Genomic DNA, 115343 nt, shown 5'->3' with positions numbered 1-115343 from the left:
CCACGCAGATCGGCTCCGGGCTCGTGGGCGTGCTCTACGTGCTGGACGAGCCCTCCATCGGCCTGCACCAGCGCGACAACTTCCGGCTGCTGGAGACCCTGCGCCGACTGCGCGACATCGGCAACACCCTCATCGTCGTCGAGCACGACGAGGACACCATCCGCCAGGCCGACTGGGTCGTCGACATCGGCCCCGGCGCCGGCGAGCACGGGGGTGACGTCGTCGTCTCCGGCACCGTCGCCGACCTGCTCTCCAGCCGGTCCTCCATCACCGGCGACTACCTCACCGGCCGGCGCAGCATCGAGATACCGAAGACGCGCCGCCCGCTGGTCAAGGGACGCGAGCTGGTGGTCAAGGGCGCCCGAGAGAACAACCTGCACGACCTCGACGCGTCCTTCCCGCTGGGCGTGTTCACCGCGGTCACCGGCGTCTCGGGGTCGGGCAAGTCCACTCTGGTCAACGAGATCCTCTACAAGGCCCTGGCCAAGGAGCTGCACGGTGCGAAGGCGGTGCCCGGCCGCCACACCCGCGTCAACGGCCTCAACCAGGTCGACAAGATCGTCCACGTCGACCAGAGCCCCATCGGGCGCACCCCGCGCTCCAACCCCGCCACCTACTCCGGGGTCTTCGACCACATCCGCAAGCTGTTCGCGCAGACCACCGAGGCCAAGGTCCGCGGCTACCAGCCGGGCCGGTTCTCCTTCAACGTCAAGGGCGGCCGCTGTGAGGCGTGCGCGGGCGAGGGGACCATCCGCATCGAGATGCAGTTCCTACCCGACGTCTACGTGCCCTGCGAGGTCTGCCACGGCGCCCGCTACAACCGCGAGACCCTGGACGTGCACTACAAGGGCAAGTCCATCGCCGAGGTCCTCGACATGCCCGTCGAGGAGGCCCTGGACTTCTTCGAGCCCGTCACGGCCATCCGGCGGCACATGCAGACCCTCAACGACGTCGGACTGGGGTACGTGCGCCTGGGCCAACCCGCCACCACCCTCTCCGGAGGCGAGGCCCAGCGGGTGAAACTCGCCTCCGAGCTGCAGCGGCGCTCCACCGGGCGCACTGTCTACGTGCTCGACGAGCCCACCACCGGACTGCACTTCGAGGACATCCGCAAGCTGCTGAGCGTGCTCGACCGGCTCGCCGACAGCGGCAACACGGTGATCGTCATCGAACACAACCTCGACGTCATCAAGACCGCCGACCACGTGCTCGACATGGGTCCCGAAGGCGGCTCGCGCGGCGGCACGGTCGTCGCCGCCGGCACTCCCGAGGAGGTCGCGAAGAACGAGGATTCCTACACCGGGCGGTTCCTCGCCAAGCTCGTATAGTCCTCCCAGCGCCGACCGCCGGCGCGTCCGCCCAGGAGGAGCCCGTCCATGAGCGAGGACACCCCCGCCGAGCGCCCGGCCCGGCTCGTACGGCGCGTGGCCGCCAGGCTGATCGACGTCGTCGTGCTCGCCGGGATCGCGATGCTGTTCTCGGCGCTGGTGGTCACCACCGTGCCCGGGGCCGAGAACCCGACGCGCATGGAGGTGCTGCCGGGGCTCGTCCTCTCGGTGGGACTGTTCGCGCTCTATCTCGCCTACGAGGCCGCCTTCACGGCTGTCTACGGCGCCACCCCGGGCAAGCTCTACCTGCGGCTGCGTGTCGTCGGCGCCGACCCCGCCGTGGGCGCGCCGCGCGCGCCCGTGTCCGCGGTGCTCAAGCGCTCGGTCGTCCTCTACGCCTCCGTGCTGCTCAACTTCGTTCCGATCGTGAACTACCTCGCACTCATGGTGTCCGTGTACGCCGTGATCTCCGCGTTCTTCGACCGCCCGCGGCACCGCGGACTGCACGACAAGGCGGGCGGGACCGCGGTCGTCACCGGCCCGGCCGGAGGGACCGATCCCCGCGGGAGCGGGCCCTCCGGCCGGTAGGGTCGAACCGCCGCCGATGCCGGCGGCGCGCAAGGAGGTACCGGTTCCGATGAGCTTCCCGCCGCACTGGAACGACGGCACGACCGCGCCTGGGGACAGCGGTCGGCCGCCGCCCCACCGGCCGCATCCGCCGCCGTACGTGCCGCCCGCCGAGGCCGTCGGCCCGGTGGGAGAGCAGGAGCGCTACCGGCTGGCCTCCTGGGGCCGGCGCGCCGTCGCGCGGACCGTCGACGGGCTGGCCGTCGGCGTTCCCGTCGCCGTCCTCGCGGTGCTCGTGTCGCTGGTGTGGGCGGGAGCGCAGTCGCTCTCGGGCTACGGCGAGGCCGTCGAGCGCAACTCCGGGATCGTCTACGGGCTCGTCGGGTTCGTCATGTTCGTGGCCTACGAGACCGTGTGCGTCCACCGGTGGCGCCGGACCCTGGGCAAACACCTGATGGGGCTGCGGGTCGCACCGTTGGACGGCGCGGGCCGCCAGGGACCCATCCCCGTGGCGTCGATGGCGGCGCGGGCCGCGGTGTTCAATCTCGCGAACCTGGCCGCCGGGAGCGCGGGCTGGGCGTTCCTGTGCCTGATGCTGATGCTCGTGCCGTGCGTCCTGTGGCCGCTGTGGGACCGCCCCAACCGCCAGGCCCTCCACGACAAGGTCGCCGGCACGGTCGTCGTGCGCACGGACTGAGGCCGAGTGTCCTGCGGCGGGCCGCTCCGGGGCTCCGGGGCCCCTGGGGACGAGGCACGTCCGGACCGGTACTACAGTTCGTAGTAATGAGGAGAGTCGAGGAGGGGAGCGGTGTCATGTGCGCGGGGCTGGGGTGCGCCGGCGGGATCAGCAGGCGCAGGCTGATCGGTGCCGCGGGAGCCGCCGGTGCCGCCGCGCTCGGTGCGACCGCCTGCGGATCCGGCGAGGGCGGGCCCGAACCCTACGACGCGCTGCGGGGAACCGTGGTGGCCCAGACCGGAGACGTTCCGGTGGGCGGGGGAAGCGTTGTCGTCAAGGGCAAGCTGGTCGTCACCCAGCCCGAGGAGGGCGACTTCAAGGCGTTCAGCGCCGTGTGCACGCACGCGGGCTGCACGATCCAGGAGGTCGAGCGCAACATCCACTGCCTCTGCCACGGCAGCGAGTTCGACATCGCCACCGGCGAGGTGCGCCACGGTCCGGCCGACAGTCCGCTGGAGCGGCTCTCGATCACGGTCGAGGGCACCGACATCGTCCTCGACGAGAAGGAGCGGGGGGCCTAGCCCGCAGCGCTCGAACCCCGTTGATCTTGTAGCCGTCGTGAAGGAAAACGATTTCCAGTTGCGATGGCTGCAAGATCGACGGCGCTGTGCCGGGTACAGCTGCGGGGCCCCCGCCGCCGAGGGCTCAACCGTCGGCGTCGGAGGAGCCGTCGCCGTCACCGTCGCGGGTCTGCGAGCCGCCCTGGGGCCCGGCCGAGAGAGAGCCGTCGGGGCCGGGAGAGCCGGTCTGCTCGGCGCGGGGGCGCCGGACCGCGGAGTCGGGGAACACCGCGGCGTACGGCTCGGCCTCCTGGGCGGTGAGGAACTCGGTGCGGCGGCGGGGCAGCGCCCGGGGGATGTACTCGTTGATGTAGGTGATCAGGTGCTCACGCAGGTCGCAGCACAGGTCCCAGCGCGCGTCGGAGTCGGCGGTGGTGACCACCGCGCGCAGCTGCACGATCCCGTCGTCGAGGATGTCGGTGGCCTGCAGCGACCAGCGGCGGCCGTCCCAGAGGGGGTGGTGCTTGACGTAGGCGCCGACCTCATCGCGGATCTTGCCGATGGGGGCCTCCCAGTCGACCTGGAACAGCACCCAGCCGGTGATGGAGGCGCCCTGCTTGGTCCAGTTCTCGAAGGGGGTGGTCGCGAAGTAGGAGACCGGCACCACCAGCCGGCGCTCATCCCACATGCGGATGGTGACCATGGTGAGGCTGAGCTCCTCGACGCGGCCCCACTCGCCCTGGAAGACGACGACGTCGTTGATCCGCAGCGCGTTGCTGAACGCCAGCTGGAGGCCGGCGAAGATGTTGCCGAGGGTCGACTGCGCGGCTATGCCCGCCACGACCGACAGCAGTCCCGCCGAAGCCAGCAGCCCTGCGCCCAGCCCCTGGACTGCGGGGAAGGTGAACAGGATCGCCGCGAAGGCCAGTACGCCGATGATCGACGCGGCGATGCGCCGCAGCAGGCGTACCTGGGTCTGCAGTCGCCGCGAGTGGTGGTCGTCGTCGCCGTTGTTGTCGGCGAGCCTGTCCAGCACCGTGTCGGTCACGGCATAGGCGACGCCCAGCGCGAACCACGTCATCGTCCCGATCATCAGGATCGTCATGAAGTGGTCGATGATCGGGAAGAGCGCCCGGTCGGTCATCTCGTCGCGGGCGGGCAGGGAGATGTTGACGCCGACGACCATCGCGGCCGCATAGGCCGAGACCCGGCAGTGCCGGACCAGCGGCCTGGCCAGCGGCGACACCTTGGTGAGCTGGTGGGTGAGCAGCCAGTGCGCCACCGTCACCATGAGGACCGCGATCAGGACGGCGACGCCGATCCCGGTCCATTGCGCGAAGCTCACGGAAAGAGCCTCCCTCGCTCTCAGATGATGCGGTCGGTACCCGCCAAACTAGACCACGTGGATACCGAATCGTGACGTTTGGTCCGTGATCAAGCCCATGCTTGGTCCGGTCCGGGGGGCCGTCCACAGCTTAGACGCGGAGCCCGGCTGACCCCCGGAACCGGTTGCAGAACAGGCCTTTGGTCCCCAACGCGATCGTCCACAGGCCGCCCGCCGAGTGGCCGAACACCCCCGCGGCCGACGACAATGGAGCCATGGCAGCCCAATCCCACCTTCGTCCCCGCCCCGGTTCGATCCCCACCTCGCCGGGGGTCTACCGGTTCCGCGACGGCACCGGGCGGGTCATCTACGTGGGCAAGGCGAAGAACCTGCGCGCGCGGCTCTCGTCCTACTTCCAGGACTTCGCGGCGCTGCACCCCCGCACCCAGACGATGGTCTCGACCGCGGCCGACGTCGACTGGACCGTGGTGGGAACCGAGGTCGAGGCCCTCCAGCTGGAGTACTCCTGGATCAAGGAGTACGACCCCCGGTTCAACGTCAAGTACCGCGACGACAAGAGCTACCCCTACCTCGCGGTCACCATGAACGAGGACGTCCCCCGCGTCCAGGTGATGCGCGGCGCCAAGCGCAAGGGTGTGCGCTACTTCGGCCCCTACGGCCACGCCTGGGCCATCCGCGAGACCGTCGACCTGCTGCTGCGCGTCTTCCCCGTGCGCACGTGCTCGGCGGGGGTCTTCCGCAGTGCCCGCAACGCCGGGCGGCCCTGCCTGCTGGGCTACATCGACAAGTGCTCGGCGCCCTGCGTCGGCCGCGTCGACGCCGAGGAGCACCGCCGCCTCGCCGAGGACTTCTGCTCCTTCATGGCCGGCGACACCAGCCGCTTCATCCGCAGGCTGGAGGAGCGCATGCGCGAGTCCGCCGCGGACCAGGAGTACGAGAAGGCCGCGCGCATCCGCGACGACATCCAGGCGCTGCGCACGGCGCTGGAGAAGCAGGCGGTCGTGCTGGGCGACTCCACCGACTGCGACGTCATCGCCCTGGCCGAGGACCAGTTGGAGGCCGCCGCCCAGGTCTTCTACGTCCGCGGCGGGCGCATCCGCGGCCAGCGGGGCTGGGTCGTCGACAAGGTCGAGGACGTGGGCACCGGCGAGCTCGTCGAGCGCTTCCTCGCCCAGACCTACGGCAACGGCGGCGAGCCGGGCGGACGGGCCGACGGCGAGGACGGACCCGGCGGCGCGGCGATCCCGCGCGAGGTGCTGGTCTCGGCCGAGCCGGCCGACCGCGACGCCGTGGTCGAATGGCTCAGTGGGCGCCGCGGCTCCGCCGTCGACCTGCGCGTACCCCAGCGCGGCGACAAGAAGACCCTGTTGGAGACCGTCGCCAAGAACGCCCACCAGGCGCTGGCCCGGCACAAGACCCAGCGCGCCGGCGACCTCACCACGCGCAGCCGTGCGCTGAGCGAGATCCAGGAGGCACTGGGGCTCGACGAGGCTCCGCTGCGCATCGAGTGCTTCGACGTGTCCAACCTCATGGGCGAGCACGTGGTCGCCTCCATGGTGGTGTTCGAGGACGGTCTGGCCCGCAAATCGGAGTACCGCCGCTTCAGCATCCGCGGCTCCGGGCGCGCCCAGGGCGCCGAGCAGAACGACGTCGCCTCGATGTACGAGGTCCTCAGGCGCCGGTTCGCCCGCTATCTCGAGGAGAGCCGCCGCACCGGCGAGCTCGACAGGCTCGGCGCCGAGGTCGACGGAGACGAGGGCGAGGGCGCCGGTGCCGTCCCGGCCGACGGGGGCGCGGACGGGCCGGACCCGGCGGCCGCCCCCGGCGCTGCGGGCTCTCCCGAGGGCGAAACCGACCGGCAGGCGACGTCCAAGTTCGCCTATCCCCCTAACCTGGTAGTTGTCGACGGAGGCCGGCCGCAGGTCCAGGCCGCGCGGCGGGCCCTGGACGACCTCGGCATCGACGACATCGCGGTGTGCGGGCTGGCCAAGCGGCTCGAAGAGGTGTGGCTGCCCGACGACGACGATCCGGTGATCCTGCCGCGCACGGGCGAGGGGCTCTACATGCTCCAGCGCGTCCGCGACGAGGCCCACCGGTTCGCCATCACCTATCACCGCCAGAAGCGCGCCAAGGCTCTCACCGGCAGCGCGCTCGACGAGGTCCCCGGCCTGGGGCCCGCGCGGCGCAGCGCGCTGCTCAAGCACTTCGGGTCGGTCAAGAAGCTGGCTGCGGCCACTGAGGAGGAGATCGCCCAGGTGCCCGGCATCGGCAAGACCACCGCCGGAGTCATCCACGCGCGGCTCTCCGGCCAGGAGCGGGAAGGAAACCATGACAGGGGCGGGGTCCGCACGGGGGAAAGCGGCGCGGCAGACGGAAGTGGTCAGCACAATGGGGGATGAACAGCCGACAAGCAGTCTCAGCGGGGAGCTCCCGCCCGAGATCGTCGTCGTCACCGGAATGTCGGGCGCCGGTCGCAGCACCGCCGCGCGCGCACTCGAGGACCTGGACTGGTTCGTCGTCGACAATCTGCCGCCGGGGCTGCTGCCGACCATGATCGACCTGGCCGGGCGAACCCAGGGGGCGGTGCCGCGGGTGGCCGCGGTCGTCGACGTGCGCAGCATGGCCTTCACCGAGGACCTGCTCTCCACGGTCGAGGAACTGCGCGGGCGGGGGATCGCCGCCCGCGTCGTGTTCCTAGAGGCCGGCGACGACGCACTGGTGCGCCGTTTCGAGAGCGTGCGGCGCCCGCACCCGCTGCAGGGCGACGGGCGCCTCACCGACGGCATCGCCCGCGAGCGCGAGACGCTTCGCGCCGTCCGCGGCGCCGCCGACCTGGTCATCGACACCTCCCAGCTCAACGTCCACCAACTCAAGGCCAAGGTCATCGGCTTCTTCGGCGAGGCCGAGGAGGCGCGCCCGCGCGCCAACCTGGTGTCGTTCGGCTACAAGCACGGCCTGCCGGTGGACGCCGACCTCGTGCTGGACTGCCGCTTCCTGCCCAATCCGCACTGGGTTCCCGAGCTCCGGGCGATGAACGGACGCGACGCTCCGGTGCGCGAGTATGTGCTGGCCCAGACCGGCGCGAAGGAGATGATCGACTCCTACGCCGAGGTGCTGCGCCTGGTGATCGAGGGGTACCAGCGTGAGGGCAAGCACTACATGACCTTCGCCGTGGGCTGTACGGGCGGCAAGCACCGGAGCGTGGCCATGGCCGAGCAGTTCGGCGAGCGTCTGCGCGAGCAGGGGCTCGATGTCCACGTCGTCCACCGGGACCTCGGCCAGGAATGAGGCGGCCGGTCGCGGCGGACCGGGCGGCGTAGGCGAATCAGCACGGATGTCGGTAGGGCACGCTCTAGCATTGGCCCGATCGCGCCCGCCGAAGACCCGAGGACGAGGTACCCACAGGCACATGTCAGACAACTTCCCCGCCCACAGCGGCGGGAGCCCGGCAGACGCCGCGGCCGGCGGTGCCGCTGCCGACGATCCGGGCGTGAGCCCGCCGCGGGTCGTCGCGCTGGGCGGAGGGCACGGCTTGCACGCCTCGCTGTCCGCGTTGCGCCGGGTGACCACCGACGTGACCGCCGTCGTGACCGTGGCCGACGACGGCGGGTCCAGCGGCCGCCTGCGCGAGGAGCTCGGCGTGCTGCCGCCGGGCGACCTGCGCATGGCGCTTGCGGCGCTGTGCGGCGACGACGAGTGGGGCCACACCTGGAGCGAGGTCGTCCAGCACCGCTTCCGCTCCGAGGGCGAGCTGCACGGCCACGCGGTGGGCAACCTGCTCATCGTGGCGCTGTGGGAGCTGCTGGGCGACTCCGTGGCCGGTCTGGACTGGGTGGGCCAGCTGCTCGGGGCGCACGGCCGCGTGCTGCCGATGTCCTCGGTCCCGCTGGACATCGTCGCCGAGGTCGAGGGGTCCGACCCCGCGCGCCCCTTCGAGATCACCACGGTCCGCGGCCAGGTGGCCTGCGCCAGCACCCGCGGCCGGGTGCGGTCGATCTCGCTGGTGCCCGAGTCGCCCCCGGCCTGCCATCAGGCGGTCAAGGCGGTGCGCGAGGCCGACTGGGTGGTCTTCGGGCCCGGCTCCTGGTTCACCAGCGTGCTGCCGCACCTGCTGGTGCCCGGACTCGCCGAGGCCCTGGTCGAGACCCGGGCCCGCCGCATGGTCGCGCTGAACCTCTCGCCGCAGAAGGGCGAGACCGACGGCTTCCGGCCCGAGACCTACCTGGAGGTGCTCGCCGCGCACGCACCGCGCCTGGGTATCGACGCGGTCCTGGCCGACAGCGGGGTCGTCGGCGACACCACCAGGGTCGGCGAGGTCGCCAAGGAGATGGGCGGCCGGCTGGTCGTGCGCGACGTCGCGGCGGGCGACGGCTCGCCGCGCCACGACCCCGACCTGCTCGCCGCCGCCTTCGACGACGTCTTCCGGGACTGACCGCGGCCCCGCCCCCGCGTCCGCGCGGAAGCGGGGCCGCGGCCGGGCGCGCCCGTGCCCGCGGGGCCCCGATGCGGGAGGTTGGCGCGGTGCGCCAGCGGGCATGCAGCCGACGTGGGCGAACAGCAGGCCGGCGACGGCGGCGGAGTCGACATCCGCCTCATCCGCGTGCGCGACACCCTCGGCCAGGATCCGCCCGGCCGCGCGTTCCTGGTCGACCGGCTGTGGCCGCGCGGTGTGCGCAAGACCTCCCTGTACTACGACGCCTGGCTGCAGGACGTGGCCCCGAGCACCGGGCTGCGCCGGTGGTTCCACGCCGATCCCGGCCGATGGGACGAGTTCGCCGAGCGCTACCGCGGCGAGCTCGCCGAGAACCCCGAGGCTCTGCGCCCGATCCGCGACGCCCTCGCCGAGGGGACCGTCACCCTGCTCTACGGCGCGAGCGACACCGAGCACAACCACGCCCTCGTACTGCGCGACCACCTGTTGGCGACCCGGGGCGAGGCGGCCGGGCAGCAGTAGGGGCCGGCGCCGGGATGCGTCCCCGCGCCCCTCCGAAGCGGTGCGCGGCGCCTGGAGGCGACCGCCGGCCTTCCGCCGCACGGGCGGCCCATCCCACAGCGGACACCCGCAGACCGATCGGACGCCCCGCCCCTTTCGGCAGAGACCCGCACGGATCGGAAAACGCGACTCGCCGGATCGAGCAGGGATTCTGGACACGCGGCCAAGGGCGTGGCCACGGCCCTCACGTTCAGTACGCTCGGGAAGGAGGAGCGCAGGGTCGGCGGGCCGCGCTGGTATGTGGAGTTCGAGAAGCGAGGGGACGGCGTCCATGGCGATGACCGGCGTGGTGAAGGACGAGTTGAGCCGGCTGACCGTTCTCAAGCCGTGTTGCCGCAAGGCCGAAGTCTCCACGATCCTCCGCTTCACCGGTGGACTGCACCTCGTCAGCGGCCGCATCGTGATCGAGGCCGAGCTCGACACCGGCGCCGCGGCGCGCCGGCTGCGCAAGGACATCTCCGAGGTCTTCGGCCACGAGTCCGAGGTCGTCGTGCTCTCGCCCAGCGGCCTGCGCAAGGGCAACCGCTACGTCGTGCGGATCATCAAGGACGGCGAGAGCCTCGCCCGCCAGACCGGGCTCGTCGACAACAACGGCCGCCCGGTGCGCGGCCTGCCCCGGCACGTGGTCGCCGGCGGCGCATGCGACGCCGAGTCGGCCTGGCGCGGCGCCTTCATCGCGCACGGCTCGCTGACTGAGCCGGGCCGGTCGATGTCCCTGGAGGTCACCTGTCCCGGCCCCGAGGCCGCGCTCGCGCTGGTGGGCGCCGCTCGGCGGCTGAAGGTCCAGGGCAAGGCGCGCGAGGTCCGCGGCGTCGACCGGGTCGTGGTGCGCGACGGCGATTCCATCGGAGCGCTGCTGACCCTGCTCGGGGCGCACGAGAGCGTGCTGACCTGGGAGGAGCGCCGAATGCGCCGCGAGGTCCGCGCCACGGCCAACCGGCTCGCCAACTTCGACGACGCCAACCTCCGCCGCAGCGCCCGCGCGGCGGTCGCGGCGGGCGCCCGGGTCGAGCGGGCGCTGGAGATCCTCGGTGACGAGGCGCCCGACCACCTGGTGGCCGCGGGCCGGCTGCGCCTGGCGCACAAGCAGGCGTCGCTGGAGGAGCTTGGACAGCTGTCGTCGCCGCCGCTGACCAAGGACGCGATCGCCGGGCGGATCCGCCGGCTGCTGGCCATGGCCGACAAGCGCGCCGTCGACCTGGGCATCGACGGTACCGACGCGAACCTGACCGCGGACATGCTCGTGCCCTGACCAGGCTCGCCCTGCACGGCGCTGTTCCGCCCGCCGCGCGGCGCGGTTCCGACCGCCGGGCGGGCGGCGCGCGGCCTCACCGGTGCCGCGGAGCGCCGCCGGTGTTGGCTTTTGTGAGTGCGGAAGCGGACCGGAAAACTTCGGAAAATGGTCTAGACCTCTGACTCGCGCGGGTGCGAGCATGGTCGGGGCGCCGAGGCCTTCCGGGCATGGCTCCGCGACGGGGCCGGGACGGTCCACCCTGCGGTGGAGCGATAGGCTCGGAGGTGGAACCCCGGCGCTCAACTTCCGCGGTCGGACCCTCTGCCGGCCGGCCGCGACGGCAGTACCTTCCAACACGTGAGGAGCTTGGTTACCGTGACCATCCGTGTAGGCGTGAACGGATTCGGCCGGATCGGCCGCAACTTCTGGCGCGCGGCCCGCGCCGCCGGCAGCGAGGTCGAGGTCGTCGCGGTCAACGACCTCACCGACAAGGCCACGCTCGCCCATCTGCTCAAGTACGACACCGTGCTGGGCACACTGGACGGCGACGTCGAGGTCGGCGGCGACAGCATCAGGGTCGGAAACACCACGATCAAGACCCTCGCTGAGCGCGACCCCGCTCAGCTTCCCTGGGGCGACCTGGGGGTGGACGTCGTCGTCGAGTCCACCGGCATCTTCACCAAGGCCGAGGACGCCAAGAAGCACATCGACGCCGGCGCCAAGAAGGTCATCGTCTCGGCCCCGGCCAAGGGCGAGGACATGACCCTCGTGATGGGCGTCAACGACGACAAGTACGACCCCGCCCGGCACCACATCCTCTCCAACGCCTCCTGCACCACCAACTGCGTGGCTCCTATGGCCAAGACGCTGCTGGACAACTTCGGCATCGTCAAGGGCCTGATGACGACGACCCACGCGTACACCAACGACCAGGTCATCCTGGACTTCCCGCACAAGGATCTGCGCCGCGCCCGCGCCGCCGCGCAGAACATCATCCCCACGACCACGGGCGCGGCCAAGGCCACCGCCCTGGTGCTCCCCGAGCTGCAGGGCAAGCTCGACGGCATCGCGATGCGCGTGCCGGTGCCCGACGGCTCCGTCACCGACCTGGTCGTGGAGCTGGAGCGCGAGGCCACCGCCGAGGAGGTCAACGCCGCGTTCAAGGCCGCCTCCGAGGGCGAGCTGAAGCAGGTGCTGACCTACACCGAGGACCCGATCGTCTCCTCGGACATCGTCGGCAGCCCTGCTTCCTGCACCTTCGACTCCAGCCTGACCATGGCCTTCGGCAACACGGTCAAGATCATCGGCTGGTACGACAACGAGTGGGGCTACTCCAACCGCCTCGTGGACGCGGCCAAGCTGGTCGGCTCGCGCCTGTAGACCGGACGACCGACCCCGGACGCGCCGGCGCACGCGGCGCCCCGCCCATCGGGCCGGGGCGCCGCGCTCCGCTTCGGCGCGGCCGCATCCCCGCAGAAGGAGAGCTTCATGCGCACGATCGACGACCTCGACGTCTCCGGCAAGCGCGTGTTCGTCCGGGCGGATCTGAACGTGCCCCTCGACGGCGACCGCATCACCGACGACGGCCGTATCCGCGCCGGCGTGCCCACCATCAGCGCACTGCGCGAGCGCGGCGCCCGCGTCGTCGTGGCGGCGCACCTGGGCCGCCCCAAGGGCGCACCCGACCCCGCCTACTCCCTGCGCCCGGTGGCCGCGCGCCTGGGCGAGCTGCTGGGCACCGAGGTCGCCTTCGCCGACGACACCGCGGGGGAGTCGGCCCGCGCCGTCAGCGCCGCGCTGGCCGACGGCGAGGTCGCCCTCGTGGAGAACCTGCGCTTCGAGCCGGGCGAGACCAGTAAGGACGACGCCGAGCGCGGCGAGTTCGCCGACCGCCTGGCCCGGCTCGCCGACCTCTACGTCGGCGACGGTTTCGGCGCCGTGCACCGCAAGCACGCCAGCGTCTTCGACCTGCCGAACCGGCTGCCGCACGCGGTGGGCGGCCTGGTCCTGGCCGAGGTCGAGGTGCTGCGCACCCTCACCGGCGACCCCGCCCGCCCCTACGTGGTGGCGCTGGGCGGCTCCAAGGTCTCCGACAAGCTCGGCGTGATCGACAACCTGCTGGGAACCGCCGACCGCCTGCTCATCGGCGGCGGCATGGCCTACACCTTCCTCAAGGCGAAGGGCTACGAAGTCGGATCCAGCCTGCTGGAGGCCGACCAGGTCGACACGGTCCGCGACTACCTCGACCGCGCGGAGAAGCAGGGCGTGGAGATCGTCGTCCCGGTCGACGTCGTCGCCGCCGAGTCCTTTTCGGCCGACGCCCCGCACGCCCCCGCCGACGCCGACTCCATCCCCGCCGACCGCATGGGGCTGGACATCGGCCCCAAGACCCGCGAGCTGTTCGCCGCCAAGCTGGCCGACGCCCGCACGGTGTTCTGGAACGGTCCGATGGGCGTCTTCGAGATGGAGCCCTACGCCCAGGGCACCAGCGCGCTGGCCCGGGCGCTGCTCGACTCCGGCGCCTTCACCGTGGTCGGCGGCGGCGACTCCGCGGCCGCGGTGCGCGCGCTCGGCTTCGACGAGGCGGCGTTCGGCCACATCTCCACCGGCGGCGGAGCCAGCCTGGAGTACCTGGAGGGCAAGGCCCTGCCCGGTATCGAGGCCCTGGACGACTGACCCCGCGCCGGCGGCCCTGCTCCGGGCCGCCGGCGCCCCTTATCTGCAGCTGAGGAAGACACCAATGGCAGAGCGCAAGCCGCTGATCGCGGGCAACTGGAAGCTGAACAACAACCACCTCGAAGCCATCGCGCTGGTCCAGAAGCTCGCGTTCTCGCTGAAGGACACCGACTTCGACGCCGCCGAGATCGCCGTGCTGCCGCCGTTCACGAACCTGCGCAGCGTGCAGACCCTCGTCGACGGCGACAAGCTGCGGATCGTCTACGGCGCCCAGGACGTCTCCGCCCACGAGAAGGGCGCCTACACCGGCGAGGTCTCCGGGCCGATGCTCGCCAAGCTGGGGTGCACCTACGCGCTGGCGGGCCACTCCGAGCGCCGCGAGTACCACCGGGAGGACGACGCCCTCGTCAACCAGAAGGTGAAGGCGGCATTCGCCGCCGACCTCACCCCGATCCTGTGCCTGGGCGAGGGCCTGGACGTGCGCAAGGCCGGCAACCAGGTCTCCCACACGCTCGCTCAGCTGGAAGGCGCGCTCAAGGACGTGACCGCCGAGCAGGCCGCCCGGCTGGTCGTGGCCTACGAGCCGGTGTGGGCGATCGGCACCGGCGAGGTCGCCACACCCGACGACGCCCAAGAGGTCTGCGGCGCACTGCGCGGGCGGTTGGGCGAGCTGTACTCCGACCAGGCGGCCGGGAGCGCCCGCGTCATCTACGGCGGCTCGGTGAAGTCCGACAACATCGCGGGGATCATCGACCGGGAGGACATCGACGGCGCCCTGGTGGGCGGCGCGAGCCTCAAGCCCGACGAGTTCGCCAAGCTCGCCCGGCTCGGCCGGGAGTGACGGCGGGGCCGGTCGGTGCGTGCCGACCGGCCCTTCGGCTGCGGTCGCGCCGCAGCGCACACGGGTGCCCGGGCCCGCCGGGCGCCGGCCGAACCCCGCCGCACCGGCCAATACCCCGCCGGTACGGCAGCGGCGGGGCCGCGCACGGGTTAGAATTCGCGGGAGCCCGTCGCTTCGGCGGGTACGTGTCCAAAGGGCACACGGTAGAATCCAGGAAGTGTCCTCGGCCCCCGCCCGCGCATCGGCCGCAGACCCGGTCGCCGCGGCGAGCGAGCGGTTCCGGGGACCCAAGTCGTCAATTCCCCCACTCGGGGTCGAGTTACGGGTGAGCGTGTGATCCTCGGTCTGTCCATCGTCGTGATGCTCTGCAGCGTGCTGCTGATCCTTATGGTGCTCTTGCACAAGGGCAAGGGCGGCGGCCTCTCCGATCTGTTCGGGGGCGGCGTCACGTCCTCCCTGGGCGGGTCCTCCGTGGTCGAGCGCAACCTCGACCGACTGACCATCGCCACCGGCGTGATCTGGATCGTCGCCGTCGTGGTCCTCGGGCTGATGCTCAACCAGGGCGCCTAGCCCCGGCCCTTCCGGCCCCTTCCAAAGCCCCCGCTTTTTCCGCCCGCCCGGGTCGCGGGCCCAGCCGCGCGGCATGTCTCGCCGTGCGGTGTCTTTTCCGTTTCCCCTAGCCGGGGCGTGTTGTCCGTCGAAGGAGTTTTCCGTGGGTAGTGGCAGCGCAATCCGTGGCAGTCGCGTCGGCGCAGGCCCGATGGGCGAGGCCGAGCGCGGCGAGTCCGCGCCGCGCATCCGGGTTCCGTTCTACTGCGCCAACAATCACGAGGTTATTCCGAGCTTCGCGCACGAGGCCGCGGTTCCCGAGGAGTGGGACTGCCCCCGCTGCGGGTTCCCGGCGGGCAAGGACCCGCAGAACCCCCCGGCGCCCCCGCGCACCGAGCCCTACAAGACGCACCTGGCCTACGTGAAGGAGCGCCGCAGCGAGGAGGAGGGCCGGCTCATCCTGGACGAGGCCCTCGCCAAGCTGCGCGCCGAGCGCGCCGAGGTCGAGGCCTACATCAAGGCCAACGCGAACTAGCCGGGTAACAGCACCGTCGATCTTGTAGCTATCGTCACTGGAAATCGTTTTCCTTCACGATGGCTACAAGATCAACGGGGTTCGGGTCCGGTGCGCGGGCCCCGCCCGCCGAGTCTGCGGGTCAGCTCGGCCGCCGCGTCGCGCGCACCGGAGGCCAGCGCCTCCGCCGTGACCGGGCGCGCGCTGGGCACGGTCAGGCTGATTGCCGCCGCCGGTGCCGCGTTGTGGTCGAAGGCCGCCGCGGCCACCGACGAGAATCCGTCGGTGACCTGTTCCTCTTCGACTGCGTAGCCCGCGCGGCGCTCGCGGGCCAGCAGTTCGCGGAGTTCGCCCGGTGTTGCGGGGCCGCGTCCGGTGCGGTCCACGAACGCCTCCGCGGCGGGGTAGAGCGCGCGCACCTGGGCGCGCGGCAAGTGGGCCAGCAGCGCCCGTCCCGAGGCGGTCAGATGCGCCGGCAGCCGTACGCCCACTCCGGTGACGAGCGCCGGCGCGTGCGGCGGATGCTCTTTGAGCAGGTACAGCGTGTCGGCGCCGTGCAGCACGCCCAGGTGCGCGGTCGCAGCTGTCTCCTCGACCAGCCGCCGCAGCAGCGGCCGGGCGAGCCGTTCCAGCGGGCCGTGCCGCAGGTAGGCCGACCCGATCTCGAATGCCGCCACCCCCAGGCCCCACCGGCGCTCCTCGGGCAGGTGGGTGACGAAGCCTTCCTCGGCCATGGCCTCAAGCAGTTGGTAGACGCTCGAGCGCGGCAGTCCCAGCTCGGCGGCGGCGGCCGCCGCCGAGACCGGCCCCGGACGCGCGGCGAGGAAGCGCAGCAACCGCAGCGCCCGCGTGGCCGCCGGGACGTGGCTCATGGCGGAATTGTCCCACGTCCCGGCGCTCGTTCACCGTTGCGTGCCGGGCCCGCCGGGCAGGCTCAGCGAGCGGACCTGCAGTCTCCCGCAGGCGCAGCGGGTGTAGACGACCATTCCAGTGGAGGTCGGGTGCCGGGAGACGACCTGGTAGATCTCCGACTCCGGCCAACCGCAGTCGGGGCAGGCCTGTGCGCGGTTCGTGCAGGATTCCATGGATCCAGTCTGGGTGCGGGTCTCAGTTCATGTCCATCTGAACTTTTTTCAAGAAACCGTGTAGCATCACCTACATGCTCGACCTTCGGCGGCTGCGCGTCCTGCGGGCGGTCCACCACCACGGCACGGTCACCGGCGCGGCCGAGGCGCTGCACCTGACCCCCTCGGCGGTCTCCCAGCAGATCCGCCAGCTCGCCCGCGACCTCGGTGTCACCCTGCTGGAGCCGGAGGGCCGGCGGGTGCGGCTGACCTCGGCCGCCCACGTACTGCTCGACCACGCCGACGCGCTCAGTACCCGCTGGGAGCAGGCCGTCGCCGATCTCGCCTGCCATGCCGAGGGCGAGGCCGGTCCGCTGCGCCTGGCCGGCTACCCGACGGGCGTGGCCACGCTGCTGGCGCCGGCCGCGGGCCTGCTGCGCCGCGCGCACCCGGGGCTGACGGTGTCGGTGACCGAGGCCGAGGCGGGCGAGTGCTTCGACATGCTGCTGGCGGGCACCATGGACCTGGCGGTGTTCGTGCCGGATCCCACGGTCGCATCGGCCGAAGACTCCCGGTTCGACCAGCGCGTCCTGCTGGAGGAGCCGCACGACCTGCTGCTGCCCGCCGACCACCCGCTGGCCGGCCGCGCCAGTGTCTCCTTGGCCGAGACCGCGCGCGAGGACTGGATCACCCCCGGCGGCACCTGCAGCCACTACCGTGTGGTGCACGTCGCCTGCGCGGCAGCCGGGTTCACCCCGCGGATCGTGCACTGGGCCACCGACTGGAGCGGCGCGACCGCGCTGGTGGCGCACGGGATGGGCATCGCCCTGGTGCCGCGGCTGCTGCCCATCGCCACCGAGCACCCCGTCGTGCGGATGGCGCTGGACGGGCACTCGGTGCCCAAGCGGTCGATCCTGGCCTGCCTGCGCAGCGGCAGCGACGAGCATCCCGCAGTCGTCCGCGGGCTGGAGGCCCTGCGCGAGGTGGCCGCCAAGGCGCCCGTCGGTACCGGCCCCCTGATGCCGCAGCGGACCGGAGGAGCACCGCGCGAGGCCGCGCCTGCACCTCTGCTCGTCGAGAGCGGTTGAGTCCGAAGGCCCTGCGACGCCCGCGGCAGAGGTGCGGCCGGACGCCGGGGCGCAGCGGCCCGCACGCGGGCTCCGCCCCCGCCGTGTCTGAAACCTCGGACACATCCTGTGGTCCGGGGGTCGCGCCGCAGGTCGCACACAGCGTCCAATGGGGACCATGCCCACCTCGATCGACATCGGCCCCTCCGGACTCGCCGCCGGCGACGTGGTCGCCGCGGCACGCCGCGGCGCGACGGTCCGCCTCACCGGCGACGCGCGCGCCGCCGTCGCCGCCGGGCGCAAGCGCGTCGAGGCCCTGGCCGCCGACCCCGCGCCCGCCTACGGCGTCAGCACCGGGTTCGGGGCGCTGGCCACCCGGCACATCGCCGCCGACCTGCGCACCCGGCTGCAGGCCTCCCTGATCCGCTCGCACGCCGCCGGCGCCGGAGCCGAGGTCGAGCGTGAAGTGGTGCGCGCGCTGATGCTGCTGCGGCTGCGCACCCTGGCCGGGGGCGGCACGGGAGTCCGCGTCGAGACCGCCGATGCGCTGGCCGGACTGCTCAACGCCGGGATCACCCCCGTCGTGCACGAGTACGGCAGCCTGGGCTGCTCGGGCGACCTCGCGCCGCTGTCCCACCTCGCCCTGGCGCTGATGGGCGAGGGCGACGTGCGCGACGCCGACGGGCACCGGCTCCCGGCGGGCGAGGCGCTGCGCGGCGCGGGGCTGCGCCCGGTGGAGCCGGCCGCCAAAGAGGGCCTCGCGCTGATCAACGGCACCGACGGCATGCTCGGCATGCTTCTGCTGGCCTGCGCCGACCTGTCCGAGCTGCTGCGCGTCGCCGACATCACCGCCGCCATGAGCGTGGAGGCGCTGCTGGGCACCGACCGGGTCTTCGCCGCCGACCTGCAGGACCTGCGCCCGCACCCCGGCCAGGCTGCCGCCGCGGCCAACATGCGCGCCCTGCTGGCCGGGTCGCCCATCGTCGCCTCGCACCGCGGTCCCGACTGCACCCGTGTGCAGGACGCCTACTCGCTGCGCTGCGCGCCGCAGGTCGCCGGGGCCGTGCGCGACACCCTCGCCCACGCCGAGTCCGTCGCGGAGCGCGAGCTGGCCGCCGTGATCGACAACCCGGTGGTGCTGGACGACGGCCGAGTGGAGTCCAACGGCAACTTCCACGGCGCTCCGGTGGGCTATGTGCTGGACTTCCTCGCCATCGCGGTAGCCGATCTGGCCTCCATCGCCGAGCGCCGCACCGACCGGATGCTCGACGTCGCCCGCTCGCACGGGCTGCCCGCATTCCTCGCCGACGACCCCGGCGTCGACTCCGGCCACATGATCGCCCAGTACACCCAGGCCGCCATGGTCTCGGAGCTGAAGCGGCTTGCCGTCCCCGCCAGCGTCGACTCCATCCCCAGCTCGGCGATGCAGGAGGACCACGTCTCGATGGGCTGGTCCGCCGCGCGCAAGCTGCGCCGCGCCGTCGACGCGCTCACCAGCGTGCTGGCGATCGAACTGGTCACCGCCGCTCGCGCGCTCGACCTGCGGGCGCCGCTGGAGCCGGCACCGGCCACCGCCGCCGTGCGCGGCACACTGCGGACCGCGGTCCCCGGGCCCGGCCCCGACCGCCACATCGCCCCCGAGATCGCCGCCGCGGCGGCGCTGATCACCGACGGCACCGTCCGCGCCGCGGCCGAGGCCGTCGCCCCGCTCGCCTGACCGTCCGGGAGGACAGCGATGACCATGGGAACCGGCTCGGCACCGCGGACCGTGCGCGCACCGCGCGGCACCGCTCGCACCGCCAAGGGGTGGCCGCAGGAGGCCGCGCTGCGGATGCTGCACAACAACCTCGACCCGGAGGTCGCCGAGCACCCCGACCGGCTGGTCGTCTACGGCGGCAGCGGCCGGGCCGCGCGCGACTGGGCGAGCTTCGACCGCATCACCGCTGTGCTGCGCGAACTGGGTGACGACGAGACGCTGCTCGTCCAGTCCGGCCGCCCCGTGGGCGTGCTGCCCACCCACGAATGGGCGCCGCGCGTGCTCATCGCCAACGCCAACCTCGTCGGCGACTGGTCGAACTGGGAGGAGTTCCGCCGCCTGGAGGCGCTGGGTCTGACCATGTACGGGCAGATGACCGCCGGCTCCTGGATCTACATCGGAACCCAGGGGATCCTGCAGGGTACCTACGAGACCTTCGGCGCGGTGGCGGCCAAGCGCTTCGGCGCCGACCTGGCCGGCACCCTCACGCTCACCGCCGGCCTGGGCGGCATGGGCGGCGCGCAGCCGCTGGCGGTGACCCTGAACGGCGGTGCGGCACTCGTGGTCGAATGCGACGCCACCCGCATCGAGCGCCGCCTCGCGCAGGGCTACCTGGACGAGCGCGCCGACAGCCTCGACGAGGCGCTGGCGCTGGCCGAGAGGGCGCGCACCGAGCGGCGCGCCGTATCGATCGGCGTTGTGGGCAACGCCGCCGAGACCGTGCCCGAACTGCTGCGCCGCGGGGCCCCGGCCGACATCGTCACCGACCAGACCTCCGCACACGACCCGCTGGCCTACCTGCCCGCCGGGGTCGACTTCGACGACTGGGCCGACTACGCGGCCCGCGACCCCGAGGGGTTCACCCGCCGCGCTCGGGACTCCATGGCCGCCCACGTCGAAGCGATGGTCGGCTTCGCCGACGCGGGCGCCGAGGTCTTCGACTACGGCAACTCCATCCGCGGCGAGGCCCGAACCGCCGGCTACACGCGCGCCTTCGACTTCCCGGGCTTCGTGCCCGCCTACATCCGCCCGCTGTTCTGCCAGGGAAAGGGCCCCTTCCGATGGGCGGCGCTCTCGGGCGACCCCGGCGACATCGCCCGCACCGACCGGGCCGTGCTGGAGCTGTTCGGTGACGACGACCACCTGTCCCGCTGGATCCGCACGGCCGGCGAGCGGGTGTCCTTCCAAGGGCTCCCGGCGCGGATCTGCTGGCTGGGGCAGGGCGAGCGGGCGGCGGCCGGACTGCGCTTCAACGAACTGGTGGCCTCCGGCGAGATCAGCGCACCGCTGGCCATCGGCCGCGACCACCTCGACACCGGCTCGGTCGCCTCCCCCTACCGCGAGACCGAGGCCATGGCCGACGGCTCCGACGCCATCGCCGACTGGCCGCTGCTCAACGCGCTCGTCAACACCGCCTCGGGCGCCTCGTGGGTCTCGATCCACCACGGCGGCGGCGTCGGGATCGGCCGCTCCCTCCACGCCGGCCAGGTGGCGGTCGCCGACGGCAGCGCGCTGGCAGCGCGCAAGCTGGAGCGGGTGCTGTCCAACGACCCCGCGACCGGCGTGATCCGCCACGCCGATGCGGGGTATGGCCAGGCCGAAGACGTCGCCCGCGAGCACGGGATCCGGCTGCCCATGAGCGGGGACCGGGACTGATGGGCGCGGGCGGCGCACGGCCGCGAACGGCGTACGACGAGCGCATGCGGGGGACGGGACGCCGATGAGCGACGACTTCGAGGAGCTGTGGACCGAGCTGGCCCCGGTGGGGCGTAACCGCATCACCGGTGGTTACCGGAGGTTCTCCTGGGGATCCGCCGACGCCGAGGCGCGCGCCTGGTTCGTCTCGGCGGCGAGTGCGCGAGGACTCGACGTCGGGACCGACGGCAACGGCAACCTCTGGGCCTGGTGGGGCGAACCCGGCCCCGAGGCGGTGGTCACCGGGTCCCACCTGGACTCCGTGCCCGACGGGGGAGCCTACGACGGGCCGCTGGGCGTCGTCGGCGCCCTCGCCGCGATCGGGGAGCTGCGCCGGCGCGGCCTGCGGCCCCGCCGCCCCCTGGCCGTAGCGGTGTTCGCCGAGGAGGAGGGCGCCCGCTTCGGCGTACCCTGCCTGGGCAGCCGGCTGCTGACGGGGGCGATCACCCCCGAGCGCGCCGGCGGGCTCGCCGACGCAGACGGCGTCACCTGGGCGCACGCGATGGAGGCGGCCGGCCTCGACCCCGGCCGGCTGGGCGCCGACCGCGAGCTGCTGGGCCGCATCGGCGCGTTCGTCGAGCTGCACATCGAGCAGGGGCGGGCACTGGTCCACTCCGGCGCCCCTGTCGGCGTCGCCTCGGCCGTGTGGCCCCACGGCCGGTGGCGGCTGGACTTCTCCGGCCAGGCCGACCACGCGGGGACCACGCTCCTGGCCGACCGCAGCGACCCCATGCTGCCCTTCGCCGCCGCCGTTCTGGAGGCGCGCCGGGCGGCCGAGGCGAACGGAGCCCTGGCGACCGTGGGCAAGGTGCGCGTGTCCCCCAACGGCACCAACGCCGTACCGTCCCGCGTGCGCGCCTGGCTGGACGCGCGCGCGGCCGACGAGGGTGCGCTGCGCGCGGTGGTCGACCGGGTCGACGCGGCCGCGCGCGGCAGCGCGGCCGAGCACGGCGTCACGGTGAACGGGTTCCTGGAGTCCGCGTCGCCGCTGGTGGATTTCGACCACCGACTGCGCGACCGCATCGCCGCCCGTGTCGGAGGCGAGGCGGGCGGCCCGCCGCTGCTCACCACCGGCGCCGGCCATGACGCCGGCGTGCTGGCCACCGCCGTGCCCACCGCCATGCTGTTCGTGCGCAACCCCACCGGCACCTCCCACGCGCCCGAGGAGAGGGCCACCGGAGCCGACTGCCGTTCGGGCGTGGAAGCGCTGGCCGACGTCCTGGCCGACCTGACCGGGGCCGGCCCGCGGGACGAGGCGTAAGCGGTGCGGTCGGGGCGCGGGAGAGGGCCCGGCGCCGGGCGGGGCCCGTGTCGGCGAGAGGCTGACGATCGCCTGGTTCCGCTGCCACTACGAGGACGGGGACCTGGGGATGTTCGTCGAGGCCGGTGACGAGAGCGGCGGCGCAGGGGCGCCGCGGTCCGCGGAGCGCTACTGGTGCGAGTGGGCGCTGCTGGACTCGGGTGCGGGCGGCGCGGCCGCGCCCGGGGTGCTCGTCGAGGTCTCCGGCGGCCTGATCACCTCCCTCGCCCGCGACACGCGCCCGCCCGACGGCGCCGAGCGGCTGAGCGGGCTCACGGTCGCCGGATTCGCCAACGCGCACTCACATGCCTTCCACCGGGTGCTGCGCGGGCGCACGGGCGAGGACGGCGGCAGCTTCTGGACCTGGCGCCGGCGCATGTACGAGGTCGCCGAGCGGCTGGACCCCGACTCCTACCGCCGCCTCGCCGGCGCCGTCTACGCCGAGATGGCGCTTGCCGGAGTCACCTGCGTCGGCGAGTTCCACTACGTGCACCACGCGCCCGGCGGCGCCCGCTACAGCGACCCCAACGCCATGGGCCGGGCCCTCATCGCCGCCGCGGACGACGCCGGAGTCCGGATCACCCTGCTCGACGCCTGCTACCTCGCCGGAGGCCTGGACCCCCGCAGCGGGTACACGCCGCTGGAGGGGCCGCAGCTGCGCTTCGGCGACGCGGGAGCCGACGCCTGGGCCGAGAGGGTCGCCGCCCTGCGGCCGATCGGCGGCCGCGCCCGCGTCGGCGCCGCCGCCCACTCGGTGCGCGCGGTGCCGCCCGCCGACCTCGCCCGCATCGCCAGAGCGGCGCCCGACGCCGCGTGGGCCGCGACCCACATCCACCTCTCCGAGCAGCCCGCCGAGAACGCCGCCTGCCTGGCCGCCAACGGGCACACCCCGGCCGGGGTCCTTGACGAGACCGGCTTCCTCGCCTCCCTGCGCCCCGCACTCGTGCACGCCACCCACCTCACCGGCGCCGACGCCGACCTGGTCCGCGGCACCGGTGCCGGGGTGTGCCTGTGCCCCACCACCGAGCGGGACCTGGCCGACGGCCTGCCTGAGCTGGACCGCTTGGGCGGCGTCGCGCTTTCGCTGGGCAGCGACGGTCACAGCACCGTCGACATGTTCGCCGAGGCCCGTGGAGCCGAGGAGCACGAGCGCCTGCGCACCGGACGCCGCGGCAACCTGCCCGCCCACCGCCTGCTGGAGGCACTGCACACCGGCGGACACGCGGCTCTGGGGTGGGCGCCCGAGCCTGAAACCGGGGGAGACCGCGGGGCGGGGCGCATCGCCGCGGGCGCCCGCGCCGACCTGGTCAACGTGGCCGCCGACGGCGTCCGACTGGCCGGATTCGACCCCGCGCACGCAGCCGAGGCCCTGGTGTGGGCGGCCTCCGCCGCCGACGTCCGCCATGTCATGGCCGACGGCCGCTGGATCGTACGCGACGGCGTGCACACGCTCATGCCCGATGCGGCGGCGCGGTTGGACGCGGCCGTCAGGGAGTCGGTCCGTTGAGCCCTCCCGACGCGCATGCCGCGGGCGGCGGTCCCGCGCGGCCGCCGACCGCCGTTCCCGGCCCCGCTGCGCTCACGGACCCCGCCCCCGCCCCGACCCCGCGCACGCCCCGCCCCGCAACCGAAGGGAGGAACGCGGCGCCCGGCACGCCGCGACGCCGATGAGCACCACACCGCCCGCCACCCGACCCCGACCCGTGCCCGCCGTCTCCTCGGTTCTGATCGACGACATCGGGGTCCTCGCCACGAACGACACCGCGCTCGGCGCCGGCGAACTCGGCGAGGTGGCCGGTGCCGCCCTGGTCGTCGAATCCGGCCGGGTGGCCTGGTGCGGCCCGCGGTCCCGGGCCCCGGCCGCCGACGTGCGCGTGGACGCCGCCGGGCGGTGCGTCATCCCCGGGTTCGTCGACAGCCACTCCCACATCGTCTTCGCCGGCGACCGCAGCCGGGAGTTCGGCGCCCGGATGAGCGGGCGGCCCTACGAGGCCGGCGGAATCCGCACCACCGTCGCAGCCACCCGCGGCGCGTCCGACACCGAGCTGCTGGGCAACGCCACGCGCCTGCTGCGCGAGGCACGCGCCCAGGGGACCACCACGCTCGAGGTCAAGTCCGGCTACGGGCTCAGCGTCGCCGACGAGGAGCGCTGCCTGCGGGCCGCCGCGCGGCTGACCGGCGAGGTGACCTTCCTCGGTGCGCACGTCGTCCCGCCCGAGTACGAGGGCGACCCCGACGGCTACGTGGACCTGGTCACCGGCGCGATGCTGGAGGCCTGCGCTCCGCACGCCCGCTGGGTCGACGTGTTCTGCGAGCGCGGCGCCTTCGACGAGGACCAGGCGCGGCGCGTCCTGCGGGCCGGGCGCGAGCGCGGGCTGCTGCCGCGCGTGCACGGCAACCAGTTGGGCCACGGGCCCGGCGTCCGCTTGGCCGTGCAGGAGGGCGCGGCGTCGGTGGACCACTGCACCCACCTGGCGGACGGCGACGTGGCCGCGCTGGCCGACTCGGCGGCGGGTGCGGGGCCGGCGACGGTCGCCACGCTGCTGCCCGGGGTGGACTTCTCCACCCGCCAGCCCTATCCCGACGCGCGCGCCCTCCTCGACGCCGGGGCCCGCGTCGCGCTGGCCGGCGACTGCAACCCCGGCTCGTGCTTCACCTCCAGCATGGCGCTGTGCATCGCGCTGGCGGTCCGCGAGATGCGCATGACCCCCGAGGAGGCGGTGCGCGCGGCGACCGCGGGCGGTGCGCAGGCGCTGCGCCGGGACGATGTCGGCCGCCTGTCCGCCGGCGCCCGCGCGGACATCGTCCTGCTGGAGGCCCCCAACCCGGTGTACCTGGCCTACCGGCCCGGAGTTCCCCAGGTCGCGGCCGTGTGGAAGGACGGCGAACTCGTGGCGGGGCGGCCCTGACCGGGCGCCCGCGCGGCGGGCGTTTCAGGACAGACCGGGGCGGAGGTCCACATGCGGGGTTTCTGTGGAATTTACCGGATGTAGCACGCACGAAACGCGCACGCCCCACCCTGGAGGGGGATCGGCCCGCGACCGCACGGCGCCGCCGGGGCCGAGCCCACTCGTGAAGGGAGACGCATGAGCCTGTGGCGCATCCGCACCGTCGTCGAGGACCGTCCCGGCCGACTGGCAGCGGTGGTCGGTGCGATGGCCGCCCGGGGCGGCAACGTCGTCGGACTGTCGATACACGCCGACGCCTCCGGCGTGGTGGACGAGTTCGTCGTCGACATCCCGGGGGAGCACCGCACGCTGCTGCGCGACGTCGCCCGGCACAGCGTCACCGACTCGGTCGGCGCCGTGCCCGCACAGCCCCGCGAGGTCGGCGACGACGTCACCAAGGCGCTGCTGCTGACGTCCCGGTTGCGCAGCGCGCCCAACCGGTTGCCCGAGGCGCTCGGCGAGCTGCTGATGGCCGACGAGGCCCGCTGGACCAACCTGACCCGGCCGGTCCCGGAGTTCCCGGAGGAGCCGGAGACCACGCTGGTCGTCCCGGTGGGCCCGTTGCGCGGTGTCCGGCTGCGCCGACCCGACCGGCCTTTCACCTGGACCGAGTCGGCGCGCGCCGACGCACTGGTGCGGTCGGTACTGCCGCCCACCGGCCCGGCACCCACGGACGGCTCCATCGCGACCCGCGGCGGCGTCGGCCTCGCCGTCGGCCAGGCCCGGACGGCCGACGCCGACGCGATCCAGCGGCTGCACGCCCGCTGCTCGCCCGAGACCACCCGCGGGCGCTACTTCTCCGGCATGCGGCGGCTGACGCCGAGCATGCTGGGCCTGTTCTGCGACCCGGAGCGGGGGCTGACCCTGCTCGCGCGCCCGCGCGAGGGCGGCGAGCCGGTCGCGCTGGCGCACCTGATGTACACGCTCGACCCGGGCGTGGGCGAAATCGCCTTCCTGGTGGAGGACTCCTGGCAGCGGCAGGGCGTGGGCACCGCGTTGACCCGGGCGCTGACCGCGGTCGCCGCCGACTGGGGCCTGGCCGAGATCCGCGCCGAGACCGTGGCCGGCAACCGGGGGATGCAGCGCATCATGCACCGCATGGGTGCGTCGGTCGGCGCCCCGCACGACGGAGTGGTCCACGCGCGGCTGCCGGTGGCCGGCGCAGGTCCCGCCAGGCGCGGGGGCAGGCTGGCCGAGCTGATGACCGAGCCCGGCGCCGCCGGGGCCTGAATCGAGGAACCCTCCTGAGAAGCGGGCGGGGGAGGCCGGTGAAATGGGGCATCGGCCTCCCCCGCCGCATGTCCGCTGTCCGTGCCGCCGCCCGGGAGTCGGGCGGGTCAGGAATCGTCGGAGTCGTCGGACGCGGAGGCCGAGGAGGGGGAGTCGTCGCCGGAGGCGTCCGGGCCGGACTTGGCGTCGGCGGCGTCGGCCTTCTTCGCGCGGCGCTTCTTCACCGGCCGCGAGTAGTCGACCAGCGGCTCATAGAGGGTCTCGTGCTCCTTCTTGCACTCGTCGCAGGCGTCGACCTCGCGGACGGACCCCTCCCAGGCGAACTGGATGACGTCAGTCGCCTCGACCTTCTCCTCGCGGACGGCGTGCGGATCGCAGTACTTCAGCGTGAAGACCTCGGTGACCACGGCGGTGTGTCCCTTCGGTAGTGGGTCGGCATGTTCGTGCTCATCGCCGAATCATACACCTGTACGAAGGGGCTGTCCGCGCCGAAGTGCGAGTGCACCGTCCGAATCTACGCCATGCCGACGCCTGCGGCACTGCGTGCGGCCGCGCGGACAGGGCACGAGTGAGGCGGGTGACCGGGCGGTATGGCAGCGTACAAATCAATGATTCGCGACGTCCAACGCAGTCGCTGCTCACTCCACCGCCGCGACCAGGTCGACCAGGGTGTCCAGCAGGTCGGCGCGGACGTCGTCGTCGCTGACGGCCCGGACCCAGGCAGAGGGTACGGCGCCGGGCAGGGTGCGCAGGTGCGTGTCGAGGAACCGGTCCAGGGCCGCGACCGGGTTGGTGGCATAGTAGACCGGGTTCTCTCGCGCCCGCGTCACCAGCGTCCACGCGGTGCGGCGCAGCCAGTCCTGCTCCGGCTCGGGCAGGTGCTCGGTGCGCGGGCGCTCGGGCGGCTCCGCGACCGCGGGGGAGGGCGCGGGGTCGGCGACCGGGTGGTAGGGGGCGCTGCGCGCCCGGCCGCGTGCCCGCTCCAGCAGTTCGAAGTGCTCGGGCAGCCGGTCGGCGAGCCGGCGCAGCACCTCGGTCAGAACGCGCGCGAGGTCGTCCGGCCCCATGCCGCGCAGCGACTGCCCGAGGCCGACGCGGCGCACCTCGTCGGCCGTGCGGGCGCGCGCCGGGTCCACGCCGTCGGCCAGCTCCTGCAGCTTGCGCAGCAGGTACTCGGCCGTAGGCACCGACACCAGCGGGCGCTCCCGGCAGACCGCCATCGCGCGGCCCGCGCGGTCGGCCACCGGTACCGCCCCCGACTCGCGGGTGAACCCGTGGTCGCCGGGAAGGGGGGAGTCGATCGGTTCGTCCGGCTGCTCGTCGGGCAGGTCCACCGCCGGGTGGCCGAAGCCCGCGGCCAGCACCAGGGCGGCGAGGGCCTCCTGCTCGACGACGCCGGGCGCCACCCACGCGGCCACCGCCTGCTGGCGCGCCCAGCGGCGCGGCCGCTCGGAGAACGCGCAGCGCAGCGTGCGCCCCGACCACTGCGGGAAGACCAGCCGCAGCCGCGAGAACGCGCGGTCGGTCTCAGCGTCGCGCAGCGCGAAGACCAGGCGGCGGACCCGGGCCGGGGGCATCTCGCCCGCATCGAGCGCGGCGTGCACCTCGCCCATGCGTGCGGTGATCTTGGAGTCGGCGGATCCGCCGTGGCGGTCGCAGGGGCAGTGCTCGCTCAGCAGTGTCAGCGCCGAGTCGAACTGCGCGGCGTGGCGGTCGCAGCTCTGCAGCGTCTCGGGCGCGTTCCGCTGGCGCGCGGGCTCGCACCGGCCGCAGCCGAAGGCGCGGGTCATCGCGTGCAGGAACGCGGTCGAACCGAAAAGGTCCGTGAACAGGCAGCGCGTGCTCAAGATCCTTCTTCTCCCCGTTGGCACGGGGCTGAGGCTCTTCCCCAGCTCCTCCGGGAAAGTGCGTTGAAGAAGGACAGCTGAATCCGGCGACACACCCACGTCGGCTGGCGCTTGCCGACGCCGCCCTGGCGACGCGCGTGGTCCACTACGAAAGTAGGGTCCGCGCCCGCCCGGAGTCAAGGAACGGCAAAGCACTCAGCGCGCGCCCCCGCCGGGCGCCCGACGGCCGCGCCCCGCGTGCGCGCCGGCGCGGCCGTCAGCTCTGGGACCGCCGCCGGTAGTGATCCGCGAGCTGCGTGAGGTGGGCGGCCAGCTCCTCGGCGGTGACCTCGGGCACCGGTGGCTGGTCGCGGCGATGCGGGCCGGTGTCGGCCTCCGGCGCCTCATCGGAGTCGGGGGCCTCCTCCAGGTCGGGGTCGAGCGCTGCGAGGCGGTGGTGCACGTAGGCGTCCAGCCAGTCGTGGGGCCGCGGATGCGGGGCACCGCGGTTCTGCGGGTCGGTGTGGTCGTCTGCGGGACTCATGCGCGGGCGGCTCCGTCCTGATCACTTGAGCGCGTTGTGCCGTGGCCGGGCGGTGACGGTGTGCCGACACCTCTCGGACGGCCGAGCCGCCCCGTCGCACCGGCGAGGACGGCCTCCGGGCGCCACCGGGGCTGTCCGAGAGCTATGGGTGCTCGGGCCTGATGAGAAAGGCGCCACCACGGCCGAGGCAGCTCGGCGAACCAAGGGGGAGTGACGATGCCGCGACGCTGGACGCTGGTGCTGCGCGACCACGCCGACGCCGCCCGGCCCGTGCGCGCCGTCGACTGCCATGGGCTGCTGAACTCCTGGTGGCCCCAGTCCGACGCCGAGCACGGCTGCGCCAAGAAGTGGGCCATGAACGGCTGGCCCCAGCCCTTGGCCGACCGGCTCTGGGTGTGGTCGCTGACCTGGCTGGACGACCACCTGCCCGAGACCGGCCCCGCCGACCTGGTCGGCAGCGTGCACCGGGTGGGCGACCACCTGCTGGAACCGCTGTCGGTCACCGAGGTGCACGCCCGCGACTACACCGCGGTCCTCACCGAGCCGCGCCGGCTCTCCCACACGGCCTCGCTGCACACGCTCAGCCCTGTCGTGTCCCTGGCCCGCAACTACGACGGCGAGGACAGCTTCCAGGCGTGGCCGGGTCCGCGGCTGCTGTTCGGCGTCGTCCACCGCACGGCCGACGGCCGGGTCAGCGGCAGCGGAGCGATCGGCGCCGTCGCGCGCTTCGCGCCCCGCGAGCTCGCCGAGCCGTGGTTGCGGCGCATTGACGAGGTCACCGCGCGCCTGCGCCGCACACCCGACGACTCCGCGCCCATCCGGGCCACCGAGCACCCCGGTCCGGCCGGGCGCACGGTGCTCGGCTGGGAAGGCGGTCTGCGCCTGGCACTGCCCCGCGGGAGCGACGGCCTGCAGCTGGCCGACTTCGGTGCGCTGCTGGAACTGATCGAGCTGACCGGAGTGGGCAAGTACACGGCACAGGGCTTCGGCTCTCTGCGCGTGGACACGCTGACGACCGGCGACGACGTGGCAGCCGGCCGGCGGCGGCCCTCCGCCCGGGACCGCCGGCGCCCCCGGTCTCCGCGTCCGGTGCACGCGGACTATCAGGAACAGGGATTTGACGGGTTGCTGTTCGACTGACCCGGCGCCGCCTGCGGCGATCGCGCAGCATGCTGGGTCTGCTCGGTTCGCTCGGCCGGCTCGGGGCGTGAGAGGGAAGAATGCGTGTTCCGCTGGTCAACCTGACACCGCATGAGGTGACGATCTTCGACTCCGATGACCGCGTCGTCGTCCGGTGCCCGGCTGCGTCCAAGCCGGTTCGCGTGGCCGTCGACCGCTGCGAGATCGGCCGCATCGGCGGAATACCGGTGTTCTCCGAGGACTACGGGCGCGCCCGGCTCCCAGCACCGGCGCTGGGCGTCTGGTACATCGTCTCCTCCACCGTCGCACTGGCCCATCCCGAGCGCACCGACCTGCTCGTGCCCACGGACCTGGTGCGCTCCTCCGACGGCACCATCGTCGGCTGCAAGGCGCTGGGGCGCCGCAACGGGTGACGCGGCGGAGTCCGGGGGAGGGCAGGACGGCATAGGCGGTTCCGGTCCCGAGGGCACGCGCCCTCGGGACCGGAACCGCCCGTGCCCGTGCGGCGCCCGGGAGCGGGCCGGCGCCCGGGCCAGCCATTCCGTCTGCCGGGATGGGGCTGGCGGGGATCTACGCAGGCGAGCCAGGTGTTGGTGGTCAGGGCCGGGGTCAGGGGCCTGGCCCGGGGGTACCCGGACCGGGGCCGATGCCGGTCCCATTCCGTCTGCCGGGGAGGAGGCGGCCCTGGGGAGCGTCCGTCAACAACTGGCGTTGTTATCCCGTCAACCGGGGGGCGGACGACGAAGAAGCAGTCAGGGCCGTGCTCTGCGCGGTCGCTGTCCCGTCTGCCGGGAGGCAGGGGGCTTCCCTGATCGACGCGAGAGGCGTGCGGCGGTCGGTGCTATCCCGTCTGCCGGGTGGTGCACAGCCGGATCCCTGCGCCGCCGGTCCGCCGACCCGGACGCACCGGGGCAGGACGGGAAAAACCGGGTGCGGTAGGCGCGGGGTTTCCCGCCGATCGTCGTTCTCTCACCGCTCCTCCTTCCGGCCGTCGCGGCGCAGAGGCGCCTGCGGGGCCGTTCGCCCGCACCGGGGGGCCGATGCGGGCCTGGCGTTGGGGTTGCGAGGGTTCGGGGCTGCCGTGCTTCGAGGGTTCGAGGGGCTGGGTCATGGTCCGTATGGGCGATCACCTCCGACACAGCACCTCTCTCGGACACTGGGGTGAAACGTGTGGCGCCTGGGCGCCCGCGAAGGCCGGTATCCGGCCGGAGGCCCCCCCGCGCAAGAGCGCGCGACGGTGTGAAATGGAGCCATGGCACGGAGAGCGGATCTTCCCGGCGGTTCCGACGGCGCCGGCGTCGGCGGGGCGCCCGCGACGCTCGTCGTGCTGGCCGGCACCAGCCCGACACCGGCCCTGCTGGCCGCGCTGACGTTCGCTCCGCGTCGGCTGGTACTGGTGCACAGCAGCGACACCGCGCGGCGCGCAGCCCGGATCGCGGCCGCCGCCCGACGGCTGTGCCCGGCCGTCGAGGCGGCCCGGCTCTTCGACGCGGGCGGTGACGTCTTCGACTTCCGCGCCGTGGCGGAGCGCTTCGCCGCCCTCTCAGCCGACCTGCGCGGCGATTGGCGGCTGTGCTACACCGGCGGCAGCAAGGTGATGAGCGCCCATGCGGTGCTGCTGCACGCCGAGCGCTTCCCCGACCGCCACCGGTGGCGCAGCTATCTCGACGCCACATCCGAGACCCTGAGGTTCACCGACGGCTCGCGCCACGACACCGGCATCGCCAGCAGCGCCCTCACCGTCGAGGAACTGGCCCGGCTGCACGGTGTCGAACTGCGCCCGAGCGACCGGGCCCCCGCCCAGGAGGCCTGGCTGCGCAGCCGGTCCGGCGACGCGCGGCCCGGCGGAGACAAGCACTCGGGCAGCGTCGAGGCGCCACGCGTGCGCGGGACGGCGGAGGGCACCCGCCTCGGCAGCGGGGAAATGGCCGAGGCGAAGCTGCTCGCGCTGTTCCGACGGCGGCTGGCCCGGGTGCCCGGCGCCGAGGTGCTGGGCAGCCGCGTTATGCCCGACCCGCGCAGCGAGCGCGACGCCATCGGCGACTTCGACCTGATCGTGCGCTACCGCCACCGCGTGCTCTGCGTCGAGGTCAAACGCGACCCCTCGCACATCCCCGACGCGGCCGGGTGGACCCTGACCAAGGCCCAGCGCGCCTTCGGCGGCGCCGCCCGGGTGCTGTTCGTGCACGACGGGACCAAAGGCGACTGCTCCACCGAGCAGATCGCGGCCTACGACCCCGAACTCAGCGGTGCGCCGCTGCACGTGCGCAGCCTCGGCGAGCTCGCCTCCCGGGACTTCGGCACCGCCCGGCGGCTGATCGAGGCCTTCTTCCCGGCGGCGCCTCCGCCCCCGCGATCGTCGGCCGCCGATCGCGGGGCCCCCGCAGGGCGGAGCGCTCCCGCAACCGCGGGAGCACCCGACCCCTGTCCGGCGGACCAGGACGCCGAGGCGGCGGCCGCCCCGCTGCTGCTGGCGGGACTGGGCGGCAACCGGCTGCCGGTCCTGGGCACCGCACGCGCGTGCCTGCCCCGACGCGCGGTCATGCTGTTCACCCGGCAGAGCGAGAAGGAACTGCCCGCTCTGGACGCGAGCGTGCGCCGCACCCTGCTGGCCGCCGAGGAACCCGAAGAGTTCCGGAACCTCAACCGGCGCCGCCTCGCCCAGCGGCTGCGGCGCGGCGGCTACCCCGACCGGGTCAAGTTCGCCGAGGCCGCGGTCGACGGCGCCGACGTCGCCGACACCGCCGCGCGCGCCCGCGCCAAGATCGACCTGTACGGCGCGCCGGACGCACCCGTGGTCGCCGACATCACCACCGGCACCAAGGCGATGAGCACCGGCCTGGCGCTGGCGGCGCACGAAAGCGGCGGCTGCCTGGTCTACGTGTCACCGCTGACGCGGCGCGTCTCCTGCCGCACGCACGGGCCGGTCGGCCACCATCCCCCGGCCGCCGTCGAATGGCGCCACCTGCTGCGCGGCTACCGGTTCCTCCACGGCGCACTCACCGAGACCGTCGCCCCGGAGATCGCCGCCCGCCAGATCGACGCGCCCCTGATCGACGCCGCCGCCGAGCAGGTGCGCGAACTGGCCGCCCCGGCCGAGGTCGCGGCCTGGGTCGACGCGACCGCGGTCGCCGGCGCTCCGGCGCTGCCCCAGTACTCCGCGCCGCAGCGGCCCACCCTCATCCTCACCGCCGCCGACCGCGCCCTGGGACTGAGCGCGCCGCGCCGCACCCGGCTGCGCTACTTCACCTCCAAAGACCTGCACGTCGAGCAGGAGACCGGCGGAGGAGGCTGGGCGCACGACGTCTTCGCCGCCGCGGCGCTGCTCAATGTGCGCTGCGGCACAGCCGGACTGACCGCCGCCCTGCACCGTCCCGGGGACGGCGATCCCGGGCGGGCGCTGGAGCTCATCGACTGGTTCGCCTGGTGGCGTGCCGACGGGGGCGCGCCGGTCGCCGACGACTCCGCCCCGCCCGCCGAGATGATCACCGGCCACGAGGACACCCGGCGTCCGAGAGTGGTATCAGCCGAGCCGGGAACCCCCGGATTCCGCGCCGCGCTGCAGGCCCAGCTGACCGCACTCAGGCTCTGACACCCAGGAGGCGAACCCATGAGCGCCGCCGAACCCGCCGCCGCGCCGGGGGACGCGCAGGCACCGCCCGCCGCAGCGGCCGGGCCGCCGCACGGGGTGCTCGTCGGCGTCGACCTCGCCGGCATCCAGCGGTTCATCTACGAGGGACGGCGCCTGCTCGACGCGATCGGCCGCGCCACGCTCGTCGCCGACCTCACCGACACCGCCGGCCGGCACGTCGCCCCGCTGCTGGCCGAGGTGCCTCGGGAGCACCGCGCGGTGCTGCGCGACGCCGGCGGAGCGCTCTACGTCGACTTCACCCACCCCGACCGGGCGGCCGAACACGCCCGCGCCTTCACCGGGCGCTACACCCGGCGGCTGCGCGACATCTCCGACCGCCTCACCCCCGTCACCGCGCACGTGCCCTACGGCGGACCCGGCGCGCCCGCCGACCGGGCGGAGGCGCTGCGGCTCCTTCCTCCGGCGCTGCAGAGCGCCCGCGCACTCCCGGCGCCCGGCCACCTGCCCGCCCAAGGGCTCGGCGTCACCGCCTCCTGCGACATCACCGGCCGCCCCGCCGAGCTGCTCGACCACACCCGCGATCGCGGCCCCGTGCGTGAACGCACCGCGCGCGACATCGTCACCGCCCGCATGCGCGCACGCCAGTGGCACGAAGCCAACAGCCGCGACTGGCTGCGCGGCATCGCACCGCCCGTCGGCGCGCAGCGGCTGGAGCTGCCCACCGACGTCGACCATCTCGGCCGCGAGATCGGCGACGTCAGCCGCCTGGCCGTGGTGCACCTGGACTTCAACGGCCTCGGCGACCTGCTGAAGGGCCACCACGCCCGCCTCCAGCAGTCCGGCGCCGACGTCACGGCCGGGATGCGGTCGGTCTCCGCCGACATCGCGCGCCTGACCGAAGGGCTGGCCCGCGCCCTCATCCGCTCGGTCGCCGGCGCGATCGGCGCCGACGACCGTTCCGGTGAACCCGCCATCCACGGGCACGGCGCCGGCGGGCGGCTGCGCCCGCGCACCGTTCGCGGCACCGCCTACGTCCCGGTGCGCCCGGTCGTGGTCGCCGGCGACGACCTCACCGTCATCTGCGACGCCCGGCTGGCCTGGAGCGCCACCCGCTTCGCGCTGGAGTGGCTCGACGCCGATCCCGCCGCCCTCGACCCGCGCGACCCGCGCGCGGCCATGGCCCGACGTGCCGCCACTCCGCCTTGGACCCGCCGGCTGGGGGCCTCCGGACGCACCACCGGGGTGCCCTCGGCGGGCGTCGGCATCGCCGTGCAGCCCGTCGGGGCCCCGCTGTCAGTGGGCTACGACATCTGCGCCGCGCTGTGCGAGGAGGCCAAGGCCTACCGCAAGGGCGCCGCGCACCGGCTCGACGACCACGTCGTGGCCTGGTCGCACGACTTCGACGACCCCGCCCGCGTGGTCGCGCGGATGCGCGAGGACGGCGGCGCGCCCGCTCCCGGCGAGCCCGGCCGGACCGCCCTGCCCATGACGGGAACGGCCTTCCACGCCTTCCTGCGCGACTACCTCGACCCCCGCGCCCCGCGCAGCCTCCGCGGCGACGAGCTGAGCGAGCAGCGGTCGTGGCTGCTGTCGCGCCTGGCGCCGCTGCTGCAGGACGGCCGCGACGCCGCCCCCGAACTGGAGCGCCGCAGCGACCTCGGCATGCCGGTGGAGCTGCCCGAGCCCTTCGCCCGCGACCTGCTCCTCGACGCGCTCGCCCTGCTCGACCTGCACCTGGACGTCCCGTTGACCGACCGCCCGGCACCGGAGGAGGGGGCGGTGCGAACGTGATCCCGAACCGCAGCGGCGCAGCTTCGGCCGGCCGGCGCCCGTGCACGATCGCCGGAGGAGCGCGCCGATGACCGACCCCGCACCGCACCCGGTCGCCGCCGACCGCTCCGAGGCCGCCGCCGCGCCCGCGTTCCTGCTCGTCGACCTGGTGGCGCCCGCCATCTTCGCCGGGGCCAGCGCCGCGGGGACCGCCGCGGACTCCGACGTGGTCACCGACGGGCACGGACTGCCCTACCTGCCCCGCCAGCGCATCGCCGCCCGGCTGCGCGACGCCGCGGTCACCGCCGTCCGCGCCGAGCCCGCGCTGCTGCCCGCCGCCCACGCGCTCTTCGGCGCGTCCCGCAAGCACGGGCCCGGCCGCATCCTGCGCATCTCCCACGCCACCCCTTCCGAGCCGGTGCGCGCCGCGGTGGCATGGGCGCTGGAGCAGCGCGCGGCGGGCGCCGCCAACACGCTCGTGCGCGCGGTCACCGACGCGTTCACCTCGGTGGAGAGCGGTGTGGCCATCGACGGCTCCGGCGCGCCCGCCGACGCGCGGCTGCGAACCGCCCGCGTGGTCGACCCCGGTCTGCGGCTCACCGCTCCGCTGCGCTGGACCCGCACGCCCGCGCCCGCGGAGGTGCGCTGCCTGGCCCGGGCCGCCCTCGCCTTCACCCGGGCCGGGCTCAAGGCCGGGCGCGGCCGCGGCCGGCTCGACGCCCGCCTCGCCCAGGCGCCCGACACCGACCCCGACGCCGCGCACGCCTGCACCCTGGCCTGGGCCGACATACACGTGCGGACCGAAACCGAGGGGACTGTCCGAGAAAGACGAGTGTGACGATCGCCGAGCCACACCCCGACGGCCGCACCGGTGGCGCGGGCGAGTTCGCGCATGTCTACCTCGGGTTGCGCTACGTGCTCACCGAATCGCTCGTCGTGCGCTCCGACTACGACCCGCTGCGCATCACCACCGCCCACGCCGTCACGGGCCGCGCCCAGCGGGGCATGCTCGCCGCCGCCCTGCACCACGCCGACCGCGAGGACCTCGTCGAGCCGTGGATCGCACGCGGCCGCGCCATCCGCTTCGCGCCGGCCTTCCCGTTGCTGGAGGACGACACCGGCAGCGCGCAGACCGTGCCGGCGCCGCGCTGCTGGCACGTGCGCAACCCCGGCGGGACCCTCGCCGACCTGTTGGCCGCACCCGCCTCGGCCGCGGGCGCCTACCGCACCCTCACCGGCCACGTCACGCCCGACCTCACCCGGCGCGCCGCCCCGCTGACCCGCACCGAGCAGTACCTGGGGGTGGCGCGCCGCGACGCCGGCCGGCACGGCGCCCCCTACTTCACGACCAGCCTCGAACCCGGCCAGGTGTTCGAGACCCGGTGGCGGCTCAGCGCCGCCACCCGCGCGCAGGCCGAGTCCCTCGCCGAAGCGGTCTGGGAGGTCCTGGAAGCCGCCGGCGGGCTGCTGTCCCTGGGCTCGGGCGGGAGCCGGGCCCACGGCGGCGGCATCCGCGTCACCCCCACGGCAGCGGGCTCCGCCCTGCTCGACGACCGCGTCGACGCCGGGCGCCGCGCCTGGGACCGCGGCGAGCACCGTGACCTGCTGCTGCTCGCCCCCGCCTACATCGACGACGACCTGGGTCGGCCCAGCCCCGCCGCGCTGCCCCGCGCGGTGGAACGGGCGGCCGCCGAGGTCCTCGGCCGTGGGGCCGTCGAGGTCGCAGGCGCCCACGTGCACCAGGAGACCTCCGGCGCCTACCACCGCATGTACCGCGGGCCCATGGCCGAGCAGTGGGCCGCCGCCGCCGGATCGGTGGTGCGCCTGCGCGCGCTGCGCCCCGTCGGCCTGGAGGAGGTGCGCGCGCTGGAGGCCCGCTCACTGGGCCGCCGCGCGGCCGACGGCCACGGCGCACACGCGCTGCTCCCGGTCCCCGCACCCCGGTGCGCGCCGGACGACCGGCCGCCGCTGGCGCACACGCTCGCCGCGCGGCCCGATCCCGGCCGGCGCTTCACGCTGGCGCGCCCGGAACCCGGCACCGAGCGCGCGGGCGGCGGAATCCGGCCCGTCACTCTCGCCGACGGCACACCCGCCTGGGTCGAGCCCGAGTGGGTGAGCAGCGAGGCGGCCGCCGACCCCGATCGCTCTCCGGTGGCCCGCCTGCAGGACGTGCTGCTCAGCCGGGCCGCCACCGAACCCGTCCGCGCCCGCGGCCGCGCCCTCGCCCGCCGTTCGGCCCGGCTGCCCTCTGCGCCTCTGCTCGGACGGCTGCGCGAGGTCGCCGCGGCCCCCGCACCCGGTGCCGCGGCCGCCCTGGAGCGGCTGGCCGGAGTGGTCGCGGGTGACGCCCGTGCCGCCGCGCCGCATTCGCCCCTGCAGGAGACCGCCCGCGCCGAGTTGGCGGCCACCGCGGTGCCGCACGGCCCCGGCGACCTCTCTCTGCCCGAGTGGCTCGAAGGCGCGGCGCGCACGCCGCGCGCCTGGTGGGAGCACGCGTCCCCGGACCCGGACGAGCTCGCCCGGGTGCTGACGCCCGTCGACCTCGCCTGGCGGCGCGGCGAGTCGGCCACCGCAGCGGCCGCGTCCTGGGCCGAGCGCCCCGAGGTCGTCGCGCGCCTGTCGCTGCAGCTGATCGGCACCTGGCTCGCGGCGGCCGCGTGGACGTGCCGCGACACCGCGCAGAGAGAGGAGGCCCGATGACACCCCCACCGCTCCGGAACACGCGTGTGCGGCCGCGCCAGGCCCTCTCCCACGGTCGGCGACCGGGGTCGCGCGCGGACTCCCTGCGCCTGCGGGGCAGCGCCGCGCTCGTGCCCGGCGCCCGGTCCGCCGGGGGGATGCGGGCGGCGCGCCCCGCCGACTCGCTCACGCACGGCGGCGCGTCGCGCGCGGGCGGCGCCGGCGGGTCCCGGTGAACGCCTCCCACGACGACCGGGCCGCGGCCGCGCCGCACGCCCCCGGTGCGGACGCCGGATGGGAGGCGCTCCTCGACTTCGCCGCGGGAGGCGCGGGCGGGCCCGTGGCACTGTGGGAGCTGACCGGCCGGATCCGCCTGCACAGCGACACCCACATCGGATCGGCCGACGACGCGGCCCGCAGCGCCTCCGACATCGCGCCCCTCGACCGCGACCCGGCCACCGGCCGCCCGCGCCTGCGCGCCACCACGGCGGCCGGCCTGCTCCGCCACCACCTGGCCGAGCGCCTCGGCGACGACCGCGCCGCTCCGGTGGCCGAGCTCTTCGGCGAGGCCGCGCCGCGCAGCGCCGAGACCGGCACGGGCGCCTCCCTGCCCAGCGCACTGGACATCGACGACGCCTTCGCCGAGCTTCCGGCCGAGGCGGGTGTCGCCGTCCGCGCCGGCAACCGCGTCGACCCCGGCAGCGGGGCGGCCACCCCCGGAGCCACGTGGCGGATGGAGACCCTGCCCGCCGGTACCGCCTTCACGCTCACCATGCGGCTTCAGGTGGCCGAGGACGACTGCGAGGGCCGGCTGCTCGCGCTCGCCGCCCTGGCGGCCGACGGGCTCGCCGGCGCCGGGGCCGGCCCCGGCGTCTCCATCGGCGCGCGCACGGCTCGCGGCTACGGTGCCGCCGCCTGCGAGGGCTGGCACATCCGCCGGCACGACCTGGCCACGCCGCAGGGATGGGCCGACTGGTACGCCCTGACCTGGCGCCAGCGCCGCGACCGCGCCCACAGGGCCGTCGCCGAGCGCTGCTCCGCGCACTCCGGTGAGGGCGCGACCGCGCTGTCGGCCCTGGTCTCCGCGCATCTGGAGGACGCACCGCCCCTGGCGGCAGCTGTCGGCGAGGACTACGCCCGCACGCTGGACGAGCACGGCACGGACCATCGCCGCCGCGACGAGCTGGCCTTGACCCTGTGCCTGGCCGAACGCCCCACCGAGGCGGTCCTGGCTCCCGCCGCCTACGACGCCGGCCCGACCAGGCCCGGGCTGCTCCTCGTCGGCGAGGCGCCCGGACTGGACTCGCTGGGCGAGGTCGACCGCGCCCACCTGCGCCGCCCCGCCGTCGGCGGCGACGGCGCCGTGCAGTGGCGGCCGACCCTCGGCGACACCGCGCTGTTCGCCCTGTTCAAGCGGATGAGTCGGCGCCTAGTCCGCGACGTCGCCGGCGAGTCCGGCGCCGCGGTCGAGGAGTGGCCCCGCGACAGCGCCGCGCGCCGGATGCACGCGCGCTGGTGGGGCGGTGACGCCGACGCGCAGGGCACGCCGCAGGCCTCCGCCATCAGGTTGCGGCGCGCCGCCGAGCTGACCGGCGGCACGCCGCAGCGCACCACCCGCGTCACCATCGACGCACTCTTCGGCGACAGCGTGGACGCCAGCCTGCTCACCGACGACGTGCACGCGGGCGGCCGGGCCGAGGTCGTCCTCGATGTCCCCGAGCCCGACGACGCCGTTCGAGGCCTGCTCGCCCTGATCGTCCGGGAGTTGCACACCGTGCCGATGGACGCCGTCGGCGGCGGCACCGGCGCCGGCCACGGCCGCGTCACCGTCACGGGCGCCCGGCTGACCCGCCGCGGCCCCTGCGGCGCCGCCCGCACCGTGGACCTGCTCGCCGCCGTCGACGACCCCTGCGGCGCCGACCGCGCCGCCGCCGAGCCCTGGCTCGCGGCCCTGCACGAGCGGCTGGCCCCGGGCCCGGAGGGGCCCCGAACGGGAGCACCACCGTGACCGGCGCCGCCCTCCCGCCCGCCCGCGGGCCCGCGCGGCGGTGCACGATCGGCGTTGCTCGCGTGCAGGTCCGCGCGAAAGCACGGACGTCGGGGGAAGCGCCCGCCGCGGCCGTCCGGCGAGCGCCCCTGCGCGGCGCCGCAGGGTGGCGGCCGGCGCTGTCCCGCGTCGCGGGAGCCCTCCGTCGAACGCGCCCCGCTCCGCGCGTGCGGCGCGCGCCGCCCCCGCCTCCGCGAACGCCCGACCCGCTGCGACCCACGGGCGGCGCCGGGCTTCCGCACACGTCCGCGATGATGGTGAACCGGGTGCGACCGGCCGTCCCCGCGGCCCGGCACGCTCCGCCGCGACATCCGTTGAGGAAGGGCCGCCCATGACCACGCCGCCCGCCGCACCCCGCACCGCGGCCTGGGGCCCTCCCGAGCCGTGCGGGGTCGCCACCGCGCCCCTCGGCCCGCAGGCGGTGGCCGCCGTCCTCGACGACCTGTTCCGGCACGGTCGGCGAAGCGCGGTGCTGGAGGAGCACGCCCCCGGCGAACCGCAGTGGCTGCTGGCCGAACTCGGCGACGGCCGCATCACCGGCGCCTGTCCTCGCGGTGTCTGGCGGCTCTCCTGCGCCGGTCCGCAGACGCTGCGCCTTTCCGCGCCGCCCCTCGACCCCGACGGCTCCGACGCCTGGCGGCTGCTCGGCGCCGACCTGTTCTCCCCCTCCGCCCAGCTCCGCATCGGCGAGGGGGCCGAGGGGGCCTGGGTCTCCCGCGACGCCCACGACGCCGACCGGCTGCCGCCGTGGCTGCGCCCGCGCGACCGCTCGTTCCTGCTCACGGGCTGGCGCGCCGGCCCGCGCTCCAGCCGGGACCTGGACGGTGAGATCCCCTTCAGCATCGGCCGGGAGCTGTCGGGCACCACCGCCTGCCATCCGGTGCGCTGGCAGGACTTCGACGTCGCCGAGCCGGCGCCCGATGCCGGGGCGCCCGGTTCCGCCGCAGGCGGGGTGCCCGACGCGGTCGGCACATGGCTGAGTGTCCGAGAGTACTGGGCGGAGGATTCCGGAACAGGGGCCGTCGGGGTGGCCTTCCACCGGTTGACCGGATACCACGCGGGGCCCAAACCGACACCCCCGGTGGGACTCGACGCCGCCGATGCGCAGAGCTAGGAGGGCACCGTGAGCGACCAGCCCCACTCCGGCTTCCCGCGTCGGCCCACCCCGGCCGCCATGCCGCGCCGCCGCGCCTCCGTCGCCGTGCGCCGGCCCGCACCGCTGCCCCCCGGCGGTCGCGCCAGGCGCCGCGACGAGCGCGGCGGCGCTTCCCTCGCCGCGGCGCCGCCCGACCCGCTGCGCGACCACCAGGCCGTCGCGCCCTACGGGCTCGTGCCGCTGCCCGAACGCCCCATGCCCGCCGAGCGCCTCCAGGAGCCGGTGCTGCGCGAAGGCACGCCCCAGCACCGCCTGCTTGCGGCGCACGACCAGCGCATCCCCGGAACCCACACCGGCTGGATCGACGTCACCGTGCGCACTCTCACTCCCGCGTTCGTCGGGGCCACCCGCGACGGCGCCGCCGAGCGCTCGCTGACCATCGACGGCCGCCCGGCCCTGCCCGGCGCATCCCTGCGCGGCCTGATCAGGAACACGGTGCGGGTGCTCACCGGCGGCGAAACCGGGCCGGTCAACACCCCCCAGCTCTTCTTCCGCGCCCCCGCCGCCTCCCACAGCGACCGGCGCGCCCGCCACGTCATGCGCCGCCTGCACAGCCAGTACCGCGACCGCGGCGGCGCCCCCTCCAACCCGCCGGGCACCCCGGTGCAGGCGGGCTTTCTGTGCCGCGAACCCGCGCAGGGTACCTGGGAGATCCGCCCGCTGCCGGTCGAGCGCCCCCTGCAGGTCCGCCTGATGGACCTGCGCGAGGATCTGCGGAGCTTCGCCGGACTGCCCGAGTTCGAGCTGCCGCCGCACGAGTCCGGCGACATCCGGGGCGGCTACGTCCCCGCCGAGTTCCATCGCGACTTCCAGTACCTGCCCGTGCTGGCACTGTGCCCCCAGGTGAACGGGCGCACGGTAGGGGAGTCCCGGTTCTGGGCGACGGCGGTGCTGCCGCCCGGCGAGGAACCGGGCCCGGGCCACCGCGAGGCCGCCCGTGACCGGCTGCGCGAGCGCTGGAGCCGCAAGCGCGACGGGGCCGAGCAGTCCATGCGGCGCGCGTCGGGCGAGCGCTCCCGCTCCGCGGCGCGGGGCCGGCGCAGCGACTACGACCGCGCGCTGCAGCGCATCGACGACGTCTCGTTCCGCGCACACGAGTGCGTCCTGGTGCTGACCGGGGTCGCCGGCGAACGCAAGAACGCCTACCTCTTTCCCACGGCCACCGACCCCCGGCGGCGGCTGCCGGTGCCGGCCCACCTTGTCCACCTCGTGGAATCGGCCGACCAGATCACCCGGTTCCAGGCCCGCAACTTCCCCGGCGACCTCCCGGGCGCCGTACACAGAGGCACGACCGGCACCGCGCACCGGTACCGCGAGGGCGGCCTGGCCCGATCCGGCGGCGAACCGGTCTGGTACCAAGAGTCCGAGGGCCGCGTCGTCTCGTTCGGACGCTCCGGCGGCTACCGGGTGGCCGTGGGCGAGTTCGACCCCGTCAGCCGCGCCGTTCCCGAGGAGGTGAACACCCGCGCCCGCGTCCGGTCACAGGGAACCGGGCGGCCGCCGGACGTCCCGCGGGCCCTGTTCGGCGACGTCGACCTGCTTCCGGCCGGCGAGAGCGCCGGCTCGGCCGCCCGCGGCCGGGTGTCGGTCGGCTCGGCCTCGTGCAGCACGGACGAGGACCCCTGGCTCGAGCATCCGCTGCGCGTGGAGCTCCTCTCGCCCCAGCGCAGCTGCTTCGCCAACTACCTGCTCCAGCCGGTCTCGGAGGCCGCCTGGGGTCAGGCGCCCGACCTGGTGACCTGGTCGCACGAGGGCGATGTCCGGCTGGGCGGCTACAAGGTCTACCTGCACCGGCACGACCCTCTGCCCGCCTCGGCCCAGCGCTACGCCCACCTGCACCCCGACCGCGTCGCCGCGGGCCCCACGACCCGCGACGTCGTGCCCATGCGCCCCGGGCTGGCCTTCCACGGGCGCATCACCTTCGCCAACCTCACCGACGCCGAGGTCGGTGTGCTGCTGCGGGCGCTGCACCTGGGCAACCCCGCGGGCGGCGGCGACCCCGGAGACCCCCTCTACGCCCACAAGATCGGTCTGGGCAAGGCCCTGGGCTTCGGCAGCGTGCACATCGCGCCCGACCTCTACCTGGTCGACCCCGTCGAGCGGGCGGCCTCGCTCGACCCCGGTGCGGGCGTCTCCTGCGTCGGCGACGAAGGCATGCAGAAGCTGCTCGACGCGTTCGGCGAGGCGCTGCTGACCTGGGAGCGCGAGCAGAGCATGCAGGCCGGCGAGCCGGTGCCCGACGACTGGAGCGACGTCGGCCGGGTCGAGGCCCTGCTGCTGGCCGCCCAGTGGCGCCACCGCCTGCCCGAGAGCTGGACCCGCGTCATGGACCTCGACGAGTTCGCCGTCTACCCCGTACTGCCCGACCTGCAGACCCGCTTCGCCGCACACGCCCGCACCGCCGAGTCCGGTGCCGGGTAACCCGTTCCGGCGGGCGGCGCCCTGACCCGCGCCGCCGCGCCTTGGTGGTCGCCGCGGTGACCGCCCGCCGAGGGCATAGCACCGCGACCATCCGGCAGCGCCTGTGATCAGCAGAGCGGCGCCGGCGGCGACACCGCCCGTCGAGGGCATGGAGGTCGGACGGAGCCCCCATCCGCGTGCGGTCCGGCACCCGGCCCCCTGAGAGGGGGGCCGCCCAGGGTGCCGGATCCGCCCGCGGTCATTTGCCGGCGAGCAGCGCCGCGACGTCGACGGGCCGCCCGGTGCGGATCGACTCGTTCGCGGCCAGGCCGGTCATCAGCGCGTTGGTGCCGTCGGTGTGCGTGGGCCGCGGCTGCACGCCCGACGTGCCGAAGAGCGTGTCGAGCATCCGCACGTCGCCGCCGCCGTGGGAGCCCTCGCCCACCGCGACGTCGATCTCCTCGGGCGCCTGCCAGTGCCGCCGCAGGACCAGCCGCGAGACGGTGCTCTCTTTGGGCGCGGGCATACCGCGCACAGGGGCGTCGCCGGTGCTTCCCGGCTCGGTGTACGGGCTCTCGGTGACGTCGAGTTCCAGCCGCCCACCGCTGCCGGTGATCGCGACACGGTAGCCCTCCCAAGGGGAGTAGGCCGCGAGGTGGTAGCTGAGCTTGGCGCCCGAGGCGTAGCGGACCAGCACCGACATGTCGTCCTCGATGGTGATCCCGGAGCCGAAGACGTTGCGGTCGCGACGGTAGCCGTCCTCGTGCTCGGCGTCCAGGTACAGCCGGCGCATCGCCTCGCTGTCGGCCATGTGCAGGGCGAAGGGGTCGCCGGCGGCCCCGGCCGACCCGTGCGCGCGCTCGTAGTCGGCGCCCAGGCCGCGCCTGCGCGCGTTCTCGTCGCCGTAGAAGAACAGGTCTCCCCAGGCGAACACCTCGCTCGGCGCACTGTCGATCCACCAGTCGACCAGGTCGAAGTGGTGGCTGGCCTTGTGCACCAGCAGGCCGCCGGAGTTGTGCTTATCGCGGTGCCACCGGCGGAAGTAGTCGGCGCCGTGGCGCAGGTCCAGCAGCCACTCGAAGTGCACCGACCCGATCTCGCCGACGGCTCCCTCGGCCAGAAGCCCGCGAAGCTGAGCGTGCACGGGGTTGAACCGGTAGTTGAACGCGACGTTGACGCGCCCTCCGGTGCGGCGCTGGGTCTCGGCGATGCGCCGGCAGCCCTCGATGTCGGCGGTCATCGGCTTCTCGGTGACGACGTCGCAGCCGGCTTCCAGCGCCGCGCAGATGTAGTCGGCGTGGGTGCGGTCCACCGTGCAGACGACGACCTCCTGCACGCGCTCCTTGCCGAGCATGGCGTCGAACGCGACGGCGGGGTAGGCGGGCACCGGCTCGTGGCCGTGCTCCTCGACGAGGGCGTTGTGCGCGGCCATGCGGGTGTGGTTGGTGTCGCACAGCGCAACCAGCCGGGCGACGTCGGTGTGGGTGGAGACGAGGGCCGTGGTGTACATCCGCGCGCGCGATCCGGTGCCGACGACGGCGAACCGGCGCCGCTCGGCGCTCGGGGCGGACGGGGCTGTGTTGGTCGTGGGGTCGCTCACGATCCTACGGTAAACGCTTTCCCAAATCCGGTCCAGGGTGGCGCCTCGAATGCGCGCCGACGGCGGCCGCTCGCCGAGAACCCGCCGGTCGCGACGGTGGCGGTCGTTCCACGTGCGTCGCGGGTCGGCTCGAAACCGCCGCGATTGGCCGCCGGTGCGATTGCGCAACGATCGGGAAACGGTGCGGTACCGGTCCGGTGGTCGCCGTGAAGCGGGCCACATCGTTGCACGGGTGCCGGATACCGTGTGTTTTTCCAGGTGAGGGCGGGTTTCGGTGTGAATCGAGGCGTTTGATGGCGCCTCCGCGGCAGCGGCGCATCATTGACGGCGTACTGCAGGGGTGTTAAAAACCGTTCATCCGCACTCTGGATAGCGCTTACCAACACACCGAAGCCGGAACGACCGGCTGGAGTGCCGCCCCGGCACCCCAGCCGCCGGTCCCGCACACCTGCTTCCCGGGCTGATTGAGGACGGTGGAGCCCATGCACACTCGACGACCTGCCGGAACGCATGCCCGCGGACGGTGCCGCGTCGGCGTCCGCGGGGATGAGGGCGAATGACGGAGGCGACCCGCGAGCGCGCCGAACCTCGGGAGGAAACGCTCGCGGACCCCCCTGAAACGGCCGACCGCCGGCTCGGGCGCGGCCGTAGGCGCAGCAACGACAACCTGGCCGCCTACCTCTTCCTGGCCCCGTGGTTCGTCGGGCTGGCATTCATCACCGTCGGCCCGATCCTGGCCTCGCTGTACTTCTCGTTCACCGACTACAGCCTCATCGGCGGCGCCGACTGGGTGGGCCTGGAGAACTACACCCGGATGCTCACCGACGAGCGCCTGCATACCTCGCTCGGAGTGACCTTCGCCTACGTGTTCGTCTCCGTGCCGCTCCAGCTGGCCATGGCGCTGGCGCTGGCGATGCTCCTGGACCGGGGCGTGCGCGGGCTGCCGATCTACCGTTCGGTCTACTACCTGCCCTCGCTGCTGGGCAGCAGCGTGGCCATCGCGATCCTGTGGCGCCGGGTCTTCGGCGCCGACGGCCTGGTCAATCAGCTGCTCGCCTTCTTCGGCATTGAGGGTGTCGGCTGGGTCTCCCACCCCGACTACGCGCTGAGCACCCTCATCGTGCTGAACGTGTGGACGTTCGGCGCGCCCATGGTGATCTTCCTGGCCGGGCTGCGCCAGATCCCGCGCATGTACTACGAGGCGGCCGCCGTGGACGGGGCCAGCCGGCTGCGCCGGTTCTTCTCGGTGACCGTGCCCCTGCTCACGCCGATCATCTTCTTCAACCTGGTGCTGCAGATGATCAGCGCGTTCCAGACCTTCACCCAGGCCTTCGTCGTCAGCGGCGGGACCGGCGGCCCTTCCGACTCGACGCTGTTCTACACGCTCTACCTGTACGACACCGGCTTCGGCTCCTTCGACATGGGCTACGCATCGGCCATGGCCTGGCTGCTGCTGGTGATCATCGCCGGGTTCACCGCCGTGAACTTCTTCGCCTCCAAGTACTGGGTCTTCTATGGTGACTAAGACGTCCGCCGCGCGCGCGGCCGACAGGCGCGGCGAGCAGCGTCGGCGCTTCTTCGTCCATCTCGGGCTGGTCGGTTTCGGGCTGATCATGCTCTACCCGCTGCTGTGGATGGTCTCCAGCTCGTTCAAGCCGACCGCCGACATCTTCAGCGACCCCGGCCTGATCCCCGACACCTTCGTTCCGGGGAACTACACCGAGGGCTGGACGGCGCTGCAGTTCCCCTTCCACCACTACATCTGGAACTCGCTGATCGTGGTGGCGGGCTCGATCGCCGGCAACCTGCTGGCCTGCTCGATGGCGGCCTACGCCTTCGCGCGGCTGGAGTTCAAGGGCAAGCGGCTGTTCTTCTCCATCATGCTGATGACGATCATGCTGCCCATCCACGTGGTGATCGTGCCGCAGTACATCCTGTTCGCCAACCTGGACTGGATCAACACGTTCTATCCGCTGATCGTGCCGAAGCTGCTGGCCACCGATGCGTTCTTCATCTTCCTGATGGTGCAGTTCATCCGCGGACTGCCGCGCGACCTTGACGAGGCCGCCCGCATCGACGGATGCGGGCACGTGCGCATCTTCCTGCGCATCGTGCTGCCCCTGTCCACGCCCGCGCTGGCGACAACTGCGATCTTCACCTTCATCTGGACCTGGAACGACTTCTTCAGCCAGCTGATCTTCCTGACCGATCCCGAGATGTACACCGTCCCCATCGCGTTGCGTACGTTCGTGGACTCCCAGAGCCAGACTTCCTGGGGCCCCCTCTTCGCGATGTCGGCGATCGCGCTCGGCCCGATCTTCGGATTCTTCCTCGCCGGGCAGCGCTACCTGGTGCGCGGTATCGCCACCACCGGAATCAAGTGATTCGAAAGGAACCCCGACTATGCGACTAGGGCTCAAACCGGCGGCCGCCGTCGCCGCTCTGGCGTTGGCCGCGACCGCCTGCGGGGGAGGCGGCTCCGGCGACGAGAAGGTCGAACTGCGCTTCTCCTGGTGGGGCGCCGACGATCGGCACGAGACCACCCAAGAGGTGATCAAGCGCTTCGAGAAGGCCCACCCCGACATCGAGGTCACCGGCGAGTACACCGACTGGGACAGCTACTGGGACCGGCTGGCCACCAACACCGCGGCCAACGACGCCCCCGACATCATCACGATGGAAGAGCGCTACCTGCGCGAGTACGGCGACCGCGGCGCGCTCCTGGACCTCAACGAGGTCGGCGACCAGCTCGACACCTCCAAGCTGGACAAGCTGGTCATGGGCGGCGGCGAGCTGGACGGCAGCCTCTACGGCGTGCCCACGGGCGTCAACGCCTTCACGATCATGGCGGATCCGCAGGCCTTCGAGGAGGCCGGGGTCGAGATGCCCGACGACGAGACCTGGACCTGGGAGGACTGGGTCGCCATCTCCGCCGAGATCAGCGAGAAGTCCGGGGGCGACGTCGTCGGAACCCAGGACATCGGCTTCAACGAGAACAGCTTCCAGATCTACGCCCGCCAGCGCGAGCAGTCGCTCTACGACAAGAGCGGCGCGCTCAACTTCGACCAGGGCACCATGACCGAGTACTGGGAGCACATGGTGCGCGTCCACGAGGAGAACGGCGCTCCAAGCGCCGCCAAGAGCGTCGAACTGGAGGCGGGCGGCCCCGACCAGTCGGTGCTGGCGACCAACTCCGGCGCCATGGCCGCCTTCTGGACCAACCAGCTCGGGACCATGGAGGAGACGTCCGGACGCGACCTGGAACTGCTGCGCTTCCCCGGTGAAAGCGCCAGCGCCCAGGCCGGCACCTTCTTCAAGCCCGCGATGCACTACTCGGTCTCCGCCGCGAGCGAGCACCCCGAGGAGGCCGCGATGTTCGTGGACTTCCTGCTGAACGACAAGAGGGCCGGCGAGCTGATCCTGGCCGACCGCGGCCTGCCCGCCAACACCGAGCTGCGCGAGCAGCTGACGAGCGAGCTGCCTGAGGCCGACCAGGAGAGCGCGGACTTTTTGACCGAGATCGAGGGCGACGTGGCGGGCGCCGTCCCGCCGCCGCCCATCGGCGCGGGCGACGTCGTCGACATCACCATGCGCGTCAACGAGGACCTGATGTTCGGCGACATCAGCACCGATCAGGCGTCGGAGCGCTGGATGTCGGAGGTGAAGGACGCCACCGGAGGCGAGTGACCTCCGGTCGCCGCGTCGGCGCCCGCGCCCCCGGAAGCGGTGGGCCGGGCGCCGAGCCGTGCCGCGGCCCGTCCGGCGGCTACATCCGGCCCGGAGCGGCGAACTCCTCGGGTAGACGGGCCGCCGCGTCGCGGTCGAGCAGGAACAGGGTGCGGGAACGCCCGCGTGCGCCCGCCGCCGGAACCTGGGTGGGTCCCGAGCCGCTGAGGGCGAGGCGCACGGCGTCGGCCTTGCTCTCGCCCGAGGCCAGGAGCCACACCTCGCGGGCTGCGCGAAGAGCGGGGAAGGTCAGCGAGATCCGCGTCGGCGGGGGCTTGGGCGCTCCCCGCACCGCCACCACCGAGCGCTCGTCCTCGTACAGCGCCGGCTGCTCGGGGAAGAGCGAGGCGACGTGGGCGTCCGGGCCGATGCCCAGCAGGCACACGTCGAAGGTCGGGACAGGGCCGTGGTCCTCCGGCCGGGAGGCGCGGGCCAGCGCCGCAGCGTAGCGCTCGGCCGCGTACTCGGGGTCGGGGCCGTCGGGCCCGTCGGAGGGCGGCATCGCGTGCACGCGCTCGGGGTCCGCCGCCACGTGGTCCAGCAGGGCCGAGCGCGCCTGGGTCTCGTTGCGCTCGGAGTCGCCGTCGGGAAGGAACCGCTCGTCGCCCCACCACACGTCCAGGTGGCGCCAGTCCACGGCGTCGCGGACGGGCGCGCGGGCCAGTTCGGCGAGCACGGCCACGCCGATTCCGCCGCCGGTCAGCACGATCGAGGCGGCACCGCGCGCCGACTGCGCGTCGATCAGCACAGTCGCGATCCGCGCCGCCGTGGCCTTCGCCAGCGCCGAGGAGTCGCGGTGCACCACCGCCGTCGGGCCGCTCACGCCGGCTCTTCCCGGCGGTCGAGGAACGCCGCCATGTGCTTGGCCGTGCGCTCGTAGATCTCGTCGGCGTCGAGCCGGCGCAGCTCCTCGGCCAGCGACTCCGAGGCCCGCCGCCGGGCCAGCGCCACCGACTGCACGGGCTGGTCGAAGCGCGCGAGCGTGGCCACGCGCCCGTCCTTTCGCTGCAGCGAGATGTCGCCCTGTTCGGTGATCAGCCGCGCGCCTGTGATGCCCGGCCCGTCCGAGTACTTCCGCTCCACGCGCACCTCCAACTGGTCCGACAACCAGGCCGCCAGCAAATCGGCGCTGGGGTAGTCGGGCTCGCCGGCGACCTCGGCGGACTCCACCCAGCCGACGGGCTGGTCCATGGTGCTGGCCAGCAGTGAGCGCCAAGGCGTCAGCCGGGTCCAGGTCAGGTCGGTATCGCCCGGCTCGTAGTTGCGGATGCGGCCGAGTAGGTCGCCGACCGGGTCGGCGGCGCGCAGCGCGTCGGTGATGCGCCGGTGCGCAAGACGCCCCACCGGGTCGGCGGCCGGGTGCTGCGGTCCGACCCCCGGCCACCAGGCGACCACGGGGGAGTCGGGTACCAGCAGCGGCGTCACCACCGACCCCGGGTGGTCGCCGAGCGCGCCGTAGAGGCGCAGCAGGATCGCCTCGCCGGGACCCGCCGTGCCCGGTCGGCGGATCTCGGCGTCGATGGACGGCTCGGATCCCGGATCGCGCCGGATCAGCGCGAGGATGCGCGAAGGGTGCTCGCGCCCGGCTTCGGTGGCGGCGCGCACGGCGTCGTAGTGGTCGGCCTCGTCGGTCACCACGATCAGCGTCAGCACCATGTTCAGCGCGCCGCCGCCGATGCTGTGCCGCTCGGCCGTCAGCGCCTCGGTGATCTCGGAGGTGGTGGTGCGCGGCAGGTACAGCGTCATCGGGTTCGCCTCCCCAGGGGCGTGCGAAGGATCGGCCTGGGGGCCGCGGTGGTCCTGCGAACGAGCGCCGGGGTCACGGCCGCCTCCACTGCCGGCCGTCGCGCGCCAGCAGTTCGTGGCCGGACCGCGGGCCCCAGCTGCCGGAGTCGTACTGCTCGGGCCGTCCCTGCTTGGCCCAGAACTCCTCGACGGGGTCGAGGATCCGCCAGGACAGCTCGACCTCCTCCTGCCGCGGGAACAGCGGGGGGTCGCCGATCAGCACGTCGAGGATGAGGCGCTCGTAGGCCTCGGGGCTGGACTCGGTGAACGACTGGCCGTAGGCGAAGTCCATCGTGACGTCGCGGACCTCCATCGCCGCGCCCGGCACCTTCGACCCGAACCGCAGGGTCACGCCCTCGTCCGGCTGGATGCGCAGCACCAGCGCGTTCTGCCCCAGGTCCTCGACGTCGGTGGAGTTGAACACCTGGTGCGGCGCCCGCTGGAACACCAGCGCCACCTCGGTCACCCGGCGGCCCAGGCGCTTGCCGGTGCGCAGGTAGAACGGGACCCCGGCCCACCGGCGGCTGCTGACGCCCAGCTTCATCGCCGCATAGGTCTCGGTGGTCGAGTCGTCGGGGATGCCCTCCTCGGCGAGGTAGCCCTTGACATGCTCGCCGCCCTGCCAGCCCGGCGCGTACTGGCCGCGCGCGGTGCCCGACTCCAGCTCCGCGGGCAGCTCCACCGCCGAGAGGACCTTCTCCTTCTCGGCCCGGATCGCGTCGGCGCTGAAGGTCACCGGCTCCTCCATCGCCACCAGCGCGAGCAGCTGCAGCAGGTGGTTCTGGATCACGTCGCGGGCCGCGCCGATGCCGTCGTAGTAGCCGGCCCGGCCGCCCACTCCGATGTCCTCGGCCATGGTGATCTGCACGTGGTCGACGTAGTTGCGGTTCCACAGCGGCTCGAAGAGGGTGTTGGCGAACCGCAGCGCCATGATGTTCTGGACGGTCTCCTTGCCCAGGTAGTGGTCGATTCGGAAGACCGAGTGCGGCGGGAACACGTCGTCGACGACCGCGTTGAGCTCGCGCGCGCTCTGCAGGTCGTGGCCGAAGGGCTTCTCGATGACCACCCGCCGCCAGGCCGCCGCCTCGGACTCCGCCAGGTTGGAGCGCTTGAGCTGCTTGACCACCGTGGGGAACAGCTTGGGCGGCAGGGACAGGTAGAACGCGTAGTTGCCGCCCGTGCCGCGGTCGGCGTCCAGCTGCCGCACGGTTCGGGCGAGCTCGTCGAACGCGGCGTCGTCGTGCAGCTCGCCGGCGACGAACCGCAGGCCCTCGCTGAGCTGGCGCCACACGTCCTCACGGAACGGCGTTCGCGCGTGCTCCCGCACCGCCTGGTGCGCCTCGGCGGCGAAGTCCTGGTCGGCCCAGTCGCGCCGGGCGAAGCCCACCAGGCCGAAGCCCGGCGGCAGCATGCCGCGGTTGGCGAGGTCGTAGATGGCCGGGAGCAGCTTCTTGCGGGCGAGGTCGCCCGTGACCCCGAACAGCACCAGCACGCTCGGACCGGCGATGCGTGGCAGGCGGCGGTCCAGTTCACTGCGCAGCGGGTTCGGGATCGCTCCCGGCATCACCGGTTCTTTCACCGTCGACTCCTGTGTCGTCGTAGTGGCTGTGCGCCGCTGCGGAATCCGGCCCCCGGGGCCGCGGCGCTGGACCCCTCGTCTCGTCCCGCCCGCGCGGTCGCCCGCGCCGCGGCGACCGCCCCGGCGAGTGCGCGGCCGCGCACCCGCCGGGGCCGCCGGGTGCGGCGCCCGGCCGCGTCCTGCGGCCCGGGCCGCGCCCGCCCCGGACTCAGGTGCGCCGGTCGAGCTCCTCAAGGACCCGGCCGAGCAGGCCCTCCCAGGACTTGGCGAACTTGTCGACGCCCTCGTCCTCCAGCGTCGAGGTGACGTCGTCGTAGTCGATGCCCAGCGCCTGCACGGCCGCCAGGTCCGCTCGCGCCTGCTCGTAGTTGCCGCGCACGGTGTCGCCGGTGATGTCGGCGTGGTCGGCCGTGGCCTCCAGGGTGCCCTCGGGCATGGTGTTGACCGTGCCGGGCGCCACCAGCTGGTCGACGTAGCGGGTGTCGTCGTAGGCGGGGTCCTTGACGCCCGTGGAAGCCCACAGCGGACGCTGCGGCGTCGCTCCGGCCGTGGCCAGGGCCTTCCACCGGTCGCTCGCGAAGGCCTCCTCATAGGCCTCGTAGGCCAGGCGCGCGTTGGCGATGGCGGCGCGGCCCTTCAGCGCTTCGGCCTCGTCGGTGCCGATCTTCTCCAGCCGCTTGTCGACCTCGGCGTCGACCCGGCTGACGAAGAAGGACGCGACGGACTGGATGCGCGAGACGTCGTGGCCGTTCTCGCGGGCCTGCTCCAGCCCGGCCATGAACGCGTCCATGACACCGCGGTAGCGGTCCAGCGAAAAGATCAGCGTCACGTTGACGTTGACGCCCTCGGCCAGCGCGCGCGTGATCGCGGGCAGGCCCTCGGGGGTGGCCGGGATCTTGATGAACACGTTGGGCCGGTCCACCAGCCACCACAGCGCCCGGGCCTCGGCCACGGTCCGCTCGGTGTCGCGGGCCATCCGCGGGTCCACCTCCAGCGAGACCCGGCCGTCGATGCGTCCGGTGGACTCGTACGTCGGGCGCAGGATGTCGGCGGCCCAGCGGATGTCGTATCCGGTGATCGCACGTACCGCCTCGTCGACCGACACCTTGCGCCGCGCGAGGTCGCGCAGCTGGTCGTCGTAGGCGTCGCTCTCCTTGAGGGCCTTGTCGAAGATGGTCGGGTTGGAGGTGACCCCGACCAGGCTGCGTTCGCTGATGAGCTTCTGAAGGTTGCCGGAGCGCAGCCGTTCGCGGCTGATGTCGTCCAGCCAGACGGCCACGCCCTCGGCGGACAGTGTCTGAAGCGGGTTCGTCATGACTTCGCTCTTCCTCGTAGCTGTCCCACCCGTCACCCGCCGCCGCCCCGGGAGGCGGCGCTGCGCGTCACGGGCTGTCCCCGTCACCCGCCGCCGCCCCGGGAGGCGACGCTGCGCGTCACGGGCTGCGCGTCACGGTTCCTTGTTGACTTGGTTGACTTGTCGTCGGCTTGCGGTGGGCCGACGGCCCCCGACCCACCGCGGGCGGCGCGGGAAGGGACTCCCGGGTGAGTTCCGGACGACCGGTCCGTGCCGCCACTCCCAAGAAGTCGCTCCCGGCCTCGTCGATTCCCGATCAGTTCCCCGTGGTCGAGCCCTGCTCGCCGCCGAGCTTGGCGACGCTGGCGTGTACCGCGGCCACTACCCGGTCAGCCGTCAGGCCGAACTGCTCGTAGAGGGTGCCGTAGGGCGCAGAGGCGCCGAAGTGCTCCAGACTCACGGCCTCGCCCGCGGGGCCGATGAACTCGTGCCAGCCCATCGCGATCCCGGCCTCGACCGAGACGCGCGCGCACACCGACGGCGGCAGGACGCTGTTGCGGTAGGCGGCGTCCTGGGCGCGGAACCACTCGACGCTGGGCATCGACACCACCCGGGTGGGCGTGCCGGACTCCTCCAGGCGCTCGCGGGCGTCCAGCGCGATGGAGACCTCGCTGCCGGTGGCGATGATCAGCGCCTCGGGGCTGCCGCTGCCGGCCTCGGCCAGAACGTAGCCGCCCTTGGCGGCGTTCTCGGCCGGGGAGTACCGCTCGCGGTCCAGAGTCGGCACGTTCTGGCGGGTCAGCGCGAGCGCGGTGGGGCGCTCGCCGCCGGCCAGGATCGACCGCCAGGCGACCGCCGTCTCGTTGGCGTCGGCCGGGCGCACCACGTCCAGGCCGGGGATGGCCCGCAGCGCCCACAGGTGCTCCACCGGCTGGTGCGTGGGGCCGTCCTCGCCCAGCCCGATCGAGTCGTGGGTCCACACGTAGGTCACCGGCAGGCCCATCAGCGCCGCCAGCCGCACCGACGGGCGCATGTAGTCGCTGAAGACCAGGAACGTGCCCCCGTAGGGCCGAGTGGGCCCGTGCAGCGCCATGCCGTTGAGGATGGAGCCCATGCCGTGCTCCCGGATGCCGAAGTGCAGCACGCGGCCGAACCGGTTGCCCGAGAACGCCTTCGTGGAGTACTCCTCCGGGATGAACGACGGCTCACCCTTGGGCGTCGTGTTGTTGGACCCGGCCAGGTCGGCCGAGCCGCCCCACAGTTCGGGCAGCACCGGCGCGAGGGCGCTGAGAATCTCGCCGCTGGCCTTGCGGGTGGCCACACCCTTCTCATCGGCGTCGAAGGCCGGCAGGGCCTTCTCCCAGTCCTCGGGCAGCCGGCCGGCGTGCAGCCGGTCGAACAGCTCGGCCCGCTCGCCCGCGGAGCTGCGCCAGGCCGCGAAGCCCGAGTCCCACTCCGCGTGGTCGGCGCGCCCGCGCTCCACCGCCAGGCGGGCGTGGGCCAGGACGTCCTCGGGCACGTCGAAGGACTTCGCCGGGTCCAGACCCAGCTCGCGCTTGGTGGCGGCCACCTCGTCGGCGCCCATCGCGGCGCCGTGGACGGCGCCGGTGTTCTGCTTGTTGGGCGAGGGCCAGCCGATGATGGTGCGCAGCCGGATGAACGAGGGCCGCTCGGTCTCGGCCTGGGCGGCCGTGATCGCCTGATGCAGCGCCTCGACGTCCTCCTTGTAGGCGCCGCCTGCGGTCCAGTCGACCTCCTGCACGTGCCAGCCGTAGGCCTCGTAGCGGGCCGCAACGTCCTCGGAGAACGCGATCTGCGTGTCGTCCTCGATGGAGATGTGGTTGTCGTCGTAGATGAGCACGAGGTTGCCCAGCTTCTGGGTGCCTGCCAGCGCGCTGGCCTCGTGGCTCACGCCCTCCTGCACGTCGCCGTCGGAGCAGATGGCGTAGACGAAGTGGTCGAAGAGGCTGTCGCCGGGCGCGGATGCGGGGTCGAACAGGCCGCGCTCGCGGCGGGCGGCCATGGCCATGCCCACGGCGTTGCCGATGCCCTGCCCGAGCGGCCCGGTGGTGGTCTCCACCCCCGGAGTGTGGCCGACCTCGGGGTGGCCGGGGGTGAGGCTGTCCCACTGCCGCAGGCGCTTGAGCTCGTCGAGGCCGAGCCCGTAGCCGGCCAGGTAGAGCTGAATGTAGAGGGTGAGGCTGGAGTGGCCGCAGGAGAGGACGAAGCGGTCGCGGCCGACCCAGGAGGGGTCGCCGGGGTCGTGCCGCATGACCTTCTGGAAGAGCAGGTAGGCCGCCGGAGCGAGGCTCATAGCGGTGCCGGGGTGGCCGGAGCCCGCCTCCTCTACGGCGTCCATCGCGAGGGCGCGGACCGCGTCCACCGCGCGCCGGTCCGGTTCCGACCACTCAAGGGACTTGGAGGTGTCGATGTTCACGCGGGCTCAGGGCTCCTTTCGCGCATTCAGCAGTACCCGGGCGCGCGCCGCACGGGGATGGTGAATGTGGGGTTGTCCAGGGTCGCGGTGGCCTGAAATCCCGCGGGTGCCGGCGCACGGGTGCCGTGGGAGGGGGCCGCCGGGCCGCGAGCGCCGGCGGCGGACCGTGCCCCGGACCGGGACCGGGGGTGCCCGCCGGGGTGACACGTGCGACCGTGTGCGAGCCTATCGTTCCCTGCCGGGATGGCCTATGTCCGACACGTCTCATCGCGCCGGGCCGCTCCTGGCGCGGCGGTGCGGGGCCGGCCCGCGCGGCGGCTGTGCGCGCAGGCGCGGGGTGTGCGACCCTGCCACCGCGGCGGCGGAGCCCGAGCGAGGGCCCCGGTCCGGAGCGACCGGCGGGGGACCCCGGCGAGGCGCGCCCGGGGGGAGTACTACAGTATGTCGTTGACGGGGTCGTCCTCGGCGCGCTGCTACCGCCGGAGGGGACGGGGCCCCGCTGTGGCGAGCAGAGCAGACCCCTGAGTTCCGTTGAGGTAGAGCGTGTCAGTGTCCGGAGTGCCGAAGTCCCCCGAATCCGCGGTGCCCGGGGCCGGGTCCGCCGTGCGGTGGTACTGATGGCGCTCACCGACCCTCCCGCGCACGAGTCGGCGGACGCGACGGACGCGGACACCGCCGGCGGGCCCGCCGACCGGCCTTCACCGGGCGCGTCCCTGCTGGCCCACGTGCGCGCCTACATCGCCCTGTCCAAGCCGCGCGTCATCGAGCTGCTGCTGATCACCACCATCCCGGTGATGTTCGTGGCCGCCTCGGGTGTGCCCCCGCTTGGCACCGCGCTGGCCACCCTGGTCTTCGGCACCATGTCGGCGGCCAGCGCCAACGCGATCAACTGCTTCATCGACCGCGACATCGACCAGGAGATGCGCCGTACCCGGCGGCGCCCGGTGGCGATGGCCCGGGTCACGCCGTTCGGCGCGCTCGTGTACGGACTGGTGCTGGCGGTGGGTTCCACCGCGGGGTTCGCGCTGCTGGTCAACCTGCTCTCGGCGGCGCTGTCGGCGTTCGCGATCCTGTTCTACATCTTCGTGTACACGATGCTTCTCAAGCGGCGCACCGCGCAGAACGTCGTGTGGGGCGGCATCGCCGGCTGCATGCCGGTGCTGATCGGCTGGAGCGCGATCACCGACCGGCTGGACTGGGCGCCGTTCGTACTGTTCCTGGTGGTGTTCTTCTGGACGCCCCCGCACACCTGGGCGCTGGCGATGCGCTACCGCGAGGACTACGCCGCCGCCAAGGTCCCGATGCTGCCGGTCGTGGCCACCGAGCAGCGCGTCATGCTGGAGTGCGTGCTCTACAGTTGGGCGACGGTCGTGACCTCCCTGCTCCTGTGGCCCGTCGCCGACACCACGCCCTTCTACGCGCTGGTTGCGCTGGCGCTGGGGGCGCTGCTGCTGGTTCAGGCCCACCGGCTGTTGGCGCGCGTGCGCGCCGGCGTGACGGGGCCGAAGCTGCCGACCATGGGCTTCTTCCACCTGTCCAACGCCTACCTCGCGCTGCTCTTCTGCGCAGTCACCGTCGATCCGCTGCTGGCCGGCCTGCTCGGCTGAGCGGTCGCCGGGTGACGGACGACCACTGGTCCCCGCGGTCGCGATTTCCATTTGCGATGGCTACAAGATCGACGATGATGCGGCGACGGCCGCCGACGAGTCGGCGTCAAGTCCCGTCCGCTGGCCGGTACTGGCCGCCGACGCGACCGGGGTCGGAATCGCCCCGGAACTCCGGCGATCGCGCTGATGGAGCGGCTGTCGCGATACTTGCCCACTCCCGGAAACCACTACGATCTGAGGCCATGCCCGCACTAGACGCGAAAGCCATCCTGGAGGGCCGCAAGCCCGGCCGCCGCTCCGTCGGACTCACCATCGGCATCATCATCAGCGTGCTGTGCATGCTGGCCATGATGGGCTACCTGCTGTGGTCCGGCTTGGCCGGCGGCGGCGTCGCCGGTGTCGTGGGGTTCGTCATCAGCCTGATCGCCGCGATCATCCCCGTAGCGATCCTGGTGCCCCTCATCCTCACGCTGGACCGGCTCGAACCAGAACCCGGGATGGTGCTGCTCTTCGCGTTCCTGTGGGGTGCGGGCGTGGCCGTGGTGGTCTCCTTCATCCTCAACACGGCGGGCATGGCGCTGGTGACGGTCCCCGCGTTCGGGCAGTCCATGGGCGACTTCGTCTCGACCGCGGTGGGCGCGCCGCTGGTCGAGGAGAGCGCCAAGGGCCTGGTGCTGCTCATCCTGCTGTGGCGGCGCCGCTACGAGCTCGACTCGCTGACCGACGGCGTCATCTACGCCGCGATGGTGGCCACCGGGTTCGCCTTCACCGAGAACATCCTCTACTTCCTCAGCTCCTACATGAGCGAAGGCGCCTTCGGCCTCGGCTTCACGTTCGTGCTCCGCGGGCTCGTCTCCCCGTTCGGCCATCCGCTCTACACCTCGATGATCGGTATCGGCGTCGCCTACGCCGCCATCAACCGCGGCGCCGGTCGGCTGTTCGCCCCGGTGCTGGGCTGGTTCGGCGCCGTGGTGCTGCACGGGCTGTGGAACGCCTCCACCGCCTTCGGATGGATCGGGTTCGGCGTCGCCTACGTGGTGCTGTTCTTCGTACTGGTGTCGATCATCGTGCTGGCCGTGCAGGACCGCCGCCGGCAGGTTGCGGCGATCGCGCACTTCCTGCCGCCCTACGTCTCCACCGGCCTGGTGACCCCGGCCGACGTGCGCATGCTCAGCTCGATCCCTGGGCGCCGGGGCGCCCGCGCGTGGGCGCAGCGCAACGCCGGCCAGCGCGGGCGCCGGGCTATGAAGGACTACCAGCTGGCGGCGACCGAGCTGGCGCTGCTGCATCAGCGCCTGGCGCGCGGAGTGGCCCGCCCGGCCTGGCAGGAGCGGCGCGACAGCTTCCTCGCGCTGATGCACGCGGCGCGCACGGCGTTCCTCGGCCACGTGCAGCAGCCGGTCGCTCCGGCCTGGGCGCCGCAGGCGACCGATTCCGGCTTCCTTCAACGCGCCGACTTCGCGCACGTCATCGCCCAGGCCCAGCAGCAGCGCGCTGCGCAGGGCCACCCTCCGCCGCCGCCCGCGCCGGGCGCGCCCGGCGCGGGAGCGCCTAATCCCGGGCAGCCGCCGTATCCCCCGCAGCAGCCGGGGCCGGGCCGGGGCTGGTGACCGCCACCCGCTCGGCGGTGGCGAAGTACACGCGCAGGACGGCCACCCATACCAGGCCCGACCCCAGCACGTGCAGAACCACAAGCCACTCCGGCAGGCCGAGCAGGTACTGGGTGTAGCCCAGGACGCCCTGAGCGAGCACGGCCGCCAGTAGCAGCCTGGCGGCCGTGCGCAGCGGGGCGGGTGCGCGGCGCACGGTCGAGGCGACCGCCAGTGCGACGGAGCCCGCCAGCACGGCCCAGGCCAGGCCGGAGTGGATGCGGGCGACCGCGACCATGTCGAAGCCCCAGCGCGGGGCGTCGGCGTCGCCGCCGTGGGGTCCGGTACCGGTGACCACCGTGCCGGCCACCAGCAGCGCGAAGCCCAGCGGAAGCAGGGCGGTGGCGAGCAGGCGCACCGGCCGGGAGACGGTGGGGCGCAGGCGGCCTCGCGGCTCGCGGCAGCGCACGTAGTAGGCCACGGCCAGCACCACGACCAGCATCGACAGCAGGAAGTGCGCCGCCACCGACGCCGGGTGCAGGTCGCTCCACACGGTGATGCCGCCGACGACCCCCTGGCCGAGGACCCCGAGAGGGATGAGCGTGGCGTAGGCGGCCAGGTCCCGGCGGCGGGGCCGCATGCGCAGGGTGGCGACGAAGACGATCACGCCCACCGCCAGCACCAGGAACGTCAGCGTGCGGTTGCCGAACTCGATGGCGGCGTTGATCGCCGAGTGCCCCGTGTCGACGGGGACGAAGCTCTCCTCGGTGCAGCGGGGCCACTCCGAGCAGCCCAGTCCGGAGGAGGTCACCCGAACCGTCGCTCCGGTCACCGCGATGCCGACGTTGACCACGATGTTGCCCAAGCCCCACCAGCGGAGCGCCGCGGTGGTCGGCTGCCACACGGTGCGCGCCAGCAGCGCCAAGACGACGACCCCGACCACGGCCAGCGCGATCTGCCAGGCCCACAGGGGCAGGTTCAGCAGGAGGATTTCGTCGGCCGAGAACGGGGCTGGAGCTGGGAGAACACGCATACGACAGACTGTAGTACGTGCTGCGCGGATCCCGGCACGGGGACCAGTCGGCGCCGGTCCGGGTGCGCTCCGATGCGTCCGCGACACGGGTACGTGAATGCTTGCTTATATAAGCCGCGGCCGTAAGTTGGCGCTATGAACGCGTTCGACGTGCTCGGCGACCCTGTGCGCCGCCGGATCCTCGAACTGCTCGCGGCGGGGGAGTCGACCTCCGGAGCGGTGAGCGCGGTCATCAGCGAGGAGTTCGGAATCAGCCAGCCCGCCGTATCCCAGCACCTCAAGGTGCTGCGCGAGACCGGGTTCGCCACCGTGCGCCGGGAGGGGGCGCGGCGGTTGTACGCGGTCGATTCCGGACCTCTGCGCGACGTCGACGTATGGCTCGACCGGTTCCGCGGCTTCTGGGAGCCCCGCCTCGACGCCTTGGGCGCGGAGCCGGCCCGGTGCAGGCGCGCGCGCCGCCTCCGCGAGCGCCGCGCGGGCGGGGAGGGCGACGCGCCCGCGCCGGACCACCACCGAGGCTCATGAGGAGACCACAGTGATCGATGTAGACCACCAGATCGGCGCAGTACGCAGGCGGTTGGGTACGCGGATGCTCGACGCGGGCGAGGCGCGCGTGCTGACCATCGGACAGACCTACGAGGTGCCCGTCGAGGATGTCTGGGGCGCCCTGACCGACCCCGAGCGCATCCCGCGCTGGTTCCTGCCGGTCTCTGGCGACCTGCGCGAAGGCGGCCGCTATCAGCTGGAGGGCAACGCCGGCGGCACGATCGGTAGCTGCGACCCGCCCACGTCCTTCACCGCGACCTGGGAGTTCGGCGGCCAGGTCAGCTGGATCGAGGTCGGGCTGGCCGCCGAGCCCGCCGGCACGCGGCTGGAACTGGTGCACATCGCCCACGTCGACGACGAGACCTGGGAGTCGTTCGGGCCGGGCGCCGTGGGCGTCGGCTGGGACATGGCGCTGATGGGGCTGGGCGAGCACCTGGCCACCGGCGGCAGCGCCGACCCGGCGGAGATCGAGCGCTGGACGGCCTCGGACGAGGGGCGGCGGTTCGTCGAGCTGAGCAGCGACCGGTGGCGCCTGGCCAGCGTCGAGTTCGGCACCGACGAGGAGTCGGCCCGCGCCGCCGCCGACCGCACCACCGCCGCCTACACCGCGACCGATGAGCCCGAGGGCCGGAGTTGAGCGGGCGCCGGGGCCGGTCGGCGGGACCGGCCCCGGTCGGCTCAGTGCACCGGTGCGCTCGCGTCGGGGGAGGCCGCGCCCGCGGGATGGCCGGATCCGGCGAACTGCGTCCGGTACAGGACCCCGTAGCGGCCGCCGGATGCCAGCAGCTCCTCGTGGGTGCCGCGCTCCACGATCCGGCCGCCCTCGACCACCAGGATCATGTCGGCCGCGCGCACCGTGGAGAGCCGGTGGGCGATCACCACGGCGGTGCGGCCCGCGAGCGCTTCGGCCAGTGCCTCCTGCACCGCCGCCTCGGAGGTGGAGTCCAGGTGCGCCGTCGCCTCGTCCAAGATCACGACCCGTGGTCGGCCGAGCAGCAGCCGGGCCACCGTCAGCCGCTGGCGCTCGCCGCCGGAGAAGCGGTAGCCGCGTTCGCCCACTACGGTGTCCAGCCCGTCGGGCAGTGAGGCGACCAGCTCGTCCAACCGCGCGCGGCGCAGCGCCTCCCACAGCTCGGGCTCCTCGGCGCCCGGCCGGGCCAGCTGCAGGTTGGCGCGCACCGTGTCGTGGAACAGGTGGCCGTCCTGGGTGACCATCCCCAGTGCGGAGCGCAGGGAGGAGGCCGTCAGGTCGCGCACGTCGACCCCGCCCAACCGGACGGCGCCGCTGTCGGCGTCGTAGAGCCGCGGCAGCAGCGAGGCGATGGTGGACTTGCCGGCGCCCGAGGAGCCCACGAGCGCCACCGTCTGTCCCGGCTCGGCGCGGAAGGACACCTCGTGCAGGACCTGCTTGCCGCTGCGGGTGTCCACGTCGGCGACCTCCTCCAGCGACGCCAGGGAGACTTTGTCGGCGCTCGGGTAGGCGAAGTCGACGCCGTCGAACTCCACGGAGACCGGCCCTTCGGGCACGGCCGCGGCGTCGGGCCGCTCGGCGATCAGCGGCTTCAGGTCGAGCACCTCGAAGACCCGCTCGAAACTGACGAGGGCGCTCATGACCTCGACGCGGGCGCCGGCCAGCTCGGTCAGCGGGGCGTAGAGCCGAGTCAGCAGCATCGCGAGCGCCACCACGGAGCCGGCCTTCAGCGCGCCGTTCAGCGCCAGGAACCCGCCGAGTCCGTAGACGAAGGCGAGGGCGAGTGCGGAGACCAGCGTCAAGGCCGTCATGAACGTCGTCTGCAGCATGGCGGTGCGGACGCCGATGTCGCGCACCCGAAGCGCCCGCGCGCGGAACTCGTGCGACTCCTGCTCGGGTCGGCCGAACAGCTTGATCAGTACCGCTCCCCCTGCCGAGAACCGCTCGGTCATCCGGTCGCCCATGGCCGCGTTGTGGTCCGCGCGTTCGCGCTCCAGGCGCGCCAGACGGCCGCCCATCCGCCGCGCGGGAATCACGAACAGCGGGAGTAGCAGCAACGACACCAGCGTGATCTGCCAGGACAGCACGAGCATGGCCGCCAGCGTCAGCAGCAGCGTCACCAGGTTGCCCACCACGCCCGAGAGAGTGTCGGAGAACGCGCGCTGGGCGCCGATGACGTCGTTGTTCAGGCGGCTGACCAGCGCGCCCGTGCGGGTCCGGGTGAAGAAGGCCACCGGCATTCGCTGCACGTGGTCGTAGACGGCCGAACGCAGGTCCAGGATCAGGCCCTCGCCGATTCGGGCCGAGTACCACCGGGTCAGCAGGCCGAGTCCGGCCTCGGCCAGGGCGATCGCCGCGATCAGCGCCGCCAGCGCCACCACCGTCCGGAACGGCGCTGAGGCGTTGATCGCGTCGACGATGCTCCCGGCCACCAGGGGGGTGGCCACCGCAAGAGCGGCGGTGACGCTGCTGAGTATGACGAACGCGACGAGTGCGCGCTTGTGCGGCCGGGCGAAGCGGCCGATGCGCCGGAGCGTGGCCGCTGAGAACGGCCGCCTGTCGTCCGGCGCGTGTACGGCGTGGTACATCGAGGTCCACGCACTGATCTCCATGCTCATAGGCCTTTCACCCTGTCCTGCTCGGCGGCGTTCGGAGGGGAGGGGACGGCGGGGGAAGCCACCGCTCCGACTGCAGGGCCGACACTAAAATCTCAAGTTAACTTGACGTCAACCGCGCCGGCGGCCGGAGCCGACACCCGCGGCCACCGCGACCGACCGGGGTCGGCGGTGTCCGCGCGCGAACGCGCACACTCGGGGCGGGGAGCGCTACGTTGAGCCGCATGCGGCTGCTCATCATCTCCGACACCCACATCCCGCGGCGGGCGCGCGCGCTGCCCGCCGAGGTCGCAGCCGAGATCGGACAGGCTGATGCGGTGGTGCACGCCGGCGACTGGGTGGACCTGGCCTCGCTGGAGGACCTGCAGGCGCGGGCGCGCCGGCTGGTGGCGGTCTACGGCAACAACGACGGTCCGGAACTGCGCGCCCGGCTGCCCGAGATCGCCCGGGCGACCCTGGAGGGCGTGCACCTCGCCGTGGTCCACGAGACCGGGCAGGCCAAGGGCCGCGAGAAGCGGTGCGCCGAGCGGTTCGGCGACGCCGACGTGCTCGTGTTCGGCCACTCCCACATCCCCTGGGACACCACCGCGCCCAACGGGCTGCGGCTGCTCAACCCCGGATCGCCCACCGACCGCCGGCGCCAGCCCCACCACACCTACATGACGGCCGCCGCCGCCGGCGGGCGGCTGAGCGACGTGCGCCTGCACCGCGTCGGCGCGGACTGAGGGCGGAACCGGCCGGGCGCGGGCCCGCGCGGTCGGGAGCCTCCCGCGGGGTATCACCAGGTGGGGGAGGGCACCCGGATCGGGGCGGGAGCCGCCGGACGACCCCGGCCGCACCGCGATGAGTCCGCGCGCCCGCGCAAGTCCACCCCTCCGGCACCGCGGCGCGGTGCCTCCGGGCGGCTGAGCCGCCCGGAACCGCCGGCTTGAGGAGCGTGGCATGCAGAAGATCATGACGCACCTGTGGTTCGACACGCAGGCCGAGGAAGCCGCCCGGTTCTACACCTCCGTGTTCGACGACTCCCGGATCGTGGAGATCGACGACTTCGGCAAGATCGCGCCCGACAGCGACGCGACGGTCAAGACGGTGGCCTTCGACCTCGCGGGCCAGCGCTTCCTGGCCCTTGACGCAGGCCCGGTCTTCACCTTCAACGAAGCCGTCTCGCTCTACGTCGACTGCGCCGACCAGGAGGAGGTCGACTACTACTGGTCGCGGCTGCTGGAAGGCGGCGGGCAGGAGAGCCAGTGCGGCTGGCTCAAGGACCGCTACGGCCTCTCTTGGCAGATCGTGCCGCGCGCGCTCACCGAGCTGACCAGGGACCCCGACCCGGCGCGCGCCGGGCGCGCGGTCGAGGCGATGTTGGGGATGCGCAAGATCGACGTCGCGGCGCTCGTCGCCGCCGCCGACGGCGCCGGGTAGCCGCGCGGCGGCCCGAAACCGGGGGAGCGGTCGCGTGCGCCGCTTCCCCTCGCACGGCCCCGGCTTCCTCCGCCGGCATCCGCTCCGCCGGCCGGTCTGCGGAGCGGGCGCCGCGGCAAGTGGGCCGACGCGGGCGGCGGAGCCGCCGCCCTGCGGCTGTTCGCAGCGTGTGCGCTGGCCGCCGTGCGCCGAGCCGAGTCCGGCCCGGCTGCGGCCCTGCCGGTGCGGGCGGCGGCCCTCGCGCCCCTGCCCGGGCCCCTGCCCGCCGACACGCGGACGGGTGCAGGCGACAATGCTCCCCGGGGCCGGCGCCGCACAGTGGGGCGTCGGGCCCGATGTGGCGGCGAGCCGAAGGGGAGGCAGCACATGAGCGAGGACGCGGCAGCGGGCGGGGCGCAGGGCGGCGACGCGGACGGCGAGCCGGAGCTGCTGGTGTCGCTGCGCGGCGGCGTACTGGAGGTGACGTTCAACCGCCCGGCCCGCCGCAACGCCATGACCTGGGCGATGTACGACGGATTGGCCGAGGCGTGCGAGCGTGCCGACACCGGCGACGACGTGCGCGCCCTCCTGCTGACCGGCGCCGGGGGCGCGTTCGTGGCCGGTACCGACATCGGCCAGTTCGCCGGGTTCGCCGGCGGAGCGGACGGCGTCGCCTACGAGCACCGGATCGGCGCCGTCATCGACCGCCTCACCGCGGTGCGCGTGCCCACGCTCGCCGCCGTGCGCGGCTACTGCGTGGGCGGAGGGCTCGCCATCGCCGCGGCTTGCGACCTGCGCATCGCCGCTCCGTCGGCCCGATTCGGCGTGCCGATCGCACGCACCCTCGGCAACTGCCTGGCCATGCCGACCTTCGCACTGCTGGCCGACCGCCTGGGCACGGCGCGGACGCTGGACCTGCTGCTGACCGCCCGGATGCTGACCGCCGACGAGGCCCACGCCGCAGGGTTCGTCACCCGGCTGGCCGCGGAGGACGCGCTCGACGCGGAGACGGCCGAGCTGACCGGCCGCCTCGCCGCGCACGCCCCGCTGAGCATGTGGGCGGCCAAGGAGTCGGCGCGGCGTCTGCGCAGCGCCGGCCTGCCCGAGGACCGCGACATCGTCGAGCGGGTCTACGCCAGCGAGGACTTCCGCAACGCGGTCGCCGCCTTCGCCGCCAAGACCGCCCCGACCTGGCACGGCCGCTGACCCGCCCCGCCGCGGATCACCGGCGCGAGGACCGGCTCGCGAGCGCGTCCGGGATCGCGGAGGCCGTAGCGCGCGGGCGCACGAGCGCGTCGGCGGCGGTCGCCGAGGCACTGGCCGCGATCCGGCGGCTGGACGGCGCGACCAACGCCTTCTGCGCGGTCTGGGACGACTGGGCGGGCGAGCGGGCGGCCGCCGTCGACGCGGCGTTGGCACGCGGCGCCGCGCTGCCGCTGGCCGGGGTGCCCATCGGCGTCAAGCGCTCCGAGGGCACCGAGTCCCTCCAGGCCCGACGGCTGATCGCGGCGGGAGCTGTGCCCGTGGGTTCGACGGCCGTGCCCGGTCCCGGAACCGAATGGAAGACCTGGGGCGCGACCGACCGGGGCACCACGGCCAATCCGCGCCGGCCCGGGGCCAGTCCGGGCGGGTCGTCGGCCGGTTCGGGCGCGGCCGTGGCGGCGGGCATGGTGCCGATGGCCACAGCCAGCGACGGCGCGGGCTCCACCCGCATCCCCGCTGCGTGGTGCGGCGTCGTCGGGTACAAGCCCACGACGGGCCTGCTGCCGGCCCGCGACGCCGCCGGACTGACGGTCGGCGGCCCCATCGCCCGGAGTGTGGCCGACATCGAGCTCTACCGCCGCGCGTTCCTGGGGGACGGCCGGCATCGAGACGCCTGGGCGGTCGGCCGCGGGCGGCGCCCCTTGCGCGTCGCGTGGTCCGCCTCGCTGGGCTTCAACCGCGTGCATCCCGGCGTGGCTGGGGCCGCCACGCGGGCGCTGGGTGAGTGGGAGCGGTGCGGCGGAGTCGAGGTGCACGAGGCCCGCCCGGCCCTCGACGACCCGGCCGGGCAGTGGCGGGCCCTGCGCCTCCGGCCGCCGGGGGACCCGGTCGGCGGCCGCGGCGGCCGCAACGCCGCGCGTCTGGCGGAGCTGTTCGCCGGGTTCGACCTGCTGGCGACGCCGACCACGCCGAACCCGCCGCACGGTCCCGGCGGACCGGGCGAAGCGATGAGCGTGGGCCTCACCTGGCTGTTCAACATCACCGGCCATCCCGCGGTCAGTCTGCCCGCCGCGGTCCCGGCCGCCTGCGGCCCCGTCGGCCTCCAGTTGGTCGCCGGCCTCGGCGCCGACGCCGCCCTGCTTCGGGCGGCCGCGGACTACGAGCGGCGGGTCCTCGGCCCGGCCCCGTGAAGCCGATGCGCACCTCGCCGCAGTCCGGCCGGGGGAGCGGACGCGGCGGTAGGTGAAGAGCGGGTGCACGCCGTGACCGGCCTGGGGCGGCGGTCCGGCTCGGGCGCTCGGAGGGAGTCACCAGTGGGCGAGGGCGGGGACGTGGTGGCGGAGGAGGCCGCGGAAGGCCAGCCGCTCCAGTTCGCCGCGTTCAGCACGGGTGGCCGGGCGCAGGTGGGCGCCGGCCTCCAGCAGGTCGGCTCTGCGTGCCGAAGGCTCGGTGAACGGTGCCGCGAGGCGCGCCGCGGTGCCGTCCGAGCGGGCGAGCAGTTCGAGGCGGCCGGCCGCGTCGCGGTGCAGCACGCCGACCCCGTGGCGCTCGCAGGCGCCGTCTCCACCGGCACACGGGGCGCCGCCGGGATCGTAGCCGGGGCCGGTGGGGATCCGGACCTCCAGTTCGCGTCCGGACGTGCCGTCCGGGCCGTAGGTCAGCACCAGCGCGTCACCCCCGCCCCAGACCTCCTGGAGTTGCCGGTGCGGATGGTCCAGGACCACGAGGGTGCCGTCGGCGGACTCGACGGCCGTTGCGGCCTCGCTCCGCAAACCGGCGAGGAAGGCCGCGGTGTGGCCGGCCGCCAGGACCAGCAGTGCCAGCGCACTGCCCGCGGCCGACCAGCGCAGCAGGGTCCGTCGCTGTGCGACGTGCACTATCAGCACGAACACGCCCGCACTCAGCGCCGCGCTCAGCGCGAACGACGCCGGGCCCGGCGGCTGCCACGCCCCCCACACCGACCAGACCGCCGCCGGGCAGGCCGACAGCAGTGCCGCCGCTGACGCCGCCCTGCCGTGCACGGCACCCCGCCGGCGCAGTAGGCCGCCGACCGCCAGGGCTGCCAGGAGGGGGACCGCCGCCGCGAACAGGACCACCCAGGCGACCTCCTGGGGTGTATGGGAGTAGGCCCGCCAGAACAGGTGCTGGGCGCCGGCGCCGGAGACGGCGAGCACCGCCGGCCACAGCGCACCCGCGGCGGCCGCGGTGGCGACCTGCCCCCGCGGGACCGGCTCCCCTGCGATGCCCCGCCACACCCGTCCGCCGCCGGAACCGTCCGCCATACCGGTCCTTCCCGCTCGTCCGCGTCGCTCCGGGGTGGGATGCTCGCGGCGGCGGCGCGGTTCCCGTCGGCGGCGGCGCGTCCGGCCCCTGAAACGACGGGCCGAGCGGCGCGGGAGGCAGAGACACGAAAGGGGAGGTAGGGACGCCACCGCTACCGGGGCCGGACGCGGGCTGCCCCCCTGCCCGAGCCGGCTCGCCGACCCCGCGGCGGGCCGCCGCGGGGTCGGCGGTTCCCGGACCGTCCGCGTCGGCGGTTCCGCTTGATGCGGCCGTCTGCGGAGGCGCCGCGCCCGTTCCGCCTTCGCCGCGGGCGACCGCTCGCGCGAGGGGCGTGTGGGGGTGCGCCCGCGGTGCGCGGCCGCCCACACTGGCCCGCGAGCAAGGGTTAGCACTCGGCGGGTTAGGTGTCCGGCTACCCGAGGTCGCCGCCGCGAAAACCGAAACCTGCCCGAACGTCGCGCGCATCCGTCCGTGGGCGGCCGGTGGAACGCCGCGGCGGTGCGCGGCGTCCAAGCGGGCGCATCGGTCACTGGAAGCATCGGAAAGGGCGGCCATGAAGCGGTACTCGGGAACACCGGGCTCCTCCGACGGCGGTGCGCGGCGCGGCATCGCCGTGGTGCTCGCCGTGCTGTGCGGCATCTTCGCGCTCGTGTTCCTGATCATCGGCGGAATCTTCACCCTGATCGCCCAAGCCGACTACAGCGCCCACACGGGGCGGGCCGAGGCCGTGGTCAGCGAGGTCGAGGTCGAGCGCGACGACATCGGCACCGACGACAACGACGACAACGACGTGGACATCACCGTCTACGTCGACTACCGCGCCGAGGGCGGCGAGTACAACCGGGTCCCGTTGAGCGGACTGAACCCGGACGACCACGCCGAGGGCGAGCGGCTGACGGTCGCCTACGACCCCGCCGACCCCGGGAACCCGGTGACGGTGGAGAGCACCGAGGAGGGCGCCTTCGACGTGTTCCTGTGGCTGGGGATCGGCATGCTGGCCGCGGGCGGGCTCGCCGGTCTCGTCGGTCTGGTCCTGGTCGTGGTGGCCGCCCGCGGCTGAGCCCGGGCCCTCCCCGTCCCGCAGTCCTCGCCTGGGGTCACGTCCGGGACCGCCCGGGCATGAGGCGCACGAGCAGCCAGGCGGCCGCACCGCTGACCGCGCCGACGAGGACGCCGGCGGCGACGCTGCTGACGAACGCGGCGGTGCGCACCGCCGCGCTCTCGACCGCCGGGGACAGCACACCGGCGAGGTTGCCGCCCAGCTCCGGCTGCGCGCCCGCGAAGCCCTGGTCCCACAGCACCTGGTGTGCCACCCCCAGCAGCAGGCCGTAGACCGCCCCCACCGCCAGCAGCGCGAACGCCGGCCGGGGCAGCCTGCCCAGCACCGCCACCGCGATCCACACCACCACGGGCGCGAAGACCAGGGCCGTGTTCACGCCCGGCCCCACCAGGTCGAGGTCGTGGGCCACGGCGCGCGGCAGGCCCAGCGCCGCCAACCCGAGCACGCCCCACCAGGCCAGCCCTTGCCGCCGGCGTCCGCCGCCGCTGCCTGATTCACGGTCCATCGATTCCGCCCTTCCCTCGCGCGCCGAGACTCCCGCCGGACCCGTACCGGCCGTGCGCGCCCGCCCGCGCAGCTCACGCGGGCGGGCCGTTCGCGCACAGGACGACGCTAGGGCGGCGGCACGCGGCGGAGCGTCCGACTCCGCGCCCCACCCGGGCTGCACCCTGCGATGTAGCGGGGCGGGTGCGGCTGCGCCCGGGGCGGCAGGGCGGCGTGTCGCAGCGGTCGGTCAGGCTCCCTGCACCACCGGGTTGGACAGCTCGCCGACCCCGGGGATGCGGCAACCGGCGACGTCGCCCGGCTTGAGGTGCACCGCGCCGGGTGTGCCGGTGGAGAGGATGTCGCCCGGGAACAGCGGCATGACGCGGCTGTGGAAGCCGACCAGGAACTCGGGGGAGTAGCGCATGCGGTCGACGGTGTTCACCCGCTCGTCGGAGCCGTTGAGCACCGTCGTCACACTCAGCCGCCCGAGCGAGCCCGCCTCGGCCAGCGCCACCGACAGCGGCACGATCGCCGGGCCGAAGGAGAAGAATCCGGGGAAGTTCTTGCTGCGGGTCAGAAAACGGGGGTTGCGGGCCAGGATGTCTTCGGCGGTCTGGTCCAGGACCGTGCACACGCCCCACACGTGTCCCAGTGCGTCAGCGTCGCCCACATTCCGGCATTCCCGGCCGATGATCAGCCCCAGCTCGGCCTCGGCGGTGACCCGCTCGCTCTGTTCGGGAAGGGGGATCGCCTCGCCGGGCGCGATGATGGTGTGGTCGCCCTTCATGAAGGAGGCGGGCTCCTCGGGCACCGACTCGGTCAGGTCCGAGGCGTGCTCCACATAGTTCAGGCCGATGCCCCAGATCTTGCGCGGCCGGGTGTAGGGCGCGGCGAAGACGGTGCCCTCCACCGGGGAGAAGGCGGAATCGGGGGCCGAGCGCACCGCGGCTGCGAAGTCGGACTCGGGGACGCGCTCGACGACCTCCAGCGCGGTGGAGGGCGCGCCGGGGAGCACGTCGGCCGCGGCGGCGACACCGCGCCCTCCGTCGACGACGACCGCGGCCTCACCGGCGGCGCTGCGTGCTGTGGCCAAGTACATGCGAACTCCCTAAGATCGGGCGGCCCGCCGGGGACGGGCCTTCAGGGGCGGGGCGGCAGGGGCGGTAGGCCTCCTGCCGGTGCGGGTGCCCGGCCGTGTCCGCCTCCGCGGGGCGCGGCCGGGCCCGGGCCGTCCGCGCGGAAGGCGCGCGGACGGCCCGGGGGTCGGGGATGGGGTCTCAGGGCAGCGACGGCACGAGTCCGCCGTCGACCAGCAGGCTCTGTCCGGTGACGTAGCCGGCGCGCTCCTCGGCGAGAAAACCGACCATCGCCCCCAGTTCTTCGGGGCGCCCGTAGCGGCCCGCGGGGATCGAGGCCTCCGCTCCGCGCCGCACCTCCTCGGCTGTGGTGCCCTGGCGCCGGGCCTTGCGCTCGTCCAGCGTGCGCACCCGCTCGGTGTCGATACGCCCGGGCGAGACCATGTTGACGGTGATGCCCTCCGGGGCGAGGTCGGTGGACAGCGACTTCACAAGCCCCGTCAGCGCCGGGCGGAAGACGTTGGACAGCACCAGGCCGCCGATCGGGCGGCGTACGCTGGAGGAGCCGATGATCACGATGCGCCCGAACCCGCCTTCGCGCATGGCGGGAACGGCGGACCGGATCGCGGTGACCGCGCTGCGCAGCGTCAGCGCATAGGCGGTGTCCCAGTCGTCCATGCTCACGTCGGCGAAGTCGCCGGGCGGCGGGCCTCCGGCGTTGACGACCAGCACGTCCAGCCTCCCGTACCGCTGGACGGCCCCGTCGATCAGGCCCTCGACGCCCTCGGCGGACGAGACGTCGGCGCACACGCCGGCCACGGCCTCGGGCCCGGCGACCGCTCCGAGCTCGGACACCGCCTCCTCCAGCCGGTCTCCGTCGCGGCCGCAGACGGTCACCTGCAGTCCGCCGCGCAGCAACTCGGCTGCGCTGGCCTGGCCCAGGCCCCGGGTGCCGGCCATGACTACCGCCGTCCGGCGCGGGGCGTTCTCCTCTGCCATCGTGCTCCCTCGTGGGTCGTGGATGTCTCGCTGGTGGGCGCCCGCCTGCCCGGACGCACCGGGCGCGGCGTCAGGCGGCCGCGGCGGCGGCCGCGGATCCCGGAACGGTATAGCGCTCCACCGCCTCGCGGTCGAAGCCGAACCCGAGCCCCGGGGTCTGCGGCAGTACGAGTTCGCCGCCGCGCACCTCGATCTGCGTGTCGAGCAGCCTGCGGAAATTGAGCACCCGGTCGTCGGTGAAGAACTCGACGTAGGGGCAGCCGGGGGTCGAGGCCACCAGGTGCACGTGCAGGTCGTGGAACCAGTGGGGCGCCACGGGCACTCCGTGCCCGGCGGCCAGGGCGGCGATCCGGCGGAACTCGGTGATCCCGCCGCAGACGGCGGCGTCGGTCTGCAGCACGGCCGCGGCGTCCTTCTCCAGCAGCTCCTTGTGCCGCCAGCGTCCGGCCTCGATCTCGCCGGTGGCCACCGGGACCCGCGTGGCGCGTGCGAGGCGGGCGTGGTTGTCGATGTCGTCGGGGCTGAACGGCTCCTCGATCCAGAACGGGTCGTAGGCGGCCAGCCGGTCGACGGTGCGCAGCGCGGTCGGCAGGTCGGACCAGGCGTTGTTGGCGTCGAGCATCAGGTGGACGCCGTCGCCCACCGCCGCGCGCGCGGCGGCCACGCGCGCCTCCTCCTCGGCGGGGGAGAGCCGGCCCGTCTTCATCTTCACTGCGCGGAACCCGTGCTCGACGTAGCCGGCCAGCTCCGCGCCGAGCTGCTCGGGCCCCTTGTCGTCGAGGTAGTAGCCGCCGCTGGCGTAGGCGGGCACCGTCTCGGCGCACTGGCGGTGACGCTGCGGGTCGCGAACGACGTCGCCTGCTCCAGCGGCACCCGCGCCACGCGCGCCTCCACCGTCGCTACGGCGGTGCCGCGGCCGCCCGGTGTCTCCTCAGCCATCCCATTCACTCCAGACCCTGATCGCCGCGCTAACGGCGGCCCCTGCCCGGCGGGCCCCCGCCGAGCGCTCGGCCGCCACACCGGGATTTGGCATTTGGTATTCCATATCCCCTTGTTGTGGTCCGGAGCGCAATGTACCGTGCGTCACATGGATGCGCTAGCCCCCATGCGTGCACACGGCCCCCTGAAGAACTCGCGCATGAGCGAGACCGCCTACGAGGCGATCGAGGGCGCAATCGTGCGCTGCGAACTGCCACCGGGCACACCACTGGTCGACCGCCAGCTCTCCGAGGCCCTCGGGGTCAGTCGCACACCCATCCGCGACGCGATGCAGAGCCTGGAGGCCGTCGGTCTCGCGATGCGAGTGCGAGGGCGCTACTCCGTCGCGGGCTTCGACATCGAGGACGTCCGCGAGCTCTATCAGGTGCGCCGGCTGCTGGAACCGGCCGGTCTGGAGGAGCTGGCCCGCACCTGGGATCAGGAGGCCGTCGACGAGCTCGCCGGCTTCTTCGACGAGTCGCAGCGGCCGGGGCCGCCGGGGCCCTACGAGGAGTACCTCGCCCGGGACCACGCCTTCCACAAGCGCATCGTCTCGCTGACCCGGAACTCGCGGGTGAAGCGCTTCTACGCCGTGAACGAGAAGCAGATCAACCGCATCCGGCACTACCTCGCCCCGGGCTACGAGGGCCGGATGAACGAAGTCGTCAGCGAGCACGCCGACGTCTGCGAAGCGATCGGCAGAAAGGACCTGAGTGAAGCCCGCGCCGCGCTCCTCGGCCATCTGGAGGCCGGCGAGGCGACCATGATCAAGTTTCTAGCGCAGCAGCAGGAATCGAACGAGGCCTGAGCTCCCGCCGGAGGCCGGCTCCACCCGCCGCTGCACGCGCCGCCTTTCCACACGGCGCCTCGGTCGAGGTATGCCACATTCCAAGGAGGCGAGATCTGGCGTGCCCGAAAGTCGAACACCACCACCGCGACCCCCCGTTCTCGGCCGCAGGGGCTTCCTGCGGGCGGGTGGGCTGGGAATCGCCGGCGCCGCCGCCGGAGGCCTTCTGACCGGATGCGGCGCGGCCGCCGGTGAGGGAAAGTACCCCCAGCGGCCCATCCAGATGATCATCGCCTACGCCGCCGGTGGCGGTACCGACAAGGGCGCCCGCATCCTGCAGCCGTTCCTGGAACAGGAACTCGGCGCCGAGCTCCAGATCGTCAACCGCCCCGGCGGCGGCGGATGGGCGGGCTGGAACGAGATCGTCCAGGCCGATCCGGACGGATACACCCTGGGGTTCGTCAACTCCCCGAACTTCATGACCGGCTACCTCGATCCGCGCCTGGGCAGGCAGGACGTGGGCCCCGACTCCTTCACCTTCATCGCCAACCAGGTGACCGACTACGGCGCCGTGGCGATCCACCCCGACGACGACCGGTTCGACGACATCGGCGGGCTCATGGGCCATGCCGCCGAATACCCGCTGGTCGTCACCTCCACCGGCGTAGGCAGCGACGACCACTACGCGTCGCTGCGGCTGGCCGACCGGTACAAGGCGAGGTTCGACGTCCTGCACAACGAGGGCTCCTCCGACGGGATCGCCGACGTGCTCGGACGCAACGCCGACGTCGTCTTCGCCAACGTCGGGGAGCCTGACCGCTCCCCACGAGGCCGGCGACCTCAAGGTCGTGGCGGTCATGAAGGACAGCACGGAGCGCTCGCGGTATCTGCCCGACGTGCCGACGCTGGCCGAGGCGGGGTTCGGCGGCGTGGAGTCCTGGTCCTCCCGCGGCATCGCCGGGCCGGCCGGGCTGGACCCGAAGCTCCTACGGCGCCTCAGCGCCGCCTGCCGCAAGGCCGTCACGGACTCCGCGCACATCGACCGGCTCGGGCAGCAGGGGCTGGAGGTCGACTACCGCGCCCCCGAGGCCTACCGGAAGATGATCGACCAGGACGACACGGACCCCCGACGCATCGGCGAGAAGTACATCTGGGGCGAACAGGCCCGCCAGTAGTACCGCCGGGGCGGCAACGCCCCTCCACCGCGGCGCCCGCACGCCGCTCCTGGCCCGGCGGCTGCGGCGGCGCATTCCCGACCGGGAGACGGCCCGCGCGTGAACGTCGGCACACCCTCGATCGCCAAACCACCACCTGAAAGCGGGGGCCGCACATGACCGTCCGCAACGGGGATCTGCCGGGCGTCGAGCCCGGCGGACTGCGCGACCTGGCCGCCGCGATCTTCGCCGCAGCCGGGATGAGCGGCGACGACGCGGCGGCGACGGCCCGCCATCTGGTCGAGGCCGACCTTCGCGGAGTGGACTCCCACGGGGTCAGCCGCACCGCGGTCTACGTCCACCGCCTCCGCCGCGGCCTGGTCACCGCCCGTCCGCGGCGCCGGGTCGTGACCGAGACGCCGGTAAGCGCGCTGCTGGACGGCGGAAACGGTCCCGGGATCGTCGCCGCCGAGCACGGCATGCGCACCGCCGTGGACAAGGCCGCCGTGACCGGGGTGGGCATGGTCGGTGTCCGCAACTCCAACCACTGCGGGATGCTCGCGCACTACACCGCCGCGGCCGCCCGCGAGGGACTCGTCGCCCTGGCGACCACCAGCGCGCCCGCCTCGATGGCCCCGTGGGGCGCCAAGGACCCCTACTTCGGCACGAACCCCGTCTCCTACGCCGTGCCCGCACCCGACGGCCGGCCCGACATCGTCTTCGACATGGCCACCAGCCACGTCGCCAAGGGCAAGATCATCCTCGCCGGCAAGAACGGGCAGGAGATCCCGCTGGGGTGGGCACTGGACGGCGAGGGCCGGCCCACGACCGACCCCGCGGCGGCGCTCGCCGGCAGCGTCCTGCCGGTGGGCGGGCCCAAGGGGTCGGGGCTGGCGCTGCTGGTGGAGGTGCTGTCCGCGCTGTTCTCGGGATCCCTCCACGGCCCGCACATCCCCCCGCTCTACGACAACGACGATCACCCCCAGGGCCTCGGCCACTTCTTCCTGGCGATGAGCCCGGCCGTGTTCCAGCCGCAGGAGGAGTTCGCCGCGCGGGTGGGCCGCCTGGCCGACGAGGTGGCGGCGCTGCCCGCGGCCGAAGGCCACGAGCGCGTGTACCTGCCCGGCGAACCCGAAGCGGAGCGCGCCGAGCACCGCCGCGTCCACGGCGTCCCGCTCTCGGCCGAAGTGCGCGCTGAGCTGCGCGCCGTGGCGCAGGAGCAGGGTGTCGACCCCGCGCTGACCGCGGTCCTGGACAGCACCGCCCCCGCCCAGGCGCCGCCGGCCGGGTCCGGCGGCGCGGCGGAAGGGGCGCGGTAGTGCCCCCGGCGCGGCGCAGCGAGGAGTTCTTCTCCGAGGACGGGGTCGCGGGGTTCCTCAGTCCCGCGGGCCGCCGCTCCCGGCGCCCGCGTGCGCCGGGCCGCCGCCGTCGCGGTGCTCGTGGCCCCAGCTCACCAGCGGCTCCAGGGCATCCAGCAGGCCCCGCCCGCGCGGCGAGGGCCGGTAGAGGATCTGCACCGGGGTCGTGGGTACCACCTCGCGTTCAAGCAGGCCCAACGACTCCAGTTCCTTCAGCCGCTGGGAGAGCATCCGGTCGGAGATGCCGCCGATGAACCTGCGGTACTCGCTGAAGCGCTGCGCTCCGCGCGCTCCGGCGAGCAGGATCACCCCCATCCAGCGGCGCCCGACGAGCTCCAGCACCTCTTGGAAGACGTCGCAGTCCTGGTCATGGGAAACGTGGGAGGGCGCGGCGTCCGGGGCTCCGGCGCCGCAGTCTCCGGCAATCGCTGAGTTAGCCACATACTTAAAATAAGTAGCTAATCTGATATTGGCAAGGGGTGCCGAGAGCGCCAACCGTCGCCATCGCCGAGCTGTGCGGGCCCGGGCCCCTCGAGAACGCGCGCCGCCGCCCTCATCCGCCGGGCGGGAGGCCGTCCAGCGCCGCCGTCGCCTCGCGCTCGGCCGCGTCGGCGCTGCGGGAGAGCAGGCGCAGTGCCGGTGCTGCCAGCGCCGTGCCGAGCACGATCGCGCTGCCCGCGGCCAGGGACGGCAGCCGGAGGTCGACGCGCCCTAGCAGCCCGCCGAGCGCGGCGCCCAGCGGCGCCGCGCTCGCCCCCGCGGTCCGGATGCACGACAGCGCGCGGCCCAGCAGCGCGCCCGGCACCACCAGCTGCCAGATCCCCGCCGTGACCACGTTGACCACGGCCGCGGCGAAGGCGAGGGCGCACCACGCCAGCCCGCCGGTCACAGCGCCGGGGGAGAGCGCGAAGGACGCCGAGAGCGCTCCCAGCGCGGCGAAGGCCAGCGCGCAGGTGGCGAACCTCCCCAGGCGGCGGACCAGCCCGTCGGCCGAGGCGGCGCCGAGCACTCCGCCCGCCGCCGCGGACGACAGGAAGAGTCCGTAGAGGGCCTCGGGAACACCGAAGTGGTCCTGGACCAGCAGGACGAGGACGGCCGACTGGGCCATCATCGCCGCGTTCACCAGCGCGAGCAGCAGTGCGACGGTGCGGAGCCCGCGCCTGCCGAACACAGCGCCCAGTCCCACTCCCAGATCGGCGGCGACCGACCGGAGGCCGCCGCCGGCGCCGGCGCGTGCGGCCCTCCCCGGTCCCGCCGGGCGGCGCACCGCCGCCGGCAGGCCCAGCAGCACGAGCGCGCCCACCAGGTAGGCGCCCGCGTTGAGGGCCAGCGGCAGCGCCGCCGCGACGGCGAAGAGCAGACCGGCCACGGAGGCTCCGGCGAACTGCTCGGCGACGAGCTTGCCGCCCTCCAGCCGGCCGTTGGCCCGGTCCAGGGTCCCCGCGGGCACCACGTCGGGCAGTGCGGCCCGCCCCGAGAGGTCGTAGAACACCTCGCAGAGCATCGCGGCGAACATGACGGCGTACAGCCCCCAGACGGTGGCCTGCCCCGTGGCGACCAGGACGGCCAGCAGCGCGAGCGCGCAGCACCGCACCGTGTTGGCCGCGGCCATCAGCCGCACGCGGTCCGCGCGGTCCACGACGACGCCCGCGAGCAGCCCGAACAGCAGCCATGGCAGGAACCGCGCAATCGCCAGCCCGGAGACCTGGAGCGGGTCGTCGGTGAGCGTCGCCGCCGCCATCGGCAGCGCCGTGAGCATGGTGCCGTCGGCGAGGTTGCTGGAGAGCGCGCCGCCCCAGAAGCGGCGGAAATCCCGCCCGAGGCCGGCTGCGCCGCCTACGCGGCCGCCGGGCGCGCCCCGATCGGCGGGGGCTGCGCCTGGCCTCGGCGGGCGGCGGGACCTTCTCCTGTTGGACACGACGAGCGCCGATTATTCGCCATCGCACCAGCCGGCCACAAGAGCGCCGGACGGCGCGGGAACCTCGGCCGCGTCCCGTGCCAGCTCCGCCAGCCACCCCGGCGCGCCCGGCTCCGACAGCACGGCGCGGAGGGCCCTCCGGAGACGGCGGCGGTTGCGGCCGGAGCCGACCGACTCCACCTTCGGTGGCAGGGCCGCGAGGATCGATTCGCACTCCGGCCACGCCCGAGCCGCGGTGTAGGCACGCAGCAGGGACACCTGGTGGTGGAGGGCCGCCCTGCCGTCCGGGTGGAACGCGGCGGCGGCCGCCGCCGCGTGTTCGAGTTTCGGCAGAGCCGCACCGGCGTCATCCAAGGCGAGCAGCGCCTCACCTTCGTGCCCGCTCAGCTCGCCGTCGTCGACCCACCATGTCCACGTCGGATCCCGGCTCGTGAGCGAGTCGCTCAGGGCCGCACGCGCACGCCCGAGCTCGTTCGCGGCACGCCCGCCGTCGCCCATCCGTGCCAGCGCCCTTCCCCGGCGGATGCGTGCCAGCAGTGCGACCCGGGGTGGAATCCGGGGCTGGGTCAGCAGCTCGTCCGCTATACACAGCGAATCCCCGGGGAGGCCGGCCTCGACGGTCTGCAGCGCCAGGTTCGTCAGCGCGAACCGCTCCATCGAGCGGTCGCCGGCATGGCGCGCGAGCACGCGGGCCTCCAGCGTCGCCGCGCGCGCGGCCTGCTGCCTGTCGGCGTCGAACAGCAGCCACCCGGCGAGTTCGGCCACCTCGGCCACGGAGGCCAGATAGTCCCGCCGGTAGGGTCCGGGGACGGCACCGGATGCCAACCGCCGCTGCGCATCGCGCCAGACGCGCACGGCGGCGGGAGCGATCGCGTCTCCGCCGTGGCGGCTGTCATGGGCCACGAGGCGATCGACCGCCTCGCGCATGTGCCCGATCCCGTCCACGTGGCGATCGAGGTCCCGGGGGGACCGGCCGCCCTCGCTCGCTCGGCGAGCGGTCCTGCCGGAATCGTCGGCCATAGGGCTCCCGTGGTGTCGACCGTCGTCCTCCCAGAGTAGGCAGCGAGGCCGCCTCGCCGGCGGTCCGCCGCGGACCGGCGGAAACCGCCCCGGAAAAAACCCGCGCGCGGGTGTCGATCCGGCGGGCGGTCGTTCGACGTACAGGGTGAGGGGCGGGGGGAGAGCCCCCCGCCGAACGCGAACCGAGGAGAGACCATGCCGCGCTTCCTGTCGATCAGCCGCCACGACGAGCGGAACCGCCCCGCCGAGCCGCCCGCCCCCGAGCTGCAGCAGCGTATGGCCGAGCTGTACGAGGAGATCACCAAGGCGGGCGTCGTGCTGGACATGGCCGAGCTCGCCCCGACGTCCGAGGCGACCCGGGTCGCCTGGGTCGACGGCCGGGCCGAGTACACCGACGGCCCTTTCACCGAGAGCAAGGAGGTCGTCGGCGGCTACACCGTCATCCAGGCCAAGGACAAGGCCGAGGCGCTGGAGTGGACCCGCCGTTTCCTGGAGGTGCAGGGCCGGTACGAGCCCGGCACCACGGTCGAGGTCCGCGAGATCGCCGAGGACTGAGCGCACCGGCTTGCCGCGCGCGTGCGCCCCTGCTGAGATGGCGGCATGGGCACGGCCAGCGCGGTGAGCACGGCGGAAGCGGTCGAGACGGTCTTCCGCATCGAGTCCGCGCGGATCATCGCCGGCGTCGCGCGCATCGTGCGCGATGTCGGCATCGCAGAGGAGATCGCGCAGGACGCCGTTGTCGCCGCGCTGGAGCAGTGGCCGGAGTCGGGCATCCCGGACAAGCCGGGTGCCTGGCTCACGGCCACCGCCAAGCACCGCGCCGTCGACCTGGTCCGCCGCCGGGAGACCTACTCCCGCAAGCTGGCCGAGGTCGGCCGGGCGCTGGAGGACCGGCCTCCCGCCGAGCCGCCCGATGATGACGACATCGACGACGACCTGCTCCGGCTGATCTTCACCGCCTGCCACCCCGTGCTGTCCGCCGAGGCGCGGGTCGCGCTCACCCTGCGCCTGCTGGGCGGGCTGACCACACGCGAGATCGCCCGCGCCTTCCTGGCCGCCGAGCCGACCGTCGCGCAGCGCATCGTGCGCGCCAAGCGCACGCTGGCCGCGGCGGGGGTCCCCTTCGAGGTCCCTGGCGGCGCCGCGCGCTCTGAGCGCCTGGACTCGGTGCTGGAGGTGGTCTACCTGGTGTTCAACGAGGGCTACTCGGCCACCGCGGGCGACGACCTCGTACGGCCGGGACTCTGCGAGGACGCGCTGCGCCTGGCCCGGGTGCTGGCCGGATTGATGCCCGACGAGCCCGAGGTGCACGGGCTGGCGGCGCTCCTGGAGCTCCAGGCCTCCCGCACCGCGGCCCGCACCGGTCCCGACGGCGCGCCGGTGCTGCTGGCCGGCCAGAACCGCGCCAAGTGGGACCGGCTGCTGATCCACCGCGGATTCGCGTCGCTGCGGCGCGCCGGGAGGGGGCCCTACGCCCTGCAGGCCGCGATCGCCGCATGCCACGCCGGAGCCGGGTCCTATGCGGACACCGACTGGACGGCGATCGCCTCCCTCTACGGGCTGCTGCTGGAGGTGCAGCCCTCGCCGGTGGTCGCGCTGAACCGGGCGGTCGCGGTCTCCCGCGCCCGCGGTCCGGAAGCGGGCCTGGTCCTCGTGGAGGAGTTGGCCGGCGTGCCCGCCCTGCGCGATTACCACCTGCTGCCCAGCGTGCGTGCCGACCTGCTGGAAGCGCTGGGCCGCACGGACGAGGCCGCCGCGGAGTTCGCGCGGGCGGCGTCGCTGACCGCCAACGAACGCGAGCGCGGCCTCCTGTTGGAGCGGGCCGCCCGCACCGGAGCGGCCGGCGGCCGGGCGGCGCGGGAGGGGCCGGTGTGACCGGACGCGCGCGGCGGGTGCTCCTCGACGACACCGGCGCGGCGGTGGTACTCGACCTCCCTCCGCGGCGGGTCGTCTCGCTTGTGCCCTCGCTCACCGAGGCGCTCGCAGCCGATGCGCCGGACGTGCTGGTCGGTGCGACGCAGTGGTGCACGCACCCGCCGGGGCTCGGGGCCGCACGCGTGCGCGGCACGAAGAACCCCGACCGCCGCGCGATCGCGGCACTGGACCCCGGCCTGGTGGTGGCCAACAAGGAGGAGAACCGCGAGCTGGACGTCCGCCGGCTGCGTGCGGCCGGCATCCCGGTGTGGGTGACCGTGATCGAGTCCGTGCCCCAAGGGCCGGCCTCCCTGGAGCGGCTGTTCACCCTGGCCCTGGACCGGCCGCCGCCAGCCTGGCTGCGCAGCGCGCAGCGCCTGTTGGCCGACCGGCCCGGCCGCGGCGAGGCGGTTGTAGATGCGGACGGCCTCGGTGGTCTCGGCGGTGTGCACCTCGGCCGAGCGGGACCGCAGCAGGTCGAGGGTGCGCGGGTCGACCTCCAGGCGGCCGTGCGTGCCGCGGGGGAGGAGGACCACCGCCGCGGCCGAAGTCCAGTAGCTCCTCGACGGCGGCGGGCTGGATGCCGGGGTGGTGGGCGGTGCCGGTCTGGCTCCAGTGCCAGGCGCGCCCGCCGCCGGGGAAGAGCTCGAAGTCCGTGCCCACGGTCGTCGGCGCCGGGCCGTCGCGGCCCGGCGCCGAACCGGCGCCGGCGATCTCCAAGCGGCCCCATGACAGAGACAGCACGCGCGGCGAAGCGCCCGCGGTACCTGCCATCTGCGCTCACTCCCTTCGGTCCGCTCGTCACCCGGAACCCCGCCTGCGACGGCGCCCGGCGATTCCGCGCCGCCGACTGCGGCGCGGACGCGGATCCGGAGGAAGTTGTTTCCCGAAGTCGCCCTACGCACAGGAGCGGACCCGTAAAGTTTCCCTCAGACATGGCTTGCGCGGTCGAGTCCGGCTACCCCCTCCCCCCCGACATTGAGAGAGCAGAATTCCGATGAGCGATGCCCTCAGGTTTCCCCCGACAGATCTGGACATGTCGAAGCCGACCATCGCCCGGGCCTACGACGCCCTGTTGGGCGGCAAGGACAACTTCGCCCCCGACCGCGAGCTCGCCGCCGCGGTGGAGGAGCTCAACCCCGGCATGACCGACCTCGCGATCGAGAACCGCGGGTTCCTTTCGCGCGGTGTCCAGTACGTGGCCAACGAGCTGGGCATCGACCAGTTCCTCGACCTCGGCTCGGGGCTGCCCACCGTCGAGAACACCCACCAGGTCGCCCAGCGCAACTCCCCGGGCAACCGCGTCGTCTACGTCGACATCGACCCGATGGTGCTCGCGCACGCGCGTGCGCTGATGGTGGAGAACGAGACGACCACTGTGATCACCGCCGACCTGCGCGACGTCGAGAAGGTGCTGGGCGACCCGGGCACGCGCCGCCTCCTCACGACCGAGCAGCCGGTGTGCCTGATGCTGGTCTCGCTGCTGCACTGCATCCCCGACGAGGACGACCCCTTCGACCTCGTGCGGAGCTATCTGGAGCCCTTCCCCTCGGGATCGGCGCTGGTGTACTCGCACCTGTGCGCCGACGACGTCGAACACGGCCGGCTCTTCACCGAGCGGGTCCACGCCTCGGGCGCACCGTGGGGCCGCGTGCGCGACCCGCGGGAGTGCGCGGCCGCGGTCGCCGACCTGGAGCTCGTCTCGCCGTCCGTGGACGGCGCGGAGCCGGCCCGCCTGGTCGACTGCGACACCTGGCGCAAGCCGGGCACCGATCCGGTCGACATCCCCGGCGAGGACAAGCGCATCTGGGAGCACGCGGGGGTCGCGGTCAAGCCCTAACGGCGACGGCTGGGTGCCGGCCGCCGAACAAGCCCGGCGGCACCCGCCACAGCACCGTCGATCTTGTAGCTATCGCAAACGGAAATCGCTTTCCTTCACGATAGCTACAAGATCAACGGGGTTCACCGTGGCCGGGACGGCCGGGCCACCGCTTCTCGTCCTTGAGCGTGTCGTAGACCGCGAAGAAGGACTTCTTGCGGGTGAAGTCCTCGGTCATGACCGTGGCCGCGCCCTGGCCCTCGAAGAAGACCGGCACCCAGGAGTACTTGTCGGTGAAGCCCCAGATCGTGAAGGAGTCGCAGCCCTCCACGTCCAGGCAGGCCGACAGCGCCTGCCGGTAGTAGTCGGCCTGGGTGTCCAGCTGCTCCTCGGTGGGCTCGCCGCTCTCCGGCAGCGTCATGCGTACGTCGATCTCGGTGATGGCCGTGCCCAGGCCCAGCTCGTCGAAGCGGCGCAGATTCTCCTCCAAGCCGCCGGGGAACGGGTAGTCGAGGCTGAGGTGCGCCTGGGCGGAGAAGCCGTGCAGCGGGACGCCGTCGGCGAGCAGCTCTCGGGACAGCTCGTAGTAGGCGTCGCTCTTGGCGTTGGCGCTCTCGACGCCGTAGTCGTTGAGGTAGAGCTCGGCGTGCGGGTCGGCGCGGTGCGCCCAGCGGAACGCGTCGGCGATGACGCCCGGGCCCAGCTCGCGCAGCCAGATGTTCTCCTCGGTGCGCAGTTCGCCCTCGGAGTCGAAGATCTCGTTGGCGACGTCCCACTGCTGGATCCGGCCCCTGTAGCGGCCGACGACGGTGGTGATGTGGTCGCGCAGGATGGACCGCAGCTCGGTGTCGGTGAAGTCGCCCTCCTCCAGCCACTCGGGGTTCTGGCTGTGCCAGAGGAGGGTGTGGCCGCGGACGGCCTGGCCGTGGCGCCCGGCGAAGCCGACGATGCGGTCCGCCATCGCGAAGTCGTACTCGTCGCGCTCGGGGTGGATGTACTCCCACTTCATCTGGTTCTCGGGTGAGACCGAGTCGAACTGGCGCGCCAGCGTTCTGCGGTAGCGGCGGTCCGAGGTGAAGGGGTCGGGGTAGTCCTGTTCGAGGTGGTGGCCGCCGCCGGCGACCGCGGTGCCGATGCGGAACCCGTGGGGTGCGGCCCAGCGCAGCCGCTCGGCCTTGCCGTGGGAATGGTGGGGAGGCCAGTGGCGCTCGGCGGTGTCGGCGGAGGCCGCGGGGACGGCCAGCGGGACGGTCAAGGCGGCTGCGGCCAGGGCGGTGGTGGCGAAGCGGATGGGTCTCATCTGGGGGGATCTCCCATTCGGTCTGCCGCTTGGCATTTTCCGGAATATTCCGATTTGCGGCGTCGAAGGACAGTAAGCGCTCCTGGCCAGAGCGTCAATCCCCCGGACTCCGCCCCGCCGCACTCCTCCGCCCGCGCGGTTGGGCGTCCCGCCCGACCGCCTCCGCCCGCGACGTCCGTACTCTGGGTAGGTACGAAGGAGGAGCAGTGGCCGATACCCCGACCCCAGCCGTGACGATCTCCGCAATCGCCGAGGAGGCCGGCGTCTCCGCGCCGACCGTCTCGCGCGTCCTCAACGGCAGGGGCGACGTAGCGCCCGCCACCCGCGAGCGCATCGAGTCCTTGCTGCGGGCCCGCGGCTACCGCCGCCGGGGCAGCCGCGGGGGTGAGATGGTCGGGCTGCTGGACCTGGTCTTCAACGACCTGGACAGCCCGTGGGCGGTGGAGATCATCCGCGGTGTCGAGGACGCCGCCCACGCGGTGGGCAGCGGCATCGTCGTCTCGGCGATCCACCGCCGCGCCAGCTCGACGCGCCAGTGGCTGCAGAACGTCCGCTCACGCACCAGCGACGGCGCCGTGCTCGTCACCACCGACCTGGACTCCTCGCTGCGCGCGGAGCTGGAAGACCTGCACATGCCCTCGGTGGTGATCGACCCGGTGGGCGTGCCCGACCTCGCGGTGCCCACGATCGGCGCCACCAACTGGGCGGGCGGGCTCAGCGCCACCGACTACCTGATCAGCCTGGGGCACCGGCGCATCGCGTTCGTCGCCGGTCGGCCCGAGCTGTGGTGCAGCCGCGCCCGCCTCGACGGCTACCGGGCGGGGCTGGAGACCGCCGGGCTGGACGTCGACGACGACTTGGTCGTGCCGGGCGAGTTCGACTACGAGTCCGGGTTCCGGGCCGGCGAGCACCTGTTCGGCCTGGCCGAGCCGCCGACCGCGGTGTTCTCCGCAAGCGACCAGATGACGCTCGGCGTCTACGAAGCGCTGCGCCGGCGCGGCCTGCGCGTACCCGCCGACGTCAGCGTGATCGGGTTCGACGACCTCCCCGAGGCGCGCTGGGCCTCGCCCCCGCTGACCACGGTGCGCCAGCCGCTGGCCGAGATGGGCCGACTCGCCGTGCGCACAGTGCACCGGCTGGTGGGCGGCGAGTCCATCGAGAGCCCGCGTGTGGAGCTGGCCACCGAGCTCGTCGTACGCGACAGCACCGCTGCCGTGCCGGGCGCGCCGGCGCGGTGAGGGGGGATCCGCGACCGCCTGCGGCGGTTCTCGCCGTGGGACGTTGACATCGCGCACTCGGCTCTTTATGTTGCGATTATATTCCGGAAGATTCCGGAAAATGACACGCTAGGAGTCTCGCGTGAGTGACGGAACATCCCCCAAGCGGGGCCGCGTCGTCGCGACGCTGCTGACCATCGGCCTCACCGTCTTCGCCGCCGCCGCTCCGGCGCACGCCGCGCCACAGGACAATCGCTATCATCCCGCAGCGGGCGCCAAGGGCACCGCCACGCCCGAGGTCGTCACCCAGACAGGGGTGCCCGGCCAATCGGTCGCCCTCACCTTCGACGACGGCCCCAACCCGGGTGAGACGCCCCGACTGCTCGACGTGCTGCGCCGGCACGACGTCAAGGCCGTGTTCTGCCTGTGGGGCCAGCACGCGCAGCAGCACCCCGACCTCGTCCGCCAGATCGCCGACGCGGGCCACACACTCTGCAACCACTCGATGTACCACGCCGATCTCGCCTCGCAGTCCTGGAGCAGCGTCGCCGCCGATCTGGAGGCGACGAACCAGGCGATCCATGACGCGGTTCCCTCGGCCGACATCCCCTACTTCCGCGCGCCCTACGGTTCTTGGGGCCAGAGCCCGCAGGTCGCCGCGGAAATGGGAATGCAGCCGCTGGGCTGGAGTCTTGCCGTCGAGGACTGGAACACGCCAGGCACCCAGGTGCTGGCGGACCGGCTGCGGCAGGGCATCACGCGGCAGTCGGTGGTCCTTCTCCACGACGGCGGCGGCGACCGCAGTCAGACGATCGAGGCCGTCGACCGCGTCGTCCCCGAACTGCAGTCCCAGGGCTGGCGGTTCGTCCGCCCGGCGACCAGGGGATAGGCACCCCGGCGAGACGCGGGCACGGCAGCCGTGGCCGAGGCCGTACCCTCCGGGCTGCTCCGCCCGGGCGGGGCGCGGTAGGCCGGACCCTCCGCCCCGGCCGGATACACGGAGCGGCCGGGGCGGAGACCGGTCCCGCGCGGGCGCGCCACCCTTGCGCCGGCGCCCGAAGAATCCGCCGCCACCGCCTCCGCGCGCCCGACCAGCTGGTAAGGCGCGCGGAGGCGCTCTGCTGCCGGGCTGGGCGGGCGAGTGTCGGATAGCCGCCGTGCCTGCTCCAAACCGCGTCCGGTCGTGTTCTCACCGCTCTCTAGCGTTCGCCGCCTATTCTCACGCGAGTGCTGCCCGCTGGGGGCGCAGGGGAAGGGGCGCCGCGTGCTGGCGAACGTGACCGGGACGCGAGCGGGGACGAGGACGGACGGGACGGTGACGGCGATGCGCGCCGAGCACTCCGAGAGCGCACAGGCCGCCACCCAGGAGCAGGTCCTGCTCGTCGAGGACGACCCGAACATCCGGGAGCTGCTGACCGCCTCGCTGGAACTCAGCGGCTACACCGCCCGCGGCGCCGCCGACGCGGACACCGCCGTGGCCGGGCTCGCCGCATTCACGCCCGACATCGCCGTGGTCGACATCATGCTCCCCGGTCGCAGCGGGCTCGACCTCGTCGCCGACCTGCGCGGGGTGCTGCCCGGCCTGCCGGTGCTCCTGCTGACCGCGCGCGGCTCGGTCGGGGACCGCGTGGCCGGCCTGCGGGCCGGCGCCGACGACTACGTGACCAAGCCGTTCAGCCTCGACGAGGTGCTGCTGCGCCTGCAGGCGATCCTGCGCCGCACCGGCGTCCAGCCGCCCGACGAGGAGGTGCAGCTGCGCTACGCCGACCTCGAACTGTGCGAGGACGCCCACGAGGCCCGCCGCGGCGGCACGCCCGTCCCGCTGTCGCGCACGGAACTGGCGCTGCTGCGCTACCTCATGGTCAACGCGGGCCGCATCGTCAGCAAGCCCCAGATCCTCGACCGCGTCTGGGGCGGCGAAGCCGGCGACACCCGGGTGGTGGAGACCTACATCAGCTACCTGAGGCGCAAGATCGACACCGGGCGTATCCCGCTGATCCACACGGTATGGGGCGTCGGCTACACACTGCGCATCGGCGCCCAGGACCGCCGATGAGCCTCCGCTCGCGGCGGCCGGTGCCCAGGGCGCTGGGCGCACGGCTGAGCCTGGTGGTGGTGTGCCTGACCACGGTGTGCCTGGTCGTGTTCGGGGGCGCGGGCGCGACACTGCTCCACCGCCACCTGCTGAACGAGGTCGACACGCGCCTGCACACCATCCTGGACGGCCCGCAGGGCGGCGCCCCGCCGCACGAGAGGGGCGGGGGAGAGGGCGCAGGCGAAGGGCGGGGCGATGGGCGGGGCGGCGGCCCTCCGCCGCCCTTCCCCACCGATCTGCGGACGCTCACCGTCGACGCGGACGGCGACGTCGCTTCCGTGGTCGGGCAGACCGGTTCGGACGCCTCGCTGCCTGACCTCGGCGGTGTCGGTGTGGAGAGGATGCGCGACCTCGCCGGTCGGCCGTTCACCGTCCCCGGCGAGTCCGGCGGCGGCCGGTGGCGCGTGGTGACCGAATCCGGAGAGGACGGGAAGGTGCGGGTGGCCGCGCAGTCGCTCGCCGGCGTGGACGGCACCGTGACCCAGCTCCTGGCGATCGAGGCGGGTGTGGGAGCCGCCCTGCTGGGCCTGCTGGGCTTCGCCGCAGTGGCGACGGTGCGCCTGGGACTGCGCCCGCTGCACGCGATCGAGTCGACCGCCCAGGCCATCGCGGCCGGCGACCTGGACCGCCGCATCCCCGACCAGGACCCCGCAACCGAGACGGGGCGGCTGGGTGCGGCGCTGAACGTGATGCTGTCCGGTCTGGCGCGGGCGGTCCGGGAGCGGGACCGGTCGGTGGCGGTGACGCAGCGCTTCGTCGCCGACGCCTCCCATGAGCTGCGCACGCCGCTGTCGTCCATCCGCGGGTTCGCCGAGCTGTACCGGCAGGGCAGGGACCGCGGCGTGGTGGCCGAGGACGCGAAGGCGGACCGGTGGATGTCGCGGATCGAGGACGAGGCCGGGCGCATGGCGGGCCTGGTCGACGACCTGCTGCTGCTCGCCCGCTTCGATGAGGCGCCGCTGCTCGACCGCACCGGCGTCGAACTGGGGGAGATCGCCGAGCAGGTGGCGGCGGGTGTACGGGCGCGCGCACCGCAGACCCCGGTCGAGGTGGCGGCACCCTCCGCGGTGCACACGGTCGGCGACGCCGACCGGTTGCGCCAGGTGCTGGAGAACCTCGTGGGCAACGCCGTCGAGCATACGCCGCCCGGCACCCCGGTGCGCATCAGCGTCGGCGCGGCCGCCGCCGCGCAGCCGCGGACCGCCGCTTCGATCGGCGAGCTGCCCGCGGACATGGCGGAGGCCGCCGTCGTCGAGGTGCGCGACGAAGGGCCGGGCATCCCCGCCGAGCAGTTGGCGCATGTCTTCGACAGGTTCTACCGGGTGGACGAGTCGCGCTCGCGCGGGGGAGCGGGGCTGGGACTGCCCATCAGCGCCGCGTTCGTGGCAGCCCACGACGGCGTGATCGGCGTCGACTCCCAACCGGGCCGAGGCACCGTGTTCAGCGTGGTGCTGCCGGTGCAGTGAGGCGGGGCGCGGGTGCGGGCGGCCGATTTGCGGGGCGGGCGGCGATGGAGGTGATCGTCGGCGCCGGCCCCCCGGGAGGCGTAAGCGTCTCCCTCGTGCGCGGGAGGCGGCGACCGCCCCGACGTGGTTGCGTTGACACCGGCATTCAGGGGAGACCGACCAGGGGAGGGTGGCCGTGGGCGACGACGGTTCGGGAGCCGACGTGAGGGACGGTGCGTCCGAAGCCGAGTGCGTGAAGGGCGGCGTCCGACTCCTCGGCGGTACCGCAGCGGCCTCCGCGGGCCTGCTCGCCGCCGCGCACCTCCTCGTCGCCGGAGCCGCCACTGCGGGCGGAGTCCCGGCCGGTTCGGGTGTGCTGGCCTGGATTCTCCTACCACCGCTGGCCGCGGTCGGGTTCGCGCTGGCGACGCTCGCGCTGGCCTTCGATAGAAAGCCGCTTCCGCGAGGGCTGCTGCTGGGCCTGGTCTGGACCCACACGGCGCTGATGGCGGCGCTCGTCGCGCTGAGCCTGTTCGGCTTCGCTGCCGGCGTTCCGCTGACGCTGTCCTCGGCATTCGGCGGGCCCTTCGCCTATGCGCTGGTTTCGCTGGCGGCCTACGCCGCCTTCCTGACCCGCCTGCTCAGACAACGCCCCACCGCCGCTGCCGCACCTCGCACCTGAGCAGGGGCCGGCGAAGCCCTCGGCCACAGGGTTCGACGGCGTGCGGCCCCGCCGTCCCCGCCGTCCGTCCGCACCCGCTCCCCGCCTACCTCGGAACCAGTACCTCGACCGCCCCGGCGACCGCTTCGGCGTGGAGCGGGAGCGGGCCCGCGGGCTCTCCGTCGGCGTAGGCGCGCATGCCGGGGGTGTGCAGGCGCACGCTGTTGGCGTGGAAGGTGCGCACGAGCGGGTGGGTCGCGTGGGTACCCCGGTAGATGCGCGGGAACGCGCGCAGCAGCTGCCCGGCGGTCGCCGGGCCCACGGCCGTGACGGCGAGTCTGCCGTCGCCGGGGTCGGCGTGCGGGCAGATGCGCATGCCGCCGCCGTAGAAGGCGGTGTTGCCCACAGCCACCAGCATCCCCTCAAGGTGCTCCTCGTGTCCGTCGGCCTCGATCGTGAACGGCAGCGGGCGCAGCCGGCCGAGCTCGGCCATGACCGCGGCGGCGTAGCGCAGACGGCCGCGCGGCCAGCGCATACGGTCGGTGCGCTCCACGACCAGGGAGTCGAACCCGCTGGTCAGGACGGTGCCGAACCAGAGCGGGCGGCCGCCGCCCGCGGGCGGCGAGCAGCGGCCCAGGTCGATCCTGCGCCGCACACCGCCGAGGACGACGTCGGCGGCGGCGTCGGGGTCCGCGGAGGGGATGCCCAGTGCGCGGGCGAAGTCGTTGCCCGTGCCGCTGGGCAGTACGGCCAGGGCGGTGGAGGTGCGGGCCAGCTCCTGCAGGGCGAGGTGGACCATGCCGTCTCCCCCGGCCACCGCCAGGACGTCGGCGCCGGCGGAGACGCAGGCGCGGGCCCGCTCCCTCGTCTCGGCGGCGTCGCGCCCCGCGACCACATCGACCTCGACGCCCCGGGAAAGCAGCCGCCGCGCCGCCCGCGCCGCGATCCGCTCCCCGGCGTTTCCGCCCGCCGCCGGGTTGACCAGCAGCGTGACGGTTCCCGATGCCGCACCGGCGGCGCCGGAGGTCACGACCGCTCCGGGATGAGCTTGCCGGGATTGAGCACCCCTACCGGGTCCAGGGTGTCCTTCACCGCGCGCAACACCTGCACGCCCAGGGGTCCGACTTCGGCCTCCATCCACGGCCGGTGGTCCGTGCCCACCGCGTGGTGGTGGGAGATGGTCGCGCCGCATGCGGCGATCGCGTCGCCGGCGGCGCACTTGGCCGCGCGCCAGCGGCCCAGCGGATCCCGGCCCGCCGCCGCGGCGACCGTGAAGTACAGCGACGCGCCCTCGGGATAGACGTGGGACACGTGGCAGAGCACGAGGGGCGCGGAGCCGTCGCCGGTCGCCAGCGCGCCGGTCAGCGCTTCCATCACCGCTTCGCGCAACGTGTGCAGGCCGGACCAGGTGGTGGCGGTCTCCAGGGTCTCGGCCAGCACGCCGGCGTCCAGCAGGGCGTCGCGCAGATAGGGGGCGAGGTAGCGGCCGCCGCGCCACCGGGCGACCGGCTCGGCGCCCAGTTCGTCGCCGCCGGCCCGCCGCAGAGTCTGCGCGGTCAGCGTGCGTACCGCCGCCGCCTGCTCGGCGCCGCCCTCGTGGGTGATCACGGCGAGGCATCCCGGGACGGCCTCCTCGTCGGCGAGGAGGGCGTTGACGAAGGTCTCCTGCTCGTCGGAGAGCCGCACCAGCGTGGGCCGCACGCCGCTCTGGGCGAGCGCCCGCAGGGCCTCGGCGCCGGCGGCGAAGTCGGGGAAGACCCACGCCTCGTCGTGCCGCGCCTCCGGCACCGGGCGCACGCGCAGGGTCGCCTCGGTGATCACGCCGAAGGCGCCCTCCGACCCCAGCAGCAGCCGACGCAGGTCCGGCCCGGCAGCCGAGGAGGGCGCGCGGCCCAGGTCCAGCGTGCCGCGCGGGGTCGCGGCCCGCAGCGAGACCACCATGTCGTCGAAGCGCCCGTAGCCCGACGAGGACTGGCCGCAGGAGCGGGTGGCCGCGTAGCCGCCGATGGTGGCGTACTCGTAGCTCTGCGGCTGGTGCCCCAGCGTCAGCCCGTGCGCGCCCAATAGTTCCTCGGCCTCGGGGGTCCGCAGGCCCGCCTGCAGGGTCGCGGTGCCGGCCGTGCCGTCGACGGCGACGAGCCGGTCCAGGCGCCGCAGGTCCAGGGCCACGGCGGCGGTGAAGGCCCCGCGCAGCGGCTCGACCCCGCCGACGACGCTGGTGCCGCCGCCGAAGGGCACCACGGCCACGCCGTGCTCGGCGCACACGGCCAGCACCGCGGCGACCTCGTCGTGGTCCGCCGGCAGTACCACCGCGTCGGGGGCGTCGGCGACGTCGCCTGCGCGGCGGCGCAGCAGGTCGGGGGTGCTCTTGCCGCCGGCGTGGCGGATCCGGGCGGAGGCTCCGGCGTCCACGTGTTCGGCGCCGACGGCGTCGGCCAGCGCCGCGCGGGCGGGCTCGGGGAGGGCGCCGGGCGGCGGGCGCAGGTCGGATTCGGCCGTGCGGCGGCGGGCGTCCTCCGGCGCGGCGCCGAGCACCCGAACGATCAGCTCTCGCTGGGGCTCCGTCAGCGACACGGCGTGCGCGGGGTCGCCCCAGGCGTCCCAGGAGGGCTCGCCCACGCGGCGGGTGGGTTCCGTCATGCGTTACAGTTTTCCATATGGTGTCAATTAGTAACGAGGAGGAAGCGGAGTCGCCGGCCGACCCGCTGGCCCAGACCCTCCTCGACGCGGCCCGCGAGTCCGTCGCCGTCTTCGGCCTGCGGCGGCTGACCCTCACCGACGTCGCCCGCCGCGCGGGGGTGAGCCGCCCGACCGTCTATCGGCGCTGGCGCGACATCGACACCCTCCTCGGCGACCTGCTGACCCGCGAGATGCGCGCCGTGGTCGCGGCGGCCGCGCCGCGCGCCGCCGCCGAGGGCGCCGACGGACGCACCCGCCTGGTGGCGGGCGCGGCGTGCGTCCTCGCCGACCTGCGCGCGCACCCGCTGATGACCCGCATCCTCACCGCCGAGCCGGAGGCGCTGGTGACCTACACCTTCCAGCGCCTGGGCTCCAGCCAGCGCCACGCGCTCGCCTTCGTCGAGGAGCAGATCCGCGCCGGGCAGAACGACGGATCGGTGCGCGCTGGCGAGCCCGCGGCGCTCGCCCGGATGGTGCTGCTCCTGGTTCAAAGCGCCGCCCAGTCCTGGCGCCTGGTGGAGGACGTCCTCGACCTCGACGGGCTCACCCGGGAGGTGCGCCGCATGCTCGAGAGCTACCTGCGCCCGCAGGATGAGCGCGCCGCCGACCACGCGCACCGCGGCCGGGCGGCGGGCACCGGACAAGGCGCGCAGGCATGAGCGCCGACCCCGCCCCCGGCGCTTCCCTCAACGCCGCCCGCCGGGCCCGGGACCTCGACCGCCTGGCGCGCGATCCCCGCGTGGACCTGCTGGTCGTCGGCGGCGGTGTCACCGGAGCGGGCATCGCCCTCGACGCGGCCTCGCGCGGGCTCTCGGTGGTGCTCGCCGAGAAGCACGACCTGGCGTTCGGGACCAGCCGGTGGAGTTCCAAGCTCGTCCACGGCGGCCTGCGCTACCTCGCCACCGGCCAGGTCGGCATCGCCCGCGAGAGCGCGCGCGAGCGCCACATCCTCATGTCGCGCACCGCGCCGCACCTGGTCCGGCCGTTGCCGATGCTGCTGCCCCTGCACGCCGGGGTGAGTCGCGCGCAGGCCGCCGCCACCCGCACCGGGCTGCTCATGGGCGACGCCCTGCGCCTGTCGGCCGGCACCAGCGGCGCGCTGCTGCCCGCCTCCCGCGGCGTCTCGCGGCGGCGCGCACTCCACCTCGCGCCCGGGCTGCGGTCCGACGGGCTGCGCGGCGGCCAGCTGTCCTTCGACGGTCAGCTCGTCGACGACGCCCGCCTGGTGGTCGGCCTGGCGCGCACCGCCGCCGCCCACGGCACCGCGGTGCTGACCCGCTGCGGGGCCGAGGAGCTGCACGGCGACCGCGCGGTGCTGCGCGACCGGCTCACCGGCGCGGCGCTGGACGTCCGGCCGCGCGCGACGGTCAACGCCACCGGCGTCTGGGCCCAGGAGCTGGCGCCGCAGGTGCGGCTGCGGCCCAGCCGGGGAACGCACCTGGTCTTGTCCGAGAGCCGCCTCGGCGGTCTGCGTGCCGCCGTGACCGTCCCCGTCCCCGGCGACCCGACCCGCTTCGCGCTCGTGCTGCCCCAGCAGGACGGCCGCGTCTACGTCGGCCTCACCGACGAACCCCTCGACGGCCCCGCACCCGACGTGCCCCCGGTGCCCGAGCACGACGTCGACTTCCTGCTCCGGGTGCTCGGCGGCGTGCTGGCGGCGCCGCCGGGCCGAGGGGACGTCGCCGGCGTCTTCGCCGGACTGCGTCCGCTGCTGGACGCCGGTGACGGCCGCAGCGCGGACCTCTCCCGGCGCCACGCCGTGGTGGCCTCGCCCGAGGGCGTGCTGACCGCGGTCGGCGGCAAGCTGACCACCTATCGGCGCATGGCCGAGGAGGCCGTGGACGCCGCGGTCGAGCGCGCCGGGCTGCGCGCCGGGGCGTGCCGCACCCGCCGCCTGCCGCTGGTGGGGGCCGCCGGCCCCGCCCTCCTGCGCGGCGTCGACGCCCCCGCCCGCCTACGGGCCCGCTACGGCGCCGAGGCCCCGTCGGTCGCCGCCGAGGCCGACGGCCGGCCCGGCCTGCTGACCCCGATCGCGGCCGGCGTCACCGCCGCCGAACTCCGCTGGGCGGTCCGCCACGAAGGGGCCCTGGACGAGGCGGACCTCCTGGAGCGCCGTACCCGCGCCGCCCTGGTCGCCGAGGACGCCGAGCGCCTGCGCCAGGCCGCGCGCGACGCCCTCTCCGCGGCCGAGCGCCCGTGACAGACTGTTGAGCCTGCGGGCCCCAACCCCCGTTGATCTTGTAGCCATCGTGAAGGAAAGCGATTTCCAGTGACGATAGCTACAAGATCAACGGTGATCTGATGGTGCCCCAGGCCATGGCTGTCATTCCAGCTCCCGGGCGAGGAGCGGGATCTGCCCGCCGGCCAGGACGGACTCCACCTGGGGCGCAGACAGGCGGTGGCGCAGGGCGTACTCCTCGCCCTTGGTTTTGTTCCGGAGGGCCACCTCGCCCACAGCGGGGAGGGTCTCGCGGAGCCCGGCGAGGAGGAGCACGTCGCCCGACGCGATGCGGTCGTAGTCGGCCGGGTCGGTGAACTCCAGCGCCAGCACGCCGAAGTTGGCGAGGTTCTGCCAGTGGATCCTGGCGAAGGACTTGGCCACCACCGCGCGCAGCCCGAGGAATCGCGGGGTGATGGCGGCGTGCTCGCGCGAGGAGCCCTGGCCGTAGTTGTCGCCCCCGATCACGAAGTGCCCCTGGCCGTCGGCCAGGTCGTGCGCCCGCCTCGGATAGTCCTCGTCGATGCGGGTGAAGGTGAACTCCGCCAGCCGGGGCACGTTGGAGCGGAACGGCAGGGCCGCCGCGCCGGCCGGGGAGATCTCGTCGGTGGACACGTCGTCGCCGACCTTGAGCAGCACCGGCGCCTCAATGCGGTCGGGCAGCGGCGGGAAGTCCGGCAGCGCCGAGATGTTGGGTCCCTTGACCAGCTCCGTGCGCAGGGACTCCTCCCGCGGCGGCGGGGGCACCAGCATGCGCGTGTTGACGCTGGAACGCTCCGGCGGGTGCAGCTCGGGATAGGCGATCCCCAGTTGCTCGGCCAGGTCGCGCGGGTCGGTGATCACCCCGGCGAGCGCGGAGGCCGCCGCGGTCTCCGGCGAGCACAGCCAGACCGAGTCCTCCTTGGTGCCCGAGCGGCCGGGGAAGTTGCGGGGGAAGGTGCGCAGCGAGTTGCGGCCCACCGCCGGCGCCTGGCCCATGCCGATGCAGCCCAGGCAGCCCGCCTGGTGGATGCGGGCGCCGGCGCCGATCAGGTCGACGGTCGCGCCCGTCTTCGTCAGGTCCGCGAAGATCTGCCGCGACGAGGGGTTGACGTCGAAGCTCACCGTGCTGTCGGTCTGGCGGCCCTTCACCATGGCGGCGGCGATGGCGTAGTCGCGCAGCCCGGGGTTGGCCGAGGAGCCGATGACGACCTGGCCGACCTTCGCGCCCGCCACCTCGCGCACCGGCACCACCTTGTCGGGCGCCGAGGGCATGGCGATCAGCGGCTCGATCGAGGACAGGTCGATCTCGTCGGCCACGTCGTAGGCGGTGTCGGCATCGGCGAGCAGCTCGGTGAAGTCGCCCTCGCGCCCCTCCGCGCGCAGGAAGTCGCGCACCGCGCCGTCGGAGGGGAAGACGGTGGTGGTGGCGCCCAGCTCAGCGCCCATGTTCGCGATGACATGGCGGTCCATCGCCGACAGCGTGTCGAGCCCCGGGCCGTGGTACTCGATGATGCGGTTCAGCCCGCCCTTGACGCCGTGCCGCCGCAGCATCTCCAGGATGACGTCCTTGGCCGAGGTCCACTCCGGCAGCTCGCCGGTGAGCCGCACGCCCCAGATCTGCGGCGCCCGGATGCGCAGGGGGCGGCCTGCGATCGCCATGGCCACCTCCAGCCCGCCGACGCCGACCGCCAGCATGCCCAGCGAACCCGCGGCGCAGGTGTGGGAGTCGGAGCCGGCCAGCGTCCTTCCGGGCACGCCGAAGCGCTGCATGTGCGTGGGATGGGAGACGCCGTTGCCGGGTTTGGAGTACCACAGCCCGTAGCGCCGGGCCGCCGACTGCAGGAACTCGTGGTCCTCGGCGTTCTTCTCGTCGGCCTGGAGCAGGTTGTGGTCCACGTACTGCACGCTGACCCCGGCCCGTGTCCGGTCCAGCCCCAGCGCCTCCAGCTCCTGCATCACCAGAGTCCCCGTCGCGTCCTGGGTGAGGGTCTGGTCGACGCTCAGCGCGATGGGCCGACCGGGGGCCATCTCTCCTTCGACCAGGTGCGACTCGATCAGCTTGTGTGCGACACCGCGTCCCATCTCGCTCCTTCTCTCGCTCTACAGCGAAGCTGACCGCACAGGTGCGCGGCAAACGGTTCGCGGCGCACAGAGGACGGGGGCGCGGGCGGTGCGGCGTCCCGTCCGCGCCGCGGAGCCGTTCCCGAGCAGGCCGATTCCGACAACTCCACTGCCAAGCGAGAGTCCCCCATGGCCGACCACACCCGACCCCGCTCCGAAGTGCTGTCGCGGCGCCGACTGCTGGGCGCGGCGCTGGCCGCCGGCGTCCACGTTCGGCTCCAACCGCTCGGCGATCTTCACGGCGGCATCCACGGCCCCGGCCACTAGGACGTCTTCGCCGACTCCGATAACGACATCCTCACCTACCACTGCTACGCCGACGACGGCACGGCCCTGCTGGGCATCAACTGGCTCGGCTGGGACGGCGACGGCTGGCCATACGCCCACTGACGCACCGAATGGCAGCGGCGGCGGGTCCCGGTACCAGCGGCCCGCGGCGGCCGCAGCCCTGCCCGGACCGGCGCCGCCGCGGCCCCGGTCCGGGCGCGGCACTCCCGGCGGCGCCGGTGGCAGTGCCGCTTCTGCAACCCCCCCCGGCCGCCGCGCCCGCGGGTGACGGGGCGGCCGCATCCGGTCACCGGGTCCCCACTTCGCGTTTCAGGCCCGGGGGTAGACCCTCTCCGGCGGCCGAGCGGAGGGAGCCGGGACTGTGGCGATGACGGTGCTGGCCGGAGCGGGCCACGGGGCGCACACGGCCGCTCTGCCGGACTGGGTGCGAGTCGGCTTCGCCGTCGTACTGGCCGGTGTGGCCGTCGTCCACCTGCGGCACGGGGCGCAGATGTCCCGGCAGCGGCGGTGGTGGCATGCGGGCCACGCCGTGATGGCTCTCGGCATGGCGGCGATGTACCTGCTGCCGCGGATGCACTACGAGGGCCTCCACCGAAGCGGTCTCGTGCTGTTCGCGCTGCTGGCCGCCGCCACGGCGGTCGCGGCGCTGGGGCTGCGCTCGCGCGAGGGCGCACTGAACCCCGTATGGACCATGTCCGCCCTGGACTACCTCGCCATGACCTACATGCTCGCCGACCCCGCGGTGCGGCCGGGCTGGCTCGCCTACGTGTTCGCCGCCTACTTCGGCTGCGCGGCCCTCGGCTGGGTCGCGCGCGCCTTCGACCGGCTGCCCGTCTTCGCCCACCCGGTCGCCGCTGCCGGTGCCGGTGCCGGTGCCGCAGCCGGCGTCGGCGGTGGCACCGCGACCGGCGGTCCGGCACTGCTGTCGGCGCACCCCGCCGGCGGCCCCGGCGGTGCGCCGGCCCGCTCCCGGATGTCGGTGGCGCTGACCCTGGCCGCGATGGCGGCGGCGATGGCCTTCATGCTCGTCGCCATGTGAGCAGCCCACCCCGGTTCACGGGCCGTGCCGCCGCGCGGGCGGCGGACGCGAGGGTGGGTGGTACGGTCCCACGGCGGTACGCGAAACGAGGCTCAGTCGGCGGGTTCGGTCTCCTGTTCGGTCGCGCGGTTCCAGTCGCGCTTGGCGGACTGCCAGCCGTCCTCGTTGAGACCCAGGCGCCAGTAGCCGGAGATCGACAGGCGCTCCAGCGGAATCCCGCGCTCGCGCCGCAGCAGGCGGCGGAGCTCGCGGACCGCGCCCGCCTCGCCGTGGACGAATGCGTGTACGTCGCCGGGCGGGAAGTCGAAGCCGGCGAGGGCGCGGACGAGCGGCCCCCCGACGCGCTCGGCCCCCCGGTGCAGCCAGGTGAGGGCAGCGCCCGCGGGGGCCTCCAGTTTCTGCTCCTCCTCGGGGCCGGCGACCTCGACGAAGGCGTGGGCGCGGGCGTCGGGCGGCAGGTTCTCCAAGGCGGCGGCGATGGCGGGCAGTGCGCTCTCGTCGCCCGCCAGCAGGTGCCAGTCGGCGGCCGGGTCGGGCGCGTAGCCGCCGCCGGGGCCGGAGAGGTAGATCTCGTCGCCGGGGCGGGCCGCTGCCGCCCAGGGGCCCGCGAGGCCCTTGTCGCCGTGGTGGACGAAGTCCACGGTCAGTTCGCCCGCCCGGGGGTCCCACCGGCGCACGGTGTAGGTGCGCGTCACCGGCCATTCGTCGCGCGGGCGCTCCTCGCGGATGCGCCGGGGGTCGAAGGGTTCGGGGTAGGCGCCGCCGCCGGCGGGGAACAGCAGTTTGACGTAGTGGTCGGTGCAGTCGCCGGCCGCGAAGTCCGCCAGGTCTCCACCGCCCAGGACGACGCGGATCATGTGCGGGGTGAGCCGCTCGACCCGCAGGACCCGGGCGCGCCTGGCGCGCGGGGCTCGGCGGGCAGGGCGTTCGGCCATCGTCGGTTCCCTTCCTCGGTCCACCCGCCGCGGGGCGCGCGCCCCCGACGTGCGGAGGCGGGCCGCCGACCGGGGTTCGTACCGTTCGCGGCCCGCCCGCGGGAGTCGGCGCGGGCCCGCGGCCGGGCCGTGCTGTCGCTCGCGTTCAGGACGGCGCGGTGCCGCTCGCCGCCGGGACGGGGGGGCTCCCGGCCGCACGGCCGCTGCGGTGACGTCCTGTGACACCTTCGCCGGCACGGGCACCCCTTGCTCGTCGCGTGCCGCCGCGGTCGCCGCGCTGCGCCCACCAGCGTAGGAGAGGCCGTCCACGCCGTCCGCGCGGGGCTGCGACTTCGGCGCCCGCAGGCCGGGCCCGTCGCCCACCGCGACTTCGGCCGCCGCGGCCTGGCGGACACGCTCACCGGGGTGGTTCCAGCGGACGCATGACGACGCGAGCCGCGAGTTCGGGTGCCGGGTCCGCATGGTCGGACGGAGCCCCGGCGGCGCTCTGACGGCGACGAGCCCGGCGGCGCCGGCGTAGCGCCGGTGCCGCCGGGCTCCTGGTCGGGGCCCGCGTGCGAACACGGGGAGGCCCCTCCCGCTGGGAGGAGGCGGGAGGGGCCGGGGCAGGGGATTCTCCCCCCGGGCTTCTCCGGCTACTCCGGGGCGCCGGAGGGCTGGCTCCGGCGCGGGGACGGGTAGCGGATGTTCTCCACCATGTCGGTGACGTGCCGCGAGGGCGGCGGCGTGAGCAACGAGACGACGATCGTGACCACGGCGTTCACCAGCGCGCCGACCGCGCCGATGCCTTCGGGGCTGATCCCGAAGATGTACTCGTGGGCCGACAGCCCGAAGACCTCCAGGGTGTAGAGCATGTAGGAGATGGTGAAACCGAGGCCGATGATCATGCCGGCCGCGGCCCCGACGGCGTTGCAGCGCTTCCAGAAGATGCCCAGCACGATGGCCGGGAAGAAACTGGAGGCCGCCATGCCGAAGGCGAACGCCACCACCTGGGCCACGAAGGCCGGCGGGTTGATACCCGCGATCACCGCCACGGCGATGGCCGCGGCCATCGCGATCCGCCCGGCGAACAGGCGCTCGTGGTCTCCCGCCGTCTTGCGGAAGTAGCGGAAGTACAGGTCGTGGGACACCGACGAGGAGATGACCAGCAGCAGGCCGGCCGCCGTGGACATCGCCGCCGCCAGACCGCCCGCCGCCACCAGGCCGACGATGGGCGCGGGGAGTCCCGCGATCTCCGGCGAGGCAAGCACCAGGATGTCGTTGTTGACCGTCAGGTCCGCGCCCGCAGCGGGGTCGTTGCTCACCGAGTTGATCGCGTCGGCGTTCTGGTTCACCGACACCAGACCGGTCGCCGCCCAGTTCTCGACCCAGGCCGGCAGGTTGTCGGTCGAGGTGCCGTTGACCCCCTTCAGCAGGTTGAACTTGGTGAACGCGCCGACCGCCGGTGCGGTGGTGTAGAGCAGGGCGATGAAGAACAGCGCCCAGAAGGCCGACCAGCGGGAACCGCGCACGGTCTTGGTGGTGTAGAAGCGGATGATGACGTGCGGCAGACCCGCCGTGCCGATCATCAGCGCCAGCGTCACCAGGAAGATGTCGAGCATCGGCCGGCTGGTGAAGGGGTCGGTGAAGACCTCCATGCCCAGCTCCACAGACAGGTCGTTCAGCCCGTTGAGGATCTGGCCGAAGGAGACCTGCGGGATGGGGATTCCCGTCATCACCTGCGCCACGGCCACGGCGGGGATCAGGTAGGCGATGATCAGCACCGTGTACTGGGCCACCTGGGTCCAGGTGATGCTCTTCATGCCGCCGAGAACGGCGTAGACGAAGATGACCACCGCCGCGATGATCACGCCCCAGGTGATGTCCACGTTGAGGAAGCGGCTGAAGACGATGCCGCCGCCGTTCATCTGCCCCACCACGTAGGTGAACGAGACGATGATCGCCGCGATCGCCGAGATGGTGCGCACCAGCTCCGAGTAGCGGTCTCCGACGAACTCGGGGACCGTGTACTTCCCCCACTTGCGCAGGTAGGGAGCCAGCAGCAAGGCCAGCAGCACGTAGCCGCCGGTCCAGCCCATCAGGTAGATGCTGCCGTCATAGCCCAGGAAGGCGATCAGACCCGCCATGGAGATGAACGACGCCGCGGACATCCAGTCGGCGCCGATCGCCGCGCCGTTGGCGATGGTGGGGACGCCGTGGCCGGCGACGTAGAAGCCTTCGGTCTCCCGGACGCGGCTGCGCCAGGCGATCGTCATGTAGACACCGAAGGAGAGGACGATGAAGATCGTCGTCCAGATCTGGATCTCGCTCACGACGCACCCCCCTCGCGGGCCGCCGAGCCGCCGGAGGCGTCGTCGTCGTACTCGTACACGCCGAACTCCTTGTCAAGCCGGTCCATGTACAGGCAGTACACGAGGATCAGCAGCAGGAACACGTAGATCGAGCCCTGCTGCGCGAACCAGAACCCCAAGGGGAAGCCCGCGATGACGATCTGGTTCAGCGGCTCGACCAGAAGAATGCCGAATCCGAACGACACGACGAACCAGACGGCCAGCAGGAGCACCATCAGCCGGAGGTTCCTCTTCCAGTACTCGCGCCTCCAGCCGTTGCCCGGGGGTCCCGGGCTCTTGTCTTCCGTATCAGCCACGATCGCTTCTCCTAGTTGCCGGGTAGGGACTGAGTCATGGCGGGCCCCGTACCGCTGGGGTAGACACCAACGCACGTGTGGCCTGGCGCACAAGCCCGATGCCGCCGAACGGCCGATCCGTTTTCCGAACGGTCGCCTGGACCCGACGAATGGCACAAATCACACCGGTGACCGCTCGGGGTCACCGGCCGACCGCTGATACCACGCCCTCCGCCTCCTGCGCGAGACCCCCTCAACAGCACGGAACCGTCCGGCTAGGATGCGGCCATGTCAGCTTCCAACGGCTCCGCCGCGCCGCCCGCGCGGCGACCCATCCTGCACACGGGCAGCTTCGGACTGATGGCCGGCGGACTGCTGCTGATCATCGGCGCCTTCACGCCGTGGGTGTCCACGCCCCTCGGCAACATGACGGCCATGGCCGGCCCCGGTCTCTGGCTGCTGTGCGGAGGCGTGATCGCCGTCGCGGGCTCGCTGCTGCCCCACCGGCGCCTCGCGCTCGCCCACGCGCTGGTCCCGGCCGCCGCCGGCGGTTCGCTCGTGCTCTGGCAGCTCGCCAAGATCGCGCAGATCAGCGCCGAGACCGACAGCTGGGGCAAGATGCTGCCCGGTGTGAGCATGGTGATCGTCGGCGGCGGCGTAGTGCTGCTGATCAGCGCGGCGCGGCGCATGTACACCGCGGCCTGAGCCGTGCGCGACGACGGGCACGACCTCTCGCTGGGATCGGCGGACGAGCACGACACCCCGGCCGAGGTCGACGCCGCCTTCCGCACGCTGCGGCGGGTCGCCGTCGGCCACGTCGCCGTGTTCGCAGGCGTCGTCGTGGGTGTCCCGCTGCTGACGGCTGCGCTGGACTGGTGGTCCCAGGGCCGGCTCTTCGGCGGGATGAGCCCCATGTTCGCCATGACGGCGTTCGGGCTCTACGTCTTCTTCTTCGTGCTCTGCCTGGCCGCGGCCACCCTGTCCAACGCGGTCGAGGAGCGCATGCTCGGCGGGCCGACCCGTGAGGCGCCCCACGACGGGGACGGGACCCTCCCGCCGTGATGACGAGCATCGTGCTCCTCGTCGTCCTGCTCGCGGCAGTCGGCTCGGTGGCCGTCCTGATCCGGCCGCAGCGGACCTCCACCTTCGAGTTCTACCTCGCCGGTCGGCGGGTGGGCGTGGTCACCAACGCCTGCGCCATCTGCGGCGACTACTTCTCCGCGGCGTCCTTCCTCGGCGTGGCGGCGGCCGTCTACGCCTCAGGGCTGGACGGTATGTGGTATGCGACCGGGTTCGCCGCGGGCTTCGTGCCGGTGGTGCTGTTCATCGCCGCGCCGCTGCGGCGCTTCGGCGAGTTCTCCATCCCCGACTTCCTCGGCCGGCGGCTGGAATCGCACGGCGTGCGGCTTGCGTCGGTGGCCATAGTGCAGCTGATCATCCTGGCCTACCTGGTGCCGCAGGCGGTGGCCAGCGGGATCATCTGGGAGCTGTTCATCGGCCGGGGCCTGGGCGGCCTGTCGGCGTACTCCACCGGGGTGCTCGTCTCCACCGTCGCGATCATGCTGATGGTCTCGCTGGGCGGCATGCGCGGCACCACATGGACCCAGGCCGTGCAGTTCCTGCTGCTGCTGGCCATCTTCCTGTGGCTGGCGATCATCGTCGTGGTCTCGGGATTCAGCTACACCGACGCGCTGCGCGAGCTGTCTTCGCGGCCCCTGACCAACCCCGTCGACACCGGCGGCGGCTGGCGCCTGGAGGAGGTCGCCAACCGGCTGCACCCGGACTCGCCCGCCTCCTTCGGCGAGCCGGGCGGCCAGTACAGCCAGCTCGGCCAGTTCGCGCTGATCCTTTCGCTCGTGCTGGGCACCGCCGGGCTTCCGCACATCATGAACCGCTACTTCACCAGCCCCACGGGTACGGCGGCGCGCATGACGACCGTGTGGGTCGTGGGCCTGGCCGGGCTGTTCTACGCCCTGGCGGTGCTGCTGGGCACCGCGGCCCGCTCGGTGATCAGGGATGTCGCCGCCGACGTGCCGTGGGTGGCCGAGCTGACGACCGGCGGCATCCTGCGGGTACCCGAGTACGCGCTGCTGGTCCTCGGCAGGATCTTCGGCGGACAAGCGGGACTGGCGCTGATCGCCGTCGGCGCACTGGTTGCGGTGCTGTCGACGATCGCCGGGCTGCTGCTGGCCTCGGCGGCGTCGTGGGGCCACGACATCTACGAGCGCTACATCAACCCCCGCGCGACCCAGGCCCAGGCGCTGTGGGCGGGCCGCGCGGCGGTGGCGCTCGTGGCGGCGGTCTCGGCTGTACTGGCGCTGAACGTGCGCCCCGAGACCCTCACCGGCCAGTTTCCGTCTATCGTGGCGACCATGGTCACCTGGGCGTTCGTGCTCGCCGGATCGGCGCTGACCCCGGTGTTCATCCTCGCCATCTGGTGGCGGCGCACCACCGGTCCCGGTGCGGTGGCGGGCATGCTCACCGGAGCCGCGGCGGCGGTGAGCATGGGCGCGGCCGGGGTGCTGCTCGGCGATTCCGCGTACTCCGAGGTGCTGCTGACTCCCACGGTCTTCTCCGCGCCGTGCGCCGCCGCCGTGACGGTGGCGGTGTCGCTGGTGACGCGGCCGCCCGAGGACACGGACCGCATCTGGGTGCGCATGCACGGAACCGCGGCCGACCGCCGCGCCGTCCGCATCGCCCGGCTGACCGTCACCGGATTCGGGCGGCGCGGCGGTGGACGCGGATGAGTAACGGCAGCCTGCCGCTGGCGGGGGTCATCCTGCTGGCGTGGGGAGCGGTGTACCTGGTCACGCAGCTGATCACCGCGCCACCGCTGGGCACCGGCACCACCGTGCTGATCGGTACGGCCCTGACCGCCGCGCTGATCTTCGGCTACCCCTCCGCGCTGCGGGGGCCGCGCAGCAAGCGGTCCGCGCAGCCGGTCTCGACCCGCTTCCAACAGGGGAGGCAGAGCACCACGATCGCCGCGGTGGGCCGCTCGATGCCGCTGCGGTCCGGGCTGACGGCCGAGAGCGCGCGGCGGACCGTGCAGCTGCTGCAGCCCCTGCTCAGCGGCGCCGCGGTCGCGATCACCGACCGGGAGCACGTCCTGGCCTTCGCCGGTCCGGGCTCCGCCCACCACTGCTCCGGCGACGAGGTGCCCGCGCCCACCGCCCGCGTGCTGAACCGGGGCAGGACCGTGCTGGTAAGGCGGCGCGGCCAACTGGGCTGCCCGGACTCCCGGTGCCCGCTGCGCACCGCGGTCGTCGTGCCGCTCACCGACGGCAACCGCACCGTGGGCACGCTGCAGGTGTACCGCTGCGACGGGGCGCTCTCGCCGCAGGGTGTGGTGGAGGGCCTGGCCGGCATCCTCTCGCTGCACCTGGAGCTGGCCGAGCTCAACCGCCGCCAGCGGCTCGCGGTCGACGCCAAGCTCGATGCGCTGCGCGCGCAGATCAACCCGCACTTCCTCTTCAACACCCTCAACACGATCGCCTCCAAGGTGCACACCGACACCGAGGAGACGCGCCAGCTCCTGGTACGCCTGTCCGACTTCTTCCGCTACGTGGTGCGCCAGGAGGGGCACTTCGCCGAGTTCGGCCAGGAGTACTTCTTCGTGCGCACCTACGTATCCCTGGAACAGGCGCGCTACGGCGACCGGGTCCGGGTGCGCTACGACATCGATCCCCAGGTGCTCACCGCGCACGTGCCCGTGCTGATCATCCAGCCGCTGGTGGAGAACGCAATCAAGCACGGGCTGGCGGGGAAGGTCGAGGGCGGCACCGTCACCCTCAAGGGGCGGGTGGACCCGCTCACCCGCACGACCTCCATCCGGGTCGCCGACGACGGCATGGGCATCCCGCCCGACCTCCTGGAACGGATTTCCGACGGCGAGCGCCGGGAAGGCGGCGGCCAGGGGCTGAGCAACATCGCGGGACGCTTGGCATCCCTCTATGGTGAGCGCTATCGTCTGGACATCCAGTCCACCGAGGACGGTGGCACTGTAGTGGATCTGCAGATACCCCTTGGGTGAGCTTATGCGCGCGCGATGCCTCATCGTCGACGATGAGGCCCCAGCGCGGGCGGACCTCCGCTACCTGCTGTCCAGGTTCGATCACGTGCAGGTCGTCGGCGAGGCCTCCAACTCGGAGGAAGCCCTCCTGCTTCTGGACTCCCTCGACTACGACCTGGTGCTGATGGACATCCGCATGCCCGGCGGCACCGGCCTCGACATCGCCCGCAAGCTGCGTGAGGCGGCCAACCCGCCGCGGATCATCTTCACCACGGCCTTTCCCGACTACGCCGTCGAGGCCTTCGACCTCGACGCCGCCGACTACCTGGTCAAGCCCTTCGACGCCGAGAGGCTGGCGCGTGCGCTGGACCGCGCCCTGGCCTCCCGTTCGGAGGAGGCCGACGGCCAGCCGGTGCCCCGGCGCTCGGACGGCAGCGAGTCGCCGCACCGCATCCCGGTGCACAAGGGCGATCGGACGGTGCTGCTCAACGAGTCCTCGATCGTCTACGCGGGCGCGGCGCGCGGCTACTCCTACCTGCAGCTCGCCGACGAGCGCGTTCTGGTCAACTTCTCCCTCAACGAGCTGGAGCGCCGGCTGCGCGGCTCGCACTTTTTCCGCGCGCACCGCTCCTACCTGGTCAACCTCGACTACGTCCGCGAGCTGGCCCCCGACTTCCGGGGCACCCTGATGCTGCTGATGGACGACCCGCGCAAGAGCCGCGTCGAGGTCTCCCGGCGCCAGGCCCGCGAGCTGCGCCGGGTGCTGGGGCTGTAGCTCCCCGTTGATCTTGTAGCTATCGTGAAGTAAAACGATTTCCCCTCACGATAGCTACAAGATCAACGCTGCTGTGGCGGAGCGGGGCGCCGAGGAGGACGGCGCCCTTCAGCGGGGGAAGACGGCGCCGTCGAACAGCTTGCGGGCAGTGCGGACGACGGCCGAGCGCCCCACCTTCGGCGGCGAGCAGGCGCGGTCGAGCTCGACCTCGACGGCGAGGGTGCCGGAGGGGTGCTCGATCACCACGGGCGCGCCCGGCGGCGGCGCCGCGAACAGGTCGGCGCCCACCGCACCGTCGAGCATCAGCGCGGTCACCGCGCTGATGCCGCCCAGCACGCCGATCGAAGGGTGCGGCCGCACCGGGATGAAGGTCCGGGTGCACACGGCGCCGCCGTCGCGCGGCGCGGCCACGATGGTGGTCTTGGGCACCGAGCTGTCGGCGACGTCGCCCAGGCCCATCAGCTCTCCGGCGCGCATGCGCAGCGACTGGACGCGGTCGGCCAGTGCGGTGTCGGCGGCCAGGTCGGCGACGGGCTCGTAGCCGCTGACGCCGAGGTCCTCGGCGCGTACGACCACGACCGGCATGCCGTTGTCGACGCAGGTGACGGCGATGCCGTCGATCTCGTCGCGGATCCGGCCGGTGGGCAGCAGTGCGCCGCACACCGCCCCCTCCGTTTCGGCGAAGTCCAGCGAGACCGCGGCGGCGGTTCCGGGGACGCCGGAGACTGCGGTGGAGCCGGAGTAGGCGGGGCGGCCGCCGGGCGTGGGGAACGCCGCCACCGAGGTGCTGCCGGTGTTGACCAGGCGCACACGCACGCTGGTGCGCTCGGGGCCGGCGTCCACCAGGCCCCGCTCGACGGCGAACTGACCGACCCCGGCGAGGAGGTTGCCGCAGGTCTGCCGGTCGGAGACGGTCGGCTCGTCCACGCCGAGCTGCAGGAACAGGTAGTCGACGTCGCGGTCGGGCCCGGCGGCGGGCGAGACGATCGCGACCTTGCTGGTGACCGACTGGGCACCGCCGATGCCGTCGATCTGGGCGGGGTCGGGCGTGCCCATGATCCGCAGGAGCAGGTCGTCTCGGAGCCGCGGGTCGGCCGGGAGGTCCTCGGCCAGGAAGTATGCGCCTTTAGACGTGCCGCCTCGCACCAGCATGCAGCGGATCCCGGTGCCGGCGTCCTCCACGGCGCTCACCGCTGCACCGCCCATCCGGTCACCGGTGCGGGTGCTGCGAGGACTGCCGGGAAGTCCGCTGGCGGCATGTGGTTCCTCCTCAGGATTCGTGGCGGATTCAGCATGCCGAGAGTCCACAACATTGTCAACAATTTCGTGGACGGTAATGGAGTGGATACTCCGGCGGGCCGGGCGTCGCGGGCCTGGTGCTCGGCTTTGCTCCGGGCACGTGCGCCGGCCTGGTGCGGTTGGGAGCCGGGCACCACGAGCGTTCGTCAGCCCGCCGGCTCGGGGTGCTCGCGCGGGGCCGGGGGAGGGGCTGTGCTGGCGCGCTCCACCAGGCGGGTGGGCACCAGCGTGGTGCCGGGCTCGGCGGACTCGGTGCGCAGCTGGCGCAGGACGCCCTGCACCAGTCGGCGGCCGACCTCGGCGAAGTCCTGGTGGACCGTGGTCAGCGGCGGCAGGAACGAGCCGGCCTCGGGGATGTCGTCGAACCCGACCACGCTCACCTCCTCGGGTACCGCCCGGCCCTTCTCGTGCAGCGCGCTCAGCAGGCCCAGGGCCATCTGGTCGTTGGCGGCGAAGACCGCGGTGCAGTCGGGCTCGTCGGCCAGGCGCAGCCCTGCGCGGTAGCCGGAGTCGGCCGACCAGTCGCCGCGGATCAGCGGCGGGGCCGGGCGGCCCGCGTCGGCGAGGGCCGCCCGCCAGGTGTCGGCGCGGCGCTGGGCCGCGAAGGACTCCTCGGGGCCGGCCAGGTGCCAGACCGTGCGGTGTCCCAGGCCGAGCAGGTGGCGCACGGCGGCGCCGGCGCCGCCGGCCTGGTCGGTGTCCACGACGCTGTAGCGGTCTCCGGCGTTCGAGTCGGCCACCGCCACCTGAACCCCCGGCGGCAGCGCCACCGTCGCGGCGTCGAGCAGATGCACTTCCATGATCACGATGAAGGCGTCGACGGCGAGCTCGCCCAGCCGCGTGAAGGCGCCGCGCACCTCGTCGTGGGTGGGCGCGGCCACCGGCAGCAGGGTGATCGCGTAGCCCTCAGCCGCGGCCGAGGAGGCGATGGCCTCCAGGGTGCGCACGTTGCCGGTGGTCGACAGCGTGAACAGCACGACGCCGATCGTGCGGAACTCGCCCCGCTTCAGGGCGCGGGCTGCGCTGTTGGGCCGGTAGCCCAGTTCGCGCATGGCCGCCAGGACCTGCTCGCGCGTGTCCGGCACGACCCCCGCATGCCCGTTGGAGACCCGCGAGACGGTCTGGGAGGAGACCCCGGCCAGCCGCGCCACATCGGCCATGGAGACCCGCTTCACACGGTGCCGCGCCTGTTCGGCGGCCGACCCTTCGTCCATCTGCGGCTCCTCGCCCCCTTGACCTGGTACCACGGAGCAGTGTAGACATCTCGAAACATGATGTTTACGTAAACATACCGCACCCTCCTCCTGTCCGGCTGGAGGATGTTTACGTAAACATCCTCTGGTGCCCCCCATTCGCTGAACGCGAGCGAGGATGATCGATATGACGACGTCGGCCGCGCCCGCGCCGGTGGCCGCGAGGCCGTCCCCGCGGCGGCCGAGACCCCGGCGCTCCTGGACCGGCTGGGCCTTCATCGGGCCGTTCATGGCCGTATTCGCCCTGGTCTTCCTGGCGCCCATCGCGTACTCCGTCTACCTCAGCCTGTTCCAGGACAGGCTGATCGGCGGGAACACGTTCGTGGGCCTCGACAACTACACGCGGGCACTGACGGACGCGCAGTTCTGGTCGGGCCTGGGGCGGGTGTCGCTGTTCCTCGCAGTCCAGGTGCCCGTCATGCTCGTCCTCGCGCTGCTGGCCGCGCTCGCCGTCGACAGCGGGCGCCTCTACGGCCGCGACTTCTTCCGCATCTCGATCTTCCTGCCCTATGCGGTTCCCGCGGTCGTGGCCTCCCTCATGTGGGGGTTCATGTACGGCACGCGCTTCGGCCTGGTCGGCAATGTCAACGAGGCGCTGAGCGTCACGCTGCCCGACCCGCTCTCGCCCGACCTGGTGCTCGCCTCCATCGGCAACATCGTCACCTGGGAGTTCGTCGGCTACAACATGCTGATCTTCTACTCGGCGCTGCGCGTGATCCCGATCTCGCTCTACGAGGCGGCGGAGATCGACGGCGCCGGGCAGCTGCGCACCATCACCGCGATCAAGCTCCCCGCCATCCGCGGCGCCCTGGTCATCGCGACGATCTTCTCCATTATCGGCAGCTTCCAGCTCTTCAACGAGCCCAGCATCCTGCAGAAGCTGGCGCCCAACGCGATCACCAGCGACTTCACCCCCAACCTGTTCACCTACTCGCTGGCGTTCGCCGGCCAGCAGCACAATTACGCGGCGACGGTCGCCATCGTCATGGGGCTGATCACGATGGCCATCGCCTACACCGTCCAACTGCGCGGCATGCGAAAGGGAGCGTGAGCATGAGCACCTCGGCCCCCGCCTCCACGCCCTCCTCCCGATCCGGCGCGGCGAGCACACGCACCGCCGGCGCCCGGCTGCGCGCCCCGAAACGCGCCGCGCGGCGCCGCGGCGCGGCGCCGCGCCGCAGCGTCGTCCTGACGCTGCTCACCGGCCTCGTACTGGTCTACTCGCTGCTTCCGCTGATCTGGCTGGTGGTCAACGCGACGAAGACCCAGGCCGACCTGTTCGGCTCCTTCGGCCTCTGGTTCAGCGGCGACTTCGCCCTGTTCGCCAACATCGCCGACACGCTGACCTACGACGGCGGCATCTTCACCCGCTGGCTGCTCAACACCGTGCTCTACGTCGTGCTCGGCGCCGGCGGCGCGACACTGCTGGCCGTGCTCGGCGGCTACGCACTTGCCAAGTTCGACTTCCCCGGCAAGCGCGCGGTCTTCGCGGTCGTCATCGGCGCCGTCGCGGTGCCGGGAACCGCGCTGGCAGTGCCGACCTTCCTGATGTTCAGCGAGGTGGGGCTGACCAACACCCCGTGGTCGGTGATCATCCCCTCGCTCATCTCGCCGTTCGGCCTCTACCTGATGTGGGTCTTCGCCACCGACGCGATCCCCGACGAACTGCTGGAGGCCGCACGCATCGACGGCTCGGGCGAGCTGCGCACGTTCGCCCGCATCGCCCTGCCCCTGCTCGGGCCGGGCACCGTCACCGTCGCGCTCTTCACCATGGTCGCGACCTGGAACAACTACTTCCTGCCGCTGATCATGCTGAAAAACCCCGACTGGTACCCGCTGACGCTGGGCCTGGACGCCTGGAACGACCAGGCGTCCACGGCCGGCGGCGAAGCCGTGTTCGACCTCGTCATCACCGGATCGCTGCTCAGCATCGTCCCGCTGATCATCGCGTTCCTGCTGCTGCAGCGCTTCTGGCAGTCGGGCCTGGCCGCCGGCAGCGTCAAGGGCTGATCCGGCGCGCACCGCACACCGTCCCCACTCGTCGCACACCCCGGCACCGCATCCCGAACACCCTCCCCCCGGAAAGAAGTGAGAGACCATGACTCCAGCTTGGCGCACCCCGCTGCGCGGACTCGGCATGGCCGCCGCCCTGCTGCTCGGCGTCACCGCATGCGGCTCCGGCGGCGGTTCCTCGGCCGGCGACGTCCGGTCCGCCCTCGAGGAGGGCGGCAAGATCACCGTGTGGGCCTGGGAGCCCACGCTCAAGTCCGTCGTCGAGGACTTCGAGAAGGAGCACCCGAACGTCGACGTCGAGCTCGTCAACGCCGGGACCGGCCCCGACCAGTACTCGGCCCTGCAGAACGCCGTCAAGGCCGGCTCGGGTGTGCCCGACCTCGCCCAGATCGAGTACTTCGCGCTGAGCCAGTTCGCCGTCGGCGAGTCCGTGGCCGACCTGTCGCCCATGGGCGCCGCCGACCTCGACGGCACGTTCTCGAAGGGCCCGTGGAGCTCGGTGAACCTCGAAGGCGGCATCTACGGGATGCCCATGGACTCCGGCCCGATGGCGCTGTTCTACAACAAGGACGTCTTCGACGAGCACGGCATCGAGGTGCCAGCCACCTGGGAGGAGTACATCGAGGCCGGCCGCAGGCTGCACAAGGCCGACCCCGACGCCTACATCACCAGCGACACCGGCGACGCCGGCCTCGCGACCAGCCTCATCTGGCAGGCGGGCGGGCAGCCGTTCACCGTCGACGGCACCGACGTGACCGTCGACTTCACCGACGAAGGGTCCACGACCTACGCCGAGACCTGGCAGCAGCTCCTGGACGACGACCTCGTCGCCCCCGTCAACTCCTGGACCGACGAGTGGTTCCAGGGGATGGCCGACGGCACCATCGCCAGCGTCGTCGCGGGCGCCTGGATGCCCGCCAACCTGGAGTCCAGCGTCGCCGACGGCGCCGGCTCCTGGCGCGTCGCCCCGATGCCCCAGTGGGAGGAGGGAGCGAGCGCCAGCGCCGAGAACGGCGGCAGCTCGCTGGCCGTGCCCGAGGCCGGCGAGAACAAGGAGCTGGCCTACGCCTTCGCCGAGTACGCGACGACCGGCGACGGTGTGGCCACCCGGCTCGCCGAGGGCGCCTTTCCCGCCACGACCGCCGACCTCGAGGACGAGCGGTTCCTCTCCCGCGAGTTCGAGTACTTCGGCGGCCAGAAGGCCAACGAGGTCTTCGCCGAGTCGGCCGGCAACGTGGTCGAGGGCTGGTCCTACCTGCCCTACCAGGTCTACGCCAACGAGGTGTTCAACGACACCGTCGGCAAGGCCTACGTCTCCGACACGACGCTGCAGGAAGGGCTCGCCGCCTGGCAGGAGCAGACCGTGGAGTACGGAAACCAGCAGGGCTTCACCGTCAACGAGTGACCCGCCCCGCACACAGCGCACGAAAGGAAACGTAGGAACACGATGGCTGCTGCCCGCTCCCACCGCTGGCTGCGCTGGCCCGAGAACACCGCCGGCCGCGGCTCGGGCCGGAAACTGGCATACGGCGCCGACTACAACCCCGAGCAGTGGCCGCGCGAGGTCTGGGACGAGGACGTCCGGCTGATGCGCGAGGCGGGCGTGAACATCGTCTCGCTGGGCGTCTTCTCCTGGGCCCGCATCCAGCCGGGGCCCGACGAGTGGGACTTCGCGTGGCTGGACGAGGTCATGGACCTGCTGCACGCGAACGGCATCGCCGTGGACCTCGCCACGGCGACCGCGTCCCCGCCGCCGTGGCTGACCACCCTGCACCCGGAGATCCTGCCGGTCACGGCGGCGGGCGAGACCGTGTGGCCGGGGGCGCGCCAGCACTGGCGGCCCACGTCGCCGGTGTTCCGCACCCACGCGCTGCGGCTGGCCGAGACCGTCGCCCGCCGCTACGCCGACCACCCCGCGCTGACCGCCTGGCACATCTCCAACGAGCTGGGCTGCCACAACGTCTACGACTACTCCGGCGACGCCGCGGCGGCGTTCCGCATCTGGCTGCGCGAGCGCTACGGCACCGTCGAGCGGCTCAACACCGCATGGGGCACCGCCTTCTGGTCGCAGCACTACACCGGGTTCGACCAGGTGCTGCCGCCCCGGCTGGCCGCTTCCCACCCCAATCCCACCCAGCAGCTCGACTTCAAGCGCTTCTCGTCCGACGCGCTCAAGGAGTACCTCCGGGCCGAACGCGCGGTGCTGGAGTCGGCGACCCCCGACGTCCCGATCACCACCAACTTCATGGTGATGGGGGAGACCCGCGGGATGAACTACGCGGACTGGGCGGCCGAGGTCGACTTCGTCTCCAACGACCACTACGTCCGCCCCGGAGCCCAGGCCCTGGACGAGCTGTCGTTCTCGGCCAATCTCACCGGCAACATCGCCGGCGGCCGCCCGTGGTTCCTGATGGAGCACTCCACCAGCGCCGTGAACTGGCAGCCGGTCAACCGCGCCAAGGCGCCCGGCGAGCTGGCGCGCGACTCGCTGCTGCACGTGGCCCACGGCGCGGACGCGGTCTGCTTCTTCCAGTGGCGCCAGTCCGCCGCGGGAGCCGAGAAGTACCACTCGGCGATGGTGCCCCACGCCGGGCCCGAGAGCGCGGTCTTCCGCGCGGTGGCCGACCTGGGGCGGCGGCTCGAAGAGCTCGCGCCGCTGGCCGGGTCGCACCGCAAGCCCGCACCCGTGGCGATCCTGTTCGACTGGGAGTCCTGGTGGGCCAGCGAGCAGGACTCGCATCCCTCCTCGCTGCTGCGCTACCGCCAGGAGGCGCTGGACTGGTACTCGGCGATGCTCGCGCGAGGCGTGCGCGCCGACGTGGTACCCCTGGGCACACCGCTGGAGCACTACCGGATGGTGGTCGCGCCCATCCTGCACATGGTGGGCGAGGACCGGGCCAAGGAGCTCGTCCGGTACACGGAGAGCGGCGGACACCTGGTCGCCACCTACTTCTCCGCCGTGGTGGACGAGAACGACCACGCCTGGCTCGGCGGTTACCCCGGCCCGCTGCGCGACCTGCTGGGCCTGCGCATCGAGGAGTTCGTGCCCCTGCTGCCCGACGAGGAGGTCCGCCTCGACGACGGCTCCGCGGGAACCCTGTGGAGCGACGACATCACCGTCACCGACCCGCAGGTCGAGGTGCTCGCCTCCTACGCCGACGGACCGCGCGCCGGACAGGCCGCGATCACCCGCCGCAGTGCCGGCGCGGGTTCGGCCGCCTACGTGTCGACGCGGCTCGGCGCCCAAGGCCTGACCGGCGTCGCGGCCCGGCTGCTCGCCAAGGCCGGTGTCGCCGGCGAACTGCCGCCGCGGCTGCGGGGGAGCGTGGAGCTGGCGGTTCGCGCCGACGCCGCGTCGGAGTACTGGTTCGTCGTCAACCGCACCGCCGAGCCGGTGGACCTGGCCGACCTCGGCGGCGAACCGATCGACCCCGCCGACGCGCCCGAGGGCGGCGCCGGCGTCCTCCCGCCGCGCGGCGCGGCGGTCCTGCGCCGCCCGACCGCCTGAGCGACCCGGGCGACCGGGCGGCCACGCGCCTGAAGTCGGCATGCCACCGTTGATCTTGTAGCCATCGTATAGGGAAATCGCTTTCCTTCACGATAGCTACAAGATCAGCGGGGGTTCGGGGCCCCGCCGCCCGCTCGGACGCGGACCGGGCGGCGGGGGCGGAGGCGGGCTCAGTGCTCGTGGTCGTGGCCCTCATGCCCCGGCGGAGCTTCGGCCGACGCCGAGCCGTCGGCCGGGACCCCCGAGGGCTGGTCGGCGGAGGAACTGGACGAGGGGGCTTCCGACGGATCGCCGGACCCGGCGTGGCCGTGGCCCCCGTGGCCGGTCTCCGAACCGCCGGCTCCGCCGTGGCTGTCGGGTCCGGCATGGCCGTGCTCGTCGGAACCGGCGACGGCGGCGGCGGTGGCGAACGTGGCGGCCAGTACCGCCACCGCCGCGACTCCCATGGCCGCCGGGCCCGCCTCCGGCTCGGCGGTGCGCCACAGCAGAGCCGCCGCGACCGCCAGGATGAGAACGGCCTCCAAGCCGGCGTTCACGAGACCGGTGGTCCCCACCGCCTCGGGGGTGCCGGCATGCGGTCCGAACGGCATGCCGACGACGCGGCTGACGCCCCACAGCGCGAGGGCGCCCGCGTTGACCGCAGCTCCGGAGCCGAGCAGCAGCGGATCGCTCCAGCGGAGCACGGCTACGCCCCACAGCACTTGGAGCACGCCCAGAAGCACGAAGAAGACGCCTGACGCGGGCCATTCGGAGGCGTGCACAGGTGCCATGACGACGTGGATCTCGGCGGCGGCGACGGAGGCCGCCGCGGCTATGTAGCGCGAGGTGTGGCCGGCGCGCCGCTTTCGGGCGCGACGAGACTGGTTCATGATGGATGAGCTCCCGATGGTTCGTGTGGTAGCGGGCCCGCAGGCCCGAAGGACCCGAGCGCGGTCGTGCCGCGCCGGTGAAGCCGTGCCGACCCGCGGCGCCGGTCCGCGTGGGACGGGCGCGGGGCGGCGACGGGCATCTAGATCCAATGCCGTGTAGTTAAGGGCTCCGGCGGCGGCGTCAAGGACTTGATACGGCCATGATGTTGATACTGATCGTGGCCTTGTAGCTGGTCCGATCGACGGCGCCCTTGGCGTTGTACTTGGAGATCG

At 73.6% G+C, this 115343-nt stretch carries 99 protein-coding genes and 1 pseudogene (1 of these 100 running past the window's edge); 68 read left to right on the top strand and 32 right to left on the bottom strand.

Annotated elements, in window-relative coordinates; genetic code table 11:
- The 4 genes from uvrA to RM446_RS13445 all read left to right on the top strand — a co-directional run.
- On the top strand, positions 1–1328 hold the 3' portion of the coding sequence (uvrA, locus tag RM446_RS13460) for an excinuclease ABC subunit UvrA (RefSeq protein ID WP_311545608.1). 1507 nt of this gene lie to the left of the window's left edge; only the last 1328 of its 2835 coding nucleotides appear in the window; its start codon lies off the left edge, out of view; the stop codon is at positions 1326–1328.
- A 48-nt stretch (positions 1329–1376) separates the two neighbouring features.
- Entirely contained in the window at positions 1377–1916 is a 540-nt protein-coding gene (locus RM446_RS13455; RefSeq protein WP_311545607.1) for an RDD family protein, read from the top strand.
- A gap of 49 nt (positions 1917–1965) precedes the next feature.
- Positions 1966–2592, top strand: a complete 627-nt coding sequence (locus RM446_RS13450) for an RDD family protein (protein WP_311545606.1) — start codon at positions 1966–1968, stop codon at positions 2590–2592.
- A 116-nt stretch (positions 2593–2708) separates the two neighbouring features.
- Positions 2709–3152 (top strand): Rieske (2Fe-2S) protein, encoded by a 444-nt coding sequence (locus tag RM446_RS13445; RefSeq protein ID WP_398695126.1) that lies wholly within the window; start codon positions 2709–2711, stop codon positions 3150–3152.
- A gap of 124 nt (positions 3153–3276) precedes the next feature.
- Here RM446_RS13445 and RM446_RS13440 read toward each other — a convergent pair whose 3' ends face one another.
- Positions 3277–4476, bottom strand: coding sequence for a mechanosensitive ion channel family protein (locus RM446_RS13440; protein WP_311545605.1), 1200 nt, complete (start codon positions 4474–4476; stop codon positions 3277–3279).
- Positions 4477–4730: 254 nt separating this feature from the next.
- On the opposite strand from RM446_RS13440, the gene uvrC reads away from it, so the two are divergent.
- The 10 genes from uvrC to RM446_RS13390 all read left to right on the top strand — a co-directional run bounded on the left by uvrC (position 4731) and on the right by RM446_RS13390 (position 15304).
- Positions 4731–6875 (top strand): excinuclease ABC subunit UvrC, encoded by a 2145-nt coding sequence (gene uvrC / locus RM446_RS13435; protein ID WP_311545604.1) that lies wholly within the window; start codon positions 4731–4733, stop codon positions 6873–6875.
- Positions 6865–7764, top strand: coding sequence for an RNase adapter RapZ (gene rapZ / locus RM446_RS13430; RefSeq protein WP_311545603.1), 900 nt, complete (start codon positions 6865–6867; stop codon positions 7762–7764). The genes uvrC and rapZ overlap by 11 nt, the downstream gene beginning before the upstream one ends.
- A gap of 121 nt (positions 7765–7885) precedes the next feature.
- The gene (locus RM446_RS13425) at positions 7886–8908 is read left to right on the top strand and encodes a gluconeogenesis factor YvcK family protein (protein WP_311545602.1); all 1023 of its coding nucleotides are present in this window, start codon (positions 7886–7888) and stop codon (positions 8906–8908) included.
- A gap of 114 nt (positions 8909–9022) precedes the next feature.
- Positions 9023–9430 carry a DUF488 domain-containing protein gene (locus RM446_RS13420; protein WP_398695115.1) on the top strand — a complete coding sequence of 136 codons (408 nt, stop codon included), beginning with the start codon at positions 9023–9025 and terminating at the stop codon, positions 9428–9430.
- 310 nt (positions 9431–9740) lie between these two features.
- Positions 9741–10721 carry a DNA-binding protein WhiA gene (whiA, locus tag RM446_RS13415; protein ID WP_311545601.1) on the top strand — a complete coding sequence of 327 codons (981 nt, stop codon included), beginning with the start codon at positions 9741–9743 and terminating at the stop codon, positions 10719–10721.
- A gap of 357 nt (positions 10722–11078) precedes the next feature.
- Positions 11079–12083, top strand: a complete 1005-nt coding sequence (gene gap, locus RM446_RS13410) for a type I glyceraldehyde-3-phosphate dehydrogenase (protein WP_311545600.1) — start codon at positions 11079–11081, stop codon at positions 12081–12083.
- A 108-nt stretch (positions 12084–12191) separates the two neighbouring features.
- On the top strand, positions 12192–13379 hold the full coding sequence (locus RM446_RS13405; protein WP_311545599.1) for a phosphoglycerate kinase: 1188 nt from the start codon (positions 12192–12194) through the stop codon (positions 13377–13379).
- Positions 13380–13443: 64 nt separating this feature from the next.
- Complete coding sequence (tpiA, locus tag RM446_RS13400; protein ID WP_311545598.1) at positions 13444–14220, top strand: triose-phosphate isomerase; 777 nt, start codon at positions 13444–13446, stop codon at positions 14218–14220.
- Between the two features lie 333 nt (positions 14221–14553).
- The gene (secG, locus tag RM446_RS13395) at positions 14554–14790 is read left to right on the top strand and encodes a preprotein translocase subunit SecG (protein WP_311545597.1); all 237 of its coding nucleotides are present in this window, start codon (positions 14554–14556) and stop codon (positions 14788–14790) included.
- A gap of 142 nt (positions 14791–14932) precedes the next feature.
- Positions 14933–15304: an RNA polymerase-binding protein RbpA gene (locus RM446_RS13390; protein WP_311545596.1), complete on the top strand. Its 372-nt coding sequence runs from the start codon at positions 14933–14935 to the stop codon at positions 15302–15304.
- 71 nt (positions 15305–15375) lie between these two features.
- On the opposite strand, the gene RM446_RS13385 is transcribed toward RM446_RS13390, so the two are convergent.
- Together RM446_RS13385 and RM446_RS13380 are read right to left on the bottom strand one after the other, a co-directional pair.
- Complete coding sequence (locus RM446_RS13385) at positions 15376–16155, bottom strand: IclR family transcriptional regulator (protein ID WP_311545595.1); 780 nt, start codon at positions 16153–16155, stop codon at positions 15376–15378.
- Between the two features lie 30 nt (positions 16156–16185).
- Positions 16186–16368 carry a hypothetical protein gene (locus RM446_RS13380; RefSeq protein ID WP_311545594.1) on the bottom strand — a complete coding sequence of 61 codons (183 nt, stop codon included), beginning with the start codon at positions 16366–16368 and terminating at the stop codon, positions 16186–16188.
- A gap of 74 nt (positions 16369–16442) precedes the next feature.
- Between RM446_RS13380 and RM446_RS13375 the strand changes: the two genes are divergently transcribed.
- The 7 genes from RM446_RS13375 to RM446_RS13345 all read left to right on the top strand — a co-directional run bounded on the left by RM446_RS13375 (position 16443) and on the right by RM446_RS13345 (position 26343).
- A complete protein-coding gene (locus RM446_RS13375) occupies positions 16443–17435 on the top strand; it encodes a LysR family transcriptional regulator (RefSeq protein ID WP_311545593.1) in 993 nt (330 codons plus the stop codon).
- Positions 17436–17583: 148 nt separating this feature from the next.
- Positions 17584–19131 carry a histidine ammonia-lyase gene (gene hutH, locus RM446_RS13370; RefSeq protein ID WP_311545592.1) on the top strand — a complete coding sequence of 516 codons (1548 nt, stop codon included), beginning with the start codon at positions 17584–17586 and terminating at the stop codon, positions 19129–19131.
- A 24-nt stretch (positions 19132–19155) separates the two neighbouring features.
- Positions 19156–20826, top strand: a complete 1671-nt coding sequence (gene hutU / locus RM446_RS13365; protein ID WP_311545633.1) for a urocanate hydratase — start codon at positions 19156–19158, stop codon at positions 20824–20826.
- A gap of 64 nt (positions 20827–20890) precedes the next feature.
- Positions 20891–22126, top strand: coding sequence for an allantoate amidohydrolase (locus RM446_RS13360; RefSeq protein WP_311545591.1), 1236 nt, complete (start codon positions 20891–20893; stop codon positions 22124–22126).
- Positions 22127–22235: 109 nt separating this feature from the next.
- Positions 22236–23672 carry a formimidoylglutamate deiminase gene (locus tag RM446_RS13355; protein ID WP_311545590.1) on the top strand — a complete coding sequence of 479 codons (1437 nt, stop codon included), beginning with the start codon at positions 22236–22238 and terminating at the stop codon, positions 23670–23672.
- Positions 23673–23832: 160 nt separating this feature from the next.
- Positions 23833–25074 (top strand): imidazolonepropionase, encoded by a 1242-nt coding sequence (gene hutI / locus RM446_RS13350; protein ID WP_311545589.1) that lies wholly within the window; start codon positions 23833–23835, stop codon positions 25072–25074.
- Positions 25075–25251: 177 nt separating this feature from the next.
- Positions 25252–26343, top strand: a complete 1092-nt coding sequence (locus RM446_RS13345) for a GNAT family N-acetyltransferase (protein ID WP_311545588.1) — start codon at positions 25252–25254, stop codon at positions 26341–26343.
- A 107-nt stretch (positions 26344–26450) separates the two neighbouring features.
- Here the strand turns inward: RM446_RS13345 and RM446_RS13340 are convergent, their stop codons facing one another.
- The 3 genes from RM446_RS13340 to RM446_RS13330 form a co-directional block, all read right to left on the bottom strand.
- A complete protein-coding gene (locus RM446_RS13340; RefSeq protein WP_311545587.1) occupies positions 26451–26750 on the bottom strand; it encodes a hypothetical protein in 300 nt (99 codons plus the stop codon).
- A gap of 231 nt (positions 26751–26981) precedes the next feature.
- Positions 26982–28190 carry a hypothetical protein gene (locus RM446_RS13335; protein ID WP_311545586.1) on the bottom strand — a complete coding sequence of 403 codons (1209 nt, stop codon included), beginning with the start codon at positions 28188–28190 and terminating at the stop codon, positions 26982–26984.
- A gap of 256 nt (positions 28191–28446) precedes the next feature.
- Positions 28447–28713 carry a hypothetical protein gene (locus tag RM446_RS13330; protein WP_311545585.1) on the bottom strand — a complete coding sequence of 89 codons (267 nt, stop codon included), beginning with the start codon at positions 28711–28713 and terminating at the stop codon, positions 28447–28449.
- Positions 28714–28929: 216 nt separating this feature from the next.
- On the opposite strand from RM446_RS13330, the gene RM446_RS13325 reads away from it, so the two are divergent.
- From RM446_RS13325 to RM446_RS13285, 9 genes are all read left to right on the top strand, one after another.
- Positions 28930–29853 (top strand): CRISPR system precrRNA processing endoribonuclease RAMP protein Cas6, encoded by a 924-nt coding sequence (locus RM446_RS13325; RefSeq protein ID WP_311545584.1) that lies wholly within the window; start codon positions 28930–28932, stop codon positions 29851–29853.
- Positions 29854–29933: 80 nt separating this feature from the next.
- A complete protein-coding gene (locus tag RM446_RS13320; protein ID WP_311545583.1) occupies positions 29934–30266 on the top strand; it encodes a hypothetical protein in 333 nt (110 codons plus the stop codon).
- An 839-nt stretch (positions 30267–31105) separates the two neighbouring features.
- Positions 31106–33445: a CRISPR-associated protein gene (locus RM446_RS13315; protein WP_311545582.1), complete on the top strand. Its 2340-nt coding sequence runs from the start codon at positions 31106–31108 to the stop codon at positions 33443–33445.
- An 18-nt stretch (positions 33446–33463) separates the two neighbouring features.
- Entirely contained in the window at positions 33464–35236 is a 1773-nt protein-coding gene (locus RM446_RS13310) for a hypothetical protein (protein WP_311545581.1), read from the top strand.
- Between the two features lie 67 nt (positions 35237–35303).
- Positions 35304–36053 carry a hypothetical protein gene (locus tag RM446_RS13305; RefSeq protein ID WP_311545580.1) on the top strand — a complete coding sequence of 250 codons (750 nt, stop codon included), beginning with the start codon at positions 35304–35306 and terminating at the stop codon, positions 36051–36053.
- Entirely contained in the window at positions 36050–37915 is a 1866-nt protein-coding gene (locus RM446_RS13300) for a hypothetical protein (protein ID WP_311545579.1), read from the top strand. The genes RM446_RS13305 and RM446_RS13300 overlap by 4 nt, the downstream gene beginning before the upstream one ends.
- Positions 37916–38126: 211 nt before the next feature.
- The gene (locus RM446_RS13295) at positions 38127–39902 is read left to right on the top strand and encodes an RAMP superfamily CRISPR-associated protein (RefSeq protein WP_311545578.1); all 1776 of its coding nucleotides are present in this window, start codon (positions 38127–38129) and stop codon (positions 39900–39902) included.
- Positions 39903–40272: 370 nt separating this feature from the next.
- Positions 40273–41055, top strand: a complete 783-nt coding sequence (locus RM446_RS13290; RefSeq protein WP_311545577.1) for a hypothetical protein — start codon at positions 40273–40275, stop codon at positions 41053–41055.
- A 9-nt stretch (positions 41056–41064) separates the two neighbouring features.
- Complete coding sequence (locus tag RM446_RS13285; RefSeq protein WP_311545575.1) at positions 41065–43518, top strand: TIGR03986 family type III CRISPR-associated RAMP protein; 2454 nt, start codon at positions 41065–41067, stop codon at positions 43516–43518.
- Positions 43519–43756: 238 nt separating this feature from the next.
- Here RM446_RS13285 and RM446_RS13280 read toward each other — a convergent pair whose 3' ends face one another.
- Positions 43757–45097: a Gfo/Idh/MocA family oxidoreductase gene (locus RM446_RS13280; RefSeq protein ID WP_311545574.1), complete on the bottom strand. Its 1341-nt coding sequence runs from the start codon at positions 45095–45097 to the stop codon at positions 43757–43759.
- A gap of 556 nt (positions 45098–45653) precedes the next feature.
- Here RM446_RS13280 and RM446_RS13275 point away from each other — a divergent pair.
- Genes RM446_RS13275 through RM446_RS13265 form a run of 3 tightly spaced genes read left to right on the top strand, consistent with a single transcriptional unit; the run spans position 45654 to position 48784 of the window.
- Entirely contained in the window at positions 45654–46622 is a 969-nt protein-coding gene (locus tag RM446_RS13275; protein WP_311545573.1) for a carbohydrate ABC transporter permease, read from the top strand.
- Complete coding sequence (locus RM446_RS13270; protein WP_311545572.1) at positions 46612–47481, top strand: carbohydrate ABC transporter permease; 870 nt, start codon at positions 46612–46614, stop codon at positions 47479–47481. The genes RM446_RS13275 and RM446_RS13270 overlap by 11 nt, the downstream gene beginning before the upstream one ends.
- A gap of 19 nt (positions 47482–47500) precedes the next feature.
- Complete coding sequence (locus RM446_RS13265; protein ID WP_311545571.1) at positions 47501–48784, top strand: ABC transporter substrate-binding protein; 1284 nt, start codon at positions 47501–47503, stop codon at positions 48782–48784.
- 79 nt (positions 48785–48863) lie between these two features.
- On the opposite strand, the gene pgl is transcribed toward RM446_RS13265, so the two are convergent.
- The 5 genes from pgl to tkt all read right to left on the bottom strand — a co-directional run bounded on the left by pgl (position 48864) and on the right by tkt (position 55918).
- Entirely contained in the window at positions 48864–49646 is a 783-nt protein-coding gene (gene pgl / locus RM446_RS13260) for a 6-phosphogluconolactonase (RefSeq protein ID WP_311545570.1), read from the bottom strand.
- Positions 49643–50569 carry a glucose-6-phosphate dehydrogenase assembly protein OpcA gene (locus tag RM446_RS13255; RefSeq protein ID WP_311545569.1) on the bottom strand — a complete coding sequence of 309 codons (927 nt, stop codon included), beginning with the start codon at positions 50567–50569 and terminating at the stop codon, positions 49643–49645. The genes pgl and RM446_RS13255 overlap by 4 nt, the downstream gene beginning before the upstream one ends.
- Before the next feature lie 73 nt (positions 50570–50642).
- A complete protein-coding gene (zwf, locus tag RM446_RS13250) occupies positions 50643–52172 on the bottom strand; it encodes a glucose-6-phosphate dehydrogenase (RefSeq protein ID WP_311545632.1) in 1530 nt (509 codons plus the stop codon).
- Between the two features lie 223 nt (positions 52173–52395).
- Positions 52396–53502, bottom strand: coding sequence for a transaldolase (tal, locus tag RM446_RS13245; protein ID WP_311545568.1), 1107 nt, complete (start codon positions 53500–53502; stop codon positions 52396–52398).
- 295 nt (positions 53503–53797) lie between these two features.
- Positions 53798–55918, bottom strand: a complete 2121-nt coding sequence (gene tkt, locus RM446_RS13240; protein WP_311545567.1) for a transketolase — start codon at positions 55916–55918, stop codon at positions 53798–53800.
- Positions 55919–56535: 617 nt separating this feature from the next.
- Here tkt and RM446_RS13235 point away from each other — a divergent pair.
- Both RM446_RS13235 and RM446_RS13230 read left to right on the top strand, forming a co-directional pair.
- Positions 56536–57525, top strand: a complete 990-nt coding sequence (locus RM446_RS13235) for a heme o synthase (protein ID WP_311545566.1) — start codon at positions 56536–56538, stop codon at positions 57523–57525.
- 242 nt (positions 57526–57767) lie between these two features.
- A complete protein-coding gene (locus tag RM446_RS13230) occupies positions 57768–59135 on the top strand; it encodes a PrsW family intramembrane metalloprotease (protein WP_311545565.1) in 1368 nt (455 codons plus the stop codon).
- Here RM446_RS13230 and RM446_RS13225 read toward each other — a convergent pair.
- Positions 59077–60147: a COX15/CtaA family protein gene (locus RM446_RS13225; protein WP_311545564.1), complete on the bottom strand. Its 1071-nt coding sequence runs from the start codon at positions 60145–60147 to the stop codon at positions 59077–59079. The genes RM446_RS13230 and RM446_RS13225 overlap by 59 nt on opposite strands.
- A 135-nt stretch (positions 60148–60282) precedes the next feature.
- On the opposite strand from RM446_RS13225, the gene RM446_RS13220 reads away from it, so the two are divergent.
- Both RM446_RS13220 and RM446_RS13215 read left to right on the top strand, forming a co-directional pair.
- Positions 60283–60672, top strand: coding sequence for an ArsR/SmtB family transcription factor (locus RM446_RS13220; protein ID WP_311545563.1), 390 nt, complete (start codon positions 60283–60285; stop codon positions 60670–60672).
- Between the two features lie 10 nt (positions 60673–60682).
- Positions 60683–61330, top strand: a complete 648-nt coding sequence (locus RM446_RS13215) for an SRPBCC family protein (protein ID WP_311545562.1) — start codon at positions 60683–60685, stop codon at positions 61328–61330.
- A 41-nt stretch (positions 61331–61371) separates the two neighbouring features.
- Here RM446_RS13215 and RM446_RS13210 read toward each other — a convergent pair whose 3' ends face one another.
- Entirely contained in the window at positions 61372–63282 is a 1911-nt protein-coding gene (locus tag RM446_RS13210) for an ABC transporter ATP-binding protein (protein ID WP_311545561.1), read from the bottom strand.
- Between the two features lie 221 nt (positions 63283–63503).
- Here RM446_RS13210 and RM446_RS13205 point away from each other — a divergent pair, with 221 nt between their 5' ends.
- From RM446_RS13205 to RM446_RS13190, 4 genes are all read left to right on the top strand, one after another.
- A complete protein-coding gene (locus RM446_RS13205) occupies positions 63504–64004 on the top strand; it encodes a metallophosphoesterase family protein (RefSeq protein ID WP_311545560.1) in 501 nt (166 codons plus the stop codon).
- Positions 64005–64221: 217 nt separating this feature from the next.
- Entirely contained in the window at positions 64222–64701 is a 480-nt protein-coding gene (locus tag RM446_RS13200; RefSeq protein ID WP_311545559.1) for a VOC family protein, read from the top strand.
- A gap of 366 nt (positions 64702–65067) precedes the next feature.
- Positions 65068–65886: an enoyl-CoA hydratase gene (locus tag RM446_RS13195; RefSeq protein WP_311545558.1), complete on the top strand. Its 819-nt coding sequence runs from the start codon at positions 65068–65070 to the stop codon at positions 65884–65886.
- A 206-nt stretch (positions 65887–66092) separates the two neighbouring features.
- Positions 66093–67073, top strand: a complete 981-nt coding sequence (locus RM446_RS13190; RefSeq protein WP_311545557.1) for an amidase family protein — start codon at positions 66093–66095, stop codon at positions 67071–67073.
- Positions 67074–67190: 117 nt separating this feature from the next.
- On the opposite strand, the gene RM446_RS13185 is transcribed toward RM446_RS13190, so the two are convergent.
- Positions 67191–68165 (bottom strand): hypothetical protein, encoded by a 975-nt coding sequence (locus RM446_RS13185; RefSeq protein WP_311545556.1) that lies wholly within the window; start codon positions 68163–68165, stop codon positions 67191–67193.
- A gap of 554 nt (positions 68166–68719) precedes the next feature.
- Between RM446_RS13185 and RM446_RS13180 the strand changes: the two genes are divergently transcribed.
- Positions 68720–69226 (top strand): DUF3592 domain-containing protein, encoded by a 507-nt coding sequence (locus RM446_RS13180; protein ID WP_311545555.1) that lies wholly within the window; start codon positions 68720–68722, stop codon positions 69224–69226.
- Positions 69227–69263: 37 nt separating this feature from the next.
- Here the strand turns inward: RM446_RS13180 and RM446_RS13175 are convergent, their stop codons facing one another.
- The 4 genes from RM446_RS13175 to RM446_RS13160 all read right to left on the bottom strand — a co-directional run bounded on the left by RM446_RS13175 (position 69264) and on the right by RM446_RS13160 (position 72598).
- The gene (locus RM446_RS13175; protein ID WP_311545554.1) at positions 69264–69731 is read right to left on the bottom strand and encodes a hypothetical protein; all 468 of its coding nucleotides are present in this window, start codon (positions 69729–69731) and stop codon (positions 69264–69266) included.
- Positions 69732–69959: 228 nt separating this feature from the next.
- Positions 69960–70811, bottom strand: a complete 852-nt coding sequence (locus tag RM446_RS13170) for a fumarylacetoacetate hydrolase family protein (protein WP_311545553.1) — start codon at positions 70809–70811, stop codon at positions 69960–69962.
- 178 nt (positions 70812–70989) lie between these two features.
- On the bottom strand, positions 70990–71787 hold the full coding sequence (locus RM446_RS13165) for an SDR family oxidoreductase (protein WP_311545552.1): 798 nt from the start codon (positions 71785–71787) through the stop codon (positions 70990–70992).
- Positions 71788–71857: 70 nt separating this feature from the next.
- Positions 71858–72598 (bottom strand): mandelate racemase/muconate lactonizing enzyme family protein, encoded by a 741-nt coding sequence (locus RM446_RS13160; RefSeq protein WP_311545551.1) that lies wholly within the window; start codon positions 72596–72598, stop codon positions 71858–71860.
- Between the two features lie 276 nt (positions 72599–72874).
- Between RM446_RS13160 and RM446_RS13155 the strand changes: the two genes are divergently transcribed.
- The 4 genes and pseudogenes from RM446_RS13155 to RM446_RS13140 all read left to right on the top strand — a co-directional run bounded on the left by RM446_RS13155 (position 72875) and on the right by RM446_RS13140 (position 76025).
- Positions 72875–73573 carry a GntR family transcriptional regulator gene (locus RM446_RS13155; RefSeq protein ID WP_311545550.1) on the top strand — a complete coding sequence of 233 codons (699 nt, stop codon included), beginning with the start codon at positions 72875–72877 and terminating at the stop codon, positions 73571–73573.
- Between the two features lie 70 nt (positions 73574–73643).
- Positions 73644–74294: pseudogene (locus RM446_RS24855) on the top strand (tripartite tricarboxylate transporter substrate-binding protein); the annotation flags it as partial.
- A 70-nt stretch (positions 74295–74364) separates the two neighbouring features.
- Positions 74365–74727: a tripartite tricarboxylate transporter substrate-binding protein gene (locus tag RM446_RS13145; protein WP_311545631.1), complete on the top strand. Its 363-nt coding sequence runs from the start codon at positions 74365–74367 to the stop codon at positions 74725–74727.
- 155 nt (positions 74728–74882) lie between these two features.
- Positions 74883–76025 (top strand): Ldh family oxidoreductase, encoded by a 1143-nt coding sequence (locus RM446_RS13140; RefSeq protein ID WP_311545548.1) that lies wholly within the window; start codon positions 74883–74885, stop codon positions 76023–76025.
- Positions 76026–76082: 57 nt separating this feature from the next.
- On the opposite strand, the gene RM446_RS13135 is transcribed toward RM446_RS13140, so the two are convergent.
- From RM446_RS13135 to RM446_RS13125, 3 genes are all read right to left on the bottom strand, one after another.
- On the bottom strand, positions 76083–76505 hold the full coding sequence (locus RM446_RS13135) for a winged helix-turn-helix transcriptional regulator (RefSeq protein ID WP_311545547.1): 423 nt from the start codon (positions 76503–76505) through the stop codon (positions 76083–76085).
- Positions 76506–76617: 112 nt separating this feature from the next.
- Positions 76618–77982: an MFS transporter gene (locus RM446_RS13130; protein ID WP_311545546.1), complete on the bottom strand. Its 1365-nt coding sequence runs from the start codon at positions 77980–77982 to the stop codon at positions 76618–76620.
- Between the two features lie 12 nt (positions 77983–77994).
- A complete protein-coding gene (locus RM446_RS13125; protein WP_311545545.1) occupies positions 77995–79002 on the bottom strand; it encodes a hypothetical protein in 1008 nt (335 codons plus the stop codon).
- A gap of 195 nt (positions 79003–79197) precedes the next feature.
- Between RM446_RS13125 and RM446_RS13120 the strand changes: the two genes are divergently transcribed.
- Genes RM446_RS13120 through RM446_RS13105 form a run of 4 tightly spaced genes read left to right on the top strand, consistent with a single transcriptional unit; the run spans position 79198 to position 82756 of the window.
- Positions 79198–79557 carry a YciI family protein gene (locus tag RM446_RS13120; RefSeq protein WP_311545544.1) on the top strand — a complete coding sequence of 120 codons (360 nt, stop codon included), beginning with the start codon at positions 79198–79200 and terminating at the stop codon, positions 79555–79557.
- Between the two features lie 45 nt (positions 79558–79602).
- Positions 79603–80877, top strand: a complete 1275-nt coding sequence (locus tag RM446_RS13115) for an RNA polymerase sigma factor (protein WP_311545543.1) — start codon at positions 79603–79605, stop codon at positions 80875–80877.
- Complete coding sequence (locus RM446_RS24850) at positions 80874–81917, top strand: helical backbone metal receptor (protein WP_398695101.1); 1044 nt, start codon at positions 80874–80876, stop codon at positions 81915–81917. Before RM446_RS13115 ends, RM446_RS24850 begins: the two co-directional genes overlap by 4 nt.
- Positions 81914–82756, top strand: coding sequence for an SAM-dependent methyltransferase (locus tag RM446_RS13105; protein WP_311545542.1), 843 nt, complete (start codon positions 81914–81916; stop codon positions 82754–82756). The genes RM446_RS24850 and RM446_RS13105 overlap by 4 nt, the downstream gene beginning before the upstream one ends.
- A gap of 112 nt (positions 82757–82868) precedes the next feature.
- Here the strand turns inward: RM446_RS13105 and RM446_RS13100 are convergent, their stop codons facing one another.
- A complete protein-coding gene (locus tag RM446_RS13100; RefSeq protein ID WP_311545541.1) occupies positions 82869–84035 on the bottom strand; it encodes an endo-1,4-beta-xylanase in 1167 nt (388 codons plus the stop codon).
- Between the two features lie 206 nt (positions 84036–84241).
- Between RM446_RS13100 and RM446_RS13095 the strand changes: the two genes are divergently transcribed.
- From RM446_RS13095 to RM446_RS13075, 5 genes are all read left to right on the top strand, one after another.
- On the top strand, positions 84242–85273 hold the full coding sequence (locus RM446_RS13095; protein WP_311545540.1) for a LacI family DNA-binding transcriptional regulator: 1032 nt from the start codon (positions 84242–84244) through the stop codon (positions 85271–85273).
- A gap of 121 nt (positions 85274–85394) precedes the next feature.
- Positions 85395–86141 carry a polysaccharide deacetylase family protein gene (locus RM446_RS13090; protein ID WP_311545539.1) on the top strand — a complete coding sequence of 249 codons (747 nt, stop codon included), beginning with the start codon at positions 85395–85397 and terminating at the stop codon, positions 86139–86141.
- Between the two features lie 435 nt (positions 86142–86576).
- Complete coding sequence (locus tag RM446_RS13085) at positions 86577–87308, top strand: response regulator transcription factor (RefSeq protein ID WP_311545630.1); 732 nt, start codon at positions 86577–86579, stop codon at positions 87306–87308.
- Positions 87305–88813 carry a sensor histidine kinase gene (locus RM446_RS13080; protein ID WP_311545538.1) on the top strand — a complete coding sequence of 503 codons (1509 nt, stop codon included), beginning with the start codon at positions 87305–87307 and terminating at the stop codon, positions 88811–88813. The genes RM446_RS13085 and RM446_RS13080 overlap by 4 nt, the downstream gene beginning before the upstream one ends.
- A gap of 175 nt (positions 88814–88988) precedes the next feature.
- A complete protein-coding gene (locus RM446_RS13075) occupies positions 88989–89474 on the top strand; it encodes a hypothetical protein (protein WP_311545537.1) in 486 nt (161 codons plus the stop codon).
- Positions 89475–89559: 85 nt separating this feature from the next.
- On the opposite strand, the gene RM446_RS13070 is transcribed toward RM446_RS13075, so the two are convergent.
- On the bottom strand, positions 89560–90483 hold the full coding sequence (locus RM446_RS13070) for a diacylglycerol kinase (RefSeq protein ID WP_311545536.1): 924 nt from the start codon (positions 90481–90483) through the stop codon (positions 89560–89562).
- Positions 90480–92093 carry an FAD-binding oxidoreductase gene (locus RM446_RS13065; protein WP_311545535.1) on the bottom strand — a complete coding sequence of 538 codons (1614 nt, stop codon included), beginning with the start codon at positions 92091–92093 and terminating at the stop codon, positions 90480–90482. Before RM446_RS13065 ends, RM446_RS13070 begins: the two co-directional genes overlap by 4 nt.
- A gap of 17 nt (positions 92094–92110) precedes the next feature.
- Here RM446_RS13065 and RM446_RS13060 point away from each other — a divergent pair, with 17 nt between their 5' ends.
- Both RM446_RS13060 and RM446_RS13055 read left to right on the top strand, forming a co-directional pair.
- Positions 92111–92791: a TetR/AcrR family transcriptional regulator gene (locus RM446_RS13060; RefSeq protein ID WP_311545534.1), complete on the top strand. Its 681-nt coding sequence runs from the start codon at positions 92111–92113 to the stop codon at positions 92789–92791.
- Positions 92788–94332 carry a glycerol-3-phosphate dehydrogenase/oxidase gene (locus RM446_RS13055; protein WP_311545533.1) on the top strand — a complete coding sequence of 515 codons (1545 nt, stop codon included), beginning with the start codon at positions 92788–92790 and terminating at the stop codon, positions 94330–94332. Before RM446_RS13060 ends, RM446_RS13055 begins: the two co-directional genes overlap by 4 nt.
- 123 nt (positions 94333–94455) lie before the next feature.
- Here the strand turns inward: RM446_RS13055 and RM446_RS13050 are convergent, their stop codons facing one another.
- Positions 94456–96414, bottom strand: a complete 1959-nt coding sequence (locus RM446_RS13050; RefSeq protein ID WP_311545532.1) for an aconitate hydratase — start codon at positions 96412–96414, stop codon at positions 94456–94458.
- A 168-nt stretch (positions 96415–96582) separates the two neighbouring features.
- Between RM446_RS13050 and RM446_RS13045 the strand changes: the two genes are divergently transcribed.
- Together RM446_RS13045 and RM446_RS13040 are read left to right on the top strand one after the other, a co-directional pair.
- Positions 96583–96720, top strand: coding sequence for a hypothetical protein (locus RM446_RS13045; RefSeq protein ID WP_311545531.1), 138 nt, complete (start codon positions 96583–96585; stop codon positions 96718–96720).
- Between the two features lie 382 nt (positions 96721–97102).
- Positions 97103–97780, top strand: a complete 678-nt coding sequence (locus RM446_RS13040; RefSeq protein ID WP_398695096.1) for a hypothetical protein — start codon at positions 97103–97105, stop codon at positions 97778–97780.
- A 92-nt stretch (positions 97781–97872) separates the two neighbouring features.
- Here RM446_RS13040 and RM446_RS13035 read toward each other — a convergent pair whose 3' ends face one another.
- The 3 genes from RM446_RS13035 to RM446_RS13025 all read right to left on the bottom strand — a co-directional run bounded on the left by RM446_RS13035 (position 97873) and on the right by RM446_RS13025 (position 101362).
- The gene (locus RM446_RS13035) at positions 97873–98715 is read right to left on the bottom strand and encodes a siderophore-interacting protein (protein WP_311545530.1); all 843 of its coding nucleotides are present in this window, start codon (positions 98713–98715) and stop codon (positions 97873–97875) included.
- A 635-nt stretch (positions 98716–99350) separates the two neighbouring features.
- A complete protein-coding gene (locus tag RM446_RS13030; RefSeq protein ID WP_311545529.1) occupies positions 99351–101027 on the bottom strand; it encodes a sodium:solute symporter family protein in 1677 nt (558 codons plus the stop codon).
- Positions 101024–101362 (bottom strand): DUF4212 domain-containing protein, encoded by a 339-nt coding sequence (locus RM446_RS13025; protein ID WP_311545528.1) that lies wholly within the window; start codon positions 101360–101362, stop codon positions 101024–101026. The genes RM446_RS13030 and RM446_RS13025 overlap by 4 nt, the downstream gene beginning before the upstream one ends.
- A gap of 267 nt (positions 101363–101629) precedes the next feature.
- Between RM446_RS13025 and RM446_RS13020 the strand changes: the two genes are divergently transcribed.
- Genes RM446_RS13020 through RM446_RS13000 form a run of 5 tightly spaced genes read left to right on the top strand, consistent with a single transcriptional unit; the run spans position 101630 to position 106128 of the window.
- A complete protein-coding gene (locus RM446_RS13020) occupies positions 101630–102046 on the top strand; it encodes a hypothetical protein (protein WP_311545527.1) in 417 nt (138 codons plus the stop codon).
- 3 nt (positions 102047–102049) lie between these two features.
- The gene (locus tag RM446_RS13015; protein ID WP_311545526.1) at positions 102050–102403 is read left to right on the top strand and encodes a hypothetical protein; all 354 of its coding nucleotides are present in this window, start codon (positions 102050–102052) and stop codon (positions 102401–102403) included.
- Positions 102403–104088: a solute symporter family protein gene (locus RM446_RS13010; protein ID WP_311545627.1), complete on the top strand. Its 1686-nt coding sequence runs from the start codon at positions 102403–102405 to the stop codon at positions 104086–104088. The genes RM446_RS13015 and RM446_RS13010 overlap by 1 nt, the downstream gene beginning before the upstream one ends.
- Entirely contained in the window at positions 104085–105374 is a 1290-nt protein-coding gene (locus tag RM446_RS13005; protein WP_311545525.1) for a GAF domain-containing sensor histidine kinase, read from the top strand. Before RM446_RS13010 ends, RM446_RS13005 begins: the two co-directional genes overlap by 4 nt.
- A 4-nt stretch (positions 105375–105378) precedes the next feature.
- Positions 105379–106128: a LytR/AlgR family response regulator transcription factor gene (locus RM446_RS13000; protein WP_311545524.1), complete on the top strand. Its 750-nt coding sequence runs from the start codon at positions 105379–105381 to the stop codon at positions 106126–106128.
- A 108-nt stretch (positions 106129–106236) separates the two neighbouring features.
- Here RM446_RS13000 and RM446_RS12995 read toward each other — a convergent pair whose 3' ends face one another.
- Positions 106237–107319 (bottom strand): 4-oxalomesaconate tautomerase, encoded by a 1083-nt coding sequence (locus RM446_RS12995; RefSeq protein ID WP_311545523.1) that lies wholly within the window; start codon positions 107317–107319, stop codon positions 106237–106239.
- Positions 107320–107573: 254 nt separating this feature from the next.
- Positions 107574–108641, bottom strand: a complete 1068-nt coding sequence (locus tag RM446_RS12990; protein ID WP_311545522.1) for a LacI family DNA-binding transcriptional regulator — start codon at positions 108639–108641, stop codon at positions 107574–107576.
- A 166-nt stretch (positions 108642–108807) separates the two neighbouring features.
- Here RM446_RS12990 and RM446_RS12985 point away from each other — a divergent pair, with 166 nt between their 5' ends.
- The 4 genes from RM446_RS12985 to RM446_RS12970 all read left to right on the top strand — a co-directional run bounded on the left by RM446_RS12985 (position 108808) and on the right by RM446_RS12970 (position 114201).
- Entirely contained in the window at positions 108808–109731 is a 924-nt protein-coding gene (locus tag RM446_RS12985; RefSeq protein ID WP_311545521.1) for a carbohydrate ABC transporter permease, read from the top strand.
- Positions 109732–109733: 2 nt separating this feature from the next.
- Complete coding sequence (locus RM446_RS12980) at positions 109734–110690, top strand: carbohydrate ABC transporter permease (RefSeq protein ID WP_311545520.1); 957 nt, start codon at positions 109734–109736, stop codon at positions 110688–110690.
- An 88-nt stretch (positions 110691–110778) separates the two neighbouring features.
- Positions 110779–112098, top strand: a complete 1320-nt coding sequence (locus tag RM446_RS12975; RefSeq protein ID WP_311545519.1) for an ABC transporter substrate-binding protein — start codon at positions 110779–110781, stop codon at positions 112096–112098.
- 42 nt (positions 112099–112140) lie between these two features.
- The gene (locus tag RM446_RS12970) at positions 112141–114201 is read left to right on the top strand and encodes a beta-galactosidase (RefSeq protein ID WP_311545518.1); all 2061 of its coding nucleotides are present in this window, start codon (positions 112141–112143) and stop codon (positions 114199–114201) included.
- A gap of 170 nt (positions 114202–114371) precedes the next feature.
- On the opposite strand, the gene RM446_RS12965 is transcribed toward RM446_RS12970, so the two are convergent.
- A complete protein-coding gene (locus tag RM446_RS12965; protein WP_311545517.1) occupies positions 114372–115070 on the bottom strand; it encodes a hypothetical protein in 699 nt (232 codons plus the stop codon).
- Positions 115071–115343 lie beyond the last annotated feature (273 nt).

Source organism: Streptomonospora wellingtoniae (assembly GCF_031845375.1).
Classification (GTDB): domain Bacteria; phylum Actinomycetota; class Actinomycetes; order Streptosporangiales; family Streptosporangiaceae; genus Streptomonospora; species Streptomonospora wellingtoniae.
The sequence above is the reverse complement of the archived record's forward strand: the minus strand, read 5'-3'. Positions and strand labels throughout refer to the sequence as shown.

Bases quoted from the DNA above. Each gene is read 5' to 3' on its own strand.
- RM446_RS13455 (WP_311545607.1), top strand. From the start codon at position 1,377: ATGAGCGAGGACACCCCCGCCGAGCGCCCGGCCCGGCTCGTACGGCGC.
- RM446_RS13450 (WP_311545606.1), top strand. From the start codon at position 1,966: ATGAGCTTCCCGCCGCACTGGAACGACGGCACGACCGCGCCTGGGGAC.
- RM446_RS13445 (WP_398695126.1), top strand. From the start codon at position 2,709: ATGTGCGCGGGGCTGGGGTGCGCCGGCGGGATCAGCAGGCGCAGGCTG.
- uvrC (WP_311545604.1), top strand. From the start codon at position 4,731: ATGGCAGCCCAATCCCACCTTCGTCCCCGCCCCGGTTCGATCCCCACC.
- rapZ (WP_311545603.1), top strand. From the start codon at position 6,865: ATGGGGGATGAACAGCCGACAAGCAGTCTCAGCGGGGAGCTCCCGCCC.
- RM446_RS13425 (WP_311545602.1), top strand. From the start codon at position 7,886: ATGTCAGACAACTTCCCCGCCCACAGCGGCGGGAGCCCGGCAGACGCC.
- whiA (WP_311545601.1), top strand. From the start codon at position 9,741: ATGGCGATGACCGGCGTGGTGAAGGACGAGTTGAGCCGGCTGACCGTT.
- RM446_RS13405 (WP_311545599.1), top strand. From the start codon at position 12,192: ATGCGCACGATCGACGACCTCGACGTCTCCGGCAAGCGCGTGTTCGTC.
- tpiA (WP_311545598.1), top strand. From the start codon at position 13,444: ATGGCAGAGCGCAAGCCGCTGATCGCGGGCAACTGGAAGCTGAACAAC.
- RM446_RS13385 (WP_311545595.1), bottom strand. From the start codon at position 16,155: ATGAGCCACGTCCCGGCGGCCACGCGGGCGCTGCGGTTGCTGCGCTTC.
- RM446_RS13380 (WP_311545594.1), bottom strand. From the start codon at position 16,368: ATGGAATCCTGCACGAACCGCGCACAGGCCTGCCCCGACTGCGGTTGG.
- RM446_RS13375 (WP_311545593.1), top strand. From the start codon at position 16,443: ATGCTCGACCTTCGGCGGCTGCGCGTCCTGCGGGCGGTCCACCACCAC.
- hutH (WP_311545592.1), top strand. From the start codon at position 17,584: ATGGGGACCATGCCCACCTCGATCGACATCGGCCCCTCCGGACTCGCC.
- hutU (WP_311545633.1), top strand. From the start codon at position 19,156: ATGGGAACCGGCTCGGCACCGCGGACCGTGCGCGCACCGCGCGGCACC.
- RM446_RS13360 (WP_311545591.1), top strand. From the start codon at position 20,891: ATGAGCGACGACTTCGAGGAGCTGTGGACCGAGCTGGCCCCGGTGGGG.
- RM446_RS13355 (WP_311545590.1), top strand. From the start codon at position 22,236: ATGTTCGTCGAGGCCGGTGACGAGAGCGGCGGCGCAGGGGCGCCGCGG.
- hutI (WP_311545589.1), top strand. From the start codon at position 23,833: ATGAGCACCACACCGCCCGCCACCCGACCCCGACCCGTGCCCGCCGTC.
- RM446_RS13345 (WP_311545588.1), top strand. From the start codon at position 25,252: ATGAGCCTGTGGCGCATCCGCACCGTCGTCGAGGACCGTCCCGGCCGA.
- RM446_RS13330 (WP_311545585.1), bottom strand. From the start codon at position 28,713: ATGAGTCCCGCAGACGACCACACCGACCCGCAGAACCGCGGTGCCCCG.
- RM446_RS13325 (WP_311545584.1), top strand. From the start codon at position 28,930: ATGCCGCGACGCTGGACGCTGGTGCTGCGCGACCACGCCGACGCCGCC.
- RM446_RS13320 (WP_311545583.1), top strand. From the start codon at position 29,934: ATGCGTGTTCCGCTGGTCAACCTGACACCGCATGAGGTGACGATCTTC.
- RM446_RS13315 (WP_311545582.1), top strand. From the start codon at position 31,106: ATGGCACGGAGAGCGGATCTTCCCGGCGGTTCCGACGGCGCCGGCGTC.
- RM446_RS13310 (WP_311545581.1), top strand. From the start codon at position 33,464: ATGAGCGCCGCCGAACCCGCCGCCGCGCCGGGGGACGCGCAGGCACCG.
- RM446_RS13305 (WP_311545580.1), top strand. From the start codon at position 35,304: ATGACCGACCCCGCACCGCACCCGGTCGCCGCCGACCGCTCCGAGGCC.
- RM446_RS13290 (WP_311545577.1), top strand. From the start codon at position 40,273: ATGACCACGCCGCCCGCCGCACCCCGCACCGCGGCCTGGGGCCCTCCC.
- RM446_RS13275 (WP_311545573.1), top strand. From the start codon at position 45,654: ATGACGGAGGCGACCCGCGAGCGCGCCGAACCTCGGGAGGAAACGCTC.
- RM446_RS13270 (WP_311545572.1), top strand. From the start codon at position 46,612: ATGGTGACTAAGACGTCCGCCGCGCGCGCGGCCGACAGGCGCGGCGAG.
- RM446_RS13265 (WP_311545571.1), top strand. From the start codon at position 47,501: ATGCGACTAGGGCTCAAACCGGCGGCCGCCGTCGCCGCTCTGGCGTTG.
- RM446_RS13255 (WP_311545569.1), bottom strand. From the start codon at position 50,569: ATGACGCTGTACCTGCCGCGCACCACCACCTCCGAGATCACCGAGGCG.
- zwf (WP_311545632.1), bottom strand. From the start codon at position 52,172: ATGCCGGGAGCGATCCCGAACCCGCTGCGCAGTGAACTGGACCGCCGC.
- tal (WP_311545568.1), bottom strand. From the start codon at position 53,502: ATGACGAACCCGCTTCAGACACTGTCCGCCGAGGGCGTGGCCGTCTGG.
- RM446_RS13235 (WP_311545566.1), top strand. From the start codon at position 56,536: ATGGCGCTCACCGACCCTCCCGCGCACGAGTCGGCGGACGCGACGGAC.
- RM446_RS13230 (WP_311545565.1), top strand. From the start codon at position 57,768: ATGCCCGCACTAGACGCGAAAGCCATCCTGGAGGGCCGCAAGCCCGGC.
- RM446_RS13225 (WP_311545564.1), bottom strand. From the start codon at position 60,147: ATGCGTGTTCTCCCAGCTCCAGCCCCGTTCTCGGCCGACGAAATCCTC.
- RM446_RS13220 (WP_311545563.1), top strand. From the start codon at position 60,283: ATGAACGCGTTCGACGTGCTCGGCGACCCTGTGCGCCGCCGGATCCTC.
- RM446_RS13210 (WP_311545561.1), bottom strand. From the start codon at position 63,282: ATGAGCATGGAGATCAGTGCGTGGACCTCGATGTACCACGCCGTACAC.
- RM446_RS13205 (WP_311545560.1), top strand. From the start codon at position 63,504: ATGCGGCTGCTCATCATCTCCGACACCCACATCCCGCGGCGGGCGCGC.
- RM446_RS13200 (WP_311545559.1), top strand. From the start codon at position 64,222: ATGCAGAAGATCATGACGCACCTGTGGTTCGACACGCAGGCCGAGGAA.
- RM446_RS13195 (WP_311545558.1), top strand. From the start codon at position 65,068: ATGAGCGAGGACGCGGCAGCGGGCGGGGCGCAGGGCGGCGACGCGGAC.
- RM446_RS13185 (WP_311545556.1), bottom strand. From the start codon at position 68,165: ATGGCGGACGGTTCCGGCGGCGGACGGGTGTGGCGGGGCATCGCAGGG.
- RM446_RS13180 (WP_311545555.1), top strand. From the start codon at position 68,720: ATGAAGCGGTACTCGGGAACACCGGGCTCCTCCGACGGCGGTGCGCGG.
- RM446_RS13175 (WP_311545554.1), bottom strand. From the start codon at position 69,731: ATGGACCGTGAATCAGGCAGCGGCGGCGGACGCCGGCGGCAAGGGCTG.
- RM446_RS13170 (WP_311545553.1), bottom strand. From the start codon at position 70,811: ATGTACTTGGCCACAGCACGCAGCGCCGCCGGTGAGGCCGCGGTCGTC.
- RM446_RS13165 (WP_311545552.1), bottom strand. From the start codon at position 71,787: ATGGCAGAGGAGAACGCCCCGCGCCGGACGGCGGTAGTCATGGCCGGC.
- RM446_RS13155 (WP_311545550.1), top strand. From the start codon at position 72,875: ATGGATGCGCTAGCCCCCATGCGTGCACACGGCCCCCTGAAGAACTCG.
- RM446_RS13140 (WP_311545548.1), top strand. From the start codon at position 74,883: ATGACCGTCCGCAACGGGGATCTGCCGGGCGTCGAGCCCGGCGGACTG.
- RM446_RS13125 (WP_311545545.1), bottom strand. From the start codon at position 79,002: ATGGCCGACGATTCCGGCAGGACCGCTCGCCGAGCGAGCGAGGGCGGC.
- RM446_RS13120 (WP_311545544.1), top strand. From the start codon at position 79,198: ATGCCGCGCTTCCTGTCGATCAGCCGCCACGACGAGCGGAACCGCCCC.
- RM446_RS13115 (WP_311545543.1), top strand. From the start codon at position 79,603: ATGGGCACGGCCAGCGCGGTGAGCACGGCGGAAGCGGTCGAGACGGTC.
- RM446_RS13105 (WP_311545542.1), top strand. From the start codon at position 81,914: ATGAGCGATGCCCTCAGGTTTCCCCCGACAGATCTGGACATGTCGAAG.
- RM446_RS13100 (WP_311545541.1), bottom strand. From the start codon at position 84,035: ATGAGACCCATCCGCTTCGCCACCACCGCCCTGGCCGCAGCCGCCTTG.
- RM446_RS13085 (WP_311545630.1), top strand. From the start codon at position 86,577: ATGCGCGCCGAGCACTCCGAGAGCGCACAGGCCGCCACCCAGGAGCAG.
- RM446_RS13080 (WP_311545538.1), top strand. From the start codon at position 87,305: ATGAGCCTCCGCTCGCGGCGGCCGGTGCCCAGGGCGCTGGGCGCACGG.
- RM446_RS13065 (WP_311545535.1), bottom strand. From the start codon at position 92,093: ATGACGGAACCCACCCGCCGCGTGGGCGAGCCCTCCTGGGACGCCTGG.
- RM446_RS13060 (WP_311545534.1), top strand. From the start codon at position 92,111: ATGGTGTCAATTAGTAACGAGGAGGAAGCGGAGTCGCCGGCCGACCCG.
- RM446_RS13055 (WP_311545533.1), top strand. From the start codon at position 92,788: ATGAGCGCCGACCCCGCCCCCGGCGCTTCCCTCAACGCCGCCCGCCGG.
- RM446_RS13050 (WP_311545532.1), bottom strand. From the start codon at position 96,414: ATGGGACGCGGTGTCGCACACAAGCTGATCGAGTCGCACCTGGTCGAA.
- RM446_RS13045 (WP_311545531.1), top strand. From the start codon at position 96,583: ATGGCCGACCACACCCGACCCCGCTCCGAAGTGCTGTCGCGGCGCCGA.
- RM446_RS13035 (WP_311545530.1), bottom strand. From the start codon at position 98,715: ATGGCCGAACGCCCTGCCCGCCGAGCCCCGCGCGCCAGGCGCGCCCGG.
- RM446_RS13020 (WP_311545527.1), top strand. From the start codon at position 101,630: ATGTCAGCTTCCAACGGCTCCGCCGCGCCGCCCGCGCGGCGACCCATC.
- RM446_RS13010 (WP_311545627.1), top strand. From the start codon at position 102,403: ATGACGAGCATCGTGCTCCTCGTCGTCCTGCTCGCGGCAGTCGGCTCG.
- RM446_RS13005 (WP_311545525.1), top strand. From the start codon at position 104,085: ATGAGTAACGGCAGCCTGCCGCTGGCGGGGGTCATCCTGCTGGCGTGG.
- RM446_RS13000 (WP_311545524.1), top strand. From the start codon at position 105,379: ATGCGCGCGCGATGCCTCATCGTCGACGATGAGGCCCCAGCGCGGGCG.
- RM446_RS12990 (WP_311545522.1), bottom strand. From the start codon at position 108,641: ATGGACGAAGGGTCGGCCGCCGAACAGGCGCGGCACCGTGTGAAGCGG.
- RM446_RS12985 (WP_311545521.1), top strand. From the start codon at position 108,808: ATGACGACGTCGGCCGCGCCCGCGCCGGTGGCCGCGAGGCCGTCCCCG.
- RM446_RS12980 (WP_311545520.1), top strand. From the start codon at position 109,734: ATGAGCACCTCGGCCCCCGCCTCCACGCCCTCCTCCCGATCCGGCGCG.
- RM446_RS12975 (WP_311545519.1), top strand. From the start codon at position 110,779: ATGACTCCAGCTTGGCGCACCCCGCTGCGCGGACTCGGCATGGCCGCC.
- RM446_RS12970 (WP_311545518.1), top strand. From the start codon at position 112,141: ATGGCTGCTGCCCGCTCCCACCGCTGGCTGCGCTGGCCCGAGAACACC.
- RM446_RS12965 (WP_311545517.1), bottom strand. From the start codon at position 115,070: ATGAACCAGTCTCGTCGCGCCCGAAAGCGGCGCGCCGGCCACACCTCG.